Origin of the sequence: Paenirhizobium cremeum (genome assembly GCF_022884085.1) — a bacterium.
Taxonomy (GTDB): Bacteria; Pseudomonadota; Alphaproteobacteria; order Rhizobiales; family Rhizobiaceae; genus Allorhizobium; species Allorhizobium cremeum.
The window spans coordinates 1-111,705 of record NZ_JAGGCS010000014.1 but is presented as its reverse complement, the minus strand read 5'-3'; the positions used below and the strand labels follow the sequence as shown (position 1 = coordinate 111,705).

Here is a 111,705-nt window from a genome sequence, read left to right as displayed (position 1 = left end):
CGGCCACACGCCGGGTCACATGATCTACCGGCTCGAATCGGAGGGTCGCCAGCTCATTCTGGCGGCTGACACCGCGAACCATTTCGTGCTGTCGCTCCAGCGTCCCGACTGGGAGGTGAAATTCGACATGGACAAGGCCGCGGCCGCCGCAACCCGCAAGCGTGTCTTCGATATGGCGGCGGCGGATCGTCTGCCGTTCCTGGGCTACCACATGCCTTTCCCGGCGGTCGGTTATGTCGAAAAGCTCGATATGGGTTACCGGTTCGTGCCGAAATCCTATCAGTTCGACATCTGAGCAGCGGCGACCGGCGCGCCGGTCGGCCGATCCGGCCGGCGTCTGGACAGATCTTGAGGAGCTTCAGCCCTTGTCGTGAAGCTCTTCCGCGGCCTGATGGAGCATTTCGAGCATCCGGCTCTGGATCTCGGTATCCTTCACCTCGACGCCTGCTGCCTCGAAGTCGCGGCGCAGGCGTTCCAGCAGGCGGTGCGGCTCGTTGACCTGGGTCAGAGCCAGTTCGCGGGCATAGGCTTCGCCATCCGGACGGCCCATGGCCGCAGCAGCCCACTTGCCGATCATGACGTTACGGCGGGCCTCCGCCTTGAACAGCATTTCTTGCTGGTGTGCATATTGGTCTTCGAATGCGCGTGCGCGTTGCTGCAGGTTGTTCATCGTGCTTACCCCTTTCCCCAGGCCCGTTCTTGAGCCTGCCCGGATAGTACGAGCGGACCTTTCAAGGTCGGTTTGGAAAATCGGTAAAATCTTTTGCAATGCACAAAATTACTCCTTCGCTACCGCCTTTGCGGTTTTGCAGGCCTGCAATGCGCCCCCGGCCGAGGTTTTGCTATTCCCTTCCTGTCATGAACGTGTTACCAGCCCTCGCCAACTTCCAAGCATTTCATGCAGGAGCGTCCGGGGGAGAAACCCCTTTCCCGGAGGATTCTGCCTATTCAACCGAAGGAATTGGCAATGGCACGCATCGTAACCTCTGCAACCGGAGCGGAAGCGCTCACCTTCGACGATGTTCTCCTGCAGCCCGGACACTCCGAGGTCATGCCGGGGCAGACCAACATCGCAACCCGGATCGCGAAGGACATCGACCTTTCGCTGCCGATCCTTTCCTCCGCCATGGATACGGTCACCGAAAGCCGTCTCGCCATCGCCATGGCCCAGGCCGGCGGTCTCGGCGTCATCCACCGGAACCTGACACCGGTCGAGCAGGCCGAGGAAGTCCGGCAGGTCAAGAAGTTTGAAAGCGGCATGGTCGTCAATCCCGTGACGATCGGCCCCGACGCGACGCTCGCCGAGGCGCTGGCCTTGATGAAGGCCCACGGCATCTCCGGTATCCCGGTGGTGGAGAACGGTGGCCGTCCCGGCCGCCTCGTCGGCATCCTGACCAACCGTGACGTCCGCTTCGCCTCGGATCATTCACAGAAAATCCATGAACTGATGACGAAGGAAAACCTCGTCACGGTGAGGGAGAATGTCCACCAGCAGGAAGCAAAGCGCCTTCTGCATGCCCACCGCATCGAAAAGCTGCTGGTGGTCGACAATGACGGCCGCTGCATCGGCCTCATCACCGTCAAGGATATCGAGAAGTCGCAGCTCAACCCGAATGCCGCCAAGGATATCCACGGCCGCCTGCGCGTCGCCGCCGCGATCTCGACCGGCGACGATGGCCGCGAACGTGCCGAGCGGCTAATCGAGGCCGGTGTCGACGTCATCGTCGTCGATACCGCGCATGGCCATTCGCAGAAGGTTCTGGACGCCGTGTCGGTCGTCAAGAAGATGTCGAATTCGGTCCGCATCATCGCCGGCAACGTGGCGACCGGCGAGGGCACCCGCGCCCTCATCGATGCCGGCGCCGATTGCATCAAGGTCGGCATCGGCCCGGGCTCGATCTGCACCACGCGCGTCGTCGCCGGCGTCGGCGTGCCGCAGCTCGCCGCCGTCATGGCCTCGGTCGAGGAAGCCGACAAGTACGGTATTCCGGTGATCGCCGATGGCGGTATCAAGTTCTCGGGCGACCTGGCGAAGGCGATTGCCGCCGGCGCATCGGCCGTCATGGTCGGCTCGCTGCTTGCTGGCACGGATGAAAGCCCGGGCGAGGTCTATCTCTACCAGGGGCGTTCCTTCAAGGCATACCGTGGCATGGGTTCTGTCGGCGCCATGGCGCGCGGCTCCGCCGACCGCTATTTCCAGGCCGAGGTGCGCGATACGCTGAAACTCGTTCCCGAGGGCATCGAGGGTCAGGTTCCCTACAAGGGTCCGGTATCGGCCGTGCTGCACCAGCTCGCAGGCGGTCTCAAGGCTGCGATGGGCTATGTCGGCGGTCACGACATCAAGGACTTCCAGCAGAAGGCGACCTTCGTGCGCATTTCCGGTGCGGGCCTGCGCGAAAGCCATCCGCATGGTGTGACCATCACCCGCGAAAGTCCCAACTATCCGGGCGCCGCCTGATCGCTTCTGCCAGATGGGCGGCCGGCCTTTTCCGGCTGCCCTTTTCTATTGAATGTTTTTTGTATTTTGCCGCGGACGGAGATGTCTTCGATGACAGGCTTCCAGATTTTCTGGCCCATTCTCGCCCAGGTCTTTCTTGTTTACGCTCTCTATGGATTGTTGCGCCTGCGCCGCCGGCGGCTTTTGCGCGAAGGCCGCATCGATGAGGAGACGATGCGCTGGGGCCGCAACGATCCGCCGGAAAGCCTGTCCGTAAGGAATTGCATCGCCAACCAGTTCGAGCTGCCGGTTCTCTTCTATCTCTGCTGCGTTCTTCTTTTTATCGCCGAGGCGGACAATCTGGCGTCCGTCGTGCTCGCCTGGATCTTCGTCGCCACGCGCTACGCCCATGCAGCCGTACATGTCACCAGCAATCGTATGGCGTTGCGTTTCCCGTTGTTCATGGCCGGTTTTCTTGCTCTCGGCGCAATGTGGGTCTGGCTCGCCGTCTGGATGGCGACCTCCTGAAAAGTGAACGGCGCTCACGCGCATGTGTCTTGGTCCGCTGCCAGAGGCTCCTATCATCGGTCGGGGCCGATAGGCCTTATGGGCAATGAGACGAGGGAGGAGAAGATCCCATGAGCACTCCGAAAATTACCCAGGCGATGATCGCCGCCTATGACGAATACACCCATCTGACGCTCGACCGTCGCCGTTTCATGGAAAAGCTGACGATGCTTGCCGGCTCGGGTGCTGCGGCAGCGGCGATTGCGCCGATGCTAGCCGCCAGCAAGGCGAGCGCCGCCGTCGTCGAGGAAAACGACGCTCGTCTCGACACTCAGGAGATCACCTATCCCGGCGGTTCCGGCGAGATGAAGGGCTATCTGGCGCTGCCGAAGGACGCGGCAGGCAAGCTGCCTGCCGTCATCGTCATTCACGAAAACCGTGGCCTCAATCCGCATATCCGTGACGTTACGCGCCGCATGGCGCTCGAAGGTTTCGTGGCGCTCGCCCCCGATTTCCTTTCGCCGCAGGGCGGTACGCCGGAAAACGAGGACCAGGCGCGCGAGATGTTCTCCAAACTCGACATGGCGGCCACCGTCGCAAATGGCGAAGCGACGCGCGCTTTCCTTGCCGGATATGAGAAGGCCAACGGTAAGGTGGGGGCAATCGGCTTCTGCTGGGGTGGCGGTCTCGTTAACCGATTGGCGGTCGCCTCGCCGGAACTCGGAGCAGGCGTCGCTTATTACGGCGCGCAGCCGCCGGCAGAAGACGTGCCGAAGATAAAAGCCCCCCTGCTTTTGCATTATGCCGGGCTGGACGAGCGTATCAATGCCGGCATCGACGCCTACAAGGCGGCGCTCGAGAAGGATGGCAAGACCTTTGAGCTGCATGTCTATGACGGGGTCAACCACGCCTTCAACAACGATACGTCGGCAGCCCGTTACGACAAGGCGGCAGCCGATCTCGCCTGGTCGCGCACTGTGGCGTTCCTCAAGAAATACCTCGCCTGAGGGTTGCGGTGCAGCATGTTTTGCCGCTCTCGGCTGTCGCAAATGTGCGACGCCGGCTTTGCGAATTTGGCCTTCGGCTTGATACGAATCAAGAATTGCCTGGCAGCATTGGGCTAGCTTGCCCTCGACTTCGCGTGATCGTCACGGTCGGCGGGGTAGGGTGAGTTCAATCCAAAGTCATCTACCAGGGAGATAGACATGGCATCTGTGATGAAGGCCGCCGTGGTGCGGGAGTTCGGCAAGCCTCTGGTCATTGAGGAGATGGCCATTCCGGAGCCCGGTCCGGGGCAGATCCTCGTGAAATACGAAGCGACCGGCGTTTGCCACACCGATCTGCATGCCGCCAACGGCGACTGGCCGGTCAAGCCGAACCCGCCGTTCGTTCCGGGCCATGAAGGCGTCGGCTACGTCGCCAAGCTGGGTGCCGGCGTGACCCGCATCAAGGAAGGCGACCGCATCGGCGTTCCGTGGCTTCATACCGCCTGCGGCTGCTGCACGCCCTGCCGTACCGGCTGGGAAACCCTTTGCGGTAGCCAGCAGAATACCGGCTATTCCGTCAACGGCACGTTTGCCCAGTACGGCCTCGCCGACCCGGATTTCGTCGGCCGCCTGCCGGATAATCTGGAATTTGGCCCGGCCGCTCCCGTCCTTTGCGCCGGTGTCACCGTCTACAAGGGCCTGAAGGAAACCGAAGTTCGCCCCGGCGAATGGGTGGTCATCTCCGGCATTGGCGGTCTCGGCCATATGGCCGTCCAATACGCCAAGGCGATGGGCATGCACGTCGTTGCCGCCGATATCTTCGATGACAAGCTGAAGCTCGCCAAAGATCTCGGCGCTGACGTCACGGTCAACGGCCGTGATGCCGACGCCATCGCGCAGGTGCAGAAGGTGACCGGCGGCGTGCACGGTGCGCTCGTCACCGCCGTCTCCCCCAAGGCGATGGAACAGGCCTATGGCTTCCTGCGCTCCAAGGGAACCATGGCGCTCGTCGGTCTGCCGCCGGGCTTTATCTCTCTGCCGGTTTTCGACACGGTGCTGAAGCGCATCACGGTCCGCGGCTCGATCGTCGGCACCCGTCAGGACCTCGAGGAATCCCTGGTCTTCGCCGGCGAAGGCAAGGTGAAGTCGCACTTCTCCTGGGACAAGATCGAAAACATCAACGACATCTTCCACCGCATGGAAGAGGGCAAGATCGACGGCCGCATCGTTCTCGATCTCAACTGAGTCACTGCGCGTACACCGAAACGTGAATGCAAGGGGCGGCTTGGGCCGCTCCTTGCTCTGGCGAGCCGTTCAGAACTTCCTATTTTATGGTGCAGTGCAATAATACAGTTGCAGGGCACCATGACGAATTCCAAGTGCGAACAGGTCTTTGTTTTTCAAGGTGGCGGTGCGCTGGGCGCCTACCAGGCGGGCGCCTACGAGGCGCTACACGAACATGACATCGACCCCGACTGGGTTGCCGGTATTTCGATCGGTGCCGTGAACGCCGCGCTGATCGCCGGAGCTCCAAAGGAACGCCGTGTTGAAAATCTCCGGACGTTCTGGGACAAGGTTTCGTCGAACCTGACCTTCGGGCTCGGCCATGACGGTGCCGATCTTCGCCGTATCTCCAACGAGATTTCGGTGATGGCCGGGGCGCTCACCGGCATACCCGGTTTCTTTTCGCCGCGCCTCTATACGCCATACCAGATCCTTTACAATCGCGACGCGGCCATCAGTTTCTACGACACGGAGCCCCTGCTCAAGACACTGGAGGAACTGGTCGACTTCGACCTTCTGAACAGTGGTCGGACCCGTATTAGTCTCGGCGCGGTCGAGGTCGTGTCAGGCAATTTCGCCTATTTCGACAATCGTCGCTACAGGCTGGATGCTCGACATGTTGCCGCTTCGGGCGCTTTGCCGCCGGGATTCGCACCGGTGGAGATCGATGGCCGTTACTATTGGGATGGCGGTCTCGTCTCCAACACGCCGCTGCAATATGTCCTCTCCATCAATGGCTCCGAGCGCAACATGGAGATCTTCCAAATCGACCTCTTCAGCGCCCGCGGGACCATGCCCAAGGATCACTTCGAGGCGGAGAGCCGTATCAAGGAGATCCGCTATTCCAGCCGGACGCGCCTGAATACCGACGACTTCGCCCGCAAGCAGGTCGTTCGCCGCGCCGCCAAGCGGCTTCTTGAAAAACTGCCGCCGGAATTTGCCGATGACGAGGATGCCAGACTTCTGAAGTCTATCGGCGTCGAATACGACGTGACGATCGTGCACCTCATCCACCGGCGGGCGGCCTCTGCCACGCACGCCATGGATGCCGAGTTTTCCCGGGCTTCGATCACCGAGCACTGGGCGGCAGGCTATGACGACGTCATGCACACACTCAATCACGATAAGTGGAAAAACCGCGGCCGCCCGCGCGACGGAATTCAGATTTTCGACCTTGCCCACGAGCGGCACGGAAAGAGCTGATACCACGCCTCGCCGTCCGGTATCGGCGCCCCGCAAGGACGCACGGCCTCGAGACCTGGCAATAAGGAGAACGACCATGAAGCTCAAGGGTAAAGTCTGCATCATCACTGGCTCGGCCAGCGGCATCGGCCATGCCATCGCCAAACGCTATGTGGAAGAGGGCGCGAAGGTCGTCATCGCCGATCTGAAGGAAGACCAGGCTCAGGCGGCGGCCGAGGCCCTAACATCGATCGGCCCGGGCGAAGCATTCGGCATCGCCATGGACGTCACGGACGAGGCGGCGGTCAATGCCGGCGTGGCGAAGACAGTTGCGAAGTGGGGACGGGTCGATGTCCTGGTGTCGAATGCCGGCATCCAGATCGTTCACAGAATTGAGGATTTCCCCTTCGCCGACTGGAAGAAGATGCTGTCGATCCATCTCGACGGAGCTTTCCTGACCACGAAAGCCTGCATCCCGCACATGAAGAGCCAGGGAGGTGGCGCCATCGTCTACATGGGGTCAGTGCATTCGCACGAGGCCTCGCCGCTGAAATCGGCCTATGTCACCGCCAAGCACGGATTGCTCGGGCTGGCGCGGGTGGTGGCCAAGGAAGGCGGTTCGTCCGGCATACGAGCCAACGTCATCTGCCCCGGTTTCGTGCGGACGCCGCTGGTCGACAAGCAGATCCCGGAACAGGCGAAGGAACTCGGCATTTCCGAGGACGACGTGATCCGGAAGGTGATGCTCGGCGAAACCGTGGATGGCGAATTCACCACGGTCGAGGACGTCGCCGAGGTCGCGCTGATGTTTGCCGGTTTCGAGACCAATGCGCTGACGGGGCAGTCACTCGTCGTCAGCCATGGCTGGTTCATGAACTGAGCCTGACGGGAGGCCGTCGGGCTCCTCGTGACCACGCCCACTCGCGCGGAGCTTGCCGCGGCTCGCAACGATGGCCGCGGCGAGTGCCTCCATATCTTGCCGGCGCGGGCTCGAGCGTCTCCAGACGAGGCCGATCTCGCGCGACGGGGCCGGGTCGGCGAAGGGAACGATGCGGATCGCGGTGCGCGCCGTTTCCGTATCGACGGCCATCTCCGGGATCAGTGTCAGACCCATGTCATGCGACACCATCTGCAGCAGGGTGGTCATCGATGTAGCGCCGAAGTTGACCAGGCTACGCTTGTTTGCGGCCTTGCACACGGCAAGCGCCTGATCGCGCAGGCAGTGGCCTTCCTCCAGCAGCAGAAGCCGCTCCGGATTGACCTGCGTTTCCGTAAGGGGCGAGAGAAGCACGTCGCTCTCGTTATCGGCCATGGCCATGTAGAACCGGTCGGTGAAGAGCGACTTGCCGACGACATTGTCGACCTCGATCGGCAGCGCCGCGATGATGGCGTCGAGCCGGCCCTCGGCGAGGTCTGCAACGAGCCGGTCGGTGACGGCTTCCTTCAGTTCCAGTTCGATGCGCGGATGCTCTCGCCTGAGGAATGGCACCAACTGCGGCACGAGATAGGGCGCGACCGTCGGGATGATGCCGAGCCGCAGCAATCCGTCGAGCGTGCCGGAACCGTATCGTGCGGCCTCTTCCAGCCTGTCGACGCTTGAAAGGATGGAACGCACGTGGGCGAGAATCTCCAGCCCCTTCTCCGTCAGCAGCGTATTGGCGCGCGTGCGCTCGATCAGCCTTACGCCGAGATGCTTTTCCATTTCCATGATTTGTGCCGATAGCGCCGGCTGGCTGACATGCACCATTTCGGCCGCCCGGCCGAAATGCAGGGTTGTGGCTAGGGCATCGAAATAGCGCATCTGTCGTATCGTCAGCATGATAGGAATATCCTATTGAAAATTCCAGAAAAGACAATTGGAGATTATCAATGTTTTCGCCGAATGTGACCCCACAAGACGTTCACAGAAAACAGGAGGCCAGAATGAACGAGCATGTCAAACCCGCCGGCAAATGTCCGGTGATGCATGGCGGCAATACCGCCATGGGCAAATCCGTCATGGATTGGTGGCCGAACGCGCTAAACCTCGACATCCTGCATCAGCATGATACCAAGACCAATCCCCTCGGCCCGAGCTTCAACTATCGCGAGGAGCTGAAGAAGCTTGACGTCGAGGCGCTAAAGGCCGACCTTCGCGCGCTGATGCTGGACAGCCAGGAGTGGTGGCCGGCCGACTGGGGCTCCTATGTCGGCATGATGGCCCGCGTCACTTGGCACGCCGCCGGCTCCTACCGCATCACCGACGGTCGTGGCGGCGCCAACACTGGCAACCAGCGCTTCGCGCCGCTGAATTCCTGGCCGGACAACGTCAATACCGACAAGGGCCGCCGCCTGCTGTGGCCGATCAAGAAGAAATACGGCAACAAGATCTCCTGGGCAGACCTGATCGCGCTCGCCGGCACGATGGCCTATGACGTTGCCGGTCTGAAGACCTTCGGCTTCGCTTTCGGCCGCGAAGACATCTGGCACCCGGAAAAAGACACTTATTGGGGTGACGAAAAGGAATGGTTGGCACCGAGCGACGGCCGCTATGGCGATGTGACCAAGCCGGAAACATTGGCCAACCCGCTGGCCGCCGTGCAGATGGGCCTCATCTACGTCAATCCGGAAGGCGTCAACGGCAAGTCCGATCCGCTGGCGACCGCCGCGCAGATGCGCGAAACCTTCGCCCGCATGGGCATGAACGACGAGGAAACCGTGGCGCTCACCGCCGGCGGTCACACGATCGGCAAGTCCCATGGCAATGGTAGTGCCGCCAATCTGAGCCCCGATCCGGAAACTGCAGGACCGGAATTCCAGGGTCTCGGCTGGATGAACACCAAGGGCCGCGGCATCGGCCGCGATACCGTCGTCTCCGGCATCGAGGGCGCCTGGACCGCGGAGCCGACCAGGTGGGACAACGGCTACTTCGAGATGCTGTTCAAGCATGAATGGACGCTGACGCACAGCCCAGCCGGGGCCTCTCAGTGGGCGCCGATCACCATTGCCGAGGAGGACAAGCCGGTCGATGTCGAGGATCCCTCGATCCGCGTGATGCCGATGATGACCGACGCGGACATGGCGTTGAAGGTCGACCCGATCTATCGCGAGATTTCGCTGAGGTTCAAGGACGACTTCGCCGCTTTCTCGGATGCCTTCGCCCGCGCTTGGTTCAAGCTGACCCATCGCGACGTCGGTCCGAAGTCACGCTATTTCGGCCCGGATGTCCCGGCCGAAGACCTGATTTGGCAGGATCCGATCCCGGCCGGACGCACGGATTACGACGTTGTCGCGGTCAAGGCGAAGATCATCAACAGCGGCCTCACCGTCGGTGAGATGGTTGCCACCGCTTGGGACAGTGCCCGTACCTTCCGTGGTTCCGATAAACGCGGTGGCGCAAACGGTGCTCGCATTCGCCTCGCCCCGCAGAAGGGTTGGGAAGGCAACGAGCCCGAGCGTCTGGCGAAGGTGCTGGCGGTTCTTGAAGACATTGCAGCAGAGACCGGCGCGAGCATCGCCGACGTGATCGTGCTTGCCGGCAATGTCGGTGTCGAACTCTCGGCAAAGGCCGCCGGGTTCGATATCGAGGTCCCCTTCTCGCCGGGGCGTGGCGATGCCACGGCCGAGCAAACCGATGTGGACAGCTTCGCCGTGCTTGAGCCGCTCGCCGACGGTTTCCGTAACTGGCAGAAGCAGGACTATGTTGTCAGCCCAGAAGAAATGTTGCTCGATCGCGCCCAGTTGATGGGGCTCACTGCTCCGGAACTCACGGTTCTGATCGGCGGTCTGCGGGTGATCGGCGCCAATTATCGTGACTCGAAGCAAGGCGTATTCACCGACCGCGTCGGCGCGCTCACCACCGACTTCTTCACGACGCTGACGGACATGGCCTATTCTTGGGTCCCGACCGGCAGCAACTCTTATGACATCCGCGACCGCAACACCGGCGCGACCAAGTACACGGCCTCCCGCGTGGACCTCGTGCTCGGTTCGAACTCCATCCTGCGCGCCTATGCGGAAGTCTACGCCCAGGACGACAATAAGGAGAAGTTCGTGCGCGACTTCGTGGCGGCATGGACCAAAGTGATGAACGCGGATCGTTTCGATCTCGTCGGATAGCCACGGCTGTTCGAAAGGTGGCCGGCTTCTCCTGGGATGCCGGCCCGCTGAAGGGCCTGTGGTCCGCGATATTCGGGACCGTTGCAGTGAATTTGCGACGGTCCCGGCTTGTTTTTCGGGCATGGTTAAAATGCCTTCTTTTCTTTTAGGGGAAAGCCGATACAACCGCCCTAGAGCATTCTTCGCCGTAAGGCTGAATTCAATTCAGGGCGATGCTCAGATGGTCCGGGAACAGTGCAGGCTGGACCGCACTGGCCGGAGGCGGGCCGGGACGAGGTAAATGACTTCAAGGAAGATCAGCAGCCGGCTTCAGCTACGCAAGAAGCCGCAGCAGGAGCGCAGCATTCAGCGTCTGGATGCGATCATGGAAGCGGCGGTGGATCTCATCGCCGAACACGGTGTCGCCAACCTCAAGATGACCGACATCGCCGCGCGCGCGGGTGTGCCGATCGGCTCCCTCTACCAGTTCTTTCCGGAGAAGGCTGCGATCATCAGGGCTTTCCACGACCGTCACACGACGATCGTGCAGAAGCGGACCTCCGAGGCATTTCCCGACGTGAGGTCGGTCGATCAGGCCATTGAAATGCTGTCGCAGCTCCTCGACGAATTCTATAGGATCTACCGTGCGGACAGGACCTATCTGCCCGTCTGGATGGCCGGCATGACCGACCGCGATTTCCAGGAGCTCAACATTGCCCATCTCGAGCGGCTGACCGAAATCATCTTCGGAGCCCTCAAGCATCTTGTCGCCCCGGAGCATCACGCGGTTTTCCGCAGGCGCCTTCACATGCAGCTTTACCTTAGCGGCGCGCTGGTACGCTTCGCGATGGTGCGCGATGAGGCAAGCGCCCAGGAATACATGGCCGAATGGAAATCCATGGGCGCCCGCACCCTTTTCGAGTTTGCGGCTTAGGGCCTGTCGCGCAAGGGCGCCGCCTGTTTTGCCGGTCCGGCCTTACCAGCCGGGGATCATGTGGCCGGCGCGCAGCCGCGGATAATAGCGCTGATAGGTTTTCACCTCGCCGTCCAGATCGTCTTCCACCGCATTCGGCGTGATGTTGTCGAGGCAGGCGGTGATGTGGTCGGTAATCGCATTCATCAGCGAGTTCGAAACGCCGGGCCGTTTCATGATGCCGATCTGGACCGGCGGCAACGGCGGAAAGCCGTCCGCCTGCGTGAGCACCTTCATCCCGGTCCTGAGCGCGGATTCCGGCAGGATGGAAACGGCCATCCCGGCCAGCACTGCGGAAGCAACCACGGTCGATGACCAGCTGGTGAACAGGATCTGGTATTCGCGTCCGTCGGCATCGAGCGCGGAACAGGCGAGTTGGCGCCACTGACAGTCGCGCCGTCCCACGGCAAGCGGCACCGGTGCATCGTCCTTCAGCGGATGGTTCGCCGAGGCGACCCAGCAGAGCGGCTCCGTCCGCACCACGTCGGATTGGCGCAGCAACGGGTTGTGGGTGACCAGCGCAATATCGAGTTCGCCCTTCGCCATCTTTTCCGAGAGGTCCGCCGAGGGTTCGCAGACGATGTAGAGTTCGACATTGGGATGAGTCTTGGCGAAACGGCCGATGATCTCGGGCATGTAGCGGTCGGCATAGTCGTCGGGCGTGCCGATACGAAGCGTTCCCTCCAGCCGATTGTCATCGAAGGCTGCGATCGCCTCGCTGTTCAGCCGGATGATCCGACGGGCATAGTTCAAAAGCTTGTCGCCCTCCGCTGTCAGCCGGTTGCCGCGCCCGTCCTTGATGAAGAGCTGTTTGCCGATCCGCTCCTCCAGCCGTCGCATCTGCATCGAGACCGCCGATTGCGTCTTGAAGACCCGGCCCGCCGCCTTGGTGAAGCTGCCGGTGTCCACGATGGCTATGAAGGTTTGAAGCTGGTCGATATCGAGAGGTGCTGACATGGGAAAAATCCATCAGATCGTTTGATGATAACTATTAAAAACATTCGTTGGACTGATCAATAGCCTTTCGACATGCTCATCCTGCAAATCACTGCTTGTCGGAGACGGTTCTGAAGCCGCTCCAATGGTTCGGGTTGACCTCTGCCGCCGGTGCGGCCGGGGACGCCTTTTCTCGTGCCGAACGAAAGGAAGACTGTCATGCGCACGACCGACCGGATGATCGAACTCGATATTGCCACCCCGCGGCCGACGCTTGCCCGGCGTCTGACGGGTGTGGTCGTGACGATCGAGACAGTCTGGCGTGCCATCCGCAATCGCCGCGCTGCGAACTGCCTTGCCGATCTCGACGATTTCCAGTTGAGGGATATCGGGCTTTCCCGATCCGAGCTCAACGAAATCCTCAGCATTTCCGGCATTGCGGACGATCCTTCGCAGCAGCTGGCGCGGACCGCGCGCAATCGCGCACGCCGCGCCCTGCAAGGTCTGCCTGTCGATTGAAGCCATGCCTGACCGGACGCAGATGCGGCCGGTCCCAACATCCCCGCAGGGTGATAGCCAATAAACCCTGCTTACTTGCCCGGCGACGGAGGCTCCGCGCCGGGCTTTTTTTGTGTGGATTGTGCCGGCACTTGCCGAAGTTTTAGGCGGCGGTAACGGCTTGCTAACGTTGATATGGCACCGATAGTCGGATTGATTTCGGTCTATGCCGCCTTGTTTACGGAGCCTTTCAGATGCGCATTTCCCGCAAGCTGCCCGTTGCTGCCGCTCTTTTCACCCTGGTAAGCCTGTCGGCCTCCATGGTCATCAATCTTTATCTCGAACACCGTTCGCTCACGGATCAGGTTTACCAGAAACTGGAAGCGACCGCCGACGGTCGGCGCAACGAGGCGCGGGGATATCTGGAAAGCGTCCGGCTCGATCTCTCGGCCACATCGACCAGCTTTACCACGCAGCAGTCGCTCTTCGCCTTCAGCGGCGGTCTGAACTTCCTGGGAGACGATCCGACGAAGGAATTGCAGACGCGCTACATCGACGGCAACCCCAATCCGGAAGGCGAGAAGTACAAACTCGATACCGCGAAAAAGGATGCCTACGACCGCGCTCACAAGCAGTATCACCCGGCTTTCCTGAAGCATCTCCAGGATCTCGGCTATCATGATCTCTACGTCATCAATCCTGCCGGCTCCATCGTCTATACCGTGATGAAGCAAAGGGATTTCGGCACCAACCTGCTGACCGGCCCCTACAAGGATAGCGGTCTTGCCGCCGTCTTCCAGAAGGCGATCAAGGCGAAGGGCGACGAGGTCGCCATGTCGGGCTTTGAAGCTTACGCCCCTTCAAAGGGCAGCGCAGCCGCATTCATGGCCACCCCGATCATGCAGAACGGCCGCGCGATCGGCGTACTTGCCTACCAGCTCCCGAATGCCCGCTTCAATACAATGTATGCTAACAAGAAGGGCCTCGGCGAAACGGGCGAGACGATCCTCGTCAGCACCCGAGGCGAGGTCATCAATGACAGCGTCCACACGGCGGGCAATGACGCTCTGGCAATCGTCGTCGATTCCCCGCTGGTCAAGGCTGCCGTCGAAGGGCAGGAAATGACCGGCAAGATCGAGGGTTATCGTGAGATGACCAGCTATGCCGCGGCCTCTCCGCTGGAATTCGCGGGCACGCATTGGGCCGTGATCGCGCTGATCGGCGAGGATGAGATTGCCGCCAACCTGCGCATGACGACGCTGGTTTCGGTCGCCTTCGGCGCGCTGCTGATCCTGATCGGCTCGGTCGTCGCGATCCTCTATTCGCGCACGCTCACCCGCCCGATCTCTTCCCTGGTGAAGTCCATGGAGGATCTCGCTGGCGGCAACACCGATATCGAACTTCAGGGCGAGGACCGCCAGGATGAGATCGGCGACATGGTGCGCTCGGTAGCTGTCTTCCGCCGCGCCGAAATCGAGAAGCGCGAGCTGGAAAACGATGCCGAGCGCCGCCGCACGGCGGGCGAGGAGGAACGCCGCGCCCGCGACGCCGAAAAGGCAGCCCAGCAGGCCGAACTGACGGAAGCGATCGACGTGCTCGGCGCGGCCCTTCAGAGACTTGCGAGCGGTGACCTGACGGCGGTGATCGACAGGCCGCTTTCGAGCAATCTCGACCGCCTGCGCGTCGACTTCAACGCCTCGCTGCAACGCCTGTCTCACACGGTTTCCGCCGTCCATTCCAACGTCAACGAGATCAACCGCAAGAGCGGCAAGGTCGGTTCCTCCACGGCGGACCTTTCCAAGCGAACCGAGCAGCAGGCCGCCGCGCTCGAGCAGACCTCGGCCTCCATCCGCCAGATCATGGAGGCCATCCGCCAGTCCTCCGACCGAGCCGAAAACGCCTCAGAGCTTGCAAGCCAGGCGCGCGCCAATTCCGATCGGTCGAGCCAGATCGTCAGCGGCGCGGTGAACGCCATGGAGCGCATCGAGAATGCATCGAGCGAGATTTCCAAGATCATCAATNTCCGCCAGTCCTCCGACCGAGCCGAAAACGCCTCAGAGCTTGCAAGCCAGGCGCGCGCCAATTCCGATCGGTCGAGCCAGATCGTCAGCGGCGCGGTGAACGCCATGGAGCGCATCGAGAATGCATCGAGCGAGATTTCCAAGATCATCAATGTGATCGACGAGATCGCCTTCCAGACCAACCTTCTGGCGCTCAACGCCGGTGTCGAAGCCGCCCGCGCCGGCGAGGCCGGCAAGGGCTTTGCCGTCGTCGCCCAGGAAGTGCGCGAACTCGCCCAGCGTTCCGCCAACGCTGCCAAGGACATCAAGGCGCTCATCACCAAGTCGGGCGAGGAGGTGTCGAGTGGCGTCGGGCTCGTTCGCGATGCCGGCAACGTGTTGTCCGACATTGCCGGGCAGGTGGTCGAGATCGGCGATCATATCCACTCGATCGCGAGCGCGGCCCGCGAACAGTCGACGACGCTCAAGGAAATCAACTCCGCCGTCGGCCGCATGGAGGACGTCACCCAGCAGAACGCCCGCGCCGCCGAGCAGACCAATGCCGAGATGACGGCACTTTCGCGCGATACGGAAATGCTGATGGGCCTGGTCGGTCAGTTCACCGTCGAAAAGGGCGTCATGCCGTCGGAGCAGCGTTTCGCGGACGTGCGGGAAACCCGCTTCGCCCGCACGGAGACGGCAGCGCCCGCGCCGGTCGCTCAGAAGCCAGCGGCCAAGCTGCGCCTCGCCTCGGCAAACACGCCGGCCCGTTCGGTGGCCTCGCCCGCGCGAGCGCTTCTGGACAAGCTCTCCTCCGGCGTGGGCAAGGCGCTTTCCTCGCCCAAGGGCAAGGATGACAGCTGGGAAGAGTTTTGAGCCCTTTATGGCGGGATGCGGGACCTGGTCTCGCCTCTCGGCGCCGATATGGAGTCTCATGCCGGATATCGTGAGGCAGCGGCCGCGAGGATGGGGTCGCTGCGGCCCCCTGACGGAAACACCGTGCCGGACCGGAACGGGAAGATCGGCCGGTCCCAAAGCCCGCGAATGATGTTTTGGACTTGCGCTCTCGGCTCTACAATTTAGCATCGCGCGGATAAAGAAACCATGATCCGTGAGTAGCAGCCGTCATGACCGTGCCGTTGGTAAATCTGGAAAGCTACGATCTCCTGCAGATGGAGATGAAGGCCGAGCATCTCGATGGGCTGCATGCCCTTTCGGCCAGCATCGGATGGCCGCACAGGAAGTCCGACTGGGGCGTGAACCTGGCTGCCGGCAACGGTATCGTGGCTGTCGACGAAAGTGGCCGCGTTCACGGCTCTGCCATGTACTTCACCCTGGGCGGCGATGTATCGGCTGTCGGCATGGTCATTGCCCACCCGCGCCTGAAGCTTGAGGGTCTGGCGACTTGCCTGATGGCCAATATCGTCGAGCGTACCGAAGATCGCCCCGCCTTCCTCAATGCATGCAACGATTCCGTTCCGTTCTATCGGTCGCTCGGCGCACTTGTCACCGGCCCGGTGTTTCAGCATCAGGGTATCGTTGGTCCGATATCGGCCTCGAAAACCCGAACCCGTCCCGCCGAGGCGACGGATTTGCCGCAGATTTTTGATTGTGACGCCGATGCCCATGGGGTGGACCGCAGCGCCCTGCTGCTTGAACTCTGGCGTGTGTCTGAGACAATGGTCATCGAACGGAGGGGCCGGATTCGTGGCTTTGCCATGCGGCGTCAATTCGGCCGCGGCCATCTGATCGGCCCGATCATCGCGGAAAAGGAAGTCGATGCTGTCGCGCTGGTCGAAGCCTTTCTGACAGGTCTTCCGGGCAGTTTTGTGCGTGTGGATACCCGTGTGGAGTACGGCCTCTTCCGTCAGTATCTGGAAAAGAGCGGCCTTCTGCCCGTCATGAACGTGGTCACTATGACGCTTGGCCGCTTGCCGTCGCGTGGCTCCAATGCGGTTTTCGGTCTTTCCAGCCATTCGACAGGCTAGAAACGGTCTTAGCCCTTGGGAGCGTCCGGGGAAGCCTCGGGCGTCGGCGTCTTGGAAGCAGCGAGATAGCTGTCGAAGATCTGTTCCATGCTCTTCTGATAGCTTTTCTGCACCTCAAGCCCGCTGTCGAACATGACGTTTATCATCTCGTTGAGGTTGGCGGTCGCCTGCGATGTCGGCTGCGGCTCCTCCTGCGGCTTGGCCGTTCCGGCCTGCGGCTTGGCTGCCGGCGCCTCGCCACCGCCCTGCATGCCGGCTATCATGTCCTGAAAAGCCTTGGCGAAGGGATTGTCGAAGAAGGGGTTGGCGGCGGTCGGTGCTGGCTGGGGCTTCGGCGCGGCCGCGCCCATCATCTCCTGGAAGGCGCGGGTGAAGGGATTGTCGAAGAGGTTCGGTTGCGGCTTGGGCTGCGCCTTGGGCTGGAATCCCGTGCTTTCCAGCCATTGCTGGATCATCGCCCCCATCGGGGTTCCCGCAAAGATGTTGGTGTCCGTCAACTGTCCGGTGGTCTGCTTGAACAGGCCGCCCATGATTGTGTCGGCCATCGCCGGCATCATCTGCTTCAGGATATCCTGGCCGATGCCCGTGAACTGCGCGGCCTGCGCGGCGATAGCCCGCGAAACCTCTTTGGAGCCGAAGAGCTTTTCCAGCACCTGATTGCCGTCGTCGATGCCCTGCGGCGTAAACGCTTTGCTCATGTCCTCGAAATACTTGGCATAATTGCCGGAGGCCATGGCGCCGAACAGCGCGGAAAAGTCATAAGGGTTGGTGACGTTCCGCTTGAAGCCCGAGGAAAACGCCGGCATCAGGGCCGCAACCGCTTTCGCCGCCTGCTCCTGCGCCAGATTGAACTGCTTGGCCATGGCTTCCATCGCCATGCCGTTCTGCGCCTGCAGCATCATCTCGAAAAGTGGCAACATCGGCGTCGTTCCCCCGTGCTTTCAACGCATTGCAGCCACTATAGCGGGAAAATGACAGTCGAAAACCGGTTTTTGCCGAAGCCGCAACGGGGCCACAGCTATTTTCGCCGTGAAGGCCGCCATTTGCATGCGTCATGTCGCCGCCGGGGAGGGGCGGCGAAAGGATCAGTACTGGAATTCCTCGAATACGCGATCGATCTCGCCGTTCCAGCGTCCGTGATAGAGCGAAAGCAGATCCTCCGCGAGTGTCGTCTTCTTGGCCAGAACCTCCTCGAGCGAGTTGAGGAAGATGCTTTCGTCCTGGCCTTCGCCGTTCAGCCGCGCCCGGGCTTTCAGGCCCTGGCTCGAAAGGCCGACCACGTCGCGCGCCACGTCGAAAAGGCTACGGCCGGCAATCTCCACCTTCAGCCCCTGAACCGGAACGGCGTCGCGCAGCGCGTTCACCGCCGCGAAATCCCATTCGCGCGTCAATTCATCGGCGGCCTCGAGCGCGCCTTCGTCATAAAGCAGGCCGACCCAGAAGGCCGGCAGCGCACAGATGCGGCGCCAGGGGCCGCCATCGGCGCCACGCATTTCGAGGAAGCGCTTCAGCCGCACATCGGGGAACAGCGTCGACAGGTGGTTCGTCCAGTCCCCGAGTGTCGGTTCCCATTCGGTCAGTTCGCCCTTCAGCGCGCCGGCCATGAACTGGCGGAAGGTGATGTGGGTGCAATCATGGTAGCGTCCGTCGCGAACCACAAAATACATGGGCACGTCGAGCGCCCATTCCACATAGTCGCCGAAACCGAAATCGTCGGAGAGTGAGAAGGGCAGGATGCCGGCGCGGGCGTTGTCGGTGTCGCGCCAGATTTCACCGCGCCAGGAAAGCAGTCCGTTCGGCTTGCCCTCGGTGAAGGGGGAGGAGGCAAACAGCGCAGTCGCCAGCGGCTGCAGCCTCATGCCGACGCGCATCTTGCGGCGCATGTCGGCTTCCGAGGAGAAGTCGAGGTTCACCTGGATGGTGCAGGTGCGATACATCATGTCGAGGCCGTGGCTGCCGACCTTGGGCATGTAGCGCGTCATGATCTCGTAGCGCGACTTCGGCATGCGCGGCGTTTCTGCAAGGGTCCACTTCGGACTGCCGCCGATGCCGAGAAAACGGATGCCCATCGGCTCGGCGATTTCGCGCAGGGTCGCAAGATGCCGGTTCGATTCGACGCAGGTTTCATGGATCGTCTCGAGCGGCGCGCCGGACAGTTCGAACTGGCCGCCGGGCTCGATGGAGATCGCACCCATGCCTGTGGGCTCGCCGAGGCCGATGATGTTCTCGCCGTCCATGATCGGTTCCCAGCCGAGCTTTTGCTGCATGCCCTTCAGCAATGCGGAAATGCTGGCCTCGCCGAAATAGGGGACGGGCGCGTTATCCGCCCGGAAGAAGACGAATTTCTCGTGTTCCGTCCCGATCCGGAACGCTTCCTTCGGCTTGTTGCCGGAGGCAAGGTATTCGGCCATTTCCTCAACCGAGGTGAGGGGGGTATGGTCGGTGGTATCACGAGCCATCGAGTAAACCTTATCGGGTCTTGCCGGCACGCGCACCGGTCCATTGGGCAAGGTGATTGGACTGGATTTCAGGACGGCGCAAGAAAAAATCTCTCAACGGCTGCTCAAAAAAATAGATCCGCGATACCGTCTGCGTCTCGTACTTGCGTTTCGTCATGTTATCGCCAGTCGCCGATCGCGGCCTGCACCACGGCAAGCGCTGCGACGGCCGCCGTGTCGGCTCTGAGGATACGGGGCCCGAGCGGAATGGCGGTCACGAAGGGCAGGCCGCGAAGCAACGCGCGTTCCTCCTCCGAGAAACCGCCTTCCGGGCCGACCAGCACCGCGAGCTGCCTTTCCTCGATGCCGGCAAGTCCCGGCAGGGGGTTCTGAGTGGAACTGTCTTCGTCGCAATAGATGATCCGGCGTTCCGCCGGCCAGCGTTCAAGCAGGTCCTTCAGCCGCTGCGGCTCGGCAACTCTCGGAATGGCGAGGATACCGCATTGCTCGGCGGCCTCGACGGCATTGGCCTGAAGCCGTTCGAGACTGGTGATCTTGCCCTGTACGTGCTGGGTCATCACCGGCTGCAGCCGGCCTGCCCCCATCTCCACCGCCTTCTGCACCAGATAGTCCATGCGACCGACCTTGAGCGGCGCAAAGAGGAAATGCAGATCGCATTCCTCGGGTTGCGGACGAGTCTGCTCGACGGGAAGAAGAACGATCTTCTTTCGCGATGGAAAGGTAAGCTTCGTCTTCCATTCTCCATCGCGACCGTTGAATACAAGGATCTCGGCATCCTCGGTCAGCCGCAGGACGTTGGCGAGGTAGTTGAACTGGTCGGATGTCGCCTCGAAGCCGCGATCGGGCCTGATATCGCTTTCGACGAACAGTCGCTGCATCCGGTAATTCGCGCGCATATCTCGTTCCGTTGCTTACAGAAAGAGCTGGAACATAACCCAGTAGATGAATGCCGCAAGTAGCGCCGAGACCGGAAGCGTGATGCTCCATGCCGCGATGATGCTGAGCAGGTGCGATCGGCGCACGAGCAGGCGGCGGCGTGTCTCGTCCGGGTCGCGTTCGCGCGTATCCTCGATCTCCCAGTGGCTCGCCTTCATCCGCATGTATTCGACGCGCCGTTGTGAATGCCTGGTGTACCATTCGCGGAAGAAACCCACGCCGAAGACGGCGCCGACCGCGATGTGCGTCGAGCTTACCGGAAGGCCGAACCAGGAGGCGAGGATGACCGTGATCGCCGCCGACAACGATACGCAGTAAGCCCGCATCGGATTGAGCTTTGTGATCTGCTCGCCAACGAGGCGGATGAGGCGCGGGCCATAGAGAAGGAGGCCCATCGAGATGCCGAAGGCGCCGATGGCCGTCACCCAGGACGGCGCCGCGATGGCGGCGGCGATTTCCTGCGCCCGCGTTGCATGCACAATGGCGACCACCGGACCGATCGCATTGGCCACGTCGTTGGCCCCATGGGCGAAGGAGAGCAGCGCCGCGGAGAAGACGAGCGGCAGGCGGAAGAGCTTGCGCAGCGACTGGTTGCGGTTTTCCAGTCCGTCCGATTGGAAACGGATCAGCGGAATGCTGCCGATCCAGGCGACAAGGCCGCAGGTAAGGCCGAGCAGCAATGCCTCGGTGCTTTCCACGTCGAATACCTGACCGATGCCCTTGATCGTGAGATAGGTGGCGAAGGCGCCCGTCATGATCCCGATCAGCACCGGCACCCAGCGTCGGGCGGCAGCGATCTTGTCCTCGCGATAGGTGATGAATTCCTCGATGAAGTAAAGGATCAGCGCGGCGATTGCACCCCCGAGCAGCGGCGACAGCATCCAGCTCGCCGTGATGCCGACCAGCGAACCCCAGTCGACGGCGGAAAATCCGCCGGCCGCGACACCGGCGCCCATGACGGCTCCGACGATCGAGTGGGTGGTGGAGACCGGCGCATTCGCCCAGGTGGCGATGTTGATCCAGAGAGCCGCGGCAAGGAGCGCGGACATCATGGCGAAGGAGAAGGCTTGCGGCACCTCGATGCTGTCGGGAGCGAGGATGCCTTCCGAGATGGTCGAGATGACGTTGCCGCCCGCGATCATGGCGCCGGCAATCTCGCAGACCGCGGCAAGCGCCAGCGCGCCGGCAAGCGGAATGGCCCGCGAACCCACGGCCGCGCCGACATTGTTGGTGACGTCGTTCGCACCGATGTTCATCGCCATGTAGGCGCCGATGGCGGAGGCCGCGATCACCAGGGCAGAGCCCGGCTGGCCGGTGACATAGGCGCCGGAAAGGAGGGTGGCGACCACAAGGAAGAGCAGGCCGATGCCGAGGGGAACGATCCGTCGCGACACCTGTTGCGTCGCCTGCTCGACATAGGTGACCTTGTCGAGATCCTTGTCGAGCGTCGGCTTGACGAGCGTTGGCGGTGCCTTGGCCATCGGTCGATGTCGTTCCTTTCTGGCGGCAGGCCGTCCGTGTGAATATGGGCGAAAGCCTCGTCCTGCAGCCTGCTTCTTCGTTCCCCGTGAAAGAGCCTTTTGTCGTGCGCGCAAGGCGTCTTTTCACCGTTGCTATTAGCAAAGGCCGGCCAATTCAATATGACAGTTTTGTGACAGTCTGACTATTCGCCGGCCTGGGAGACCGTGGGCGCGGCGGCGCCGGAAAATTGCTGGGCGAATTTGTGGAACAGCACCTTCAGTTCCGGTTCCCGAACCCGCGCGGCCGCCTCTTCGCAGTTCACCCACTCGCTGCGCCGCATGCCCTTTTCCGGGAAATCCTTGAGGACGTTCTTGACCTCGAGCGTGTGCACCTGGACCCGGCAAAGGATCTTCAGCCCGCCGTCCATACCCTTGTGGTAGTCGTAATGGCCGATGGGTTCCTCGGAAACCTTGCCCTTTACGCCGGCTTCCTCATAGGCTTCGCGCTCTGCGACCGCATAGCTTTTCTTGCCCGCCATGGGCCAGCCCTTCGGGATGACCCACCGTCCGGTATCGCGGCTTGTCAGAAGCAACACCTCGGGTTCCGCCTGTTTCTTGCGCAGGCGGTAGCAGATTGCTGCATATTGCTGTCTCGGCGGACGCCGCAGCATGAGCTGCACCTCTTTGGCTATACGACTGACAATGGTCAATGGACCGGACACCTCGATTCTCTGCCGTTCTCTTGCATTCTGTTGTCGCTGAAAATGTCACCTTTTTGACAGAAAGGAGAATCATTGCGACAAAACTCACCCTAATAGGTGGGGAAGGGAACATGCGCGTCAAGCGCTACTAGGGGCAAGTCCCGGCTAAGTTTGGGCCGAGGCGCCGCGATGGTCGGTTTTCGCATCGACCTCGCCGACGCGCCAGTGCATGAGCCCCTCGATCACGCCGTCGGCGGTCGGTTTTCGGGCGTTGAAAATTGCGGCATTTCGGTCGCTGGCGAGGGACTTCAGCTCGGCCAGGCCGTTTGCCGGAATGATACCGCGCACGCCTTCCATCAGGAACATGCTGCGGTCGTTGTCGGTGTCCCCGGCGACAACCACCTCGTCCGGGGCCACACCAAGCCTTCGGCAGAGCCAGCCGAGCGCTGCGCCCTTGTCGGCATTGGCCGGCAGGATGTCGAGATCGCGGCTGCTCGAATAGACGATCTGCACCGCCAGTCCCGCCTTGCTCAGCCGCCGCCTGATATCGTCGAGCTCCTGTTTGCCGGCGTCATGGAGGTACCAGCTCGATTTGAACCGGTGCTGGTAGCGGTCCGGCTGGCGGCGTATGCCGGGATGGTCGGCAACCAGCCTCTCGATCTTTAGGGCGTCATAGCCGTAGGCGGCCAGCGCCTCGGCATAGGCGTGGCCGATATCCGGCAGCCCATTTGCGGCAAGCATGGTGCCGACACCTCCGATCGCGATATCCGCCCTGGGCAGTTCCTCCTCCTCGACGAAAGCGAGAAGGTCATCGATCAGCCGCCCGCTATTGTAGACCAATAACGGCCGCCGGTCGGCGCCAAGTCCCGCCCAAAAGCGGGTGAAGCGTCGTGACGCCTCGCGGTCGCCGGCGAGCGTGCCATCCAGGTCGGCGGAGAACAGGCGGACACGCATGTCAGTCGCCGTCGTTCCAGGGCTCGGCCCAGTCGGCCTCGTCGAGAGCCTGCGCCACCGGGCGCCCTTCCACCAGCGCCACGAGTTGCTGGGCAATGCCGGTCCAGGTGAAAAGACTGCGCGCCTTGTGGGCGCCCATGCGCGAAAGCCGACCGTAAAGCCGCGGATGCTTGAACGGCTTCATCATGGTGATGCCGAGATCCTCGCGGTCGAAGGGGTCGGCGAACAGCGCGTGGCGGCCATAGCTTACCGCCCTGAACAGCCCACCATGGATGGTGACGACGGTCGGCGTGCCGCTCGCCATGGCCTCGACGGCGGTCATGCCAAAAGGTTCGTAACGGCTCGACAGCACGAAGAGATCGGCTGCGCGATAGTAGTCGGGCAGATCCTCGTCCGGAATGAAGCTGGAGAATTCGACGCGATCCGAAAGGCCGAGCGCCGCAACCTGATCCTTGAGTTTCTGAAGGATGGCGGTTTCCTGCGGGTCCATGTTCTCGCCGCCGAGCGCCAGCCGCAGCCGTGCCTCGGGCACGCGCTCCGCCAGCACCGAAAAGCCGTCGATCAGCAGGTCGTAACCCTTGTTGGTTGCAAGACGCCCGAGCGCGAGAACGGTCTTGCCGGAAAAGCCGAGCCGGTTGCGGATCATCTGGCGCGAGGATTCGGACACGGGGTAGAAACGGTTGTCATCGTAACCCGGCGGGATCATGTGCACACGGTTGCGGCCGAGCCCGTAATCCTCGATCAGCATGTCGAGCTGGATCGGCGTCGTTGCGATCACCAACTGACAGCTTCGGTAGACGATCAGCTCGTGCTGGATGCGTTCCTTGAAATTGAACTCCAGCTCGAATTTGTCTGCGCGTTCCGGATAGTCGGTCTCCATCTGCCGCTTTTTCCAGAGGCCGAGCGAATGCGGTGTGTGGATATGCGGAATATTGAGCGCTTCGGAGAGCCGCTGGCCGGCCACCCCTGCATCCCAGTAATGGCTGTTGATGAAGAGGTAGGAAAGCCCCTCCCGGCGGATATAGCGTAGCGCCTTCTCGTTCCATTCGTTGAGATGGCGGTGGAGATATTCCTTGGGGATGAAATCGCGTCCGCCGCAGGGGATGCGGATCACCCGGACGTCGTCGTCGACGACGTCGATTTCCGGCTGGTCCTCGAAACGGCGGGTATAAATATCCACCTTGTGGCCGAGCTGCGCCAGCTTCTTCGCCAGTTCCAGCACATAGACGACCTGTCCGCCGGTATCGGCGGCGCCAAGCGGCGGGTGGGCGGCGACATAGCCATGGGTTGAGACCAGCGCAATGCGCGGCGTCTCGTGAACATCCAGCACCATATGAAACCCCTACTGAGCAATTACGTTTCGCAAGAACGGGAAACGAACGCGCAAAACGGGGGAATGTTCCATCGGGTGAGAAAAAATCTCCGCCGAGGCTCTCCGTTCATTCTTCCTGTGGCCGGGAGCCTGGCGGAAGAAGGACCTAATGCCCCTCCAAATGGCTCTTGCGGATGCGCCGCACCACCCACCAGACGCCGAGCACGGCGAAAGGCACGGAAATGCCGGTGACGACGGCGGGATCGACCGGAAGAAGATCGTGATCGATCGCCTTCGCCGCATAGCCGACGAGACCGACGATGTAATAGGAGATTGCCGCCACCGACAGGCCTTCGACGGTCTGCTGCAGGCGAAGCTGCATTTCGGCGCGCCGGTTCATGGTGTTCAAAAGGTCGGAGTTCTGTCGCTCCAGCTCCACGTCGATCCAGCTTCTGACAAGACCCGTCGCCCGCGACAGTTTCCGCGAGAGGTTCGCCTGCCGTTCCTCGACCGACTGGCAGGTGCGCATGGCGGGCGCAAGCCGCCGCTCCAGGAAGGAACCGAGCGTCTCGTAACCGGGCACCGGCGTTTCATCGAGCGTCTTGATGCGCTCGCCCACGATGCCGTCATAGGCGCGGCTGGCGCCGAACCGATAGAGGCTGAGCGCCGCATTGGCTTCGAGTTCGGCGGCAAGCCGGGTGATATCGGCAAGGATGCTGTCCGCTTCGGCGCGCGCCCGCACCTTCATCTGCTGGGTGACGGCGGTGAGACCGTCCTCAATGCGCCGGATATCGGGCGAAAGCGTCTGCGCCAGCGGCAGGCCAAGCATGGCAAGCGTCCTGTATGTCTCGATGTCGAGCAGGCGCTGGACGAGCGCGCCACGCCCCGCTTCCGTCAGGCTCCGGTCGATCAGGAGGATGCGGGTCAGCCCGTCGCCGTCCTGGCGGAAGTCTGTCAGCACGGAAGCCTGCCCGTTCTTCAGGTGGCTGTAACAGAGGCTGGCCGGGTCGAAGGTGGTCATCGCCTCATCCGTTTCCGGGCTTTCCGGCCGGATTTCCAGTCGGATGCCGGACATCAGAAGCCCCGGTGCCGTAAAACCGTCGCCGAACGGATGAAAGGGAACTTCCCCGCCGAATTTCTCCGGCAGCGGCCCGTCCCAGAACCATGTGGAGAATTCTGTGTGGCGCTCCCAGCGCAGCGTTCCCTGTCCCCAGGGCATGGCGTGATGGCGGGCGTTCTTGTCGGGCGGGGCGATACCGCGGGCCCGCGAAACCTCCGTCAGGACACTGTGATGCACACCTGAACCCCCATCCATCATGAAGGCAAGCTGGAAGATGACGCGCGAGGACTTGACCAGCGCATAGGGCCGCGCATGGATTTCCCCAAGCGCCAATGCCCGCTCCGGCGCTGCCGGAAATGCAAAAATCCCCTTGGACATCCAACGTCTCCCCGTGTCCTTTGCTCGACCTCCTTAGCAAATGTCAGGCGGTGATGTCAGCAGTCGGTTTGCCGCACTGCAGCATGATTGCGCGGGAATGCATGTTGGCGCGCGTCAAAAGTGGACAAATAATTTGACCAATTCGTCTTCCGCTTGCTAGATAGCCCATCCGAGGAGGATGTCGTGAGCGAGAGGGACGAGGGGCTTTTTGCCCAGATCAGCCATAGCCGGACGGCTGGGGAAGTGGTTCAGCAAATCGAAAGCCTGATCCTCGACGGGGTCTTGCGCGATGGCGACCGGCTGCCCGGAGAGCGCGACATGGCGCAGGCTTTCGACGTGTCCCGGCCGATCCTGCGCGAGGCGCTGAAGGAACTGGAGGCGCGCGGCCTTGTCGTCAGCCATCACGGTGGCGGCACCTATATTGCCGATATCATCGGCCAGGTATTCTCGAAGCCGATCACAGAACTGATCTCCCGGCATGCGCGGGCAACGCGCGATTATCTCGAATATCGCCGCGAACTCGAAGGGCTGACGGCGGAGCTTGCCGCACGGCGCGCCACCGATACCGACCGGGCGCTTCTGTCGCGTATCGTCGACGACATGAAGCGGGCGCATGAAAGCGGTAACGCGGAAGACGAGCTTGCCGCCGACGTCGAGTTCCACAATGCCGTCGGCGAAGCCGCGCACAACATCATCCTCCTGCACACCATGCGCGCATGCTACCGCCTGCTTTCCGAAGGCATCTTCTTCAATCGCAAGGCGGTCTTTGCGCTATCCAATGCCCGCGAACGCCTGCTCGAACAGCATCTCGCGGTCCATGACGCCATCCTTGCCGGCCGGCCGGACGAGGCCAAGACGGCAGCTCAGTCGCACATAGACTTCGTCATGCAGGCGGTCGACGAAGCCAGCCGCGCCGATGAATGGGGACGGGTCGCGAAACTTCGCCTGATCCGGCGTGACGGCAATCCCGCCCAGGGCCGCGCGTCCCGAAGCAACGCGCAACTCAAGACAAACGACAAGCCGGAGGCTTCATCATGATCCCCGAAACCCCGTCGGTGAGGCCGCGCGTCGGCCTCTTCGCCACCTGTTTGGTCGATCTCTTCCGCCCGAGCGTCGGATTTTCCGCCGCCAAGCTGATCGAGGATGCGGGCTGCGAGGTGCATGTGCCCATGGCGCAGACCTGTTGCGGCCAGCCTGCCTATAATTCCGGCGACCGGAAGGACGCCCGGGATCTGGCGATCCAGGTGATCGAACTGTTCGAAGGCTATGACTATGTGGTCGTCCCCTCGGGTTCCTGCGGTGCCATGCTGAAGCATCACTATCCCGAGATCTTCAAGGGCGATGTGAAATGGGAAGAGCGCTGTCGGCGCTTCTCGGACAAGGTGTTCGAACTCGTTTCATTTCTGACCGACATCCGCGGCATGACCGCTGTTGAGGCCCGTCTTTCCGGCAGCGTCACCTATCACGACAGCTGTTCGGGCCTGCGCGAACTCGGCGTGCAGAAGCAGCCGCGCAAGCTGCTTGCGTCCGTCGAGGGGCTCGAACTGAAGGAAATGGCCGGCAGCGATGTCTGCTGCGGCTTCGGCGGCACTTTCTGCGTCAAATATTCCGATATCTCCGGCACCATCGTCGGCAAGAAGACGGCGACCATCGAGGCGACCGGCGCCGACATGCTGCTTGCCGGCGACATGGGCTGTTTGATGAACATGGCCGGCAAGTTGAAGCGCGAAGGCTCGAAGGTGGAGGTTCGCCATGTTGCGGAGGTGCTGGCGGGCATGACGGATACGGCGCCGATCGCCGGCACAGGCAAGTAGGGGGAGGGAGCCCATGCAGTTCACTGCGCCGCAGTTCAAGGAAAACGCCGCCCGCGCGCTTCACGACCCGCAACTCCAGAAGGCGCTGAAGAATGTCGAGCAGGGCTTCATCGCCAAGCGCGCCGCGGCAGCGGCAGCACTTCCCGAGTTCGACCGGCTGCGCGACCGTGCCCGCGAGATCAAGAACCACACGCTTGCCCATCTCGATCTTTATCTCGAAGCCTATGAGCGAAAGGTGATCGCGGCGGGCGGGCACGTCCATTGGGCCGAGAGCGCCGAGGACGCGCGCCGCATCGTCATGGACATCTGCCGCAGGGTGAAGGCGAAGACCGTCACCAAGGGCAAGTCTATGATTACCGAGGAAATCAACCTCAACGAATATCTCGAAGCGCAGGGCGTTGAGCCGGTCGAGACTGATCTCGGGGAATACATCATCCAGCTTCGCGGCGAACACCCGAGCCACATCATCGCGCCGGCGGTTCACCTGAACAAGGAGCAGGTGGAAGAGGATTTCCGCCGGGTCCACACCCATCTCGACGCAAAGCGCGACCTGACCGCGCCGGAAACGCTGCTCGCGGAAGCCCGCGAAGTGCTGCGCAGGCGCTACTTTCAGGCCGATGTCGGCATCACCGGCGCGAATTTCCTGATCGCCGAAACGGGCTCCTCGGTCATCGTCACCAATGAGGGCAATGGCGATCTCACCCAGACGCTCGGCAAGGTGCATGTGGTCGTCGCCTCGATCGAAAAGATCGTGCCGACGCTGGAGGACTGTTCGCAGATCCTTCGCCTGCTCGCCCGTTCCGCCACCGGCCAGGACATGTCGGTCTACACGACCTTTTCCACCGGCCCGAAGCGGACGGAAGATCCCGATGGTCCCGACGAATACCACGTCGTGCTGCTCGACAATGGCCGCACCTCGATGCTCGGCACCGATTTCGAGGAGATGCTGCGCTGCATCCGCTGCGGCGCCTGCATGAACCACTGCCCGGTCTATCACGCCGTTGGCGGACATGCCTATGGCTCGGTCTATCCCGGTCCGATGGGGGCGGTGCTGACGCCATCCCTTTTCGGGGTCGACAAATCGGGCCACCTTCCGAACGCCTCGACCTTCTGCGGGCGCTGCGAAAGCGTCTGCCCCATGCGCATTCCGCTGCCGAAGATGATGCGTCACTGGCGCGAGCGCGAGTTCGAACGCCATCTTGCGCCGGCCGCAAGCCGCTATGGTCTATCGGTCTGGGCCTTCTTCGCGAGAAGGCCGAAGCTCTACCGGATGGCGGCGTCGCTCGGCGCAAGCATCCTCTCCGCGCTCGGCGGCAGCAAACACCGCATCGCGGCGCTGCCGCTCGCCGGTGGCTGGACGAAATACCGCGACATGCCGGCGCCGGAAGGCGGCACATTCATGCGGCAATGGGCAGCCCGGCAGGCGGGCAAACGGAGAGCATGACCATGAACGGCAAGGAAGCCATCCTTCACAAGATCCGCTCCTCCCTGAAGGTGCCGTCGAACGATGCCGTTCGCGAGGCAAGCGTTGCCGCGCGTCTGGCGGATCACCCGGTCGGCATCATCCCGGCGCGCGGCCAGCTGCCGCCGGAAGAACGGCTCGCTCTTTTCGTATCCATGGCGGAGAAATACAGCGCGACCACCGAAAGGATCGAGACGCTCGACGCGCTCCCGGCCGCCGTCAGCGACTATCTGAAGCGCCGCAACCTGCCGGCCGCAATCCGCCTCGGCGCAGATCCCCGTCTGGCTGTGGCGCCCTGGTCGAGCGAGGCGACGCTCGAAATCCGTCATGGCGCGTCCGACGGGCATGATCTTGCCGCCGTCACCCATGCTTTCGGCGCGATTGCCGAAACCGGCACGCTGGCCCTGCTTTCAGGACCCGACAATCCTGTTACGCTGACCTTCCTGCCGGAGCATCACATCGTCGTGCTGCGGGCCGACGAGGTCTCCGGAGACATGGAAAGCGTCTGGGCGCGGTTCCGTGCCGTTCGCGGCGGCGACATGTCCCGCACGGTGAACTTCGTCACAGGACCATCGCGTTCGGCAGACATCGAACAGACCCTGCTACTCGGCGCGCACGGTCCCCGCGCACTGCATATCGTCATCGTCGGGCCCGCCGCTGTGAACTGAAAGGCTCTACCTCTCCCAATAGGGCACGGGACCATAGAGTTCTGCGAGATAGTCGATGAACAGACGCACCTTGGCCGGCAGGAACTGCCGGCTGGGGTAGACGGCCGAGAGCGCAACATTGTGCGAGCCCTCATAGGCCGGCAGGACTTGCACGAGCCGGCCGTTTTTCAGCTCCTCGCCGATGTCCCAGGTGGAGCGCAAGGCGATGCCGAGGCCGGCGATCACCGCCTCGCGGATGACCTCGCTGGAATTGGTAATCAGCATGCCTTCCGGCCGGATGTTGAGCGTGCCCTGCAGCCCCTCGAGCCGCCAGAGGTCATGGTTGTGGGCAGGCAGGCAGCGATGCCGTTTCAGGTCGTCGATGGTCCGCGGCATGCCGTGTGCGGCGATGTAATCAGGCGAGGCGCACAGCAGCCGCCGAACCGGGGCGAGCCGTCTGGCCACCAGTGTCGAGTCGGTCAGTTCCGCGATGCGGATCGCCAGGTCGAAGCCGCCGCCGACGATGTCGGTGAATTCGTCGGACAGTACCAGATGGATGGCGAGATCCGGATGGTCATCCATGAAGGCCTTCAGATGCGGCGCTATATGCATGCGGCCGAAGGAGGTGGGCGCCGAGATCTTCAGCGTGCCCGAGACCTCCGAGGAGCGGCCGGAGGCATAGGTCTCCGCCTCCTCGATGCCAGCGAGGACGGCGAGGATGCGCTGGTGAAAGCCCTGTCCCGCCTCCGTCAGCGAGATCTGCCGGGTCGTGCGCTGCAGGAGCCGGGTCCCGAGCCGGTCTTCGAGCCGCTTGATGCGCTTCGACACGACGGCAGGCGACAGACCCAGATCGCGCGCCGCCATCGACATGCTGCCGGTCGCGATAACCCGGGCAAAGACTTCGAGATCGCCGAGATTCGTCATGAGTCTTCCGTATTGTTTCCATTTTTGTCATAAGTGCATAGCATTTGCGCGACTTTGGTTGAAGTGGTAAAGAAACAATACCAGTTGAAGAGGCGGCTGGGCGGATGTATCTCTGAAACGTCCGCGCTTGGGGGGAGACATGACCGAGGCGATTGCATTTCTGCAGCCGAATGCCGCCATTCTCGCGCGGCGCAAGGAGATCGTTGCCGATCTCGCCGAACTCGTACCCGCCGAGCGGCTGGTGCATGAGCCGGTCGAACTCGTTCCCTTCGAAACCGATGGCTTCCTCGCCTATCGCCGCCGGCCTCTCGCGGTGGTGTTGCCCGAGACGACGGCGCAGGTCGCAGCCGTGATGAAATACTGTCATCGCTACGGCATTCCGGTCGTGCCGCGCGGCGCCGGAACCTCGCTTTCGGGAGGGGCCATTCCGCAGGAGGATGCGGTCGTGCTGGGCCTTTCGGCGATGACGCGCATTCTGGATGTCGACTATGCCAATCGATGCGCCACCGTTCAGGCAGGCGTCACCAACCTTTCCATTTCCGATGCCGTCGGCGCTGACGGCTTCTTCTATGCGCCCGATCCGAGCTCGCAGCTTGCCTGCACGATCGGCGGCAATATCGGCATGAATTCCGGCGGCGCCCACTGTCTGAAATACGGCGTCACCACCAACAACCTGCTCGGCGTGAAGATGGTGCTGGTCGACGGCACGGTGGTCGAACTCGGCGGCAAGGCGCTGGATGCGGCAGGTTACGATCTGCTCGGCCTTGTCTGCGGTTCGGAAGGCCAGCTTGGCATTGTCACCGAGGCGACGGTGCGGCTGCTCGCCAAGCCGGAAGGCGCGCGGCCCGTTCTGTTTGGCTTCGACAGCGCGGAAGCAGCCGGTTCCTGCGTCGCCGATGTCATCGGCGCCGGCATCGTTCCGGTCGCCATCGAATTCATGGACAAGCCGGCGATCGAGATCTGCGAGGCCTTTGCCCATGCCGGCTATCCGCTCGATGTCGAGGCGCTGCTGATCGTCGAGGTGGAGGGCTCCGAAGCGGAGATGGACGCCATGCTGGCCGATATCTGCGATATCGCCCGCAAGCATGGGGTGAAGACCGTGCGTGAAAGCCAGTCGGCGACCGAGGCGGCCCTGATCTGGAAGGGCCGCAAATCCGCCTTCGGCGCGACCGGCCGCATCGCCGATTACATCTGCATGGATGGTACGGTGCCGCTCAGCCAGCTTGCCGATGTACTCAGGAAGACCTCCGAGATCACCGATCGTTATGGTCTTCGCGTCGCCAATGTCTTCCATGCCGGCGACGGCAACATGCATCCGCTGATCCTCTACAATATCAACGATCCCGAAGACGCGGCCCGCGCCGAGGCGGCGGGCATGGAGATCCTGAAACTTTGCGTCGATGCCGGCGGCTGTCTTACCGGCGAGCATGGGGTGGGCATCGAGAAGCGCGACCTCATGCGCCATCAATACGCTGAAGCCGATCTTGCCCAGCAGATGGCTGTGCGCGCCGCTTTCGACCCGGCTTGGATACTCAACCCCTCCAAGGTCTTTCCGCTGGAGGGCCGGGGGTGAATTTGGCCGAGGCGCATTCTTCGATCAGACGACAAGGGGGATTTGCCCCTTACCTTGACCCTCTTCCCGCAAGCAGGGCGAGGGAACTGAAGCCCTTTGCCCGGATGAGGGGCAGCCGGGGCATGCCGATGACCTCTGCGGGAGCGATTGCATGCTGATCCCTCAAACGGAGATCGAGGCTGCGGCGATGATCCGCGCTCATGCCGAAAAGGCCGTGCCGCTTGCCATATCCGGCGGTGGAACGCGGGCAGGTTTTGGCAATGCCGTTTCGGGAGCGGCCGAACTGCGCTCGACCGGGCTTGCCGGGATCGTCACATACAATCCGGCGGAAATGGTGCTGACGGCGCGCGCCGGAACGCCGCTTGCCTATATCGAATCGGCGATATCCGTGCATGGCCAGTCGCTCGCCTTCGAGCCGACGGATCATCGGGGCATGATGGGAACCCTCGGGCAGCCGACCATCGGCGGTGTCTTTGCCAGCAATGCCTCCGGTCCCCGCCGCTTCACCGCCGGTGCTGCGCGCGATCATTTGCTCGGCGTCCGTTTCGTCAATGGCCATGGGGAAGTCGTGAAGGCCGGCGGCCGCGTGATGAAAAACGTCACCGGCCTCGATCTGGTCAAGCTGATGGCTGGTTCCTTTGGCACGCTCGGCCTGCTGACGGAGGTCACCTTCAAGGTGTTGCCGCAGCCGAAGACGGCGGTGACTATCGTAATTTCGGGGCTGGATGACGAACAGGCGGTAAAAGCGATGGCCGAGGCCATGGCCCTGCCGGTCGAGGTCAGCGGTGCCGCCCATCTGCCGGAGACAGTCAGAAGCCATTTCATCGGCGGTGCGCTGAAGGACGGCCCGGCCACGGTGCTCAGGCTGGAGGGTATCGAGGCCTCGGTTTCCGTGAGGGCGGAGAAGCTTGCGGCGATCATGTCAGGTCATGGTCGGGTATCGCGGCTCGATCCCGAACAGACGGCCCGGCTATGGCGCGAAATCCGCGACGTGCATCCCTATGCGGATGGGACCGAGCGTCCCCTCTGGCGCGTTTCAGTCGCGCCTTCCGAGGGCTGGAAGCTGGTCGCAGCACTCCGGCTGGAAGCCGGCATCGATGCCTATTACGACTGGCAGGGTGGTCTTGTATGGATGCGCATGGAGGCTGATCCCGAGGCGGATCTGTTGCGCCGCCACGTCAAGGCCGCCGGTGGGGGGCATGCGACGCTGATGCGAGCCCGTCCATTCGTCCGCGCTGGCATTTCCGCCTTCGAGCCGCAATCGCCGGCGGTCGCCTTGCTTTCGCAGCGGGTGCGGGAGAAATTCGACCCGCGCGGCATCTTCAATCCCGGCCGCATGGCAAAAGGAGAGACGAAATGACGGACCCGATTTCCTCGCCGCCCGGCGCGTCCCGGCCGGAAAACTGGCTGGAACCCGGAAAGCTCAATGTCCAGCTTGTCTACGCGCTTTATCTTCTCGGCTTCGTCATCGGCATCAGCACCATCATCGGCGTGATCTTCGCCTATCTCAATCGCGGCAAGGCGGGCGGCTGGGTCGATACCCACTACACCTGGGCCATCCGCACCTTCTGGATCGGCCTGCTCTACGGTGTGATTTCGGTGCTGCTGACGGTCGCCGTCGTCGGCGTCCTGCTTGGCATTGCCACGGTCGTCTGGGTCGTCGTCCGCTGCGTCATCGGCCTTCAGAAGGCCTCTGCCGGCCAGCCCATCGACAAGCCGCAGAGCTGGTTGATCTGACGCTCGAGAAAAAAGGAAATGCGGGGCAAGGCGAGCAAGTCGCCGCCCGCCGGGAGGCAGGACGTGCAAACCAACTTCACCGCGGAACAACTCGCCGATCCGCATATCGCCGAAGCGGAAAGCATTCTACGCAAATGCGTGCATTGCGGCTTCTGCACGGCCACCTGTCCCACCTATGTGACGCTCGGCAACGAGCTGGACAGCCCTCGCGGCCGCATCTACCTCATCAAGGACATGCTGGAAAACGGCCGGCCGGCCGACAAGGATCTGGTGACCCATATCGACCGCTGTCTTTCCTGCCTGGCCTGCATGACGACCTGTCCCTCCGGCGTCGACTACATGCATCTGGTCGATCATGCCCGCATTCACATCGAAAAGACCTATCGGCGTCCGCTCATCAACCGGTTGACGCGGGCCGTGCTGGCGATGACCCTGCCTTATCCGGCTCGCTTTCGCGCGGCTCTTCGGCTTGCGCGGCTGGGGAGACCTCTTGCCGGTTTTCTGAAAAGGCTTCCTGCGCTCAGGCCTCTCGGCGCCATGCTGGATCTCGCCCCGGTCTCTGTTCCTCCGGTATCGGATATCGTTCGCCCCGCCGTTCACCGCGCCGCCGGAGAAGGCCGGGGCCGTGTCGCGATCCTGACCGGCTGCGCCCAGGGCGTGCTTGATCCCGGCATCAACGCCGCCACCGTCCGGCTTCTCACCCGCCTCGGCATCGAGGTCGTCGTGCCGGAGGGAGAGGGCTGTTGCGGTGCGCTCGTCCATCATATGGGACGGGAAGAGCAGGCCCTTGCCAGTGCGAGACGCAATGTCGACGCCTGGGTCCGCGAGATCGACCGCGGCGGGCTGGACGCCATCGTCATCACCGCTTCGGGCTGCGGCACCACCATCAAGGATTACGGCCATATGCTGCGGCTGGACCCGGCCTATGCGGAAAAGGCCGCCCGTGTCTCGGTTTTGGCGAAGGATGTCACCGAATATCTCACGTCCCTTGATCTTCCGGTGCAGGAACGGAAGAACCTGACGGTCGCCTATCATTCTGCCTGTTCCCTTCAGCACGGGCAGAAGGTCACCATGGCGCCGAAGACGCTTCTGAAAAACGCCGGCTTCACGGTGCGCGATCCGGCGGAAGGGCATCTCTGCTGCGGCTCCGCGGGCACCTACAACATCATGCAGCCGGAAATCTCGGCAAAGCTCAAGGCCCGCAAGGTCAAGAACATCGAGGCAACGAAGCCCGACGTGATCGCGGCTGGCAATATCGGCTGCCTCACGCAGATCGCCTCGGGAACCTCGATACCGATCGTCCATACGGTCGAACTTCTGGACTGGGCCTATGGCGGAGCGAAACCTGCAAGGCTTGCCTGACCCGCGATAATCTCAGTCTCGGTCGCGCCTGCGAAAGAAAAGACATGGGTCGGGCCTTGGTCAGGCTGCTTCCGTTCATGCTTTTTAAGGTGGTGCTGTTGCAGATTCTCTTCATCGAGGTTCGCCTGGCGACCGGGAGGAGAGATTGAATGCACACCCTATCCGCTGCTCTTGCCATTTTGCTGCTTGCGATGTCCTCTCCGGTCCATGCGGCCGGGCGTCTTTATTGCGCAGCCGACGACAAGGTCGTGAAGCTGTCGATCGAAAGCGACGTGAGCACGGCTGACGACCGCAAACTGTTGAATTTTCGTGGCGTGGCGGGCATCCGCGACGAAAAGGTGCCGGCCGCCTTCCGTCACCTTCGGTTCGACGCCTCCATGCTGAGCCAGCAGTGGACGAACAATCGGGAACTGCGCCTGAAAATATTGTCCGGCATACAAGACCGGAAACTCGTCGGTGACGTCGAACTGACGATACTCACGACCTCCTCCGCCGAGCCGGGACGTTTCCAGGGCAATTACGACCTGCGGATCGAAACCGCGCGGAACAAGAAAGCCCCGCGCGAAACTGTCCTGTCGCACGGGGCCTCGATCGTCTGCGAAACGCGCTGAAAGCTTAAGGCCCCGCAAGGCGAGGCCTGGTCAGCTTAGAAGTGGAAGCTGATGCCGGCGTTGATCGCGTTGGTCATGATGTCGGTCTTCAGCGAAGCGCCGCTGTCGATATCGACGTCGACCCACGAATAGTTGCCCTTGTATTCGACGAAGGCGGACCAGCGGTCGGTGAACTGGTAGGCCACGCCGGCCTGGGCCTGGATCGTCGGGCCGCCGATCTGATAGTTGAAGGTCTCGCCGGTAGCGCGCGTGACTTCGACATGCGGAATGTTGATACCGGCGCCGGCACCGACATAGGGCACGAACTTGGTGCCTTCGATCGGGAAGCGATAGAGCGCGTTCAGCGTCAGAAGGTTCAGGCCGTCGGTGAACTCGAAATGGCTCCAGCCGGCTTCGTCGCGCGTGCCGGTGTCGCTGTAGACCTTGGCATGGCTGTAGTCGATGGAAACGCCGAGGTTCGGCTGGCCGAGTTCTTCCAGCCACCAGGTGCCGCGAACGCCATAATAGGGAGGCATGGAGAAGGACTTGCCTTCCCAGCCTGCGGTGAAGTCAGGCTGGTCGGAGACTTCGACGTCGCTGTGGGGCGCGGACTGGGCGCCGCCATAAACGGAGATCGCCATTTCGGCATGGGCCAGCGACGCGGAAAGAACGACGGCGGCGGCCGATGCGCTGAGCAGGAAACGAAGTTTGATGTTCATGATTGGCGACCTGAAGAATCTAGTTATGACTGACAAGTTTTATAGGGGAATTTCAGCGGCAAGTCTGTTTCCATTTTGCATCACTGTCCCGTGAAAGCCGCGGCCGACGCTTGGTAAATTACCTTTTGTCAAGACATGGAAGGCGTCCCTCGGGCGGCACGGCCGGAATTGGCCGTGCGTATCGGAGGAAGGCGCTTGAGGAAGACCCGGCGCCTGCCTCGATTCGGCATCGCCGGCTTCAGCCGCCGAGAATCGTGCGCAGAATGTCGATGCCGCGGTCTTCGAAGCTCACATCGCCCTGCCTGTTGCCGGGGCCGACGACGATGACCTTCGTGCCGATGTCGGCGCGGTTGTAAAGGTGCTCGACATCCTTGTTCATCATGCGAATGCAGCCGGACGACATGTTGAGGCCGATGGTCCAGGGCTGGTTGGTGCCGTGGATGCGGAAGATCGTGTCGCGACCGCCCTTGAAGAGATACATCGCGCGGGCGCCGAGCGGATTGTCGATGCCGCCTTCCTGGACGACCGGCAGAATATGGCCCTTCTTGGCCTCGCGCGCGCGCATCTCTGCCGGCGGACGCCAGCTCGGCCATTCTTCCTTGCGGCCGATCTTGACCACGCCCGACCAGCCGAAGCCTTCGCGGCCCACGCCCACGCCATAGCGGGTCGCGCGGTTGTTGCCTTCGACGTAGTAGAGGAACTTGTTGTTGGTATCGATGATGATCGTACCGGGCTTTTCGTCGGTGACGAGACGGACGACGCGCCGCTTGAATTTTTCGGCCACCTGTTTCGGCTGAGCTGCCGCCAGCGTCACGTCGCTGGTCGTTGTCGGACGATTGCCGTTGAAGGCCTGCGCCTCGATCGGAGCCAGCGCACTCGTCGCCATGATCGCCGCCGCCGCAAGCACATTCAAGTATTTCTGCATGATGAGATCCCCCAAATCACGGAGACGGGAGCCTATCCGACTCCCGTTCCAATGCAAGCCTTTCAGCATTCTCTCATAAGAAATTAAGGGAAACCAAGGCCGTTGGCCGGGTGATTCATCGTGCGCTGTGACTTACATCACAATAACCTTCGTGCCCACGCCGACCCGTTCGTAGAGATCGACGACGTCTTCGTTGCGCATGCGGATGCAGCCGGAGGACACGCCGTTGCCGATCGTCCAGGGCGCGTTGGTGCCGTGGATGCGGTAGAGCGTGGAGCCGAGATACATGGCGCGGGCGCCGAGCGGGTTCTCCGGTCCGCCATCCATGCGGGCGGGCAGGTAGTGGCCTTTGGCGGCTTCGCGCGCGATCATTTCCTTGGGCGGCGTCCAGTCCGGCCATTCCTTCTTGGCGGTGATCTTGTGGGTGCCTGCCCATTCGAAGCCGGGCTTGCCGACGCCGACGCCATAGCGCTTGGCCTGGCCGTTGCCAGTGACGAGATAGAGGAAACGGTTGTTGGTATCGATGACGATGGTGCCCGGCTTGTGCGGCGTGTCGTAGGCGACCATCTGCGGCAGGAACACCGGATCGATCTGTGTCTTCATCGGCTGGTTCGGACGCATGGCAGCCGGCTGCACCATCTGAGGCTGGGCAGCGGGAGGCATCGGCATGCGGCGCTGAACGACAGGACGCTGCTGCTGGTAGGTTCTGACCTGCTGGCGCTGCTGTACGGGGCGCGGCGCGTAGACGACCGGGCGGGCGGCGCCGCCGAGCTGCATGACCCACGGGGCCGAAAGGTCGGGGCTGACGATCACCGGCGGGCGCGTCTGGTACCGGTCATCGGCCAGGGAGGGCGTTGCGGCAATCAGGCCGGCACAGGCGGCCAGGAATATGGACTTCTTCAACATCGGACGACTCGCTACATTTTCCGAAAACAGGGCCTGACGGCCTCGTTGAAGCGATCGTGCCAGCGGCTTCGCCACAATTGGTAAATGCGCGTTCATTAAAAGGCCGCCTGTGCCGTAAACCTTTCGTCAGGGTTAGCAGCCGGTTTGGAAAAATAGTGAACAAATGGTAAACGTTTGTCCGATTCGATCGGAAAACGGAAAAGATGGAAAAGACGGGACTGATTACGGGCGAAGACGGGCTGACGCGCTGTTTCTGGCATGGCGGCCTTGACGACTACCGGCGCTATCACGACGAGGAATGGGGCAGGCCGGTCACCGACGATTTTCGCCTGTTCGAGAAGATCTGCCTGGAGGGCTTCCAGTCCGGTCTCTCCTGGCTTACCATCCTCAGAAAGCGGGAGAATTTCCGCGCCGGCTTTGCCGGTTTCGATTTCCACAAGGTGGCGCTCTTCGATGACCGTGACATCGCCCGGCTGCTTGCCGATGCCGGCATCATCCGCCATCGCGGCAAGATCGTTTCCACCATCAACAATGCCCGCCACGCCGTCGACCTCAAGGCGGAGTTCGGCAGCCTCGCCCGCTATTTCTGGAGCTTCGAACCCGGCGCCGAGGAGCGCCCCGTCAGCATGGACTACGAGACGCTTCGCGCCAATCCGACCTCGCCGACCTCGGTGCGCCTGTCGAAGGATCTGAAAAAACGCGGCTGGACCTTCGTCGGCCCGACCACCGTCTATGCCTTCATGCAGGCCATGGGCATGGTGAATGATCACATCGAAGGCTGCTGCTGCCGGCCCGAGATCGAACGCCTGCGCGCGGAGTTCGTCAGGCCCGCTTGAAGCTGTTTAAGGCTGCTCGAAAGCAGGGCGAAAAGCCACGTCCAGTCAGTCGATACTGATCCCGAGAACGCGGCTGATCTCGGTAAGCGACCGTCCGGATTCGGCACGCCATGTGTTGAAGGCGGCCTGCACGGCGGCCTTTTCCTTCGCCGAGGAAGGCGCCTTGTCGACGATACCTTCCGCGATCAGGCGGTTTGTCACGCTCTGGGAGAGGATGAAGCTGTCGACGCCGGCAAACCGCAGGAAGTACTGGCCGGTATTGCCGCCGAGCCGCGATCCGCGCTTCTTCAGGACGTCGGCAAGGCCGATATAGTTGTCTGTCGGCCAATCGGCGAAGAAGCGGCCGGCGCTTCCGTGCTCCTTCGCCAGATCGGAAAGGAAAACGGCGTTTTCCTGCACCGAGCGGATCTTCGGCCCATGCCGCACGATCCGGCTGTCTGAGACCAGCCTCTCGAAATCCTCGTCATGCAGCATGGCGCAGCGCGCGATGTCGAAGCCGTCGAAGGCGGCCTCGAAACCGGGCCACATGGCCTCCACGACCTTCCAGTTGAAGCCCGACTGGAAGATGCATTTGGTCATCAGCGACAGGAAGCGGTCGTCGGGCGTTGCAGCGATCTCGTCGCGCGTCTTCGGATATTGCAGGGTGGCCTTCACCGCCGCATCTCCTCCCTTGCGCCCGGCCGCAATCGCCCAGATCTCGTCGAAGCTGTGCATTCCTGTCTCCGCTTTATCAACCGATGTCCGTGATGAGTTTCGGCAGTTCGCCGAGATGGGCGATTTCCCGGAAGCGCGGCGCCTGCTCCGGTTTGTCCACCTGTTCGAGCACCCATGTCAGTTCGTGGGGGACGAAAACGCCCCATGCGCCGGCGGCAATGGCCGGCACCACGTCCGACTTCAGCGAATTGCCGATCATCATCGCCCGTTCCGGCCCATCCGTGGTCTTGCCGAAAATGCGGCGGTAGGTGGTCGCCGTCTTGTCGGAGACGATCTCGACCGCGTCGAAATAATCGCCGAGGCCGGACTGGGCGAGCTTGCGCTCCTGATCGAAAAGATCGCCCTTCGTAATCAGCACGAGATAGTATTCGCCCGCCAGCGCTTCCAGCACGTCGCGGGCATGCGGCATGGTCTCCACCGGATGGCTGAGCAGGTTACGTCCGATGGAAAGGATCTCGCTGATGACCTTTCCGGGCGCCCGTCCCTCGGTGATTTCCAGCGCCGTCTCGATCATCGACAGCGTGAAACCCTTGATGCCGAAACCGTATTGGGCAAGGTTGCGCCTTTCTGCCTCCAGCAGTCGCTCGGAGACCTGCTCGCCTTCTGCGAAATCGGCGAGCAAGTCCCGGAAATGCTCTTCCGTCAGCCGGTAATATTGTTCGTTCTGCCAGAGCGTGTCGTCGGCATCGAAGCCGATGACGGCGAGGGAGCGCGTGTTCATTCGGATGTCTCTTCCTGCAATTCGCGGCCAGAATAGAGCAATTCCAGCAAAAGTGGGAACCGGTTTTGCGTCTGGAATTGCGCGTAGACAATGCTCCTGTGCCGTCTTCGGTTCGGGCCACGCCGCGGCGAGGCGCAATCACATGATGCCGAGCGCCGCGATCATCGTCAGGCTGATCCCGCAAAGCGCCAGCAGCGAGGCGAAGGCCGCCAGCACCACCCGGCCGCCGGATTTCCGGAGGCTCCGCACATCGACCGAAAGTCCGAGCCCCGCCATGGCGACCGTCGTGCTGAGGGTCGAAAGATCGGAAAGACGGGGAAGAAGCCGGTCCGGAAGGGCTCCCGCAGACCTCAGCATCACCATGACGGCGAAGCCGACGATGAACCATGGCAGCATGTGGCGGAGCGATATGCGCTGCCCGGATGCGCCACGCACCAGCCCGACGACGAAGAGAAGCGGCCCGAGCATCAGCACCCGGATGAGCTTGACCAGCGTTCCCGTCTGCAGGCTGACGGCGCCGATCGGGGCGGTGGCCGCCAGCACCTGCGGTACGGCATAGACGGTCAGGCCGGCGAAAACGCCATACTGCACGGCGCTGAGCTTGAGCGCGATGGAAAGGAGCGGCATGAGCAACACGGCGACGACGCCGAGCACCGCGGTAAAGGCAATGGACGCGGCGACATCTTCCGGCTCGGCGCCGACCACCGGAGCGGAAGCCGCGATTGCGGAATTGCCGCAGATCGAATTGCCGAAGGCGATGAGAAAGGCGAGTTTTGGCGAAAGGCCGAAGAACCGTCCGATGGTGAAGCTGACGGCGATCGACAAAAGCACGACCGATGCAATGGCGACGACCAGCATTAGCCCGGCTGCGCCTATCGCCCCGATGCTGATGGAGGCGCCGAGCAACACGATTGCGCATTCGAGAACGAAATGGGCGGAAAACGTAATGCCGGTATCGAAGGAGGCGGGAAGCCTGATGCCGGATCGCAGCGCGACACCCAGGAGGATGGCGAAAACGAGGCTTTCAAGCGGACGCGCGCCGATGAGCGCGATTTCCATGCGCTCCAGCGCAAGGCCGGATGCGGCAACGGCAAGACAGAGGGAGAGACCCGGAAGGATGGCGGACGGATCTGGAAACCGTTTCATTGCGGACACCTGTGGTTGACAGGTGAAGTATCGGCCGCGGAAACGTCGACTTCCATCACATAATATGGCACGGTTCATTCGATAAAAACGAACGTAATGCAATGACCTTCGAACAGCTTTCCATCTTCGTCGCCGTTGCCGAACGCGAACACCTGACACGCGCTGCCGAAGCCATCGGTCTCACGCCGTCCGCTGTCAGCGCCGCCATCCGCAATCTGGAGGCCTATTACCGTGTGGCCCTGTTCAACAGGGTCGGGCGGCGCATCGAACTGACCATGGAAGGCCGCCTGTTTCTCGACGAGGCCCGTGCCACGCTCGCCCGCGCCCGCTCCGCCGAACTCATGCTTTCGGAACTCGGAGGCCTGTCGCGCGGCCGGCTCGCGGTTCAGGCCAGCCAGACGGTGGCGAGCTATTGGCTGCCACCCTTGCTTATGCGGTTTCATGCGGAATATCCGGGCATCGAGCTGGAATTCACCATCGGCAACACCCGTTCGGTGGCCCAGGCGGTAAATGCCGGCACGGCTGATATCGGCTTCGTCGAGGGATCGGTCGATGATCCCGCGCTGTCCGTGACCCGGGTTGCGGACGATGCGCTGCTGGTCGTGACGGCGCCGGGTCATTCCTTCGCGGATGGGCGGCCGCTTGCCGCGCTTCAACTGGTCGAAGAAACAGGCTGGGTCCGGCGCGAACCGGGATCGGGCACGCGCTCGGTCTTCGAGAACACCCTGCGCGGCCTCGGCGTCGATCCGGAGCGGCTGCGCAGCGTTCTGGTCCTGCCGTCCAACGAAGCCGTGCTGTCAGCCGTCGCGGCGGGGCCCTGCGCGGGCGTCGTCTCCGGCGTTGCGGCGGCCGGTCGGCTGGCGCGCGGCGAACTCGTGGCCGCGAATTTCTCGCTGCCGGTCAGGCAGTTTTCCATCCTGCGGCACAAGGAACGCCGCCCCAGCCGGGCGGCGTCCATGCTGGAAAGGATGAGCCTCGAGCAGGCGCGCTAGCCCGGGCCCCCTTTGTCACTGCACGAGCGTCACTTGCCGTGCTTCGCCAGCCATTCCTTCATCATGGCGATCTCGGCTTCCTGAGCCTTGATGATCTCCTCGGCGAGTTTGCGGATTTCCGGGGCCTTGCCGTATTGCAGCTCGATCTTCGCCATGTCGATTGCACCCTGGTGATGCGGGATCATGCCGCGAACGAAATCGACATCGGTGTCGCCGGTGTATTCGATCGCCATGTCGGTATGCATCTTTGCATTCGCCTCCGCAAAGGCCTTGCTGGAAGGCGACTGGTCGCCCTCCGGCTGGTTCGTCATCATGCCGCCGCTCATGTTCATGTGGTCATGGGACATGGTGTCCTGGGCGTAAGAGGCGCTTGCGAGAAGAACGGCGGATGCCGTGAGGAATGCCTTGAAAAGCATAGGGGTTTTCCTTGTCGTTCGGACGGAATTCTGTTTCGGCCTTTGGCCGCTTTCGGTTCGAGAAAGAAACGGATTCAGCCGCGGGGAGGGGGCGTGAGCGGCATCGATGGCTCCGAACGGAAAGCCTTGACAAGGGAAGGAGCTTCGGCGGAACGCGCCGGCGAACCGGCGTCGGCGATGAAGAGGTTGGCGGGCAGCGTCAGGCAGGCGGAACAGTGGGAAGAACGGTCGGTCTTGCCCGGATGCGGACAATCGGCGTCAGCGCTTGCCGCCTCGGCATGGGTGGCCTTGCCTGCGCCGTGCTTCATGTCTCCATGCAGGACATGGGCGGGCTCGTCTGCCTGTGTGGCCGTTGCCGCAGCCTCCTGCATCGGCGCAGCAACGGGCATCGCCATGCCGGTGAAGGGCATGGCGCCATAAGCCAGCGCGGCAAGCAGCAGAAAGGCGCGAAGCAGCAACGTCATGGAAACGAAGTTAGGGGCGATTTCGTCGAAAGCAAGGCCTTTGCCTGGATCTGTCCAGCGTCTGTCGAAACGACATCCATCCTCAGGCGATGACCTTGTGCACGATGCGGTAATCCCCGCTTTCCTCGCCCTCGGGCACCACCGGCCATTCCCATTCCGCGCGGTGCGCGGGCACGTCGACGCCATGCAGCAGGTCGAAGGTCTCGTGCCGTTTGCCGGCCCGGTCGATCACCGCATAGGAAATGTCGGTGACGAGAAGGCTCTTGCAGGTCAGACCGGCGAGACCATCGAGATGGGCCCGGATCAGCCGGGGCAGCGTGTCCTCCGGCATCGATCCCGGCCGCTCCAGTTCCAGCCGCTTCGTCGCGCCGGTGCCGATCTGCGACAGGAGATTGGCCGAGACGACGAAATCGAGGAACGGCACCTGCCTGAGAAAGGCGAGCGGTTCGGGTTCCTGTCCCGCCTTGAGCGTGTCGTAGCCGGAAAGATCGCGCTCGATCAGCCGCACATTCTTCAGGCCCTTGAGCGTCAGCCAGCCGCGGACGCTGGCGAGATGCACGAGATCGACCAGCACCACGGCATCGAATGCGCGCGAAAGTTCGAGGATCGGCACGTCGCGCAGCAGGCCGGAGCCGAGCACGACGGCGGTGCGCCGTTGGTTGAGCGAACCGATGGCCTCGACGATGGCCGCCTTGCTGTTTTCCTCATGCTCCCGCCAGGCCGCGGCACAGCGTCCCGCCCGCGACCACAGATTGACCGAATAGCGGATCGCCTTGCGATGGGCCGGCGTGGTCAGCAGCCAAGTGGCGGCATAGTTCAGGGCTTCGAGGATCATCGCCGGGTGGTCTCCATGGCCTCGCCTCAGCCGAGCAGAAGCGGCTGCGGTTCCAGCGCGACATGGAGTTCGTGGCGGGTATCGGTGAGGCCGGGCGTGTAGCCGAAGTCGATCTTCAGATCGCCCGTCTTCAGCCTGGCCGCTGCCGCATGGTTGTAGAGGCGCCGGACACCCGAGGCGATGTCCGATAGCGGTCCTTCATGGTTGAGGCGCAGATAGCGCCCTGCGGGCAGAACGAGCTTCGTCATGCCGTCGGGTATCTCGGTCGATCCTGCCGCAAGAAATCCCACCAATTCCCGGAAACGGCCCGCCGCCGGTTCGCTCGATACCTCGAGAAACGACGTCGCGCCGGTATCGGCAGCGAATAGCCTTTGCCATAGCTCGGGCATGAGAACGGCCAGGTCCTGCCAGTCTGCCTCGATCTCGTAGCCGATGCAGACGAGTTCCGGCAATTCCACGATTTCGATCATCGGCTCTCCTTGCATCCTTCGGCATGCTTCATTCGCTGCCGAACTAGCCGCAGAAGGGCAAAAAACGCAAGCGCGACAAGCAGGAAGACCGTAGGCAGGCGATCAATATACTTGCCGCCCAAACCTTGATCCTCTAAGACACCGGCAACCTGAAAACACAAGAAATCCCGGTTCCCACCATGAGCGACAAGTCCAAGAAACCGCAGAAACTCAAAGCCCGCCTGCCGCGCGGTTTTGTGGATCGCGAGGCCGCCGATATCCGCGCCGTCAACGAGATGACCGCGAAGATCCGCGAAGTCTATGAACGCTATGGTTTCGATCCGGTGGAAACTCCGCTTTTCGAATACACGGATGCGCTCGGCAAATTCCTGCCGGATGCCGACCGCCCGAACGAAGGCGTCTTCTCGCTGCAGGACGACGACGAACAGTGGATGTCGCTGCGCTACGATCTGACCGCGCCTTTGGCCCGCCATGTCGCGGAAAATTTCAACGAGATCCAGCTTCCCTACCGGACCTACCGCGCCGGCTACGTGTTCCGCAACGAAAAGCCCGGCCCGGGCCGCTTCCGCCAGTTCATGCAGTTCGACGCGGACTCGGTCGGTGCGCCGGGCGTTCAGGCCGATGCCGAAATGTGCATGATGATGGCTGACACGCTGGAAGCCCTCGGCATCAAGCGCGGCGACTACGTGATCCGTGTCAACAACCGCAAGGTTCTCGACGGTGTGATGGAAGCGATCGGTGTTGGCGGTGACGAAAACGCTGCCCGCCGCCTGTCGGTTCTGCGCGCCATCGACAAGCTGGACAAGTTCGGCACCGAAGGTGTGAAGCTCCTGCTCGGCGAAGGCCGCAAGGACGAGTCCGGCGACTTCACCAAGGGCGCGGGGCTCAATGCCGAGCAGATCCGCAAGGTGCTGTTCTTCGTCGGCATCACCGATTACGCCGAGAGCGCCGTGCATCTGGCCGAACTCGTCGCGGGCACCGAAAAGGGCACCGAGGGCGTCGACGAACTCAACACCATCCGCAGCCTCGTTCTGGGCGCGGGCTATGGTCCGGATCGCATCAAGATCGACCCCTCCGTCGTCCGCGGCCTCGAATACTACACTGGCCCCGTTTACGAAGCCGAGCTCACCTTCGACGTGACCAACGAAAAGGGCGAAAAGGTCGTCTTCGGCTCGGTCGGCGGCGGCGGGCGTTACGACGGTCTCGTGTCGCGCTTCATGGGCCAGCCGGTGCCGGCCACCGGCTTTTCGATCGGCGTCTCGCGCCTGATGACGGCTTTGAAGAACCTCGGCAAGCTCGGTCAGGCCGACGTGATCGCGCCGGTTCTGGTGACCGTCATGGACGGCGACGTCGAGAGCATGGGCCGCTACCAGCGCTTCACGCAGCAGCTACGCCAAGCCGGCATCCGCGCCGAGATGTATCAGGGCAACTGGAAGAAGTTCGGCAACCAGCTGAAATACGCCGACCGTCGCGGTTCGCCCGTCGCCATCATTCAGGGCGGCGACGAGCGCGCCGAGGGCGTCGTGCAGATCAAGGACCTGATCGAGGGCAAGCGCCTCTCGGGCGAGATCGCCGACAACGCCGAATGGCGCGAGGCCCGCGTCGCCCAGGTCGTGGTACCGGAAGGCGAACTGGTCGCGAAGGTACTCGAAATCCTCGCAGCCCAGGCGGAAGACCGTCGTCGGGCAAAGCAGGCCGATGTCTGAGTTTGTGGACTTTCCCCTCCCCAACCCTCCCCACAAGGGGGAGGGGGCAGGTCGGTGTTTGCCGTCCCCGATGCGTACCGTTTTGTCAGTCTGCAGTTCTCTGCATCAAAAAACGGGGCAAGCTTTATCGGGCGCTCGCATTGCCATTGGTATAAGCGCGCGCGGCGAATCCTCTCCCCCCTTGTGGGGGAGATGGCCGGCAGGCCAGAGGGGGTATGCCGTCTCCGCGGAAAGAGCTTATCCATGCCCCTGATCAACATGCCGGATTTCGCCGGCGCCATTCTTGAGGAATTTTCGGCGCGCTCCACCGTCCGGGTCGATACGCCCGTGATCCAGCCGGCCGAGCCTTTCCTTGACATGGCGGGCGAGGATCTGCGCCGCCGCATCTTCATGACGGAGAACGAGCGCGGCGAGAGCCTGTGCCTGCGCCCCGAATTCACCATTCCGGTCTGCCTGCGCCACATCGAGACCGCGACCGGCACGCCGAAGCGTTATGCCTATCTCGGCGAGGTCTTCCGCCAGCGCCGCGACGGAGCCAACGAATTTTATCAGGCCGGCATCGAGGATCTCGGCGATACCGGTGTCGCGGCGGCCGACGCCCGCGCCATCGGCGATGCCTACGCCATTCTCGCGCGCCTGCTGCCCGGCCGGACGCTTGCCGTGACGCTGGGAGACCAGGCTGTATTCGAAGCCGTGGTCAAGGCGCTCGGCCTCCCGGCGGGCTGGCAGAAGCGCCTCATTCAGGCTTTCGGCAATGCTGATCAGATCGAGCAGTTGTTAAAGCGGCTCGGCAGTCCCAACCCCGTCGAAGGCCTGAACCCGATGGTGGCGGACCTGCTCGCTTCCGGTGACGATGCGGCACTGGTCGCCCATATCGATGAGACCATGCAGGCGACCGGCTATTCCACAAATGCCAGCCGCTCGCCGGTGGAAATCGCAAGACGCCTTAAGGAAAAGCAGGAACTGGCGCAAACGCGGCTTGACGGCGCGGCTCTCATTCTGCTGCGGGAGTTTCTGTCCCTGGAACTGCCGCTGCCGGATGCGACTTCGGCACTCGCGGGCTTTGCCGATGCGGCCGGCCTGAAGCTCGGCGCCGCCGTCTCCCGCTTCGACGAGCGGGTTGCGGCCCTTGCCAATGCCGGGCTCGATCTTGCCCGCATCACCTATCGCGCGGCCTTCGGTCGCCCTCTCGACTATTACACCGGCCTCGTCTTCGAAGTCGCGGTGAAGGGCCATCCGGCTGTGCTTGCCGGCGGTGGCCGCTTCGACCGTCTCCTGACCCTGCTCGGTGCCGAAAGCCGCATTCCGGCGGTCGGCTTTTCGCTCTGGCTCGACCGGATCGAGGCGGAAGGAAAACGTTCATGACGATTACCATCGGATTGCCCTCCAAGGGCCGGATGAAGGAGGATGCCTCTGCCGTCCTCGAACGCGCCGGGCTGAAGATCGTCGCCGTCGGCAACGATCGCTCCTATCGCGGGCGGATCGAAGGTGTAGACGACATCGAGATCGCCTTCCTCTCTGCCTCAGAGATTGCCCGTGAGATCGGCGCGGGAACCGTCGATTTTGGCGTTACCGGCGAGGATCTGATCCGGGAAGGGCTGGCGGAGGCCGACAAGCGCGTCGAAATCTCCGCCCGTCTCGGCTTCGGCCACGCCGATGTCGTCGTCGCCGTGCCGGAAATCTGGCTCGATGTCGACACCATGGCCGACCTCGGCGATGTCGCCGCCGATTTCCGCAGCCGTCATGGCCGGCGTCTGGCGATCGCCACGAAATACTGGCGCCTCACCCAGCAGTTCTTCTCCGGAAGCCACGGCATCCAGCTCTACCGCATCGTCGAAAGCCTTGGCGCCACGGAAGGCGCCCCGGCTGCCGGGCAGGCGGATATCATCGTCGACATCACCTCGACCGGATCGACGCTGCGCGCCAACCACCTGAAGATCCTTTCAGACGGCGTGATCCTGCGTTCGGAGGCCTGCCTCGTGCGTGCGCGCAAGCCGGAACACGAGGGCAATGCCCGGGTGGCCGAGATCGTCGCGGCCGTCCAGGCCGCCCTGTGAGACGCCGATGAGCGAGGCGGACCGGATCGTCGGCCTCTACGAGCGTCACGCGCATGCCTTTGACCGCCTGCGTTCGAAACGTCTGTTCGAACACGCCTGGATCGACCGTTTCGCCGGGAAACTGGCGCAAGGCTCCGGCGTGCTGGACCTCGGCTGCGGTTCCGGTGATCCCATCGCAGCCGCGCTGCTGGCGCGGGGAATGAAGGTGACCGGCATCGACGCCTCGCCGACGCTGATTGATCTCTGCCGCGAGCGGCTGCCATCGGGCGATTGGCAGAGGGCCGATATGCGTGAACTCTCGCTTGGCCGAACCTTCGATGGCATTCTGGCCTGGCACAGCTTCTTTCACCTGACGCCCGATGCGCAGCGCGCCATGTTTCCGCGCTTCGCTGCCCATGCTGTTGAAGGGACCGTGCTGATGTTCACATCGGGACCGTCGGAGGGGGTGGCGATGGGAGACCTGGAAGGCGAACCGCTTTATCACGCGAGCCATTCTCCGGAGGAATACCGTTGTCTCCTTGCGGAAAACGGCTTCGAAGTGCTCGCCCATACGGTGGAAGATCCCGAATGCGGAGGCGCCACCGTCTGGCTTGCCCGCGGGATCTGATTTCATTGTTTGGTCGGAAAACAAAAAGCCCGGCGGAACGGTCCGCCGGGCTCTCTGTTGCTTGGGAGCAGGGAACTGTCAGGCCGTAGCGAGAACGCCGCGGCGTGCGTCGAGCGAGTATGCGCCCGGGCCGTAGGTGGCGAGCAGGATGTAGGCGCCGGCAAGCGTGAAATTCTTCATCAGCATGATGCCGTTCAGCGCATTGATCCAGCCGAGTGCGCCTTCCGGCCAGCCTTCGATGGCGACGGTACCGCTGTGGAAGACAAGACCGGTGAACACGCAGAAGAGGGCGAGCGCCCAGCCGACGATCCGGGTCTGGAAGCCGACGAGGACGGCGAGGCCGGTGACCAGTTCGAACAGCCCTGCGAGATAGGCAAGCGCGGTGGCGGCCGGCAGGCCAGCGCCGGTAATCATGCCGGCGGTGCCGCTCGGGTCGGTCAGCTTGCCGAAGCCGGCATAGATGAACATGAAGGAAAGAAGGATGCGGGCGATCAGGATGATCGCATTGTTGCTATTGGACATCGGAAGCTCCTATGTATCGTGAGGCCGGGCTCCGCAGACCGGCAAGGCGTTAAAACTTTCCCGCTTTTAATGCCCTTTTTCGATTGTCCCGCATAGTTGGACGATGCTTGACTAATCGTTCGATAATTGAGAACGATGCCTCGCTCGTCGCCCCCAAAGGAGAAAACGATGGCTGATCTCTCCAGCTTTCCCATCACCAAGAAATGGCCTGCCAAGGACCCCTCCGTTATCCAGCTTTACTCCCTGCCGACACCGAATGGCGTGAAGGTTTCGATCGCGCTGGAGGAACTCGGTCTGCCTTACGAGGCGCATCTCGTTTCGTTTTCCACCAACGAGCAGAAGTCCCCGGAATTCGTTTCCCTGAACCCCAACGGACGCATTCCGGCAATCCTCGATCCGAACGGGCCGGACGGCAGGCCCATCGGCGTCTTCGAATCGGGCGCGATCCTGATCTATCTGGCGGAAAAGACCGGCAGGCTGCTGCCGAAGGAAGGCGCGGGCCGCTATGCGGCGCTGCAATGGCTGATGTTCCAGATGGGCGGCGTCGGCCCGATGTTCGGCCAGTTCGGCCATTTCTACAAATATGCCGCCGATAAGGTCGCCAACAATCCCTATCCGACGGAACGCTACCGTGACGAGACCCGCCGTCTGCTGGGCGTTCTGGAAGGCGAACTCGCCACCCGTCCGTGGCTGGCGGGCGACGAGTACACCATAGCCGACATCGCCACCTTCCCGTGGGTGCGCGGCCTGAAGGTCGGCTACGAAGCCGCCGATGTGATCGGTCTGGAAAACTATCCCAAGGTCATGGATTGGATGACGCGGGCCGAAAGCCGCCCCGCCAGCCAGAAGGGCCTTAACATTCCGCCGCGCCCCTGAGACGCGGTTTCCGGAAAAACGGAAGCGGCCGGGACGGCCGCTTCTTCGGCTTGGTGCCCGTTAAGAAGGATCAGCCGTAGCTGCGCAGATGCGCCCCCGGCGCCAGCTTGAATCGCGGAAACACGAACAGCCCGAGCATGTTGCCCGCGCTCGGTTCTTCCAACCCCGCCGACTCGCCAATGCAGAATACCGGTTGCCGATGGCCGTCCGCATGCACGATCGTCGTCGAGTAACAGAAGCGCGAGGACGAGGTAGCCGCCTGCTCGAACAGTTCGAGGATATGGGCGCGGTCATGCGCCTCGTAGCAGCGCATCATGCTGAGTAAACCGCATTCGGGCCCATCGAGGCCGTGCAGCAAGGTTGCGCGCGCGCCAAGCTTGATGACGCCGTTCGACAGATCGCCTTCCCATGCTTCCGACACGGTGAATTGGGACAAGACTAAAGTATCATTCTCCTCGGCCTCGGCAAAGGCGTGGGAATAGGGCTGGGCAGAATTGGCTCTGGCGATCTTAAACAAGGCGGTCCCCAAGTCGAAAGCCGATGGAAGCGTAAATGCTCTCGGGTTAGTCTCAATATTGTCTGTGATGCCGGAAAGCCGGCGTATTGCTCATGCTTTTCTGTATTTATCCCGCGCAGAGCCAGCCCTCAGAAGGCGGATCCCCGCTCGAGACTATATCAAGTATTATCTGTTACTTATATTTTACGGAAATACAAGTACATGCTTCGCGCATAGGTTACATCCTGCGTTCCCATACAAGGACAATGCTCAGCCGAAATTGTTACCGCTGGTAGTACGCAGTCCCGCCGAGCTCGTGGACGCACCAATTGACTCGCGAAGGGTTATTAATTTTTCGTTTTCTTCGCAATGGATTTTTTTGAACGGCGCGCGAAATCTTGTAGTTGAATAAAGACGAAAATAAACCTGCTGCATACCCCTATCGAATTAGGGAATATTGGACTCGATATCATGTTTTTTCGGGTCTGGAAACGGCCTGATGTCATACTTCGCCGTGGTTTTGGCCAGATGACCCGATTTTTTATGCATTATTGTCGCTTTTCTGTGCCGTCTTGAAACAGTCATTTTCCGCGACAGCCGGCCGAAAAAAGAAAATCTAAGATTTAATTAGAGTATTCGTATAAATAAATAAACGAAGAACGGTAGGTGACGTGTGGTTGCATGAGGGGCCTGGTTGTCGCGAGGCAAACGGAAAGACGGCGGGTGTCGAGCTCCTTGCACCTGTCGTGACCGGCAGCCTGGCGCAAACGAAAAGGGCGGCCCGAAGACCGCCCTTCCGAATACTGAACCGGATGATTGAGATGCAGGACCCGGAGGTCTTACATTATGTCCATGCCGCCCGTTCAGCGCGCTTGTCGCGCTGAACCACTTCAAGTGCATGGGCGAAGCTTTATGGCCATTCCTGCGATAGGCTGGCGCCTATCACATCATGTCCATGCCGCCCGTTCAGCGCGCTTGTCGCGCTGAACCACTTCAAGTGCGGGGGCGAAGCTTTATGGCCATTCCTGCGATAGGCTGGCGCCTATCACATCAGGTCCATGCCGCCCGTTCAGCGCGCTTGTCGCGCTGAACCACTTCAAGTGCGTGGGCGAAGCTTTATGGCCATTCCTGCGATAGGCTGACGCCTATCACATCATGTCCATGCCGCCCATGCCGCCCATGCCGCCCGGCATTGCCGGAGCGTCCTTCTTCGGCAGTTCGGCAATCATGGCTTCAGTGGTAATCAGCAGGCCGGCAACCGAAGCTGCGTCCTGGAGAGCGGTGCGGACGACCTTGACCGGGTCGACGATACCCATGGCGATCATGTCGCCATATTCGCCGGTCTGGGCGTTGTAACCGAAGTTGTCGGCATCCTTTTCGAGGATCTTGCCGACCACGATGGAGGCTTCGTCACCGGCGTTCTCGGCGATCTGGCGGCACGGTGCCTGGAGCGCGCGACGAACGATGTTGATGCCGGCTTCCTGGTCGTCATTGACGCCCTTAACCGTGATCTTGACCGACGAGCGCAGCAGAGCCACGCCGCCGCCCGGGACGATACCTTCCTGAACGGCTGCGCGGGTTGCGTTCAGCGCGTCGTCGATACGGTCCTTCTTTTCCTTCACTTCGATTTCAGTCGCACCGCCGACGCGGATGACGGCAACGCCGCCAGCGAGCTTGGCAAGACGTTCCTGCAGCTTTTCGCGGTCGTAGTCGGAAGTGGTTTCCTCGATCTGGGCCTTGATCTGGGCAACGCGGCCTTCGATGTCGGACTTCTGGCCGGCGCCGTCGACGATCGTGGTGTTTTCCTTCGAGATCGAAACCTTCTTGGCGCGGCCAAGCATGTCGAGGGTGACGGTTTCGAGCTTGATGCCGAGGTCTTCGGAGATGACGGTGCCACCGGTCAGGATGGCGATGTCTTCCAGCATGGCCTTGCGGCGGTCGCCGAAGCCCGGAGCCTTGACGGCAGCGATCTTGAGGCCGCCACGCAGCTTGTTGACGACGAGCGTTGCAAGGGCTTCGCCTTCGACGTCTTCAGCGATGATGAGGAGCGGCTTGCCGGTCTGAACGACGGCTTCGAGAACCGGCAGCATGGCCTGGAGGTTCGAAAGCTTCTTCTCGTGCAGGAGGATGAAGGCGTCTTCGAGGTCGGCCACCATCTTTTCCGGGTTGGTTACGAAGTAGGGCGAGAGATAGCCGCGGTCGAACTGCATGCCTTCGACGACTTCGAGTTCGGTTTCGGCGGTCTTGGCTTCCTCGACGGTGATGACGCCTTCGTTGCCGACCTTCTGCATGGCTTCGGCAATATCGAGACCGATCTGCTTTTCGCCGTTTGCCGAGATCGTGCCGACCTGTGCGACTTCTTCCGAGGTGTTGATCTTCTTGGCCTTGGCGAGCAGGTCCTTGACGACTTCCGTAACGGCGAGGTCGATACCGCGCTTCAGGTCCATCGGGTTCATGCCGGCGGCAACGGCCTTGGCGCCTTCGCGAACGATGGACTGGGCAAGAACGGTTGCGGTGGTGGTGCCGTCACCGGCGATGTCGTTCGTCTTCGAAGCGACTTCGCGGACCATCTGGGCGCCCATGTTCTCGAACTTGTCTTCCAGTTCGATTTCCTTGGCGACGGAAACACCGTCCTTGGTGATGCGCGGAGCGCCGAACGACTTGTCGATCACGACGTTGCGGCCCTTCGGGCCGAGGGTGACCTTCACTGCGTCAGCGAGGATGTCGACGCCGCGCAGCATCTTTTCGCGCGCGGTACGGCCGAATTTTACTTCTTTAGCTGCCATTTTTCAAACTCCCGGGTTTGAACCCATTGGTGAATTGCGGATTAGGAATGAGCAATCAGCCGATCAGCCGATGATGCCCATGATGTCGGCTTCCTTCATGATGAGGAGGTCGACGCCGTCGAGCTTGACTTCGGTGCCGGACCACTTGCCGAACAGGACGCGGTCGCCGACCTTGACGTCGAGAGCGACAACCTTGCCGTGGTCGTCACGGGCGCCCGGACCGACAGCGACGACTTCGCCTTCAGCCGGCTTTTCCTTGGCGGTGTCGGGAATGATGATGCCGCCCTTGGTCTTTTCTTCAGATTCGACGCGCTTGACGACAACGCGATCGTGCAGGGGGCGGAAAGATGTGCTTGCCATTGTCTAATCCCTCGATCAAATGACATTGACGGATCGCGGTGGATCCGTACGGAAACTGTTAGCACTCCCGATTGGAGAGTGCTAGCGGCGATGAGATAAGGGCGGCCTCGAGATGAGTCAAGCGCGGCCTGCCGAAAATATTCCACCCCTCAACGTTAACAGCGCTCCGTGACAGAATGTGTGACAGGCGCCCCGCCACGGTTTCGGGCCCCGTGGCGAGGATGGTGCAGGGCGTGGCCGGCCCCGGATAACTTGCCGTCGGCTATTTCATCGCCAAACCGCAAAGCCCCTTGCCTTGCTCGCGATCCTTTGCAATGTCACCGCTGACATGATTTGAAACCGGGAATTCACGATGGCCGAGCGCATCTCCACCTTGAGCGACGTCAGCGAGCGTTATGACGTCATCCTCTGCGATGTCTGGGGCGTGCTGCATAACGGCGTCGATGCCTTTCCGTCCGCCTCCGAAGCGCTGACTGCGGCGCGGAAGGCAGGCGCAACCGTGGTGCTGATTACCAATTCGCCGCGCCCGTCTCCTGATGTCGTCAGTCAGTTGAGGATGATCGGTGTCGCCGATACCGCCTATGACGGTATCGTCAGCTCGGGCGATGTGACCCGCACGCTGATCGCAGCCGGCCCGAAGAAGATTTTCTTCCTCGGACCCGATCGCGACCTTCCGCTGCTGGATGGCCTCGGTGTCGAGGTCGTTTCCGCAGATGAGGCGGGTGCGATCGTCTGCACCGGTTTTTTCGATGACGAGAGCGAAACGCCGGAGGACTACCACGACATGCTGGTCGCCTTTCAGAAGCGCGGCGTGCCGCTGATCTGCGCCAATCCCGACCTGATCGTCGAGCGCGGTTCGCGCATGATCCCCTGCGCTGGTGCGGTTGCTGCCTATTACGAGCAGCTGGGCGGCGAAACCCGTGTTGCCGGAAAGCCGTATCGCCCGATCTACGATGCCGCGATGGCCGCTGCCGGAAAGAAGAGGGGGAGCGAGACCGTGAAGGATCGCGTGCTGGCCATCGGCGACGGCATGCCGACCGATGTTCGCGGCGCTCTCGATGCCGGTCTCGACCTCCTTTATATCTCGGGCGGCATCCACGCCGCCGAATATACGGTCAACGGCAAGCCTGACGAGGCGATCCTGAATGCCTATCTGAAGCGCGAGAACGCCGATCCGAAATACTGGATGCAGAGGCTCGCCTGAGCCGGGACGCCGTCATGACCGTCTTTCATCGCAACGAAAAGAAGAATCCGCTCCCCGAAAGCCTGAAAGGCGGTGTCATCGCCATCGGCAATTTCGACGGCGTTCATCGCGGCCATCAGACGGTGCTCAACCGGGCGCTGGAACTGTCGAGGGATCGTGGCGTTCCGGCGCTGGTTCTGACCTTCGAACCCCATCCTCGCTCGGTCTTCCGGCCGGACCAGCCGGTCTTCCGCCTGACGCCGGCCCCGCTCAGGGCAAGCCTGCTGGAAGCGATGGGCTTTCATTCGGTCATCGAATATCCCTTCGACCGCGCTTTCTCCAACCGCTCGGCGGAGGAATTCGTCCGCTCCATCCTGGTCGAATGGCTCGGCGCAACGGAGGTTGTGACGGGGTTCGATTTTCATTTCGGCAAGGGCAGGGAAGGCGGTCCGGCCTTCATGATGGAAGCCGGCAAGCGCCACGGTTTCGGCGTGACGCTGGTCGATGCCTTCCGCGACGAAGGCGCGGAGGTCGTTTCCTCAAGCCGCATCCGCAGCCTGCTGCGGGAGGGGAATGTCGCCGAGGCGGCCGGATTGCTGGGATACCGCTTCACGGTCGAGGCGGAGGTCATCAAGGGCCAGCAGCTCGGCCGCACGCTCGGCTTCCCGACCGCCAACATGGCGCTGGCGCCTGAGGCCGGCCTGAAGCCCGGTATCTACGCGGTGCGGCTGCGCCGTCCGGACGGTTCCCTGCATGACGGCGTCGCGAGCTTCGGCTATCGGCCTACCGTAACGGACAACGGCGCGGCCCTGCTCGAAACCTTCGTGTTCGACTTCTCCGGCAGCCTCTACGGCGAGCACTGTCGCGTCTCCTTCTTCGGCCATCTGCGCGACGAGTTGAAGTTTTCCGGTCTGGAGCCCCTGGTCGAGCAGATCCGCAAGGACGAGGAGGAGGCGAGGGCGCTTCTCGCCGGCGTGGCGCCGATCAGCCCGCTCGATGCAAAGATCGCGTTTTGAACCGGCGTTGCCGGCCTGCATGGGTACGAGCTTTGCCGGCCACGGCGCAGAGCACGGCTTTCCTCAGTCACAAACTTACAGCGCGCCTCTTCCTTTTCACGGCAAAACCGCTTAAAGAACCGCCACCATGACCAGGGTTCGGCTGACCAAGTCCCTTCGAATTATTGGCCCGGCCTTTCGCGCTCTTTGAGGGAGCCGAAGGGTCCGGGTTTTTGGCGCTTCCCTCGCGAGCGCTTCCGCCACCTTGAATTCCAAGAGATTATTCGCGACCCGTTCCGGGCGCCTTCGATGGCAAGATCATGACCGATACCGCTGAAAAAGTTGACTATTCCTCCACCCTCTATCTGCCCCAGACCGATTTCCCAATGCGCGCCGGCTTGCCGCAGAAGGAGCCGGAAATGGTCAAGCGCTGGCAGGAGATGGGTCTCTACAAGAAGCTTCGCGCCTCCGCCGCCGGCCGCGAAAAATTCGTCCTGCATGACGGACCTCCCTATGCCAACGGCAACATCCATATCGGCCACGCGCTGAACAAGATCCTGAAGGACGTCATCACCCGCTCCTTCCAGATGCGCGGCTTCGACGCCAACTACGTTCCGGGCTGGGACTGCCACGGTCTGCCGATCGAATGGAAGATCGAGGAAAAATATCGCGAGAAGGGCAAGAACAAGGACGAGGTTCCGGTCAACGAATTCCGCAAGGAGTGCCGCGACTTCGCCAGCCAGTGGATCAAGGTGCAGGCGGACGAGTTCAAGCGCCTCGGCATCGAGGGCGACTTCGAAAACCCCTACACCACCATGAATTTCCACGCCGAAGCCCGCATCGCCGGCGAACTCCTGAAGATCGCCAAGAGCGGCCAGCTCTATCGCGGCTCCAAGCCCGTCATGTGGTCTGTGGTCGAGCGCACTGCACTGGCGGAAGCCGAAGTCGAATATGCCGACGTCGAAAGCGACACGATCTGGGTGAAGTTTCCGGTTGTAGAGGGTGCCGCAGATCTCAAGGGTAACTTCGTCGTCATCTGGACGACCACGCCTTGGACGATCCCGGGCAACCGGGCCATCTCGTTTTCGTCGCGCTACCCCTACGGGCTCTACGAGGTCGAGAGCGCGCAGAACGATTTCGGTCCGCAGCCGGGCGAAAAGCTGATCTTCGCGACCCGTCTTGCCGATGAGGCAGCAGCTAAGGCCAAGCTCACCTTCAAGTTCGTGCGGGACGTGGCACCCGAAGAACTCGCCGCCATCACCTGCGCCCACCCCCTCGCCGATCTCGGCTACGATTTCCCGGTTCCCCTGCTCGATGGCGATCACGTCACCGACGACGCGGGCACTGGCTTCGTGCACACCGCGCCGAGCCATGGTCGCGAGGACTTTGACGCCTGGATGCATCACGCCCGCGATCTCGAAGCCCGCGGTATCTCGTCAAAAATCCCGTTCCCGGTCGACGACGCCGGCTTCTACACCGCCGATGCCCCCGGCTTCGAGGGCGCCCGCGTCATGGATGACAACGGCAAGAAGGGCGATGCCAACGAGCGCGTCATCAAGGCGCTGATCGCCGCCGACAAGCTCTTCGCCCGTGGCCGCCTGAAGCACTCCTATCCGCATTCCTGGCGTTCCAAGAAGCCGGTCATCTTCCGCAACACGCCGCAGTGGTTCGTCTACATGGACAAGGACCTCGGCGATGCGACGACGCTGCGCACCCGCGCGTTGAAAGCGATCGACGAGACCCGCTTCGTGCCGGCTGCCGGCCAGAACCGCCTGCGCGCCATGATCGAGACGCGCCCGGACTGGGTTCTGTCCCGTCAGCGCGCCTGGGGTGTGCCAATCGCCGTCTTCGTCGATGAAAACGGCGAGGTGCTGCAGGACGATGCCGTCAACGCCCGCATTCTCGAAGCCTTCGAGGCCGAAGGCGCCGATGCGTGGTTCGCCGAAGGCGCCCGCGAGCGCTTCCTCGGCACCCGTGCCAACGAAGGTTGGACGCAGGTCCGCGACATTCTCGACGTGTGGTTCGACTCGGGTTCCACCCATTCCTTCGTTCTGGAAGACCGCCCCGACCTGAAATGGCCGGCCGATGTCTATCTCGAAGGCTCAGACCAGCATCGCGGCTGGTTCCATTCGTCGCTGCTCGAAAGCTGCGCCACCCGTGGCCGCGCGCCCTATAACGCCGTCGTCACCCATGGCTTCACCATGGACGAGCAGGGCCGCAAGATGTCGAAGTCTCTCGGCAACACCGTGGTTCCGCAGGATGTGATGAAGGAATCGGGCGCGGATATCCTGCGCCTCTGGGTCATGACCACCGACTACTGGGAAGACCAGCGCCTCGGCAAGACCATCATCCAGACCAACATCGACGCTTACCGCAAGCTGCGCAACACGGTTCGCTGGATGCTCGGCACGCTGGCCCACGACAGCGGCGAGGAGATCGCCCTTGCCGACATGCCGGAACTGGAACGGTTGATGCTGCACCGGCTGGCGGAACTCGACAAGGTCGTGCGCGAAGGCTACGACGCCTTCGATTTCAAGAGGATCACCCGCGCGCTGATCGACTTCTCCAACGTCGAGCTTTCGGCCTTCTATTTCGATGTCCGCAAGGATGCGCTCTACTGCGATGCGCCGTCGAGCCTGAAGCGCCGCTCGGCGCTCGCCGTGATCCGCAAGCTGTTCGATTGCCTTGTCACCTGGCTCGCGCCCATGCTGCCCTTCACCATGGAAGAGGCATGGCTGTCGCGCAATCCGTCGGCCGTCTCGGTGCATCTGGAGCAGTTCCCGGCCGTTCCGGCCGAGTGGCTCAACCCGGCTCTGGATGAGAAGTGGGAAAAGATCCGCAAGGTCCGCACGGTCGTCACCGGCGCTCTCGAAATCGAGCGTCGCGAAAAGCGCATCGGCTCATCGCTGGAGGCGGCCCCCGTCGTCCATGTCGGCGATGTCGAGCTGTTCAAGGCGCTGGAAGGCCAGGATTTCGCCGAGATCTGCATCACCTCGGCCATCTCGGTTGTGGCGGACGAAGGTCCGGCTGATGCCTTCCGCCTGACCGAAGTCGGCAAGGTTTCGGTCGAGCCGAAGCTTGCCGAGGGACGTAAATGCGCCCGCTCGTGGAAGATCACGCCCGATGTCGGTTCCGATCCGGACTATCCGGATGTTTCCGCCCGCGACGCGGCCGCGCTGCGCGAACTGGCTGCGCGCCATTAACGAAATGTTACCGGATGATTTGCGCTTTCGCCCGTCATCCGGTAAATGTGCCTGAAAATGGCCGAAATTTTCCATCACGCGGGGTGATAGGATATCGGCACAAGCATCATCAGCGGCGAGGCTCGAAGGCATTCATGAAATCGGCAGATCTGTTCAGAGTTGGTGTCGGAATGGCCGGCCTCCTGCTCGCATGTTCCGCATTGACCGGTTGCGTCGGCAGCCCGACCTACGGCACCGACAAGACGGCGATGGAACAGCTTGTCGATGACGTCGGTTCGGCGGTTTCGATCGGTTCCAACCCCACCAAGAATGCGGGCACGAAGTACAATCCCCGTCCGGCGCTGGTGATGCCGCCGCAGAGCGCCAAGAACACGCTGGTCGCTCCGCAGCAGTCGCTCGCCAGCAAGGCGAACCCGGAATGGCTGGAAACGCCGGAAGAGGCGCGCGCCCGTCTGGTCGCCGAAGCCGACGCCAACGCCAACAATCCGCGCTATCGTTCGCCGCTGCTCGCCGGCTATGGCACCGCCGGCACGATGACCGAGACCCAGAAGTGGGAAGCGTTCCGCGAAGCCCGCAAGCAGCAGAAGGGCGCCTATCTCGATCAGCGCCGCTACCTGTCCGATCCGCCGACGGAATACCGCCAGGCCGACGAGGCTGCCCTGAACGATCTCGGCGAACCGGAATCCAAGAAGGAAAAGCGCCGCAAGAAGGAAGCGAAGGCCGCGAGCCAGAGCTCATCCTGGTGGATGCCGTTCCAATAATCCTGGGTCAGGATAGACAGTTTCATTCCCTGGGGCAGGCCGGAAACGACCTGCCCTTTCCACGTCTTGCCGTTGGGAGATTTGCCCGATGAACTTCACCATTCGCGATGCCGGTCCCGATGACGCGGGCATCATCCTGCGTTTCATCACCGAGCTTGCCGTCTATGAAAAAGCCGGCCATGAGGTGGAGGCGACCGAGGAAAGTCTGAGGGAATCGCTGTTCGGGCCGGATTCGGTCACGGGGGCGGCGATCATCGAGGCGGACGGCCAGCCGATCGGTTCTGCCATCTGGTTCTTCAATTATTCCACCTGGCAGGCCAGGAATGGCCTCTATCTCGAAGACCTCTACATCACGCCGGACTATCGCCGTTTCGGTGCCGGCAGGATGCTGCTGCGTCATCTGGCGAGGATCGCCGTCGAAAAGGGATGCGGCCGTTTCGAATGGAGCGTTCTCGACTGGAACGAGCCTGCTATCCGCGCCTATGACGCGATCGGCGCGGAGCCCCAGACGGAATGGATCCGCTACCGCCTCGCCGGCGACAAGCTCAAGGCGTTCGCGGCCGGCTGATCCTGCCGCTGCAGCATACTTCCCGTGCGCCAGTCGTGGCGTGTAGTGTTTTTTGCGATAACAGCATCACGTAACGTTAACCTGCGCCTCGCATAAGGTGAGGCATGTTTCGGGTGAGCAGGAAAACGACGATCAAGGCGGCAATTGCGACCGGTGCCTCCGTTGTGGTCTCGGTCTCCATCTGCCTTCTGCTCGTGCCCCTTCTGGGTGGCCAGCCCGATGGCCCGGGTTTCTGGATGAGCGTTTTCTGCCCTCTGGTGATTGCCGGGCCGGCAAGCGCCTGGCAATTTCATCAGAGCGAGGTCATCGGCAATCAGCGGGACGAGATCGCCCGCATGCATGTCGAACTGGAAGACATGCATGCCGAACTCAGGCATATCCACGAGGACCTTCGTGCGAGAGCCCGTCGCGACCCCCTGACCGGTGGCCTCAACCGGGGTGCCCTTTTCGCCGAGCTTGCCGAAATCGCGCCGTCCCATGAGGGCCCGGCGGCCCTTTTGATCGCGGACGCGGATCACTTCAAGCGGATCAACGATAGCTTCGGCCATCTCGTGGGCGACGAGGCCTTGCGCCGCATTGCGGATGCGATTGCCGCAAGCCTCGATGAAAAGGACATGTGGGGGCGGATCGGTGGCGAGGAATTTCTGATGTTTCTGCCGGCCACGACGCGCACGCGGGCAGTCGCCATCGCCGACGGTATCCGCCACGCGGTGGCGACCGCCGATTTTCTGGCCGATGGTGAGCCGGTTCCCCTCAGCGTCAGCATCGGCGTTGCAAGCCTGCGCGACCGTTTCGAGCCCGCCGATATTTTCAGGCAGGCCGACGAGCATCTTTATCGCGCCAAGTCCGGCGGGCGGAACCGCGTAGTCTTCGACGGTCAGGAACTGGAGCGTTTCCAGCAGGAGTGGGAACCGGTTCTACGTCCGCAGTGGCATGAAAACAAAGGGATAGAACACTGAAGGCGACCGGGTTTTTCGCCGGAAACGCCGGAGATAGGCTGTCGGCGCGAAGTCTCTCGACCCGGCGGAGTCGCAGCTGTGAACCGAAGGCGCGGTGTCAATCGCCCTCTCGCCTTTCCCGGAAGAACCCGCGCAGGATCTCCGCCGATTCCGCCTCCCCGATGCCGGAATAGACTTCTGGAACATGATGGCAGGTCGGTTGCCGGTAAAACCGCACGCCGTTGTCGACGCCGCCCCCTTTCGGGTCCTCGGCGCCGTAATAGAGACGGCGGATGCGCGCAAAGGAGATCGCCGCGGCGCACATCGTACAGGGTTCCAGCGTGACATAGAGATCGGCGCCGGACAGCCGTTCGTCGCCGATTACTTCCGCCGCGCGCCGGATGGCGAGGATTTCGGCATGGGCCGTGACATCGCGAAGAGCGCGCGTCTCGTTGCCCGCGCGCGCGACGATCACGCCGTCATGAACGAGGACGGCGCCGATCGGCACCTCGCCGCGGCCTGCGGCGGCCCGCGCTTCCAGAAGGGCTGCCTCCATGAAGCCGTTTGTCTTCGTCATCGCGCAACTTTCCTCTTAACCAAGGCCGCGTGACCTGATACGACAGCCCAAACGACAGGCAAACAGCAAATGACAATCAAAGACAAGTCCAAGCGACCGGCGGGCAAGCCCTCCGATCGCAGCGGTAAACCGCTCACTCGCAAATCGGCAGGTGCCGACAGGAAGCCGGAACAGAAGGCAGCAAAGGGCGCGGCCCAGCCTTCCGCCGACGAGGCGATGAAGCCGGAACGCATCTCCAAACTGCTCGCCCGCGCAGGCGTGGCCTCGCGCCGCGATGTCGAGCGCATGATTATGGAAGGCCGGGTGAGCCTGAACGGCAAGGTGCTCGACACCCCGGTCGTCAACGCCACGCTTTCCGACAGGATCGAGGTCGATGGCGAGGCAATCCGCGGTATCGAACGCACGCGGCTTTGGCTCTATCACAAGCCGGCCGGACTGGTGACCACCAATTCCGACCCCGAAGGGCGTCCGACGGTGTTCGACAACCTGCCGGAAGACCTGCCGCGCGTGATGTCCATCGGTCGTCTCGACATCAATACCGAGGGCCTGCTGCTTCTGACCAATGATGGCGGTCTGGCGCGGGTGCTCGAACTGCCGACCACCGGCTGGCTGCGCCGCTACCGCGTACGTGCCCATGGCGAGATCGATCAGGCGGCGCTCGACAAGCTCAAGGAAGGCATTGCCGTCGACGGCGTGCTCTATGGTTCGATCGACGCGACGCTCGACCGCACCCAGGGCCACAATCAGTGGATCACCATGGGCCTGCGCGAAGGCAAGAACCGCGAGATCAAGAACGTGCTCGGCGCGCTCGGCCTCGACGTGAACCGCCTGATCCGCATCTCCTACGGTCCCTTCCAGCTTGGTGACCTGCCGGAAGGCAAGGTCGTCGAGGTTCGCGGCCGCATGCTGCGCGACCAGCTCGGGCCGCGACTGATCGAGGACGCCAAGGCGAATTTCGACGCGCCGGTTTATGAACACGGTTCTTCGGACGAAGACGAGGCGCCCGCCCGGCAGAAGGCGCAGAAGTCCGATTGGGCCCGCGAGGAAAGCCCGCGCGGTGAGGGACGTCGTGAGGACCGTCGCGAGCGGGCGCTCGATCGCCTCGATACCCGCCGCGACGAAGCGCGCGGCAAGCCCCAGGGCAGGCGCGATGGCGGCAAGCGCGGTTTCGGTGACCGCCCGGAACGTGACGAGGGCCGTGGAGCCGAACGGCCCAAGCGGCCTCCGGCGGCCAAGTCGCGCACGACCAATGTCTGGATGGCGCCCGGTGCCCGTCCGGTTGCCGAGAAGAAGGCCGTGGAAGGCGCAGACGCCGAAAGGCAGCCGCATGCCCGCCGCGAAGGCGCGCCCGCCAGTAAGCGCTACGGACGCGACAAGGATGGCAAGCCGACCAAGGCGCTGACCCGCTTCGACCCGGACCGGAAGGGCGGTTCGGATTTCGCCCGCCGCGAGGCCGGCCCGCGCGTGCAGATCAGCCGCGCCCGTGATGAAGAGGGTGAATGGATTCGCGCCGAGGGGCCGGATCGTTCGTCGAAGGACCGTGGCGAGGGCTTTGGAGCCAAGCGCGGCGGCGACCGTCCGGCGAGAGGTGAACGTTCCGAGCGTCCGGCCCGTGCCGACGCCCGTGCCTATGGCGACCGTCCCCGTTTTGACAGGTCGCGCGAAGATCGCCCCCGTGACGATCGCCCGAGAGGCGAAAGGCCTTTCGGCGACAAGCCGCGCAGCGCCGACAGCCGACCCGCCGTCGACCGCCCGTTCGGCGGCAAGCCGAAGGGCGCAAAGCCCTTTGGCGCCAAGGCGGGAGCGAGAAGCGCCGACAGGGCTGCCGCCCCCGGAGGCTTCTCAGGCAAGCCGCGCGGCGATCGCCCTGGCGGCAAGGGACCCGGCGGGAAAAGTCCCGGCGGCAAGAGTTTTGGCGGCAGACCCTCCGGGGGCAAGCCTTCCGGCGGGCGCGGTCCCGCCAGGGGCAAGAGGTAACGGGCGGTGCGGGTCGTCGGCGGTGAGTTCCGCGGCCGTTCCCTGGCCGCTCCGAAGACCAATGCCATCCGGCCGACCATCGACCGGACGCGCGAGAGCCTGTTCAACATTCTCTCCCATGCCCATCCGGGTTCCCTTGACGGCACCCGCGTGCTCGACCTTTTCGCCGGCACCGGTGCGGTCGGCATTGAGGCGCTGTCGCGCGGCTGTCGCGCGGCGCTCTTTGTCGAAAACAGCGTCGAGGGCCGCAGCCTGTTGTGGGAGAATATCGATGCGCTCGGTCTGCATGGCCGCGCCAAGATCCTGCGCCGGGATGCCACCCAGCTCGGGCCGGCGTCGAACATCGAGCAGTTTGATCTTCTCTTCGCCGATCCGCCCTATGGCCAGGGGCTTGGCGAAAAGGCCTTCGAGGCGGCCCACAGGGGCGGCTGGCTGGCGCCGGATGCTCTGGCCATTCTGGAAGAGCGTGCCGACGTTACTGTTTCTGTCGGTCCGGCGTTCGTCTTTCTGGAGGAACGCACCTTCGGCGACACGAAAATGTACTTCTTCTCGTATAGGCCGTCCTGATCTTCGGTTCGACGAAAGCTGCTCCCCATGAACGACACAGGCGCCCTGACCATCCCCACGATTGACGGGAGGTCCGGCGCAATGCCGACGGTCGGGCTGGCGCTCGGGGCGGGCGGAGCGCGAGGTTTCGCCCATATTCCGGTGATCGAGGCGCTGGACGAACTCGGTGTGAGGCCTGCCGCCATCGCCGGTTCCTCCATGGGCGCCATCATCGGGGCGGGCATGGCTTCCGGCATGACGGGGGCGGAGATCCGCGAATACGTGCTGGAAACCATCGGCAAGCGCTCGATCGTCGCCAACCGTCTATGGAGCCTCGGCCCGGCGACCATGCGCGATGCGCTTGGCGGTTTCCGGCTCGGCCAGTTCAACTTGCACCGCATTCTGGAAGCTTTTCTGCCGGATGCCATTCCCGCTGATTTTGCCGATCTCGGCATTCCCCTGAAGATCGTCGCGACCGATTATTACGGCCAGCATGAGGTCGTCTGCGAAGAGGGAAGCCTCTTCGATGCGATCGCGGCGTCTTCTGCCCTTCCGGCCCTCTTCATGCCGGTTCACCTTGGCGGTCGGGTGATGATCGACGGAGGTATTTTCAATCCGGTGCCCTATGACCATCTGAACGGGATGGCCGACATCGTCATCGGGGTCGATGTGGTCGGCGGACCGGAGGGCGAGGCGAGCCAGTCGCCGAACCGGATCGACAGCCTGTTCGGCGCCTCGCAACTGATGATGCAGTCCAACATCGCCCTCAAGCTGAAGCTCGGTTCGCCGGATATCTTCCTGCGCCCCAACGTCAATGCCTTCCGGGTTCTCGATTTCCTCAAGGCCCGCCAGGTTATCGAGTCGACGGAAGGCGTGAAGGACGTGCTGAAGCGCGAGTTGAACGCGCGGATCGAGAATTTCTTGCGCCGCTGATGCTCAGTCGGTGCTGGGGGCAGGGCTCTGCGCCGAGGGAAGGCCGCTTTCGGTGGCAAAGTCATCGGCGGTGACCCGCTTCGGCTTGACCAGCGGTTCCGGGCGAACCGGGCGGTTGAGCAGCATGTGCCGCCCGGCCTGGATGCCTTCCGCGGCCTGCAGTTTCAGCCGCTCCTCGTCGCGGCGGCGGATGTCCTCGCCGATCTGGTAGGCTTCGTCCTCGCTGGCGCCCAAAGCCTCGATGGCGCGGCGGCCGAAGAGAAGGCCGGATTCCAGCGTTTCCCGAAGCTCGTATTCCACGTCGCGGGCGCGCAGCGACAGGCTATGGATACGGTCATAGGAGCGCACGAAGAGGCGAGCCTCGGGATATTCCGAGCGGATGAGATCGACGATCTTGTCGGTCACTTCCTTCTTCTGGGTGCAGACGGCGATAATCTTGGCCTTCTCGATGCCGGCTGCCCGCAGCACGTCGAGCCGCGTTCCGTCTCCGAAATAGATGCGGAACCCGAAGGACGCCGCCTGCCGGATACGGTCGGCCGAATCGTCGATGATCGTCACGTCCCGGCCGCTTGCCAGCAGGATCTGCGCGGAGATCTGGCCGAAGCGCGAAAAGCCGATCATCAGCACGTCGGCGCCGGCGCCCTCGAAATCCTCCTCCAGCTCTTCCCGCGTTTCGCCGCCCACCAGCCGACGGGCGAGAAGAGTTGCAAGCGGGGTCAGCGCCATGGACAGGGTGACGATGGAAATGAGCAGGGAGGATTTCGCCCCGTCGAGCAGGCCGGACGCGGCGGCCGTGGTGAACAGCACGAAGCCGAATTCACCGCCCTGCGGCAAAAGCAGCGCGATGCGCACCGCGTCGTCGCGGTCCGAACCGGCGGCGCGGCACAGGAGGTAAAGGACGGCGGCCTTCAGAACCATAAGCATCGGGACGGCGATGGCGATCAGGGCAAGGTTCTCGACGATGACGCCGAGCTCCATCGACAATCCGACCGCCATGAAGAACAGCGCGAGCAGAATACCGCGAAACGGCTCGATATCCGCTTCCAGCTCGTGGCGATAGGAGGATTCCGCGAGCATTACCCCGGACAGGAATGCGCCCATGGCCATGGAGAGGCCGCTCGCCTGCATCAGGAGGGCCGATCCCATGACGACGAAAAGTGCGGCGGCGATCATCACCTCCCGAGCGCCGGTGCGGGCGATGATCTGGAAAAGCGGCGTCAGCAGGTAGCGGCCGGCCATAATCATCGCGATGACCGCGACGAGGGCGAAGGCGAGATCGGCCAGCGCCGCTTGGCCGCTTTCGCTCTGGTTGCTGCCGAGAATGGAGACCATGGCGAGCAGTGGCACGATCGCCAGATCCTGGAACAGGAGGACGGAAAAGGCCCTCTGGCCGTAGCGGCTGTTCATGTCGCCCTGGTCGTTCAGGATCTGAAGCGCGAAGGCGGTTGAGGACAATGCGAGCCCGAAGCCAGCAACCAGCGCGCCGCGCCATTCGGCAAGGCCGGTATAGACGGCGGCGGCGGCCAGCACGAGGCCGGTCAGCAGAACCTGCGCGGTGCCGAGCCCGAAGATGTCGTGGCGCATGTGCCAGAGCCGGGAGGGTTTCAGTTCAAGGCCGATGACGAACAGCAGGAACACGACGCCGAGTTCGGCGACGCCGAGAACCTGTTCGGAATCCGTGATGAGATGCAGTGTCGGTCCGATGACGACGCCGGCCGCCAGATAGCCGAGCACAGTGCCGAGGCCGAGCTTGCGGAACAGCGGTGCGGCAACCACCGCGCCGCCCAGAAGCAGCAAGGTTTCCGAGAAAAGCGCCTGCGGTGCGGTCGACAATGCGGCGATCTCCTCTCGTCTGTCGTGCCGTGATCGGGAATCGCTGTTCCGACCCTTGATGCATACGGTAATGCACAATAAATGGAGCGGGAATGAAAGGCCAAATCATGTCCAGCCAAATTGATTCCGCCAGCCTTCTCTCACGTGCAGAGCAACTTGTCGACCTCGCCTTGAAGGCGGGTGCGGACAGTGCCGATGCCGTGGTGGTGCGCTCCCGTTCGAAGTCAGTGAGCGTGCGTCTCGGCAAGGTCGAGCAGACGGATTCCTCCGAAAGCGATGACTTTTCCCTGCGCGTCTTCATCGGCCGGCAGGTGGCAAGCGTTTCCGCCAATCCGGGCTTCGATCTGAAGCAGTTGGCAGAGCGCGCCGTCGCCATGGCGAGGGTGTCGCCGGAAGATCCCTTTGCCGGCCTCGCCGACAGGGCGGACATTGCCGAAAGCTATCCCGACCTCGACCTCTTCGATCCGACCGAGGTTTCGAGCGAGGCCCTGACGGATGCGGCGCTTGCAGCCGAAACGGCAGCCCTCGCGGTCGACGGCGTCAGCAATTCGGTCGGCGCCAGCGCTTCGGCCGGCATGGGCGGCCTTGTGCTCGTCACGTCGCACGGTTTTTCCGGCAGCTACGCCGCGTCGCGCTTTTCCCGCTCGGTCGGCGTGATCGCCGGCGAAGGCACGCGGATGGAGCGTGACCACGATTATGACAGCCGTCTTTTCTTCGCCGATCTCGACAGCGCCGAGGACATCGGCCGCCGGGCCGGCGAGCGCACCGTCAAGCGGCTCAATCCGCGCCAGGTCCCGACGGGCAAGGATGTGACCGTGGTCTTCGATCCGCGCGTGGCGCGCGGCTTCGTCGGACATATCGCGGGTGCCATCAATGGCGCGGCCGTTGCCCGCAAGACCTCCTTCCTGCGCGACAGGATGGGCGAGCAGGTGCTGAAGGCCGGGCTCAACGTCACCGACGATCCGCTGAAGGTGCGCGGCTCGTCGTCCCGTCCCTTCGACGGCGAGGGCGTGAGCGGCAAGGCGCTCACCATGATCGAGGACGGCGTGCTGAAGCACTGGTTCCTCTCCTCGTCGGCAGCCCGCGAGCTAGGTCTTCATACCAACGGTCGCGGGGTGAGGGGTGGCACATCCGTTTCGCCGTCTTCCACCAATCTCGCGCTCGAGCCGGGCGATATCTCGCCAGAGGATCTGATCCGCGATATCGGCACGGGTTTCTACGTGACCGAGCTGATCGGGCAGGGCGTCGACATGATTACCGGTGAGTACAGCCGTGGCGCAACCGGTTTCTGGATCGAGAATGGCGAGCTCGCCTTCCCGGTTTCCGAGGTTACCATCGCCTCTAACCTCAAGGACATGTTCATGCGCGTAACCGCCGCAAACGACATCGACCGTAAGTTCGGTGTGGCGGCGCCGACCATCGCCATCGAAGGCATGACGCTCGCGGGGCGCTGAGAGGCAGAGGCCAAGTGGCGAAAGAAAAAGAGATGACCGCCGACAAAGGGGCCCGCAAGGGTTTCGACTGGCAGGACGATCTGGATCTGATTTCGGCGGCGGCGCGGGAAGCGGGCGAGATCGCGCTCGGTTATTTCGGCCAGTCGCCCGAGGTCTGGTGGAAGAATGAAGGCCAGTCGCCGGTGAGCGCCGCCGACTATGCCGCCAACAAATGCCTGGAGGAGCGGCTGCGCGCCGCGCGCCCCGGTTACGGCTGGTTGTCGGAGGAAACCGACGACGACCCGGCGCGCCTCTCCTGTCGGACTCTGTTTGTCGTCGATCCGATCGACGGCACGCGCGCCTTCATCGCCGGACGCAAGACATGGTGCGTCAGCGTCGCGGTGGTGCATGACGGACGCCCCGTCGCCGGTGTGCTCGTCGCGCCCGCACTGGAGGAAACCTTTGCATCGGTGGAGGGCTCGGTTTCCACGAAGAACGGTCGGCCGATCGAGGTGGCGCCGGCCCGTCCCGGCGGGAAGCTGCGGGTAGCGACGCCCCAGGATATCGTTGCTGGCTTCGATGCCGGGATGCAGGCCCGCATCGAGCGCGTAGAACACATTCCCTCGCTTGCCTATCGTCTGGCGTTGGTCGCCGACGGCCGGATCGACGCGACGCTGGTCAAGCGCAATTCCCACGACTGGGATCTCGCCGCTGCGGACCTCATTCTCCGCAACGCCGGCGGCAGGCTCACCGACCTCAGGGGCGAGGCGCTTCTTTACAACCGTCCGGAGGTCAGCCACGGAGAGCTTTGTGCCGCCACTCTTTTCGAGCTTTCTACTCTGTTGAACCACTTGTCACCAGCGCCTCGCAGTTGACCTTTCCGGCAAAATCGATCACAGGAAAGAGGGAGGCGAATTTGAATGGAAAGAGACCGGAAATGACGGAATCCAACGATAAGAAACAGCTTCTCCACCTCGTCTTTGGCGGTGAATTGGCGAACCTCGAAGAGGTTCAGTTTCGCGATTTGAACGAGCTTGATATCGTTGGCATTTTCCCGGATTATGCATCCGCTCTCGTTGCCTGGAAGTCCAAGGCTCAGCAGACGGTCGACAACGCGCACATGCGTTACTTCATCGTCCACATGCACCGGTTGCTCACCCCCGGTGACACGGCCGCTGCCAAGGGCTGACGCGGGATTTCCACAGGCGATTGCTGGCTTGTCTCGGCTTTTGGTAATCACCAATGTCACGTTTTTAACTCAGTTATCTCGCATTCCGTAGTTTTTGCACCGCCGGCTCCTGAAAGGGCTACATGGCATCGATGACGAACATGAACGGTTTCGGCCCATGGCGATGAGTGACGGATTGGCATCCCTTGCCATCGCCTCCTACGGCTGGGCGGGCATCGCGGCCTATCCGCTGACAGGGCCGCTGCTAGCCCTGCGCGCCGCCAAGGGCAAGGAGGACCGCGCCCGTCGCCTCGAACGTTTCGGTTATCCCGCTGCCGATCGCCCGCAGGGGCCGCTGGTCTGGCTGCATGCCGCAAGCGTCGGTGAAACGCTTGCGGTGGTGCCGCTGATGCGGGAACTGCGCCGGCGCGACATCAACGTCTTGCTGACAACGGGTACCGTGACCTCCGCCGAGATCGCCCGCTTCCGGCTTAAGGATGAGGTCCTGCATCAGTATGTTCCCCTCGATGTGAAGCCGGCGGTGCGCCGTTTCCTCGATTACTGGCGTCCTGACGTGGCGCTCTCGGTCGAGTCGGAAATCTGGCCGACCACGCTGATGGAACTGCACAAGCGGCATATCCCGCAGATCCTCGTCAATGCCCGCATTTCAGACCGTTCCTTCGAGCGCTGGCAGCGGCATCAGTCGATCGCGGAAGCCCTGCTCGGCAAGCTTTCGCTGGTCATCGCCCAGTCCGATGTGGATGCCGAGCGCTACCGCGATCTCGGCGCCTGGCCGGTCATCGTATCGGGCAACATCAAGGTGGATAGCGATGCGCCGCCCTGTGACCCGGTCGTGCTGGACCGCTACAAGCAGCAGATCGGCAATCGCAAGAGCTGGGCTGCGATTTCGACATTCGAGGGCGAGGAAAAGATCGCCACCATGGTGCATCGCGCGCTGAGGGCCCATACGGGCCTGCTGTCGGTCGTGGTGCCGCGCCATCCGGAACGTTCCGATGAAATCGAGGCGATGATGGTGGAGCGCGGCATGAAGGTCGCGCGCCGCACCCGCAACGACCCGATCACGCCTGATACCGACATCCTGCTCGGCGATACCATCGGAGAGATGGGGCTTTACCTCCGGCTTGCCGAGATCGCTTTCGTCGGCCGCTCCTTGACGGCGGAAGGCGGGCAGAACCCGCTGGAACCCGCGATGCTCGGCTGTGCCGTGCTGTCCGGTCCGCAGGTTGGCAATTTCCGCGAGAGCTACCAGCGCCTCGTGCGCAACGGCAATGCCCGCATCGTCCGCGATGCGGAGATGCTGGCCAAGGCGGTCCATTTCCTGATGACGAACGATCTTGCCCGTCACAAGATGATCGATGCCGGCATGGAGAGTATGCAGGAGATGCGCGGCGCGCTGACCGCGACGATGAAGGGGCTTGAGCCCTATATCAACCCCCTGACCGTGCAGGCGCGGCTTGAACCGCGCATCGTAAGCCAGGGCTGACGGTCGGCCGATTGAGGGGACACATGACGGAAGCAAACGGCATCGCGGGAATCCTGTTCGACAAGGACGGCACCCTCTTGGATTTCGACGCGAGCTGGGCTCCGGTCAACCGCACGGTGGCGCTTCTGGCCGCCGGCGGAGATGCCGAACTCGCCGATCGCCTGCTCTGGGCCTGCGGTATGGACCCGGCGACCGGACATCTCGTTCCAGACAGCCTGCTTGCCGCCGGCAACACGCGGGAAATCGCCGAGGGTCTTGCTGCTGCCGGATCGCCTTATGCCGCCGAGGCGCTGGTGCCGCAGATCGATGCGCTTTTTGCCGGCGCCGCCGAGCAATCGGTTCCCGTTGCCGAACTCGCCCCCCTGTTCGCCAAGCTGCATGACCGCGGCCTGAAGCTCGGCATCGCCTCCAGCGACAACGAGAAGTCGATCCGGGTCACCATCGACCGGTTCGGCATCGGTCCCTATGTCGATTTCGTGGCCGGTTATGACAGCGGCCACGGCTCCAAGCCGGAACCGGGCATGGTGCTTGGATTTTGCGCGGCGACCGGGCTCGAGCCCTGTCAGGTCGCGGTGGTCGGCGACAACAACCACGACCTTCACATGGGCCGCAACGCCGGAGCAGGGCTGAAGGTTGCCGTTCTCACCGGTACGGGTTCGCGCCAGTCCCTTCAGGAGGCCTGCGACGTTCTTCTGAACGATATCACCGAACTCGAAGCCGTGCTCGGCTGAAGGCCGGGCGAGTCTCCGTTTCATGCCGCGACTTGACGAAACCCCTTCTGCCGCGTTTTCTTGGCCGCGCAGATGGCCGTGGGGACGGTCGGGGAGACAAAGGGGAAAGCTGGCGATGGTATCGGACGCCCCGCCGTTCTGGTGGACGAAAGCCGACTGGCGGGCCTGGAGCCTTTTGCCCTTCTCTTTCCTTTATGGGCGGGTGGCAGGCTGGCGCATGGGCAGGAAGCGCCGCCACGCGCCCCCGGTGCCGGTCGTCTGCGTCGGCAATTTCACGGTCGGCGGCGCTGGCAAGACGCCGACGGCGTTGACGCTGGCGCGCGCGGCCAAGGCGAAGGGATTGAAGCCCGGTTTTCTAAGCCGCGGCTATGGCGGCTCGCTCGATGTCACGACGGTCGTCGATGTGCACCACCATCGAGCGGCCGATGTCGGCGACGAACCGCTGTTGCTGGCTCAGGAAGCGCTGACCGTCATTTCCCGCCGCCGCGTCGCGGGCGCCGAGCGCCTGGTCAAGGAAGGCGCCGACATTATCATTATGGATGACGGTTTCCAGAGCGCCCGCCTGACGGTCGACTTCGCCCTGGTGGTCATCGATACGATGCGGGGCATCGGCAATGGCCACCTCGTGCCGGGCGGACCGGTGCGTGCTCCCATCGCCATCCAGATGCGCCATCTCGACGCGATTTTGAAGGTCGGCAACGGCAATGCCGCGGACCGGCTTGTGCGCCAGGCGGCGCGCGCGGGCAAGGCGGTCATGGTCGCCGCCCTGAAGCCGAAGGACGATGCGGGTCTCGCCGGCAAGCGCGTGCTGGCTTTCGCCGGCATAGCCGACCCTTCGAAGTTCCAGCGCACGCTGGAGGGTCTGGGAGCCGTCGTCGCCGAGTTGCGGCCTTTTCCCGATCATCATCACCTGACGGATGACGAGGTCGATGCCCTGCTGGTCGATGCGGACAAACAGGGGCTGCTGCTGGCGACGACCGCCAAGGATATCGTCAGGCTCGCGGGCGGCCATGGGCGTTCCGCCGAACTCGCTTCCCGATGCCATGTGGTCGAGGTGGAGATGTCCTTCGACGATCCGCAGGCCCCGGCCTATGTGCTCGACCGTGTGATAGAGGCCTGTCGGGCGCGCAGGCTGAAGGAAAAGAGCAAGGCTTGAAGAAGAAGCGCGCTCAGCGCTTCTGGTTCGGCAGCGCGCCGGCGCGCTTTTCCGCTTCCAGCGAAGCGGCGGCGTCGACATACGGCTCCTGCCGGGCGACGCTCCAGTATTTCAGTTCGTCGATCAGAATGGGCTTGCCGGTGATCGCGCAGACCACATAGGAGCCCGGCGACAGGATCTGGAAGTCGGCATCGAGATAGCGGATCTTCGCCTCGCGGTTGCCGTTGCCTTCGAAACGGTTCATGGGTGGTCTCCTGCGCCTTTCACGAAACTGCAATAACGCGCCCTCCCGGCAATTTCCAGAACAATTAAAAGGACGCTTGCTGCGGATCGGCAATCGGCTCAGCTACGGCCGAAAAGCCGCTCTATATCGGAAAGCTTGAGTTCGACATAGGTGGGTCGTCCGTGATTGCACTGGCCGGAACCGGGGGTAGCCTCCATCTGCCGGAGCAGCGCGTTCATTTCCTCCACCCGCAACTGTCTGCCGGACCGCACGGAGCCGTGGCAGGCCATGGTGGCCGCGACATGCTCCAGTTTCGCGGCAAGTCCCTGCGCTGTGTCCCATTCGGCAATCTCGTCGGCGAGATCGCGCACCATGCCGGCGACGTCCATCTCGCCGAGCATGGCAGGCGTTTCGCGCACGGCGACCGCGCCGGGACCGAAGCGCTCGATGGCAAGCCCGAGCTGTTCGAGGGCGGCGGCGTGAGCCATCAGCCGGTTGCAGTCTTCTTCCGGCAGGTCGACGATCTCGGGAATGAGAAGGCCCTGCGAGGGAAGCCGCCTTCCGGTCAGCGCCTTGCGCATCTGCTCGAACACCAGCCGCTCATGGGCCGCATGCTGATCGACGATCACCAGCCCGTCCTCCGTCTGTGCGACGATATAGTTGGCATGCACCTGTGCCCGTGCCGCCCCGAGCGGATAGGTCGCCGCCGGCGTTTCCGCGCGGATATCGGGAGCCGTCGCAGCCGTTGCGGGTGTCTCTGCCCGGGCGGTCGGCAGGGTCATGGCGGCGAACGCCGGCTGCTGCGTCTCGCTGAATCCGGAAGGCGAAGCGGCAGCCGGACCGAACGGGCGGCTGGGAGAATTCGCGAAACTCCATCCGCCATGGGAAGAAGAGGCGGAGGAAGCGGCGGGACTGAAGCCCGGCCGGAAGGCGCGCAGCATGCCGCCGCCGCCCGTCGTCGAGGCGCGGTCGCCTTCTCGTCTCATGGCATCGCGGATCGCTCCGACGATCAGCCCCCGCACCAGCCCCGGATCGCGGAAGCGGACATCGGATTTCGCCGGATGCACGTTGACATCGACGAGTGCCGGGTCGAGTTCCAGGGACAGGACCGCCACTGGATAACGGCCCTGCGGAATGGTTTCCGCATAAGCGCCGCGAATGGCCGAAAGGATCTGCTTGTCATGCACCGGCCGACCGTTGACGAAGGCATATTGATGGGCCGAGTTGCCGCGGTTGAAGGTCGGGATGCCGGCGAAGCCGCCAAGCCGGACATCCTCGCGCTCGGCATCGAGCTCGATGGCATTGTCGCGAAAGTCGCTGCCGAGCACCTGAGCGATGCGGGCGAGGCGATCGTCGCCGGTGGCGGGAAATTCGAGCGTTGTGCGGTCCGTGCCCGACAGTACGAAGCGGATTTGCGGAAAGGCGATCGCCATTCGCTTGACAATCTCGGTGATCGCGCCTGCCTCGGCCTTTTCCGTCTTCAGGAATTTGAGGCGGGCGGGCGTGGCGAAGAAGAGATCCCGCACCTCGACCGTTGTGCCCGGATTGGCCGGCGCCGGCCTGACGGGCGAGACCTTGCCGCCGACCACGGCGACTTCCGCGCCTTCCGAACCGCCTTGCAGGCGACTGGTAATGGTCAGTTTTGCGACCGAGCCGATGGATGGCAGCGCCTCGCCCCGGAAACCGAGCGAGTGGATATCGAACAGCGAATCCTGAAGCTTCGAGGTGCAGTGCCGGCGGATCGAAAGCTCGAGATCCTCGGCACTCATGCCGCAGCCGTTGTCGATCACGCGCAGCAGGCTTTTACCGCCGCCGGCCGTGGCGATTTCGATGCGGGTGGCACCGGCGTCGATGGCGTTTTCGATCAGTTCCTTCGCCGCGCTGGCCGGTCTTTCGATGACCTCGCCGGCGGCGATCTGATTGATGAGGGTTTCGGAAAGCTGCTTGATGACCATCGGTCCATTTTCCGGGATTCGCGCCGGCGAGGAAAGAGCCAACTGCATTCTACCGCTCGAAAGTGGTGCATTGCGCGCCATGCCATTAATCCCGCCTTAAGGGACTGCCGATAGCATGATTATGGCTTGAAATGTTTCGTATTGGCATCGTCGGTGCGCCGGCGGAGGAGGAGATGGTGGCCGGACCATCTCCGGACCATATCCTCCTTTTGCCGTCTCAGGCGCTTCCCTGGCATGTCTTCCCATATGCGACAGCTGCAGGATTGCTTGAATTCGGAAACGATTGAACGAGAAATTTGTGGAGCAGGACAAAGGTGTTACAGCGCCCCTCGGTGCATCCGTCAGGGCTTGAGGTGTTGTCTGGACGATAACGATCGAGCGCCGGGAGGGGTTCGGTTCTTTGAGGCGATAGTGTGAAAGAGTTTGCACCGGGCCCAGGCGATGAAACGCCGGGCAAAAACGCAGGGATGGGTGGCGAAGCTATGCAGGCTGCGACGTTGCAGTCCTCCATGCTCGATGCCGTGTCCGAAGCGATAGGTGCCGCGCTGGTCGTCTACGATCGCAACGACCAGCTTGTTTATGTGAACCGCCTCGTCGGCAACTATCTGCCCGTGTCCCTCCAGGTCGCCCGTCCCGGAACCCGGTTGAGGGATTTCCTCGGCGCTGTCTATGATGGCGGCGGGCGCGACCGCATGTCCGCCGACGAAGGCGGTGCAGCGAGCCGCGAGGAATGGATCGCCGAACAGATCGCCGTTCACTGGCGGGAGCGTTTCGATAGCCAGCGCCGCGACGCCAACAATCGCTGGGTACGTTTTTCCAAGCGCCGGCTGCCCTCCGGTTACGGCATCTGCATCATCAGCGACATCACCGAGCAGAAAAAGCGCGAGGAACAGTGGCGCGCCGATGTCGAGCGTGTCCAACTGACCGAGGAAATCCTCGACAACCTGCCGCATCCGGTCTTCGTACAGGATCGCAACCTGAACGTCGTGGCCGTCAACAAGTCGTTCTGCAGCCGGATCGGTGCCCGCGCCGAGAGTGTTCTGGGCGGCGCGCTTGACGGGATCTGCGGCGGCGATCTCGCTGAAAAGCTCCGCCGTGCCACCCGCCATGTTCTGGAGACGGGGGCGCCGGCCACCATCCTGACGGAGCTTCCCTCCGACCCCGCAGGCGAACGCATCGTCGTGCGAAGCCAGCGTGTCGGAAAGCCCGGTCGCTATTTCATCGTCACCAGTTTCGAGGCGGCTTCCGTGCAGTTGTCGGTCGAGCCGGCAGATGGCTCCGCCGTGGACAAGGCGATCGTCAGCGCCGGGGCCTCTCATCCGCTGCTGCCTGAAAACGAGTGTCTTCGCGTCGAGGCGGAGGTTGCGAAGCTTGCCGGCCACAAGGCGCTCGTCGTCACAATGGACCGGGATTTCGAGGCGAAGAGCCTGAAGACGCTGGAGCGCCTAGGCATCGACGTCTGCTGCGTCCGCAATCCGGTGGAGGAGGATGCATTCCTCACGGTCGCACGCTCCGTTGGCGTAAAGATCGATCTGATGATCGTCGACACGCAGATGGACATGAAGTGTCTTGAGCTTGCGGTCGCAGAAGGCATCGCTACCGTAACGCTGGACGGCTTCCAGCTCGACACGGAACTGGCTTTCCTCGTCCTGAACAAGCTCGCGGCCAAGGATGAGGCGCGGGCCGCTGCCACGGACGACTGGGAAATCACCACCACGGAAGACAGACCGCCTGTCTTGCCGGCGCCGGCCCGGTCGCTTGTCCTCGTGGCGGAGGACAACGAAATCAACCAGATCGTCTTCTCGCAGATCCTCGAAGGGCTCGGCCATGCCTATCGCATCGCTCGCGACGGAGCGGAAGTCGTGCGTCTCTGGCAGGAACTGAAGCCCGCCATCGTTCTGATGGACATCACCCTGCCGGTCATCAATGGTTTTGACGCCTGCCGACGCATTCGTGAGCTGGCGGCAGGGCCTGACGACATGACGCCGGTCATCGGCGTGCTGGTGCAGGCCTTCGACCGTGACCGGGAAGAATGCTTTGCCGCCGGCATGAACGACGTGATCCTCAAGCCCCTGAGCCCGGACGCCGTCGATGCCGTGCTGGCGCAGCATGTTCCCGATCTCCGGGTCGTCGCGGCGGGGTGAGAAAACCCTGTCAACCCCCTAAATAATGGACCATAACCTGTAGGCAACCTCCCGGAATTGCTAGAATTTTCTTAATGTTTGGCGCTCATCCTCGGTATGTGAAAGGAACCTCCTCAGGAACAGCCGATGGCGTCAGCCGAAACAGCCATGCCCCAGCTAGGCCAGAACGAGCTTCAGGCCATGGCCTATACGGACCAGTTGACCGGGCTTGGCAATCGCTATCGCCTGCGCGACAAGGTTCGGCTTCTGGCCTCCGAGCGTTCTGCCGATCCGGCGCCGTTTACGGTCGGCATCGTCAATCTGGACGGTTTCAAACCCATCAACGATCTCTTCGGCTCCGTCGCCGGCGATGAAATCCTTTGCCAGGTAGCCCACCGGCTGAAGGCCTGCGTGCCTGACGGCGCGACCGTCACCCGTCATGACGGCGATGAGTTCGCCATCATCCTGCCGCTGATCTTCGAGCGCGTCAGTGCCGAGCGCACCGGCCAGATGATTAAGGACGTGCTCTCTGCGCCCTACGATCTCGGCGACCGCAATGTCCGTCTCTCCGCCTCCCTCGGCTTTGCCGTCTATCCCTTTGCCGGCGCCGATTTCGAGGAACTGATGAAGAGTGCCGAGACGGCGCTTTATCGCTCGAAGCGCCGGGGTCGCGGCCAGATCACCGTCTACTCACGGGAAATCGCCCAGGAGATGAAGCGTGCCACGCAGCTTGAGCAGGCGCTGCGCAATGCCATCATCGCCGATACCGTCGACGTGCATTTCCAGCCGATCGTCCGTCTCACAGACAACCGTGTCGTTGGTTTCGAGGCGCTGGCCCGTTGGAACGATGCCGATCTGGGCTTTGTATCTCCGGCCGTCTTCGTACCGCTTGCGGAAGAACGCGGCTTCATCGACACGCTGTCCGAAACCCTGTTGCGCAAGGCGGCAGAGGCAACGCTGGCCTGGCCGCGCGAACTCTTCCTCTCGTTCAATCTCTCCTCGGCGCAATTGATGGACCCGAGGACCACGCTGAACACGCTGTCCATCCTCAACAGCGTCGGTTTCGATCCGCGCCGGCTGGAACTGGAAATCACGGAAACGGCCGTCATGGGCTGCGCGGACACTGCGCGCCGCATCTTCGGCGAATTGCGTGACTTCGGCATCAAGATCTCTCTCGACGACTTCGGCACGGGTCAGTCGAGCCTCGGACGCCTGCGCGACTTCACCTTCGACAAGGTCAAGATCGACCGTGCCTTCGTCTCCGCCATAATCACGGACCGCACCTCGGAGCACATCATCAAGGCGATCGTCACCATGTGCGAAGGCCTCGATCTCGAAGTGGTTGCGGAAGGCATCGAGACGGTGGCGGAAGCGGACAAGCTGCGTGCGCTCGGTTGCGGCATGGGGCAGGGCTATTATTTCGGCAAGCCGGCCGATGCGGCGGCGACGCTGCGTTATCTCGGCGAGCATCATCACGAATTCGCCCTCGTCGATCGGCCCAATTCCTGAAACGTTTCCGTGAGGACAGCCCAGTCAAGCGGAGGCGACGATCCCCGGACGACGCCTCGGGTTTGCAGGCGATATGCGCACGGAATATACGGGACCGGCGGCTCGGCATGCGCCGCGGTCGATGCCCAGCCGCTCCGATCACCCGCCTTGCCGGGCGACTTCCCCCTCCGCCAGCAGCCAGTCCCGCACTCTGGCCGCCGAGGCATTGAGCTCCCGCGCGCGTGGCCACACCACGTAGAAGGCCTGCCCCGTCACCAGCGCGTGCCGGCCGACCTGCACGAGTTGGCCCGAGCGCACCTGCGCCTCGATCAGGTGGTTCCAGCCGAGCGCGATGCCTTCCCCGGCCAGCACCGCCTGGATCACCAGCACGTAATCGTTAATCGCCAGCCGCCGTCCTTTGGGGACATAGTCGATGCCCGCGCTTGCAAACCATTCCGGCCAGTTGCATGCCTGCCGCACCGGCTCCTCCAGCCAGATCAGCCGGTGGCGGGTCAGGTCTTCGGGGCTCTCTGCCGGACCGTTCTGCTCGATGAAGGCGGGGCTTGCAACCGCGCTTACCACCTCCGGCGCGAGCAGCGCTGCATGATAGCGTGGCCATTCCTTCGGATCGCCGCCGCGTACGCCAAGCGGAATGGTTTCCTCCTCCAGGTCCAGGTCGCGCACGCTGGTCTGGATGCGCAGGTCGATGTCGGGCAGGTCCTCCCTCAGCCGCGCCAGCCGCGGCAGCATCCACATGGAAGCGAAGGCCGTGGAGGCAGCGAGCGTCACATTGACCTCGCGGCTCTTCGCGCGAATGTCCTCGGCGGCGCGCTCGATCCGGGAAAGGCCGGCGGCGACATCGGCATGAAAGCGCTCGCCGGCTTCGGTCAGCCGGGCAGAGCGATGCATGCGCTGGAAAAGGGCGACGCCCAGCTGTTCCTCGAGCGCACGCACCGCATAGGAGACGGCGGCCTGGGACATGCCGAGTTCTTCCGCGGCGCGGGTGAAATTCTCATGCCGGCCGGCAGCCTCGAACACTACGAGGCTGTTTGCGGAGGGGAGCAGGCGGCGAAATTGACTCATAAGCTGAGCTTATTGCAAGTCGAGAATTTTTCCAGCGTCACAATGCCTTTGATCCCGGCTAGCCTTCATTCAAACAGGAGGAAAGCAGTCATGACGGGCGAGACGCTGGAACTGGATCGCAAGGAGCGCCGCACCCGCGGCAACAGGCCGGGGCGACGGGAGAGCGGCGCTGGCCTTTCTTTGAAAGTGCCTTTCATCCGCCGCAACATTCCGACCTACGACCTTCTCTCGGAGGAAAACCTTCTTCGCATCGAACAGACCGCGGATCGCATTCTTGCCGAGGTCGGCATCGAGTTCCGCGACGACGGGGCCGCGCTCGATCACTGGAAGCGGGCGGGGGCGAAGATCGACGGCGTTCGCGTCCGGTTCGAGCCGGGCATGCTGCGGGAGATTGTCTCGACGGCGCCCGCAACCTTCACCCAGCATGCGCGCAATCCGGCAAACAACGTCGAGATCGGCGGCAACAGCGTCGTCTTCTCACCGGCCTATGGCTCGCCCTTCGTCATGGATCTCGACAATGGCCGTCGTTACGGAACCATCGAGGATTTCCGCAACCTCATCAAGCTCGCCCAGTCCAGCCCCTGGCTGCATCATTCCGGCGGCACCATCTGCGAGCCCGTCGACCTGCCGGTCAACAAGCGGCACCTCGAGATGGTCTACAGCCATATCAAATATTCCGATCGGGCCTTCATGGGCTCGGTGACGGCCGAGGAGCGGGCGGAAGAATCGATCGAGATGGCGCGCATCCTGTTCGGTGCCGGTTTCGTCGAGGAGAACTGCGTCATCCTCGGCAATGTCAACGTCAACTCGCCGCTTGTCTGGGACGGCACCATGACGAAGGCGCTGAGGGCCTATGCTCGTGCCAACCAGGCCGCTGTCATCGTGCCCTTCATCCTCGGCGGCGCCATGGGGCCGGTCACCAATGCCGGCGCCATCGCCCAGTCCTATGCCGAAACGCTGGCGGGCTGCGCGCTGACCCAGTTGGAGCGCAAGGGCGCGCCGGTGATTTTCGGCAACTTCCTGTCTTCCATGTCGCTGCGTTCGGGCTCTCCCACCTTCGGCACGCCGGAACCGGCGATTGGCTCCATGGTGATCGGCCAGCTTGCCCGCCGGCTGAAACTGCCGCTGCGCTGTGCGGGGAATTTCTCCAATTCCAAGCTGCCGGATGCCCAAGCCATGCAGGAGGGCGTGATGTCGATGCTGTCGGCGGTCCATTGCGGTGCCAACTTCATCCTGCATTCGGCCGGCTTCGTCGATGGCCTGCTGTCCATGTCCTATGAGAAGTTTGTCATGGACACGGATTTCTGCGGCGCGCTGCATGCTTATCTCGCCGGCGTCGTGGTCGATGACAACACGCTCGCCATGGATGCCTTTCTGGAGGTGGGACCCGGCAGCCATTTTCTCGGCTCGGCCCATACCATGCGCAACTATCAGACGGCGTTCTGGGATTCGGCCGTCTCGGACAACGAGCCCTTTGAAAAATGGGCGGAGGCCGGATCGACCGACATGGCGACCCGCGCCAACCGGCAGTGGAAGAAGACGCTCGCCGAATATCAGGCGCCACCTCTGGACCCCGCCGTGGACGAGGCGCTGCGCGATTATGTCGAGCGGACGATGCGTGCGCGGCCGGATGCGTGGTACTGATCCGCGATGGATCAGGTCGGGCTGACGCCGAACAGTTCGCGCCGGCGCTGATGATAGGTGCCGGCCTTGAAATGACTGTCCGTCCACGCGCCATCGGGGTCGAGATAGACGGCTTCCTCCGCCTGATCCTCGCCCGGATTGCGGGAGGCCACGGCATTGGCCACCGTGCGGAAGTAGAAGTGGTTGAACAGCCGGAAGAATTCCGTTGCGTAGATATCGCCTACGCGCCGGTCGCCGCGGATCAGTAGCATGTTCTCGTCGTTGGACGACAGGGATGCGGGTGAAAAATTGGCCGAGCCGGAATAGACCTGCGGGTCGTCCGACAGGGGATCGATCGCCATGATCTTGGTGTGGACATAGAAGATGTGGCCCTGCTTGCGGTAGTGTTCCTCGTCCGCGAACCACTTGTCCAGTTGCCAGCCATCCAGCTTGCGGCCGATCGTATCGCGACCGAGCGCCTTGCCGAGCGCGATGCGCGTGTCCCTGTCGCGCTTGAGCATCGCCTGGGTTTCGTCGTTGGCATTTTCCTTTTCCATCAGCAGGAAACGCAGATAGTCCCGGTCATTGTCGAAATGTTCGGCGAGCTTCCGCGTTACGCCGAAAGCCGCCGTCAGCATGACGGTGCGCTGCGCCTCGTCCATGCGCGCGCCGTACCAGTCGAGCATGCGCGCGGACGACCGCGGCGAAAACAGAACGGAGATGCCGTTCGCCGGCAACTGGCCGGAAGGCTCGGCATTGTGTTTTTTCGTCCATGCTTTCAGTTCTTTCCGGTCGGGGTCGGTGGCGACCTGCTGCCAATAGGCATTGTAGGCCGATGCCACAGTGTCATCCCGCACCAGATGGCCGACATTCGTCTGGCCGAGAAAGCCGGACGGCGTGATATTGGTTGAGCCTGTCCAGACTTGCTGCGGCTTGCCGTCCTTCAGGAGCACCATGAATTTGTTGTGCGGAATGGAGATATGCCGGGTCCGCTTATGAAATGTCAGGCGTGGCACGTTGTCGTATTTGACGACTTCCTTGACGTTCGCCTTGCTGGTGCTGGTTTCCTCGAAGCTGCCGTCGCTCTTGATATGCCCCGCCTCATAGATGACCTGAACCGTCGCGCCGGCGCCGGCGGCGATCTTCAGGGCCTCCAATATCGGCTTGTAGGTGAGTTCGTAGAAGCAGCAGCGCAATTCATAGCCCGCGCCATTGGCCTGGGCGATGAAGCCGAGCGCTGCCTCCAGCAGCCCGCGCGACAGCCAGCGCACCTCCCGGTCTTCCGGATCGTCGGGGTTGGTCGGGCCCTTGTTGCCGAACTGGTCGGCAAAGGCCTGGCTGACGATGGCGCCCCGGTTGAAGAATACCGAATGCGTTTCATCCGTGTCGGATTCCGTGCGGATGGAAACGGGAAGATCGGTGCCGGCGACGAGGGCCGCAGGATTCATGTCCGCCGGAAAATAGAGCGGTCGGACGACGTAATCATATTGCCGTCCCGGTTCCGCCGAATAGTGTCCCCACAGGAAGGACTGAACGGGGTGATCGAGGGTGGAGCGCCGTTCGCCGGGCTGTGGGTTCGGCACCAGCGCCTTGAAGAATTTGAAGCCGCGCAACCAATCGATCCGGTTCTGTCGGGCAACGCCGATGGCAAAGCCGGCAAGGTTGCGCCGCGCCGCGTCCGTGGCGTTCATCGCCAGCAGCACGGCATGGTTGCCCGATATCGCATGAACGGAAAAACCGCCTGCCTTCGCAAAGCTTCGCATCGCTATCCCCCAGTTGTTTCGGCAAATCTATCACGTCCAATATGTAAGTCATGTGAAATGCAACCATTTCGTGTTTCGGGTTCGCGAGGGCGGCCTGGGTCCTGGGGGCCGAAGCCTGTCGGCGATGTCGATCGGAACTGCAGTTTTCAGGCGACGATCCGGGAGATGCTGCGTTAGTGTGGTCCCTCCGAGCGCTGGAAATCGCGCCGGGAGCCTGGAGAGGACGGATATGGAAGGCGGATCTCGCATATTTGAACAGTCGGCAGGGACACGTTCCGGCGACAAACCCGATTCCGTCGCCCGTCTTGAGGCGTGCCTTTCGCGGGAGCCGGCAGCGATGGCGCTTGCGGTTCATGAGGGCGGTATGGTGTGGGGGATCGCCTCCCCGGCCGCTGCCCGGCTCTCCCTCGATGCGGCATCTCCGATGCGCAGCGCCAGCAACACCAAGACCTTCGTCGCGGCCACCATCCTGAGGATGTGGGAGGAGGGTGAACTCGGTCTTGATGATCCCCTAGGGACGCTGGCGAGCCCGGCGATTGCCGATATCCTCCGCCGGGGCGGTTACGATCTCGACCGGATCACCGTCCGGCATCTGCTCAACCATTCCGCCGGCCTCTACGATCACGCCGACGACAGTTTCCTCGATCTGGTGCTGGAGGCGCCCGGGCGGCGCTGGACCCGGGAGGAACAGGTCCGCCTCTGCATGACCCGCGGCGGACCGGAAAGCCCTCCGGGAACGCGGTTCCGCTACTCCGATACGGGCTATATCCTTCTCGGCGATATCATTGAGACACGGCTTGGCCGGTCGCTGGCGTCGGCGGTGCGTGAGCGCATCGGCTTCGATCGTCTCGGCCTGTCAGCGACATGGTGGGAAGCCATCGAACCGGCACCGCCCGGAATATCGCTCCAAGGGCGGCAGTTCTTCCGCAAGAGGGACGTCTTCCATTTCGATCCGACAATGGATCTTTACGGCGGCGGCGGGCTCGTCATGTCGGCTGCGGATCTCGCACGCGCCATGGCGGCGATCTTCGAAGGGCGCGTCTTCCGGCAGGAGGCGACGCTTGCGGAAATGCTGAAGCCTGCGCCCCACGAAGGCGAAGCGGATTACCGGTTGGGCATTTTCGTCAGCGGCCAGGGCGAAAGCCGGTTCTTCTGGCACATCGGTTTCTGGGGCTCGGCCGCCTATTACCGGCCGGCGCGGGGATTGTCCGTGGCAGGATATGCCTCGCGACGGGAGGATCGTTCTCGCCTCATGCAGATCATCGAGACCGAGATGATGCGGTGAACACCAGCGGAGCGCGCAACGAAAAAGGCGGCGCACCTGGCGCCGCCCATCGGATGTTTCGCACTTCCCCCGTTCCGGGTCACTGATCGACCGTCGACGAGGTGGTGGTGCGGTCGAGGCTCTTGAATTCCGGCGCGGCCTTCAGGCTTTCCGCCGTTTCGGTCGTCGTCAGGCGAACCTCGTTCTTTGCGGTATCGTGGGTCACCGTCAGCTTGTTGAAAGGAATGGCGACATCCTTTTCACCGATACCCAGGAAGCCGCCGACGCCGACCACTGCGGCCACGATGCCGCCCTTGTCCTCGAGAATCAGGTCGTTGATGTCACCGATCGATTCATTGCCCGAGGTGTAGACGGACTGTCCGATGAAGTCGTTGGCGCTGATCTGCGTCGTGCTCTGCTGCGTCAGATAGGAACCCGTGGCTGCAGCGGTCGAATCCGTCGGGGCCATGGTGTTTGTCGAAGGAGCGCTTCCCGTCGCATCCGGTGCCGGGGCTGTCGGGGTTGCCGGTGCCGGGGTGGTTGCATCCTGGGCATAAGCAAGCGGTGCTACCGCGGTGGTGCCGAGCAGCAGTGCTGCAGCAAGGGTGTTGAGGGTCTTCTTCATGATGGACCTACCTTTCCTCTCAGATGGTCTTGGCGACTGGCGCGACCGTGCCGGAGGCGGAACGATCGCGTCGGTTCGAGAGGAAAATGTCCGAGGCCCGCAATCGTTCCCCTTGGAAAATCAAGTAAATTTTCCAGAAAGCAGGGAACAATCGTCAACTTGCCGGGTTAGGGCCCTCCTTTGAAAGGGCGTCTCAGAGACGGAAGCGCGGCGCGTGCTGTCCCTTCACGGGAATGCCGAGTTCGAAGGTTGCGCCACACAAGGCGTCCGAGGTGCGTCCGGCCTCGTCGAGACCTTCCCAACAGGACGTCACCATCAGCCGGTCCGCATCCGGGCCGAAAAAGGCGGGGCAGGTGACCCGCTTGGCCGGCATTTCGTAACGGGCGATATGACGGCCCTCGGCGTCGTAGCGGTCGATTGCGCCGCCATCCCAGCGGGCGTTCCAGATCGTCCCCTCGGCATCGACGACCGAACCGTCGAACACGCCTTCCCGATCCGTTCCATCGATCAAAACGCGCGCTTCTCCGACCGGCAGGCCGGTATCGGGATCGAGATCGACGCGCATCAGTTTGTTGACCTTCGAATCGACGAAATAGCCGATCTTCCCGTCCGGCGAAAAGCAGATCGAATTCGGAATGCTGATCTTGTCGAAGATCCGCGTCACCTTGCGTCCGGCGACATGATAGATGGCGCCGGCCCCGTCTGCCGCATCCTTGCCCATGGTTCCGATCCAGAGCGCACCCGAGGGATGCACGCGCCCGTCGTTGGAGCGGTTGCCCGGACGGTCGGGCTCGAGTTCGACGAATGGGGTGAGCGCGCCGCTTGCCCTGTCGCGCAGGAAGAGCCCCGAATCGCTGGCGATGAGTTGGCGCTCGTCATCGACGATCGCAAGAACGCTGCCCATGAAGGGGAGCTCGTGGCGGGTCGCGGTATTGGTGTCAAGCTCCAGGGACCAGAGCGCCTTGCCGAGAATGTCGAACCACCAGATCGTGTGGGTCTGCTTGTCGTAGACAGGTCCTTCTCCAAGCTCCAGCCGGTGATCGACCAGAACATTTCCTGCGAACGAATGATGTGACGGCACGCGATTTTCTCCCTGATTCCAGATGGCCTGACGGCAATTTGGAAACCTTCGCCTTCATGGACAGGGGTTTACGGTAAAATAAAGTTGGCTTCTGGACTAGTCCGGGTTTCTGCGTCTAATGTCCCTGACAATAGGCAATGCGGATTCGTCTGCACATTGATACGCACGTCCTCCTTCGGAATTTGCTTTATTTCGAATGGGAAATATACAACGTGTAAGATGCATTTCATAAGAGCCGCAGTCAGAGGTAACATGACGGGGCTTCAGGGGTGACTTATTTCATTTCCGGCTTGCTGGTTCCTCCGGCTGTTTTGCGCTCGTCGTTCCTCTCCGTTCGAGAGAGGCTGGTCGTCTAAGGAGAGAGACTTGTTGTTTTCTGGTCCCTGGAGTCATGCGAAGAAACATTTGCCATGACCGAGATTGAAACCGACGCTGCCGAACGTACCGCCGCCTACGTTGCCGAAATCGGCAGCTTCAAGACCCAGTTCGACGTTTTTCGTTTCATGAAGAGGCTGACGGAATCCTATGGCGCCCGGGCGTTCATGGTTCTCAACATGCCGTCGCCGACGTCTCTCGATCTTTCCAGCAATTCCATCATTACCAACTGGCCGGCAGACCTGCTCACCGAATACGACCAGGCGCCCCTTTTGGCCACCAGCCCGGTGCTCGTGCGGCTGCGCACTTCCACCACGCCCTTCACCTACGACATCGAGCATGTAGCCAAGCAGCGCGATCCCCGCACCATGGAAATCTCCCGCACGCTTTTCAGCCGCTTCCGGATGGAGCGGGGAGCCTATTTCCCCGTGCATGACGCAGCCGGCATGCGCGGTGCCGTTTCCTTCTGTGGCGACCGGCCGGTATTTTCCACGGCGGAGATGATCGAACTGACGTTTCTCTCCGTTCATATCTACAATCGCCTGGCCGAGATCCGCGATCTCGACAACCGCGCGACCGACATGCTCACCGAGCGTGAGATCGACTGCCTGAACTGGACCGCCGCCGGCAAGACCAGTGTCGAGATCGCCGAGATCCTCGGGCTCTCCGAGCATACGATCAATCATTATCTCAATCGGGCGACCAAGAAGCTCGATACGGTCAACCGCACCCAGGCCGTGGCCAAGGCCCTTAGGCTCGGCCTCATCAAGTAACGCTCGTTCCGCCCGCTTGCCGTTGCATCCTATTTGCTTTTCGGCAAGAAATGCGGGCATGGACGTTGATCGAGATGCAAATCCCGCCCCCGTGATATCGAGGGTCCGCCCGCAGAGAACGCGTCCTGGTGGCGCAGTCGGTGAGCCGGAGGGCAGCGACCATGTCTGACCGGCCCGAAATCGTCCTCGGCTTTCTTCCTTTGCTGGACAGCGCAGTCCTGATCGCCGCGCTGGAAAAAGGCTTTGCCGGTGACGAAGGGGTGAGGCTTTCGCTGGTGCGGGAAACATCCTGGGAAAAGATCCGCGAAGGGGTCGGCGCCGGCCGCTTTCACGGTGCCCATATGCCGGCGCCGATGCCGATTGCCTGCAATCTTGCGCTGGTGCCGATGGAGGTGCCTCTGGTCGCGCCGATGGCGCTCGGGCTCGGCGGCAATGCGATTGCGGTGTCCGTGCCGCTCCACCGCCGGCTGACGGAAGCCGGCATGCCGCCGGATCTCGATCCGCGCCGGGCAGGCGAAGCCTTGAGGGCGGTGATCGATGAAGGCAGGCACCGGGACGAGCGGCGCCTGCGGCTTGCGGTCGCCCATCGTCTGTCCTGCTGTCACTACGAACTGAAATACTGGCTGGCCGCCTGCGGCATCGATCCTGCCCGGGACGTGGAGATCGTCGCCTTGCCCGCCGGATTGATCGGCGAGGCCCTCGAGCAGGGCAGTCTCGACGGATGCTGCCTCGCCGAGCCGTGGAACAGCCGCATCGTCGAACGCGATCAGGGGCGGATTGTTACCGTAAAGTCGGCGCTTTGGGCCTCCAGTCCCGGCAAGGTGCTCGGCATGTCGCAGCGGTGGAGCGAGGACAATCGGCTGGCGCTGGAGGCGCTGGTGCGCGCCCTCTACCGCGCCGCTCAATGGTGTTCGAGTGCGGCTAACATAGAGGAACTCGCCGGAATTCTCGCTGCGCGGCAGTATCTGGCGCTGGACGGCGAATTGCTGCTTCCCGGCCTCACCGGTCTGTTGGCGATTGCGCCGGGCGAGGTGGTGGAGGTTGGCGACCTGCTGCTTTTCGAAGGCCGTGCCGCGACCTTCCCCTGGCAGAGCCACGCGCTGTGGTTCTACAGCCAGATGGTCCGATGGGGTGACTGTCGCCACACGGACCTCAACGCCGCCGTTGCCCGTGACAGCTATCGCCCGGATATCTACAGGAATGCGCTGAAACCCGTCTTCGCGCCGTTGCCCGGCGCCAATCTGAAGGTGGAGGGAGCGCTGGCCGCCCCGCAATATGTCGGCGTCTCGAAAGGCCGGCTGATGCTCGGACCGGATGGCTTCTTCGATGGCAGGATCTTCGATCCGGACCGGATCGAAGCCTATCTGGCGCAACAGACCGTGGAATGACTGCTGCATTTTTGTGCCATGCATCACGCCGGCGCACATTCGGCAGGCATATTCCAACGGGGTCGCATTTTCGGCCATGCCTGTCGTTCTTGTGTTATCTACATGAAATTTATGTGAAATTTACCGAGCATAAAAACTGGCACGGTTTCTGCATTGCAATAGGCAAGTCCAGAGGGGACGCTGCAAGGCACCCAAAAAAGGTGCTGCAAGGACAAGCCGCTGTCGTAGATGTCATGGTCAGGCATCCTTCGACGGCGGCTTTTCCGTTTCGAGCGATACCCGGGCGCATCTGCCGCATCCTCTTTTGCGTATGCCGCGCCGTTTGCCGGTTGGCGAAGGTCGTGTGGTCGACTATCTACGCTTTATGAGAATTCGAAAGAGGATGGCATGAGCGCACTCACCAGAGACCAGGTTCTGGAAACCCTGAAGACCGTTCGCGGCCCGGATCTCGAACGCAACATCGTCGAACTCGGCATGGTGTCGGATGTCTTCATTTCCGATGGCAAGGTCTATTTTTCCATCACCGTTCCGGCTGAGCGCGCCCGCGAACTGGAGCCCTTGCGCCAGGCGGCCGAGCGTGCCGTCAAGTCCATGCCGAGCGTGAAGGGGGCTCTCGTCAGCCTTACGGCGGAAAAGAAGCCGGGCGCCCCGTCGGCGGCGCCCGCCCGGCCCCATGTCCATGGCCATCCCCATGCCCATGGCCCGGCGGCCGGCGCGCCGCAGCGGCCGGCCAAACAGAACATCCCCGGCATATCGGCGATCATTGCGGTCGCTTCCGGCAAGGGCGGCGTCGGCAAGTCGACGACGGCCGTCAATCTGGCCCTGGCGATGAAGGCCAACGGTCTGAAGGTCGGCATTCTCGACGCCGACGTTTATGGCCCGTCCATGCCGCGGCTTCTCGGCATCGCCGGACGCCCGCAGCAGATCGAGAACCGCATCATCGTGCCGATGGAAAACTACGGCATCAAGGCGATGTCGATGGGCTTCCTGGTCGATGAGGGAACCGCGATGATCTGGCGCGGCCCTATGGTCCAGTCGGCGCTGATGCAAATGCTGCGTGAAGTCGCCTGGGGCGATCTGGACGTGCTGGTGGTCGACATGCCGCCCGGCACGGGCGATGCCCAACTGACCATGGCCCAGCAGGTGCCGCTTTCCGGCGCGGTCGTTGTCTCGACGCCGCAGGATCTGGCGCTCATCGATGCCCGCAAGGGCCTCAACATGTTCAGGAAGGTCGAGGTGCCGGTCCTCGGCATCGTCGAGAACATGAGCTATTTCATCGCGCCCGACACCGGCGCGCGCTACGACATTTTCGGCCATGGCGGCGCGAAGGCCGAGGCTGAAAAGATCGGCGTTCCCTTCCTGGGCGAGGTTCCCCTGACGATCGCCATACGGGAGACCTCGGATGCCGGCACGCCGGTAGTGGTCTCCGACCCCGAAGGCCCCCAGGCCAGGGTTTACCGGGAGATCGCCGAAAAGGTCTGGCAGGGCCTGCAGTCGGCCTCCGGCCGCGCGGCTCCGTCCATCGTCTTCGAATAATCGGGAACACGAAACCGGCTGCCCCGCCGGCAGCCGGTTTCCGTAATTCGTCCGCCGCCCCAGGCGGACAGGGGCGGCGGGTTAGCGCGACCTCTTCTTATTTTTCGATCGCGATCTTGCGCTCCACGGGAGCCGTTCCCGGCTTCTTGGGAAGCGTTACGGTCAGCACGCCGTTCTCGAATTTGGCCGAGACGGCAGCCTCATCGACTGTCGCCGGCAGGCGCATCGAACGCTGAAAGCTGCCATAGCGCCGCTCGACGACATGGTAGTTGTCCTTGTCGTCCTTTTTTTCCATCTTCTTCTCGCCCTTCAGGGTGAGAACTCCGTTCTGGATGGAAAGATCGACGTCCTGCTCGCTGATCCCCGGCAGTTCCGCCGTCAGCGTGATTGCGTTGTCGTTTTCGGCGATATCGATCGACGGGGCGATGAATTTCTCGCCTTCGGCGCCGCTCAGCAGGCTTCGCTTGCCGAAGAAGCTCTCAAGGGCCTGGTCCATCTCCTTGCGCAAATCCGCGAAGGGGCTGTCGGACCAGAGGCTTGGAAGAAAATTCGACGATCTCTCGTTCATCATGTCCTCCATTGGAAATACCCAGCCGCCACGGTCGCAATGGTATGTGAAGATGATGGCAGCGCTTTGATGCAGGTCAATTTGCGACACGGCTTCTTGACCTTTTTCGGCTGATGACAGGGCCGGAGGTCGCACATAGAGTGGGTTCGTTAATTCCGCTTGCATTTTTTCCGGAAGCGGTGTTTGTCTCGCCGGCCAAAACGGGGACTTTGGGGCGCTATGAGAGTGTCTGCAATTTGATCAGAGCCTATCACGTGGATGGAAGGGCCGAGGTCATCCAGGCCGACGATGCGCGCCATGCGCTCGACGCGGATGTCTTGTGGCTCGATCTGATCCATCCGGATCTTGCCGAGGAAGCATTGGCCGAGCGTCTGCTCGGCGTTCCTCTGCCGACCCGCGAAGACCTGAAGGACATCGAACCGTCGAGCCGGCTTTACGTCGAGGACGGCGGCATTTACATGACCGCCTCGCTGGTGTGGAAGGCGGAAGCCGTCCTTGCCGAACTGACCGATGTCGCCTTCATTCTGGCCGGCAACCGGCTGGTCACCATTCGCTATGCTGAGCCGAGGGCTTTCGCGCTTTTCAGTTCCGCCCTGCTGCGCATGCCGGGAAAATACCGGACGGGTGCGGAACTCATGGCGCGATTGCTGGAAACGATCGTCGACCGCACGGCCGAAGTGCTTGAAATCGGCGTTGCCCGGCTTGACGAGCTTTCAACGACCGTATTCGTCGATCGCAAGGTCGCCAAGCGCCGCCCGCCGCGTTTTCTGGAAGACAAGCTGCTGGATATCGCCAGCCATCACCGCCTGGTCAGCAAGGCGCGCGACAGTCTGGTCTCTCTTTCCAGGCTGGTCGCCTTCCTCCGGTCCCTGCCCAAGGTCCGCGAGGACAAGGAGGCGGAGGAATTGTGCGGTATCGTCGCCCACGACATCCAGTCGCTGTCCGAGCACGCGGCTTTCGTCTCGAACAACATCACCTTCCTGCTCGATGCTTCCCTTGGCCTCATCAACGTCGAGCAGAACGCCATCATCAAGATCTTCTCGATTGCGTCCGTGGTTTTCCTGCCGCCGACGCTCGTCGCCTCCATCTACGGGATGAACTTCCAGTTCATGCCCGAACTGACATGGACCTACGGCTACGCCCTCGCTTTGCTGGCGATGCTGTTGTCCGCCATCATCCCCTTCTTGTTCTTCCGCTGGAAAGGCTGGCTCTGACGAGCCTGATTGCCCTATGACCCAGGAAAACTGCGAAAATCCGCACCAGAGCAAAAGCTGGCGAAGTCTGTTCACACTGGCGCTCGGCTCGGTCGGCGTCGTCTATGGCGATATCGGGACAAGTCCCCTTTACGCCTTCCGCGAGGCTTTGAAGCCGATCGGCCATGACGGCATCACGCGCGTCGAGATCATCGGCCTGATTTCGCTCATCATCTGGTCGCTGACGATCATCGTCACGATCAAATACGTGCTCTTCCTGCTGCGCGCCGACAACGAAGGCGAGGGCGGCACGTTGTCGCTGCTTGCCCTTCTGTCCAAGAATGCCGGCGGGCATGGCGCCGTCCTGATGGTTCTCGGACTGGTCGGCGCCGCGCTCTTCCTCGGCGATTCGATGATTACGCCCGCCCTGTCGGTGCTGTCGGCGGTCGAGGGCCTGAAGCTCGTGGCTCCCGACCTTGCGAACTACATCGTGCCGATTTCGGTCGGAATCCTCATCGGCTTGTTCGCGGTGCAATCCCATGGCACGGGAGCCGTCGCCAATTTCTTCGGCCCGATCACGGCGCTCTGGTTCCTCGTCATGGCAGCAGGCGGTGTTCTGCACATTGCCGACGATTTCTCCATCCTCACCTCCTTCAATCCGTGGTACGCGATCGATTTCATGCTCCGCGAGAAATTCCTCGGCGTCGTGGTACTGGGTGCCGTCTTTCTGACGGTGACGGGGGCGGAAGCACTTTACGCGGATCTCGGGCATTTCGGCCGCCGCCCGATCCAGTGGGCTTGGTTCGTGCTGATCTTTCCGGCGCTGGTGCTGAATTATCTCGGCCAGGGTGCACTGGTCATGAAGCACCCGGAGACCATTTCGGACCCCTTCTACCTGATGTTCCCGGAATGGGCGCTGCTTCCGGTCGTCATTCTGGCGACGGCCGCGACGATTATCGCCAGCCAGGCGGTCATCACCGGCGCCTTCTCCCTCGTGCGCCAGGCGATCCATCTCGGCTTCCTGCCGCGCATGCAGATCATGTTCACCTCGGAGACCCATACCGGCCAGATCTATCTGCCGTCGGTCAATGCGCTGCTGCTCTTCGGTGTCCTGGCCCTGGTCCTGCTGTTCGGAAGCTCCGAGGCGCTCGCCACCGCGTATGGCATCTCGGTCACCGGCGCGATGGTGGTGACCACCGTCATGGCGTTCGAGTTCGTCCGCACCCGCTGGAAATGGTCGCCGGCGCTGGCGACTGTCTCGCTGCTGCCGCTGCTGGCGCTGGAGCTCGTCTTCCTCGGCGCCAATATGCTGAAGATCCACGATGGCGGTTATGTGCCCGTGCTGTTTGCCGGCGGCTTCACGGTCGTCATGTGGACCTGGCGCAGGGGTACCTCGATCCTGTTCGCCAAGACGCGCCACGCAGATGTGCCGCTCCAGCCCTTTATCGTCTCCATCGAGAAGAAGAGCGAACATGCACCCGTTGCCGTTCCCGGCACAGCGATCTTCCTGACCAGCGATCCGGAAACCGCACCGGCCGCGCTGCTGCATAACCTCAAGCACAACCATGTTCTGCACGAGCGCAACATCATCCTGACCATCAGGACGGTGAACCGGCCGCGCGCCACACCGGCCGAACGCTTCGTGGTGGAAAACCTGTCGGAGCGCTTCAGCCGTGTCGAGATCCGCTTCGGCTTCATGGAAACCCAGAACGTCTCCAAGGCGCTCGCCAGCCTGCGCCGCGGCGGTCTGAAGTTCGACATCATGTCGACCTCCTTCTATCTCGGGCGACGCAAGCTGGTGCCCGACGCCAAGTCCGGCATGCCCTACTGGCAGGACCGCCTCTACATTTCGCTTGCCAATGCGGCGGCCGACCCGTCGGACTATTTCCGGCTGCCGGCCAATCGCGTGGTCGAGCTCGGTTCTCACGTCATCATCTGAGGCATCCTTGCCAATCACGAAAATGTCAGGCCGCCGGTCGTTTCCGGCGGCCTTTTTCGTGCCGGAACGGGCGACCGCGCCGGCGTCCGTTAACCATGCATCAAGGTTAATGCGAGATGTTTTTCTAATGTAGCCGTGGTCACGTGTGGAGTACCGGTTTTGCGTTCGAAAAGCCGTCTGTTGAAGCTGTCCCGTTCCCGTTTCGATAAATGGGCCTCGCCTGTCGTCTTCGGTCTGGTTTCCTGGCTTGCCTTCCCGTCCATCGCAGCGCAGGGCGATCTTGCCGGCCTGATCTCCGGCCAGGACAGGGGCTCTGCCAATTGGCGCATGGTGCTGACTGCGTCGCCTGCCGGCTCGCTGCATCAGGCCCAATTGGCCTTCGCCGAAACGGGTTCGTCGGCCCTGTCCGAAGAGAGCGGCATGCTGTTGCCCGATGGCCGGAAGATCGCCTTCGACGGCGGCAAGAAGGCCGCCGACCCGCGACCCGACGAGGATCGGGTGACGCGCGCGCTGAAAAAGGGCCGCGTCGTCGCAATCGAACCGATGTTGCCGCCGAGGGCTTTCACTGCCGGCTCCGTCCTGAAACGCACCAGTTCGCTGCTAGATCCCCGCAAGCGACCGTCGGAAGAGACGGCCTTCGTCAAGCCGAAGGGCAAGCCGGTCGAGCTCGCCAGCTTCTATTTCAAGAAGAAAGAGCCGAAATACGATCCTGGCGTGCCGAGCATGCTGGCTGGCCTCGTGACCAATCGCCACGCCGACGTGCTGGCGACCGCCTATGCGCCTTCCGATCCCGATTATGCCCGGGTCTCGCCCTTCGACGCGATCCTGAAGGACCGGCAGGAGGGGCGTTTCGTGCCCCAGATCGGACCGGATGACCACGCCTGGGCCGCAAGCGTTCTGCCGCCTTCCGTGTTTTCCGCCCGCGAACAGCAATGCCTCGCCTCCGGCATCTATTTCGAGGCGCGCGGAGAATCGGTGAAGGGACAGGCGGCCGTCGCCCAGGTGATTCTGAACCGCGTGCGCAATCCGGCCTATCCGGACACCATCTGCGGCGTGGTCTATCAGAACGAGGACTGGCGCAATCGATGCCAGTTTTCCTTCGCCTGCGACAACATCAAGGACCGGGTGAACTCCCAGTACCACTGGAAGGTGGCCCGCGAGGTGGCGCTGGCGGTCACGGCCGGCAAGATCTGGCTGAAGGAAGTCGGTTCGGCGACCCATTATCACGCTCTTTATGTAAGGCCGGCCTGGGCCCGCACCATGAAGAAGGTCGGCCGCATCGGCCTGCACGTCTTCTACCGCACCTATGGCGGCGGCTGGAGCTGATCCTCGCGGAGCCGGGTGTCATTTCGGCCCGCCCGCCCGCCGATTCCGCGGCCAAGTGACCCGGTTTGACCGCCGTCATGCAGCCCAAATCGGTACTTGCGACTTAAGTCTATGATTTTCCCCGGTTAATTTGTGGTGAAACTTGGGCCCTCAATGCCTTGACTATGGGGGCTCTCAAAATTATGGTGCGCCCGACTTCAGAACGGGCCGGAAGGGCATTTTCCTGCCGTTTCTTGTGTTCCTGGCGGGCCAAGCGGCTGCCTGACTCGGAGAACGGACGGAGGAAGCCATGACGGATGACGATCGGGAAGGTCTGGAAGAGCGTCGCAGGCGCCTTGCCGCCGAACTGGCGAAGCGGGGAGCCGAGGCGAGGGGTGACGAAGCCGCGGAGCAGAGTGCCGAGCAAAGCCGCAAGGGTTATGCTCAGGCCATGAAGCTTTCGAGCGAATTCATTTCCGCCATCGTCGTCGGTGCCATTCTGGGCTATCTCTTCGACCGTTTTATCGGCACGGCGCCGTGGGGCATGATTATCTTGCTGCTGCTCGGTTTCTGTGCCGGTGTGTTGAACGTGCTTCGTTCGGCGGGTGTCGTTTCGACGCCCCATCCGGCGGATCGCGGTGGGCAGACGAAGAATGGGCGTAACGACGGCTGAGGCCGGCTGGAGCGCAAGTCAGGCAGATCCCCGCCCATGCGGGCTAAAGCGAAAGAGACCATAAGGTGTCAAACGATCCGACTCATCAGTTCCTGATCCAGAAGATTGTGCCGATCGAACTCGGCGGAATTGATTTTTCGTTCACCAATGCGTCGCTCTTCATGGTCGCGACCGTCGCCTGCGCTTCGGGTTTCCTTTATTTCTCGACCTCGAACCGTGGCCTGATCCCGGGCCGTGCGCAGTCGGTCGCTGAAATGTCCTATGAGTTCATCGCCTCGATGCTGCGCGAAGGCGCCGGCAGCCACGGCATGAAGTTCTTCCCCATGGTCTTCTCGCTGTTCATGTTCGTGCTGACCGCGAACCTGCTCGGCATGATGCCCTACTTCTTTACAGTGACCTCGCAGATCATCGTCACCTTCGCGCTGGCTCTGTTCGTCATCAGTACGGTCCTCGTTTACGGTTTCTACAAGCACGGCCTGCATTTCCTGCAGATCTTCGTGCCGAGCGGGGTTCCCGGTTTGCTTCTGCCGCTGGTCGTCATGATCGAAATCATCTCGTTCCTGTCGCGTCCGATCTCGCTCTCCGTTCGTCTCTTCGCCAACATGCTGGCCGGACACATCACGCTGAAAGTTTTCGCGGGCTTCGTCGCCTCGCTGGGCGCGCTGGGCGCGGTCGGCATCGGTGGCGCGATCCTGCCGCTCATCATGACCGTCGCCCTGACCGGTCTCGAGTTCCTCGTCGCCTTCCTGCAGGCTTACGTCTTCGCGGTACTGACTTGCATGTACCTCAACGACGCAATTCACCCCGGCGGGCACTAAGGATAACCGACATTGGCGTCATCCGGCGTCAGTCATTTGCCGCAACAACCATCTCGAAGGAGTTCATTCATGGAAGCGGAAGCAGCAAAGTTCATCGGCGCAGGTTTGGCTTGCTTTGGCATGGCCGGCACGGCTCTGGGCCTCGGCAACATCTTCGGCAACTACCTGTCCGGCGCTCTGCGCAATCCGTCTGCCGCTGACAGCCAGTTCGGCCGTCTGGTATTCGGCTTCGCCGTTACGGAAGCTCTGGGCATCTTCTCGCTGCTCATCGCTCTCCTCCTCCTTTTCGCCGTCTGATAACGGCCGGAGTTTGGGATCACGGCGCGCCGTCCGGCGTCCGTGATCCTTGAGCATTTGAGAGTACACCTGGAGGTGAGCATGTTTGTGACCCCCGCCTATGCCGAGGAAGTACCGGCAGAGGGCCAGACCCACACGGAGACCGGCGTTCCCGGCGAAGCGGGTCATGGTGGCGGCGTATTCCCGCCATTCGACCAGACGACCTATCCGTCGCAGCTTCTGTGGCTGGTGATTACGTTCGGCCTTTTCTACGTGCTCATGCAGAAGGTCATCGTGCCGCGCGTTGGTGGCATTCTGGAAAATCGTCACGATCGCATCGCGCAGGATCTCGACGAAGCCTCGCGGCTGAAGTCCGAGGCCGATGCGGCGATCGAAACCTATGAGCGCGAACTCAGCGCCGCCAAGGCGAAGGCCGGCCAGATCGCCAGCTCCGCCCGCGACGCCGCCAAGGCAAAGGCCGATGCGGATCGCGCCGCCGTCGAGGCTGAACTCGCTGGCAAGCTTGCCGCAGCCGAAACCCGCATCGCGGACATCAAGGCCAAGGCATTTGCCGAGGTCGATACGATTGCCGTGGATACCGTGGGAGCCATCGTCGAGCAGCTCATCGGTGCCAAGGCAACCGCGGCCGACATCAAGGCTGCCGTCAGCGCTGCAGCCAAGCAGGGGGCATGACCATGCATTTCGATGCTACTTTCTTTGCCTTCGTCGGCCTTCTCCTCTTCTTCGCCCTGATCGTCTATCTGAAGGTTCCGGGCATGGTCGCAAAGTCTCTCGACGAGCGCGCCGACAAGATCCGCAACGAGCTTGCCGAAGCGAAGCGGCTGCGTGAAGAGGCTCAGCATGTGCTGGCCGAATACCAGCGCAAGCGCAAGGAAGCCGAAGCCGAGGCTGCGGCCATCGTCGCCGCTGCCGAGCGCGAAGCCGCTGCCCTGACCGCAGAAGCCAAGGTGAAGACCGAGGAGTTCGTTGCCCGCCGCAACGCGCTTTCCGAACAGAAGATCAAGCAGGCCGAGACGGACGCCGTCAATGCCGTTCGTGCAGCCGCCGTGGATCTCGCCGTCGCAGCCGCCGAGACCGTGCTTGCCAAGAAGGCCGATGCGAGCGTTCAGGACAACCTGTTCAAGGGGGCTCTGGGCGAAGTGAAGGCGCGCCTGAACTAAGTTCACTTTCAGGGTTAGATGTTTGAAACCGGGGCTGCCGCAAGGTGGCCCCGGTTTTCGTTTGAGCCAGCGTCCCGATATCGTCCGATGGACTTCCGGAAAAAACGGCGTTCGCCAGTTTGCCTTTCGGTCACCGTGACGTGGCTGTCAGCCCGTCTCCGTCTCCTCGGTTCCGTCCGTTCTGAACGGCCTGAAGCTCATTCTGTGCAGGGGGCAAGGGCCGTGAATGGCGATTGCCGCCCGATGCCGGGCCGTTCCATAGCCCGCATGTCCGGCGAAGCCGTAATGAGGATAAACGAGGCCGGCCCGTGCCATCATCCGGTCCCGGGTCACCTTGGCGAGAATGGAGGCGGCGGCGATCGAGACGGAGCGGGCATCGCCCTTGACCACCGCCTTGCCGCTGCAGGTGAGGCCACCGGGTACGTCCCGTCCGTCGGCTAGAACGTGCTGCGGCGGCAGGGCGAGGCCCGCAACTGCCCGGCGCATCGCATCAAGGCTTGCCTTGCGGATGTCCCGTTCGTCGATATGGCGAGGCGACGAAGAGGCGATCGACACGGTGGCGCAGTCGAGGATGATCTCGAACAGTGCCTCGCGCTGGGCGACTGTCAGTTTCTTGGAATCGTTGAGGCCCGAAGGAATGTTGCCGGGGTCGAGAATGACGGCTGCGGCCACCACCGGACCTGCGAGGGGGCCCCTGCCTGCCTCGTCCGTACCGGCCACGGGCGACAGTCCCTGTTTAATCGCCATCGCCTCGATCGAAAAATCTGGACCGAGGGAAAGCGCTTCGAAAAGGGTCGGAGAATCGGGCGGCGTGCGTTTCATGCGGCAGAAATCGCACGCCCACCCGATCTCCTGCAAGTCCCCGGCATCGATGTCCGTCAGGGGATACGGACCATCGTGGCGGTTGCCGGGAGACCTGTCATCCGGTGCGAGGCGGCGGATAGCACCGGAAGTCATGCATCCGGCCGGAAACCGGCCGGAGAAATCGAAGCCCTCGGCCCTTTCAGAGCAGCGACAGCTGAACGCCGCTTCCATCCGGCGGGGTGAAAAGGTCGTCGCGCAGATGCATGCTGCGGCGGATCATGCCGAGCCGTTTGGTGGCCATTTCGAAGCGGCGGCTGATCTGCCAGGCATAGGGACCGGCACCCTTCATCCGCTTGCCGAACTCTGCGTCGTAATCCTTGCCGCCGCGCATCGAGCGCACCAGCGACATCACGTGGCGATAGCGGTCCGGATAATTCTGCAGCAGCCAATCACGGAAGAGCGGGCTCACCTCATAGGGCAGCCGCAGCAGCACATAGCCGGCCTCGGTGGCGCCCGCGGCCTTGGCCGAATCCAGCACTCGCTCGATCTCGTGATCGTTAAGTGCCGGGATGACAGGGGCAACCAGCACGCCCGTCGGTATGCCGGCTTCCGAAAGCCCGCGGATCGCTTCCAGCCGGCGGCTCGGCGTCGAGGCGCGGGGTTCCATGCTGCGCGCCAGCTTGCGGTCGAGCGTCGTCACGGAAATCGCCACCTTGGCAAGCCCGCGCTCGGCCATCGAGGACAGGATATCGAGATCCCTGAGGATCAGCGCCGACTTGGTGACGATCGCCACGGGATGGTTCGCCTTGTCCAGCACTTCTAGGATCTGCCGCATGATGCGCCATTCCCGCTCGATCGGCTGGTAGGGATCGGTATTGGTGCCGATCGCAAGGGTCCGCGGCTTGTAGCCGGGTTTGGCGAGTTCCCGCTCAAGAAGCCTTGGAGCATCGGGCTTGGCAAACAGCTTGGCCTCGAAATCGAGTCCGGCCGACAGCCCCATGTAGCTGTGGGTCGGCCGCGCGAAGCAATAGATACAGCCGTGCTCGCAGCCCCGATAGGGATTGATCGAACGGTCGAAGGGAATGTCCGGCGACTCGTTGCGGGTAATCACCGTGCGCGGCTTTTCCACCTGCACCTCGGTCCGGAACGGCGGCATCTCCTCGAGCGTCGCCCAGCCATCGTCGAAGGCGACGCGCTCCTGGTTCTCGAAGCGGCCGGAAGGATTCATCCCGGCGCCCCGCCCGCGGCGGCGGTCGATCTCGATCCTGAGCCCCGAGGCCGAAATCATCGCATCGGCAATATCCGCCGTATTGGCAGGCTGGAAAGCAGCCTGCCCCACAAGAGACAGCTCGTTCATGTTTGCTCCTCGCGACTGCTCGCAGCGCGCCGTTGATGATTAAATTCCTAGCGCCAAAATGAGAACATTGCAAGAACAAAATTGAAAAATGGTCTGTGGCAATTGCTTGTGCGATGCGGTAAATCTAGCCGATGCTGACAGTGATTATGGAATGCCGCGATCAGGAACCCGAGCTGGCGCAAACGCTCGGCGTGCTGGTGGCGGGTGCGGTCGAGGGCCTAGTGAGCGACGTGGTGGTGCTGGACCACGGTTCGCGTGACGGCACGTCGCGGATCGCCGATGCCGCCGGTTGCCGCTTCTATGTCCAGTGGGACATCAAGGATGTCCTGCGCGCCGCCCGCGGCGAATGGCTGCTTCTGGTCGAGCCGGGCGCGCGGCCTGCGCATGGCTGGATCGACGAGATCGCGGAATATATCGGTCTCTACAAGGTTCCGGCGCGCTTTTCCCCCTCGCGTTATCACCGGCGTCCATTCTATCAGCGCATCGGCCGGCGGCTGCCGCCCCTGGAAAACGGTCTGCTGATGCCGAAGCGCCATGCCATCGCCGTGGCCAAGTCCGGCATGGAACTGGATCAGCTTGCCCTCGGCCACAAGCCGCGGCAACTGGCAAGCGAGATCATTCCGTCCTGGGTGGCGCGCCAGACGCGCGCCTGACTCGTCGTAAAGCGCCTCTAGCTTCCGCGCTTCAGATGCTCGTCGAGCCGGGGCATGATTTCCACGAAGTTACATGGCATGTGCCGGTAGTCGAGCTGGGCCTTGAGGATACCGTCCCAGGCGTCCTTGCAGGCGCCCGGCGATCCCGGCAGCACGAAGATGAAGGTGGCGTTGGCAACGCCGCCCGTCGCCCGGGACTGGATGGTGGAGGTGCCGATCTTCTCGTAGGAAATGCGGTGGAAAACGGCGGAAAAGCCGTCCATCTTCTTTTCGAACAGCGGCTCCAGCGCCTCCGGCGTCACGTCCCGGCCGGTAAAGCCCGTGCCGCCGGTGGTGATGACGACGTCGATCTCGGAGGAGAGCGTCCAGGCATGGACCTGGCTGTAGATGCGCTCCCGGTCGTCGGTCACGATCGCCCGGTCGATCAGAAGGTGGCCGGCCTCGAGAATACGCGCCGCCAGCGTGTCGCCTGACTTGTCGTCGGCCGGCGTACGGCTGTCGGAAACGGTCAAGACCGCAATGCCGACCGGAATGAAGGGGCGCGTCTCGTCTATACGGCTCACAATGGTTCTCCCGAAACTTGACGGCACGACCGGGAACTTGGCATCCCGAATGAAGATGAATACCCCGGCGTCAAGCCGTGCGCGTCGCCTGAAAATACCAGTCGGGGCGCTTCCGCGAAAGCCGGGTTGCGGCGGCTTCGGCTGCGGCATGATCGCCATAGAGCCCGAAACATGTCGCACCCGAGCCGGACATCCGGATGAGAAGAGCCCCGCTTTCCGAAAGCATCTGCGATATCTCGGCGATCTCGGGCAGGATTGCGCGGGCAGGAGGCTCCAGATCGTTGCGGGCCGAAGCGAGCAAGGCGATCCATTCGGTGGCATCGGAGCCGGTCGGCGTCGCGCCGATGGGCGAATTGTTCTTCTCCTGAAGGCGCCGGAAGATTTCCGGCGTCGAGACGCCCTTCATCGGATTGGCGAGCACCATGGAAAGGGCGGGCACGGCGGGCAGCGCGACAATGTCCTCGCCGATGCCGCGGGCGCGAAGGGGACGGCTGGAAAGACACATCGGCACGTCGGCGCCGAGCCGGAGTGCGAGGGCAAAAAGCGCGTCTTCAGGAAGGGAGGCGCCCCAGAAACGAAGGAGACCGCGCAACGTCGCCGCAGCGTCCGCCGAGCCGCCGCCGATGCCTGACGCGACCGGCAGGTTCTTCTCGAGCCGGATCGCAACCGGCGGCATGGAGACGCCTTTCCCTGCGAGCGCGGCGCGCAGCAGGTCCCGCGCCTTAAGGACGAGATTGCCGTCCTGGCCGGTCGCCTCCGGCGAAAGCAACGGGCCGAATCGGCCGCCCAGCGTAAAACTGTCCCGATCCGCCGGAAGGAAGCTCAGCCGGTCGAAGGCATCCACGGCGAATGTGACGATGCTGTCGAGCAGATGATAGCCGTCCGCGCGCTGCCCGGTCACGTGCAGCGCGAGATTGATCTTGGCGGATGCCGTCTCGACAACCTCCGCCTCATCCGTCTGACTGCCTGTGATCACGGTGTCAGGATTTCTTCTCGGGAGTGGGCTCCGGCGGCTTTTCGACCGGTGGCGTGGCCGCCTTGGCCGCATCGGCTTCGATCGGCGGCAGGCCCTTGTCGATCTTCGCCTGGATCTTCGGGATTTCGGCTTCCTCGGGCTTGGAGGCCAGCGCCCGCTTCCACTGATAGGTGGCCTCGAGCTGACGGCCGACCCGCCAGTAGGCGTCGCCGAGATGATCGTTGATCGTGGCGTCGCCGGCCTTCAGCTCGACGGCGCGCTCCAGTTCGGTCACCGCTTCGTCGAAGCGGTTGAGGCGGAAATAGGCCCAGCCGAGCGAATCGACGATGTAGCCGTCATCCGGGCGAAGCTCGACCGCCTTGCGGATCATGTCGAGGCCTTCGTCCAGGTTGCGGTTCATGTCGACCCAGGAATAGCCGAGATAGTTGAGGACCTGCGGCTGGTCCGGATTGAGTTCGAGCGCCTTGCGGAAGTTCGGCTCCGCCTGGTCCCACTTCTTCAGCCGTTCATAGGCGATGCCGCGCTGGAAGAAGATCGACCAGTGACCCTTCTGCGGTGCGTTGCCGATGATCTTGACCGCCTCGTCGTAGTTTTCCGCCATCGCCGCATAGTCCTTGGCGTCGGACAATACGCTGCCATAGGCAAGATAGCTGCGGATATCGGACGGATCGGAGGCAATCAGCGACTTCAGGTGCTTTCGCGCTTCCTCGACCTTGCCGGTCTCTGCGAGCGTCAGCCCCAGTTGCAGTTCGGAGATGCGACGCATCGGCGAGGAGGCCGGCACCTGGCTGTAGAAACGGATTGCCCGTTCCGGCTGCTTGGCGCTTTCGGAGATACCGCCGAGCAGGATCAGCGTGTCGGCGCTGTTCTTGTCCAGAGCATGCGCAAGCTGCAGATAGAGCATGACGGTGTCTTCCGCGCCGTCCCTATTGAGCGCGCCGCCGATGGAGAAGAGCACGCCTGCCGCACCTTCGCTCGCCGTCTTGACAAGCATCTCGGGCTTTTCGCCCTTCGAGATGCGGTCGCGCAACGCCTTGAACGGCGCGTAATTCGTAATCATCTCGTCGCCGGCGGAAATGGCGTCGAGCGCCTTCTGCTTGTTGCCGGCCTGGGCTTCGAGGGCGGCAAGCGACATGACCGCGCGCATGAAGGTGTCGGGCGCCGTCGCGCCGCCGGCCCGGTCTGTCACGGTTTCGTTGAAGTGGCGCCGCGCCGCATCGACATCGCCGATCACGCTGGCGATCGCGCCCGCATTGTAATTCTGGAAGATGCCGTACCAGTTCGGGCCCTTCAGGCCTTCCACCATTGCAAGCGCTTCCTTGCCCTTGCCTTCGCCGACCTTGGCCCACGCGGTCAGCAACTGGTTCATCAGCCGGTCGAGATCGTTCGGTCCGGTATAGGTCAGGATCTTCTGTGCATCGGCATATTTGCCGTCGCGGAGATCCCGCAGAGCCCGCGCAACCGACGTCACCCGATCCACAGCCGCGTCATGCTTCAGTTCTTCGGCAAGCGCCACGCCTTCATCGTAATCGCCGTTCATGAACAGCGCGATCATCAGCCGTTCCTGGATGTCCAGTTCGGCGGGCGAGAAGGTGAGGGCCTTCTTGTAGAAGGCGATGGCGTTGGCATAATCGCGGTCCGCATCGGCCGTTCTTGCGGCGAGAAATGCGCCGGCAAAGGTATCCACGCTGCCGATATCGAACGTCTCGGTCTGAGCCTTGTCCTCGGCGAAGGCCGTGGTGGCGGCCATGCCCGCCTGCATGATCGAGACCAGGAGCGAAAGCGCCGTGCCGGTAAGAAGACGGAGGGCAAAGCTTTGCCGCATGAATGAGCCTTTCAAGAATCGATAAGGAGGCGAGCAGGATGGCATCTGCCCCATGATCCGCCATGTTTCGCCCAACAGCATGGCTTTTTTGAAGCAGCCCCGCAAGGCGATGTCACGGCTTCGATCCGCGCGAGGTCAGTTCACACGGGCGATGCAGAAGTCGATGACATCCAGCAGTGCGGACTTGTAGGCCGTATCGGGCAGGGGTGCCAGCGCATCGCGTGCAATCGTGCCGTAATGCAGGGCGCGGGCGATCGTATCGTTAAGCGCGCCGTATTTGGTAATCAGGCCGAGCGCCTTTTCAAGCCGCGCGTCGTCATTTTGCCCGCCTTCGATGGATTCGCGCCAGAATTCCCGTTCGGCCTGCGTGCCGCGGCGGTAGGACAAAATGACCGGCAGGGTGATCTTGCCCTCGCGGAAATCGTCGCCGACATTCTTGCCGAGATCGGCTGCCTTTCCGCCGTAATCCAGGGCGTCGTCGACTAACTGGAAGGCAAGGCCGAGATTCATGCCATAGGACTTGAGCGCATTGCGGCCGGCCCTGTCGGCCCCGGCGATGATCGGGCCGACTTCCGCCGCGGCGGCGAAAAGCGCTGCGGTCTTGGCGCGGATGACCGAGAGGTAGTCATCCTCGGTGGTTTCCATGTTCTTGGCGACGGAAAGCTGAAGCACCTCGCCCTCGGCGATCACCGAGGCCGCCGAGGACAGGACGTCGAGCGCGTCGAGCGAGCCCACTTCCACCATCATGCGAAAGGCCTGGCCGAGCAGGAAGTCGCCGACGAGAACGCTTGCCTGGTTGCCCCAGATCATCCGGGCCGTGGACTTGCCCCGGCGAAGATCGCTTTCGTCCACCACGTCGTCGTGCAGCAGGGTGGCGGTATGCATGAACTCGACGCTGGTCGCGAGCTTCACGTCGCCGTCGCCCTGATAGTCGAACAGGGCGGCGGATGCGAGCGTCAGCATGGGGCGCAGCCGCTTGCCGCCGGACGAAATCAGATGGTTCGCGACTTCCGGAATCATCTGCACGTCGGAACCGGCCTTCGACAGGATCAACTGGTTGACCCGTTCCATGCCTGGTTTCGTCAGGTCCACCAGAGGCTTGATGGAAGCCTGTTTGTTTTTGTTTTCCTCAAGCGGTATGACTACGCCCAACGTACCGGACTCCTGTTCAATTCTCGCGGCGACAATAAAAAGCGGCGGCATGAACGGCAAGTCCCGAATTGGTCGGTGACGCCGATTTGAAAGGGGTTTCCAGCAAAATGCACGAGCTTATCCGCAGCAACGACGCCGTTCTCCTCTCCTTTGCCGAAAGTCTGCTCAAGGACGCGGGCATTTCCTGCATGATCGCCGATCAGGCCATGAGCATTCTGGAGGGGTCGCTCGGCATGCTGCCGCGCCGTCTGCTCGTCGCCGACGAACGGGCGGAGGAAGCGCGGACGCTGCTGGTGGATGCAGGCCTTGCCAACGAATTGCGGGACGAGGACCGATAATCTTGCCGAGCGTGGCCGCCGATACCGTCGATGCCTTCCATCGGGGGCGCTTTCATCTGGTGCAACCGAAGGGCAGGGGCCACCGTGCCGGCATGGACGCCATGCTGCTGGCCTCCCTGGTCGACGCGCAAAAACCGTTCCGCCTCGCCGATCTCGGCGCCGGTGCAGGCGCCGCAGGCCTGGCGGTCGCCGCACGGCTCGACGATGCCGAGGTGACGCTGGTCGAGCGTTCGCCGGATATGGTTGCCTATGCCAGAAAGAGCCTGGACCTGCCCGAAAATGCCGCGCTCCGCCGGCGGGTTCGGGTCGTCGAGGCCGATGTTACGCTGACCGGACGGGCGCGCGTCGCGGCGGGTCTTTCCGATGACAGTTTCGACCATGTCATCATGAACCCGCCCTTCAACGATGCCGGAGACCGCAAGACGCCGGATACCCTGAAGGCGGAAGCGCATGCGATGACGGAAGGCCTGTTCGAAAGCTGGATCAGGACGGCGGGCGCGATCATGGTGCCGGGAGGGCAGTTGTCGCTGATCGCCCGCCCGCAATCGGTCGCCGAGATCATTGCCGCCTGCGGCCGGCGCTTCGGCGGACTGGAGATCACCCCCGTCTATCCGCGGGCCGGAGAAAATGCGGTGCGCATCCTGGTCACCGCCATCAAGGGTTCGCGCGCGCGGCTGAACTTCCGCTCGCCGCTTCTCATGCATGACGACCCCGAAAGCCACAGGTTTTCCGCCTTCGTCGACGATCTGAACAACGGCCGCGCCGCCTATCCGCGGGGCTGAGGAAGTCGGCCCGGATTTCGTGCCGTTTCGAAGAAGTGTCCCCAACTTTGACCGCCTTCTCCACCTCTTTCCCCTGCGGATTTGACGGCTGGTGCTTTCGACGATAAGCGACCGGACGGATAGGCATTGCGCCTGCCGCCAATCTTCCTACATGTGTCGAAGCACGTAACAGGACAGTGAGCGATTTTTGATGGCCGGATGGTTGAAGCGCCTTTTGCCGAAGAGGTTTCGGAACGATAGCGTGGTAATTCCCGTGGTGCGCCTGCACGGCGCGATCATGAGCGGGGGCGGCAAGTTCAAGCCGCATCTCAATCTTGCGAGCGTCGCTCCCATGCTGGAGAAGGCCTTCTCGAGGAAGGACAGCCCCGCTGTCGCCTTGTCGCTCAATTCGCCCGGCGGTTCGCCGGTGCAGTCGCGATTGATCTTTGATCGCATCCGCGCGCTGGCCGAGGAAAAGCACAAGCGCGTCCTCGTTTTCGTCGAGGATGTCGCGGCGTCCGGTGGCTACATGATCGCGCTGGCAGGCGATGAGATCATCGCGGATTCGACCTCCATTGTCGGTTCCATCGGCGTCGTTTCCGGCGGCTTCGGTTTCCCGGAACTCCTGAAGAAGATCGGTGTCGAAAGGCGTGTTTACACCGCCGGCGAGAACAAGGTGATCCTCGATCCCTTCAAGCCGGAAAAGGAAAGCGATATCGAATACCTGAAGGCGCTGCAGATCGAGATCCACCAGGTCTTCATCGACATGGTGAAGGACCGCCGCGGCAGCGTGTTGTCCGATGATCCCTCGCTCTTCTCCGGCCTCTTCTGGACCGGAAGGCGCGGGCTCGAACTCGGCCTCGTCGACAGCCTGGGCGACATGCGCAGCGAGATCAAGAAGCGCTATGGCAAGGATGCCAAGCTCGAACTCGTCTCCGGCGCCCGCGATTTCTTCGGCCGGCGTGTGCCGGGTGTTTCCGTCGCGACCGACGGCATGGGCGAGATCGCCGCAGTCGCCGTCTCCGGTCTTGCCGAAACGCTGGAAGAGAGAGCATTGTGGAGCCGTTACGGGCTCTGACATCGCGGGAGGAACATGTCGCGGATCATCTTTTTCATCGTTCTTGCCGGCGGGATCTACTGGTTCTACCGTCGTTTCGTGAGCGATGCCGAAAAGCTTTCGGCAAAGTCGAAGCGTGTGCACAAGGAACGCCGCAATGCTGCCCATGGCACGCTGGTCAAGGATGAAAAGACCGGCGAATACCGTGTCCGACACGAGGACGAATAGAAGGCTGGCTTGCCCTGTCTCTAAGTTGACGGTATGTGTATCGACAATGTTGATACATTGCCTCTTCAGTGGTAGGGTAAGTGCCGTCAGCCGATGAGGGTTTCCGAAAATGCGCGTCACGGTCAGGAAGTGGGGAAATAGTGCTTCGGTGCGTATTCCGGCTGCGGTTCTGGATGCGGCGAACTTGAAGCTCAACGCCGAAGTTGATGTCCGTGAGGAAAACGGAAGGATCGTGATTGAGCCCTTGAGGGTGACTTCCTACGATCTGAACGAACTTCTGTGCGGTATTTCCGAACACAACCTGCATTCCGAGGAGGATTTCGGCGCTCCTGTCGGCAAGGAAATGCTCTGATGGGGCCTTCCTACGTGCCTGAAGCAGGGGACGTTGTCTGGCTGCATTTCGACCCGCAGGCTGGTCATGAACAAGCCGGACATCGGCCGGCCGTGGTCATTAGCCCTAAGGCTTATAACGGTAAGACTGGTTTGATGCTGTGTTGTCCGATGACGACGCGGGTCAAGGGTTACCCCTTTGAAGTGGTGCTTTCAGGCGCGAGACTAGGCGTTGCACTATCCGACCAGATCAAGAGCCTCGATTGGCGTGCCCGAAAGGCTGAATACAAAGGGCAGGTCCAGCTAGCCGAGCTAGCCGAGATCAGGGCGAAGGCGACGGCACTGATCGGGCATTGATATAAGACGTCCTGCGGTCAAAATCCTTGACCCCTTCGCCCCGTCGTGGCACCAGACGGGCCACCTTTGCAAGACAAGCTCCGGACGAAATTCCCATGACCGAGACCACCATCGCCCCGCATATGGACCCCAAGCGCTCGTTTCAGGCCCTGATCCTGACCTTGCACAACTACTGGGCCGACAAGGGTTGCGCGGTTCTCCAGCCCTACGACATGGAAGTCGGCGCCGGTACCTTCCATCCGGCGACGACGCTGCGCGCGCTCGGTCCCAAGCCGTGGAAGGCGGCTTATGTCCAGCCCTCGCGCCGTCCTTCCGACGGCCGCTACGGTGAAAACCCCAACCGCCTGCAGCACTATTACCAGTATCAGGTCATCCTGAAGCCGAACCCGTCGAACCTGCAGGAACTCTACCTCGGCTCGCTCGCGGCCATCGGCCTCGATCCGCTGCTGCACGATATCCGCTTCGTCGAGGACGACTGGGAAAGCCCGACGCTCGGCGCCTGGGGCCTCGGCTGGGAATGCTGGTGCGATGGCATGGAAGTCAGCCAGTTCACCTATTTCCAGCAGGTCTGCGGCATCGAATGCTCGCCGGTCGCTGGCGAACTGACCTATGGTCTGGAACGCTTGGCCATGTACGTACAGGGCGTCGACAACGTCTACGACCTGAACTTCAACGGCCGCGAAGGCGACGAGAAGATTTCCTATGGCGAGGTCTTCCTGCAGGCCGAGCAGGAATATTCCCGTCATAACTTCGAATATGCCAACACCGAAATGCTGCACCGCCACTTCATCGATGCGGAGAAGGAATGCCAGGCGCTACTGGCCGCCGGTGCGCCGGGTGACAATGCCAACCAGATGCTGCACAAATGCGTTTTTCCGGCCTATGACCAGTGCATCAAGGCATCGCACGTCTTCAACCTGCTGGATGCTCGCGGCGTGATCTCGGTCACCGAACGCCAGAGCTACATCCTGCGCGTCCGCACGCTCGCCAAGGCCTGCGGCGAGGCCTTCCTGCTCACCGACGCCGGCGGCGCAAATTTCGGCAAGGCTGCCTGACACAGGCAGGGGCGGCAGGCGAATTTCGCCCGCGTGGCCGAATCTACACTTATTTCAAGTTGCAACGGCCGGGAAGACATTGTCTTCTCGGCCGTCATACTTTCAAGCATAGATTCGGTATCTTCTTTGAAACACGCCCCTTTTCCCGAGCCTTCCCCGTTCGTTACTCTGCCGGGTAAGTGGAGACGTCTTTTCGCATGGCTTCTCCTCATCGCCTTGCTGCCGCTTCTGACCGCCTGCAATGATTTCGACGAGGAGTTCTCCGTGCGCTCCGCCGAGAGCACCGTTACCGTGTCCCGCGACGGTTTCGCGCGCGTATCGGAGACATTTCTGGTTCGGGCGCTGGTTCCGCTGAACTATGGCGGTGTCTATGTCGACATACCCCAACGTTTCGTCGACGGGGAGGGGGCGCCCATTGGAGAGACTTCCTGTTGTTGGCCGCGCGCCGCGAGGGGCGTGACGAACACTACTTCCTCGAAAATGGAGTCCGGGGCCGCTCGATCTATATTGGCGAGAGACATTGCAAGCGTTGCAGTCCGGACCTGCCGGTCGGGATGAACGAGATCGGGATCGAGTACCGGCTTGGCAGGTTGGTGCGCGAGGAGGCGGGGCGTCAGATCCTTGCTCTGCCTGCTTACTTGGGAAGTATCCACGACCTTAGGTCCTGTTGACAAAGTATGGCAGCCATATTTTTGCGGC

At 62.5% G+C, this 111,705-nt stretch carries 109 protein-coding genes (1 of these 109 only partly in view); 66 read left to right on the top strand and 43 right to left on the bottom strand.

The genetic code is table 11. The features are described 5' to 3' along the window. Positions 1 to 295, top strand: partial view of an MBL fold metallo-hydrolase gene (locus tag J5N58_RS21405; RefSeq protein ID WP_425314481.1) — the final stretch only. It extends 683 nt beyond the left edge of the window; 295 of the gene's 978 nt are visible here — the last part of the coding sequence; its start codon lies beyond the left edge, outside the window; the stop codon is at positions 293 to 295. A gap of 63 nt (positions 296 to 358) precedes the next feature. Here J5N58_RS21405 and J5N58_RS21400 read toward each other — a convergent pair whose 3' ends face one another. Next, on the bottom strand, positions 359 to 670 hold the full coding sequence (locus J5N58_RS21400) for a DUF1476 domain-containing protein (protein ID WP_113442120.1): 312 nt from the start codon (positions 668 to 670) through the stop codon (positions 359 to 361). Positions 671 to 967: 297 nt separating this feature from the next. Here J5N58_RS21400 and guaB point away from each other — a divergent pair, with 297 nt between their 5' ends. From guaB to J5N58_RS21370, 6 genes are all read left to right on the top strand, one after another. Continuing rightward, positions 968 to 2,458 (top strand): IMP dehydrogenase, encoded by a 1,491-nt coding sequence (gene guaB / locus J5N58_RS21395; protein WP_112828347.1) that lies wholly within the window; start codon positions 968 to 970, stop codon positions 2,456 to 2,458. 90 nt (positions 2,459 to 2,548) lie between these two features. Further along, on the top strand, positions 2,549 to 2,965 hold the full coding sequence (locus J5N58_RS21390; protein ID WP_244712913.1) for an MAPEG family protein: 417 nt from the start codon (positions 2,549 to 2,551) through the stop codon (positions 2,963 to 2,965). Between the two features lie 110 nt (positions 2,966 to 3,075). Then, positions 3,076 to 3,951 carry a dienelactone hydrolase family protein gene (locus J5N58_RS21385; RefSeq protein WP_244712911.1) on the top strand — a complete coding sequence of 292 codons (876 nt, stop codon included), beginning with the start codon at positions 3,076 to 3,078 and terminating at the stop codon, positions 3,949 to 3,951. 198 nt (positions 3,952 to 4,149) lie between these two features. Next, on the top strand, positions 4,150 to 5,175 hold the full coding sequence (gene adhP, locus J5N58_RS21380; protein WP_113442121.1) for an alcohol dehydrogenase AdhP: 1,026 nt from the start codon (positions 4,150 to 4,152) through the stop codon (positions 5,173 to 5,175). A 120-nt stretch (positions 5,176 to 5,295) separates the two neighbouring features. Beyond that, positions 5,296 to 6,417 (top strand): DUF3734 domain-containing protein, encoded by a 1,122-nt coding sequence (locus J5N58_RS21375; RefSeq protein WP_112828343.1) that lies wholly within the window; start codon positions 5,296 to 5,298, stop codon positions 6,415 to 6,417. Between the two features lie 76 nt (positions 6,418 to 6,493). Beyond that, entirely contained in the window at positions 6,494 to 7,276 is a 783-nt protein-coding gene (locus J5N58_RS21370) for a 3-hydroxybutyrate dehydrogenase (protein ID WP_112828342.1), read from the top strand. Here the strand turns inward: J5N58_RS21370 and J5N58_RS21365 are convergent. Continuing rightward, positions 7,241 to 8,215 (bottom strand): hydrogen peroxide-inducible genes activator, encoded by a 975-nt coding sequence (locus tag J5N58_RS21365; RefSeq protein WP_113442122.1) that lies wholly within the window; start codon positions 8,213 to 8,215, stop codon positions 7,241 to 7,243. The genes J5N58_RS21370 and J5N58_RS21365 overlap by 36 nt on opposite strands. Positions 8,216 to 8,319: 104 nt before the next feature. Between J5N58_RS21365 and katG the strand changes: the two genes are divergently transcribed. Next, a complete protein-coding gene (katG, locus tag J5N58_RS21360; protein WP_244712908.1) occupies positions 8,320 to 10,494 on the top strand; it encodes a catalase/peroxidase HPI in 2,175 nt (724 codons plus the stop codon). A 280-nt stretch (positions 10,495 to 10,774) separates the two neighbouring features. After that, positions 10,775 to 11,407: a TetR/AcrR family transcriptional regulator gene (locus J5N58_RS21355; protein ID WP_113339743.1), complete on the top strand. Its 633-nt coding sequence runs from the start codon at positions 10,775 to 10,777 to the stop codon at positions 11,405 to 11,407. A gap of 42 nt (positions 11,408 to 11,449) precedes the next feature. Here the strand turns inward: J5N58_RS21355 and J5N58_RS21350 are convergent, their stop codons facing one another. After that, positions 11,450 to 12,403 (bottom strand): LysR substrate-binding domain-containing protein, encoded by a 954-nt coding sequence (locus tag J5N58_RS21350; protein ID WP_112828338.1) that lies wholly within the window; start codon positions 12,401 to 12,403, stop codon positions 11,450 to 11,452. Between the two features lie 198 nt (positions 12,404 to 12,601). Between J5N58_RS21350 and J5N58_RS21345 the strand changes: the two genes are divergently transcribed. From J5N58_RS21345 to J5N58_RS21335, 3 genes are all read left to right on the top strand, one after another. Continuing rightward, on the top strand, positions 12,602 to 12,901 hold the full coding sequence (locus J5N58_RS21345) for a DUF1127 domain-containing protein (protein ID WP_244712906.1): 300 nt from the start codon (positions 12,602 to 12,604) through the stop codon (positions 12,899 to 12,901). Positions 12,902 to 13,134: 233 nt separating this feature from the next. After that, complete coding sequence (locus J5N58_RS21340) at positions 13,135 to 15,756, top strand: methyl-accepting chemotaxis protein (RefSeq protein WP_244712897.1); 2,622 nt, start codon at positions 13,135 to 13,137, stop codon at positions 15,754 to 15,756. A 251-nt stretch (positions 15,757 to 16,007) separates the two neighbouring features. Then, positions 16,008 to 16,868 carry a GNAT family N-acetyltransferase gene (locus J5N58_RS21335; protein WP_112828335.1) on the top strand — a complete coding sequence of 287 codons (861 nt, stop codon included), beginning with the start codon at positions 16,008 to 16,010 and terminating at the stop codon, positions 16,866 to 16,868. 8 nt (positions 16,869 to 16,876) lie between these two features. Here the strand turns inward: J5N58_RS21335 and J5N58_RS21330 are convergent, their stop codons facing one another. The 9 genes from J5N58_RS21330 to J5N58_RS21290 form a co-directional block, all read right to left on the bottom strand. After that, complete coding sequence (locus J5N58_RS21330) at positions 16,877 to 17,788, bottom strand: DUF937 domain-containing protein (protein ID WP_244712895.1); 912 nt, start codon at positions 17,786 to 17,788, stop codon at positions 16,877 to 16,879. Between the two features lie 165 nt (positions 17,789 to 17,953). Further along, positions 17,954 to 19,327: a glutamate--cysteine ligase gene (locus J5N58_RS21325; RefSeq protein ID WP_244712893.1), complete on the bottom strand. Its 1,374-nt coding sequence runs from the start codon at positions 19,325 to 19,327 to the stop codon at positions 17,954 to 17,956. A 10-nt stretch (positions 19,328 to 19,337) separates the two neighbouring features. After that, complete coding sequence (locus tag J5N58_RS21320; RefSeq protein ID WP_162708188.1) at positions 19,338 to 19,484, bottom strand: hypothetical protein; 147 nt, start codon at positions 19,482 to 19,484, stop codon at positions 19,338 to 19,340. 1 nt (position 19,485) lies between these two features. Continuing rightward, complete coding sequence (locus J5N58_RS21315; RefSeq protein WP_113439286.1) at positions 19,486 to 20,223, bottom strand: 16S rRNA (uracil(1498)-N(3))-methyltransferase; 738 nt, start codon at positions 20,221 to 20,223, stop codon at positions 19,486 to 19,488. A gap of 15 nt (positions 20,224 to 20,238) precedes the next feature. Beyond that, positions 20,239 to 21,744: an inorganic phosphate transporter gene (locus J5N58_RS21310; protein WP_112828331.1), complete on the bottom strand. Its 1,506-nt coding sequence runs from the start codon at positions 21,742 to 21,744 to the stop codon at positions 20,239 to 20,241. Between the two features lie 182 nt (positions 21,745 to 21,926). Beyond that, positions 21,927 to 22,394 (bottom strand): NUDIX hydrolase, encoded by a 468-nt coding sequence (locus J5N58_RS21305; RefSeq protein WP_162708201.1) that lies wholly within the window; start codon positions 22,392 to 22,394, stop codon positions 21,927 to 21,929. Positions 22,395 to 22,589: 195 nt separating this feature from the next. Then, positions 22,590 to 23,378, bottom strand: a complete 789-nt coding sequence (locus tag J5N58_RS21300; protein ID WP_112828329.1) for an HAD-IIB family hydrolase — start codon at positions 23,376 to 23,378, stop codon at positions 22,590 to 22,592. A gap of 1 nt (position 23,379) precedes the next feature. Next, entirely contained in the window at positions 23,380 to 24,711 is a 1,332-nt protein-coding gene (locus tag J5N58_RS21295) for a glycosyltransferase (protein WP_112828328.1), read from the bottom strand. A 145-nt stretch (positions 24,712 to 24,856) separates the two neighbouring features. After that, entirely contained in the window at positions 24,857 to 26,128 is a 1,272-nt protein-coding gene (locus J5N58_RS21290) for a DUF3422 family protein (RefSeq protein ID WP_112828327.1), read from the bottom strand. Positions 26,129 to 26,311: 183 nt separating this feature from the next. On the opposite strand from J5N58_RS21290, the gene J5N58_RS21285 reads away from it, so the two are divergent. From J5N58_RS21285 to J5N58_RS21270, 4 genes are read left to right on the top strand one after another with little or no spacing between them, the layout of a single operon-like run. Then, positions 26,312 to 27,166, top strand: a complete 855-nt coding sequence (locus tag J5N58_RS21285) for a FadR/GntR family transcriptional regulator (RefSeq protein WP_113425908.1) — start codon at positions 26,312 to 26,314, stop codon at positions 27,164 to 27,166. Further along, a complete protein-coding gene (locus J5N58_RS21280) occupies positions 27,163 to 27,942 on the top strand; it encodes a (Fe-S)-binding protein (RefSeq protein ID WP_113339754.1) in 780 nt (259 codons plus the stop codon). Before J5N58_RS21285 ends, J5N58_RS21280 begins: the two co-directional genes overlap by 4 nt. 13 nt (positions 27,943 to 27,955) lie before the next feature. After that, the gene (locus tag J5N58_RS21275; RefSeq protein ID WP_244712891.1) at positions 27,956 to 29,386 is read left to right on the top strand and encodes a LutB/LldF family L-lactate oxidation iron-sulfur protein; all 1,431 of its coding nucleotides are present in this window, start codon (positions 27,956 to 27,958) and stop codon (positions 29,384 to 29,386) included. A gap of 2 nt (positions 29,387 to 29,388) precedes the next feature. Then, positions 29,389 to 30,072: a LutC/YkgG family protein gene (locus J5N58_RS21270; RefSeq protein WP_113437372.1), complete on the top strand. Its 684-nt coding sequence runs from the start codon at positions 29,389 to 29,391 to the stop codon at positions 30,070 to 30,072. Positions 30,073 to 30,078: 6 nt separating this feature from the next. On the opposite strand, the gene J5N58_RS21265 is transcribed toward J5N58_RS21270, so the two are convergent. Beyond that, the gene (locus tag J5N58_RS21265; RefSeq protein WP_244712889.1) at positions 30,079 to 30,975 is read right to left on the bottom strand and encodes a LysR family transcriptional regulator; all 897 of its coding nucleotides are present in this window, start codon (positions 30,973 to 30,975) and stop codon (positions 30,079 to 30,081) included. 139 nt (positions 30,976 to 31,114) lie between these two features. On the opposite strand from J5N58_RS21265, the gene J5N58_RS21260 reads away from it, so the two are divergent. From J5N58_RS21260 to J5N58_RS21240, 5 genes are all read left to right on the top strand, one after another. Beyond that, positions 31,115 to 32,548 (top strand): FAD-linked oxidase C-terminal domain-containing protein, encoded by a 1,434-nt coding sequence (locus J5N58_RS21260; protein WP_112828321.1) that lies wholly within the window; start codon positions 31,115 to 31,117, stop codon positions 32,546 to 32,548. Positions 32,549 to 32,699: 151 nt separating this feature from the next. Then, on the top strand, positions 32,700 to 33,908 hold the full coding sequence (gene glcE, locus J5N58_RS21255; RefSeq protein WP_113439284.1) for a glycolate oxidase subunit GlcE: 1,209 nt from the start codon (positions 32,700 to 32,702) through the stop codon (positions 33,906 to 33,908). Continuing rightward, complete coding sequence (locus J5N58_RS21250; protein ID WP_112828319.1) at positions 33,905 to 34,285, top strand: DUF4870 family protein; 381 nt, start codon at positions 33,905 to 33,907, stop codon at positions 34,283 to 34,285. The genes glcE and J5N58_RS21250 overlap by 4 nt, the downstream gene beginning before the upstream one ends. 63 nt (positions 34,286 to 34,348) lie before the next feature. After that, a complete protein-coding gene (gene glcF / locus J5N58_RS21245; RefSeq protein ID WP_113439297.1) occupies positions 34,349 to 35,647 on the top strand; it encodes a glycolate oxidase subunit GlcF in 1,299 nt (432 codons plus the stop codon). A 149-nt stretch (positions 35,648 to 35,796) separates the two neighbouring features. Continuing rightward, positions 35,797 to 36,258, top strand: a complete 462-nt coding sequence (locus J5N58_RS21240) for a hypothetical protein (RefSeq protein ID WP_113439283.1) — start codon at positions 35,797 to 35,799, stop codon at positions 36,256 to 36,258. 35 nt (positions 36,259 to 36,293) lie between these two features. On the opposite strand, the gene J5N58_RS21235 is transcribed toward J5N58_RS21240, so the two are convergent. The 3 genes from J5N58_RS21235 to J5N58_RS21225 form a co-directional block, all read right to left on the bottom strand. Beyond that, positions 36,294 to 36,956, bottom strand: coding sequence for an outer membrane protein (locus tag J5N58_RS21235; protein WP_112828317.1), 663 nt, complete (start codon positions 36,954 to 36,956; stop codon positions 36,294 to 36,296). A gap of 238 nt (positions 36,957 to 37,194) precedes the next feature. Continuing rightward, positions 37,195 to 37,881 (bottom strand): L,D-transpeptidase, encoded by a 687-nt coding sequence (locus J5N58_RS21230; protein ID WP_112828424.1) that lies wholly within the window; start codon positions 37,879 to 37,881, stop codon positions 37,195 to 37,197. 132 nt (positions 37,882 to 38,013) lie between these two features. Continuing rightward, a complete protein-coding gene (locus J5N58_RS21225; protein WP_112828316.1) occupies positions 38,014 to 38,787 on the bottom strand; it encodes a L,D-transpeptidase in 774 nt (257 codons plus the stop codon). A gap of 203 nt (positions 38,788 to 38,990) precedes the next feature. Between J5N58_RS21225 and J5N58_RS21220 the strand changes: the two genes are divergently transcribed. After that, complete coding sequence (locus J5N58_RS21220) at positions 38,991 to 39,623, top strand: DNA-3-methyladenine glycosylase I (RefSeq protein ID WP_112828315.1); 633 nt, start codon at positions 38,991 to 38,993, stop codon at positions 39,621 to 39,623. Positions 39,624 to 39,668: 45 nt separating this feature from the next. Here J5N58_RS21220 and J5N58_RS21215 read toward each other — a convergent pair whose 3' ends face one another. The 3 genes from J5N58_RS21215 to J5N58_RS21205 all read right to left on the bottom strand — a co-directional run bounded on the left by J5N58_RS21215 (position 39,669) and on the right by J5N58_RS21205 (position 42,204). Continuing rightward, on the bottom strand, positions 39,669 to 40,337 hold the full coding sequence (locus tag J5N58_RS21215; RefSeq protein WP_113339763.1) for a DNA-3-methyladenine glycosylase I: 669 nt from the start codon (positions 40,335 to 40,337) through the stop codon (positions 39,669 to 39,671). A 16-nt stretch (positions 40,338 to 40,353) separates the two neighbouring features. Further along, positions 40,354 to 41,058: an HAD family hydrolase gene (locus J5N58_RS21210; RefSeq protein WP_112828313.1), complete on the bottom strand. Its 705-nt coding sequence runs from the start codon at positions 41,056 to 41,058 to the stop codon at positions 40,354 to 40,356. 138 nt (positions 41,059 to 41,196) lie between these two features. Further along, positions 41,197 to 42,204, bottom strand: coding sequence for a YeiH family protein (locus J5N58_RS21205; RefSeq protein WP_244712887.1), 1,008 nt, complete (start codon positions 42,202 to 42,204; stop codon positions 41,197 to 41,199). 101 nt (positions 42,205 to 42,305) lie between these two features. Here J5N58_RS21205 and J5N58_RS21200 point away from each other — a divergent pair, with 101 nt between their 5' ends. Beyond that, complete coding sequence (locus J5N58_RS21200; RefSeq protein ID WP_112828311.1) at positions 42,306 to 43,196, top strand: LysR family transcriptional regulator; 891 nt, start codon at positions 42,306 to 42,308, stop codon at positions 43,194 to 43,196. Positions 43,197 to 43,225: 29 nt separating this feature from the next. On the opposite strand, the gene copM is transcribed toward J5N58_RS21200, so the two are convergent. From copM to J5N58_RS21180, 4 genes are all read right to left on the bottom strand, one after another. Further along, entirely contained in the window at positions 43,226 to 43,612 is a 387-nt protein-coding gene (copM, locus tag J5N58_RS21195) for a CopM family metallochaperone (RefSeq protein ID WP_112828310.1), read from the bottom strand. 74 nt (positions 43,613 to 43,686) lie between these two features. Further along, a complete protein-coding gene (locus tag J5N58_RS21190; protein ID WP_112828309.1) occupies positions 43,687 to 44,076 on the bottom strand; it encodes a hypothetical protein in 390 nt (129 codons plus the stop codon). 82 nt (positions 44,077 to 44,158) lie between these two features. Next, a complete protein-coding gene (locus J5N58_RS21185) occupies positions 44,159 to 44,911 on the bottom strand; it encodes a hypothetical protein (protein ID WP_244712885.1) in 753 nt (250 codons plus the stop codon). Between the two features lie 26 nt (positions 44,912 to 44,937). Further along, positions 44,938 to 45,381 carry a GyrI-like domain-containing protein gene (locus J5N58_RS21180; protein ID WP_113442142.1) on the bottom strand — a complete coding sequence of 148 codons (444 nt, stop codon included), beginning with the start codon at positions 45,379 to 45,381 and terminating at the stop codon, positions 44,938 to 44,940. A 179-nt stretch (positions 45,382 to 45,560) separates the two neighbouring features. On the opposite strand from J5N58_RS21180, the gene hisS reads away from it, so the two are divergent. The 4 genes from hisS to J5N58_RS21160 all read left to right on the top strand — a co-directional run bounded on the left by hisS (position 45,561) and on the right by J5N58_RS21160 (position 49,751). Then, positions 45,561 to 47,087, top strand: a complete 1,527-nt coding sequence (hisS, locus tag J5N58_RS21175) for a histidine--tRNA ligase (protein WP_113442143.1) — start codon at positions 45,561 to 45,563, stop codon at positions 47,085 to 47,087. A 243-nt stretch (positions 47,088 to 47,330) separates the two neighbouring features. Continuing rightward, positions 47,331 to 48,452, top strand: coding sequence for an ATP phosphoribosyltransferase regulatory subunit (locus J5N58_RS21170; RefSeq protein WP_113442144.1), 1,122 nt, complete (start codon positions 47,331 to 47,333; stop codon positions 48,450 to 48,452). Further along, entirely contained in the window at positions 48,449 to 49,144 is a 696-nt protein-coding gene (gene hisG, locus J5N58_RS21165) for an ATP phosphoribosyltransferase (protein ID WP_113339445.1), read from the top strand. Before J5N58_RS21170 ends, hisG begins: the two co-directional genes overlap by 4 nt. A gap of 7 nt (positions 49,145 to 49,151) precedes the next feature. After that, the gene (locus tag J5N58_RS21160) at positions 49,152 to 49,751 is read left to right on the top strand and encodes a class I SAM-dependent DNA methyltransferase (RefSeq protein ID WP_244712883.1); all 600 of its coding nucleotides are present in this window, start codon (positions 49,152 to 49,154) and stop codon (positions 49,749 to 49,751) included. A 78-nt stretch (positions 49,752 to 49,829) separates the two neighbouring features. Here the strand turns inward: J5N58_RS21160 and J5N58_RS21155 are convergent, their stop codons facing one another. Then, a complete protein-coding gene (locus J5N58_RS21155) occupies positions 49,830 to 50,273 on the bottom strand; it encodes a DoxX family protein (RefSeq protein WP_112828302.1) in 444 nt (147 codons plus the stop codon). Positions 50,274 to 50,441: 168 nt separating this feature from the next. On the opposite strand from J5N58_RS21155, the gene J5N58_RS21150 reads away from it, so the two are divergent. After that, a complete protein-coding gene (locus tag J5N58_RS21150) occupies positions 50,442 to 51,149 on the top strand; it encodes a glutathione binding-like protein (protein ID WP_112828301.1) in 708 nt (235 codons plus the stop codon). A 70-nt stretch (positions 51,150 to 51,219) separates the two neighbouring features. Here J5N58_RS21150 and J5N58_RS21145 read toward each other — a convergent pair whose 3' ends face one another. From J5N58_RS21145 to groES, 3 genes are all read right to left on the bottom strand, one after another. After that, complete coding sequence (locus J5N58_RS21145) at positions 51,220 to 51,666, bottom strand: hypothetical protein (RefSeq protein WP_244712881.1); 447 nt, start codon at positions 51,664 to 51,666, stop codon at positions 51,220 to 51,222. A 1,127-nt stretch (positions 51,667 to 52,793) separates the two neighbouring features. Beyond that, positions 52,794 to 54,431, bottom strand: coding sequence for a chaperonin GroEL (groL, locus tag J5N58_RS21140; RefSeq protein ID WP_113425925.1), 1,638 nt, complete (start codon positions 54,429 to 54,431; stop codon positions 52,794 to 52,796). A 63-nt stretch (positions 54,432 to 54,494) separates the two neighbouring features. Beyond that, positions 54,495 to 54,791, bottom strand: a complete 297-nt coding sequence (groES, locus tag J5N58_RS21135; RefSeq protein ID WP_112830927.1) for a co-chaperone GroES — start codon at positions 54,789 to 54,791, stop codon at positions 54,495 to 54,497. Positions 54,792 to 55,143: 352 nt separating this feature from the next. On the opposite strand from groES, the gene J5N58_RS21130 reads away from it, so the two are divergent. From J5N58_RS21130 to J5N58_RS21105, 6 genes are all read left to right on the top strand, one after another. Next, a complete protein-coding gene (locus J5N58_RS21130) occupies positions 55,144 to 55,995 on the top strand; it encodes a TIGR01459 family HAD-type hydrolase (RefSeq protein ID WP_112830928.1) in 852 nt (283 codons plus the stop codon). Positions 55,996 to 56,009: 14 nt separating this feature from the next. Next, positions 56,010 to 56,990, top strand: coding sequence for a bifunctional riboflavin kinase/FAD synthetase (locus J5N58_RS21125; RefSeq protein ID WP_113437379.1), 981 nt, complete (start codon positions 56,010 to 56,012; stop codon positions 56,988 to 56,990). A 299-nt stretch (positions 56,991 to 57,289) separates the two neighbouring features. After that, positions 57,290 to 60,172, top strand: coding sequence for an isoleucine--tRNA ligase (ileS, locus tag J5N58_RS21120; protein ID WP_113442145.1), 2,883 nt, complete (start codon positions 57,290 to 57,292; stop codon positions 60,170 to 60,172). Between the two features lie 134 nt (positions 60,173 to 60,306). Continuing rightward, positions 60,307 to 60,933, top strand: a complete 627-nt coding sequence (locus tag J5N58_RS21115) for a hypothetical protein (RefSeq protein WP_112830931.1) — start codon at positions 60,307 to 60,309, stop codon at positions 60,931 to 60,933. 88 nt (positions 60,934 to 61,021) lie between these two features. Next, a complete protein-coding gene (locus J5N58_RS21110; protein WP_113442146.1) occupies positions 61,022 to 61,501 on the top strand; it encodes a GNAT family N-acetyltransferase in 480 nt (159 codons plus the stop codon). 113 nt (positions 61,502 to 61,614) lie between these two features. Then, positions 61,615 to 62,460, top strand: coding sequence for a GGDEF domain-containing protein (locus J5N58_RS21105; protein WP_244712879.1), 846 nt, complete (start codon positions 61,615 to 61,617; stop codon positions 62,458 to 62,460). 97 nt (positions 62,461 to 62,557) lie between these two features. On the opposite strand, the gene J5N58_RS21100 is transcribed toward J5N58_RS21105, so the two are convergent. Then, on the bottom strand, positions 62,558 to 63,016 hold the full coding sequence (locus tag J5N58_RS21100; protein ID WP_244712877.1) for a nucleoside deaminase: 459 nt from the start codon (positions 63,014 to 63,016) through the stop codon (positions 62,558 to 62,560). A 69-nt stretch (positions 63,017 to 63,085) separates the two neighbouring features. Between J5N58_RS21100 and J5N58_RS21095 the strand changes: the two genes are divergently transcribed. The 3 genes from J5N58_RS21095 to J5N58_RS21085 are packed head-to-tail and all read left to right on the top strand — an operon-like array spanning position 63,086 to position 66,472. After that, positions 63,086 to 64,993: a pseudouridine synthase gene (locus J5N58_RS21095; protein ID WP_244712874.1), complete on the top strand. Its 1,908-nt coding sequence runs from the start codon at positions 63,086 to 63,088 to the stop codon at positions 64,991 to 64,993. Positions 64,994 to 64,999: 6 nt separating this feature from the next. Next, on the top strand, positions 65,000 to 65,560 hold the full coding sequence (gene rsmD / locus J5N58_RS21090; protein WP_244712872.1) for a 16S rRNA (guanine(966)-N(2))-methyltransferase RsmD: 561 nt from the start codon (positions 65,000 to 65,002) through the stop codon (positions 65,558 to 65,560). 27 nt (positions 65,561 to 65,587) lie between these two features. Then, positions 65,588 to 66,472 (top strand): patatin-like phospholipase family protein, encoded by an 885-nt coding sequence (locus J5N58_RS21085; RefSeq protein WP_244712870.1) that lies wholly within the window; start codon positions 65,588 to 65,590, stop codon positions 66,470 to 66,472. A 3-nt stretch (positions 66,473 to 66,475) separates the two neighbouring features. Here J5N58_RS21085 and J5N58_RS21080 read toward each other — a convergent pair whose 3' ends face one another. Next, positions 66,476 to 68,305: a monovalent cation:proton antiporter-2 (CPA2) family protein gene (locus J5N58_RS21080; protein ID WP_244712868.1), complete on the bottom strand. Its 1,830-nt coding sequence runs from the start codon at positions 68,303 to 68,305 to the stop codon at positions 66,476 to 66,478. Between the two features lie 107 nt (positions 68,306 to 68,412). Between J5N58_RS21080 and J5N58_RS21075 the strand changes: the two genes are divergently transcribed. The 6 genes from J5N58_RS21075 to lpxK all read left to right on the top strand — a co-directional run bounded on the left by J5N58_RS21075 (position 68,413) and on the right by lpxK (position 74,297). Then, positions 68,413 to 69,759 carry a TldD/PmbA family protein gene (locus tag J5N58_RS21075; protein WP_113425955.1) on the top strand — a complete coding sequence of 449 codons (1,347 nt, stop codon included), beginning with the start codon at positions 68,413 to 68,415 and terminating at the stop codon, positions 69,757 to 69,759. Between the two features lie 32 nt (positions 69,760 to 69,791). Then, positions 69,792 to 70,613, top strand: a complete 822-nt coding sequence (locus tag J5N58_RS21070; protein ID WP_113425931.1) for a 3'(2'),5'-bisphosphate nucleotidase CysQ — start codon at positions 69,792 to 69,794, stop codon at positions 70,611 to 70,613. Between the two features lie 62 nt (positions 70,614 to 70,675). Then, entirely contained in the window at positions 70,676 to 70,927 is a 252-nt protein-coding gene (locus J5N58_RS21065; RefSeq protein ID WP_113457921.1) for a DUF4170 domain-containing protein, read from the top strand. A gap of 163 nt (positions 70,928 to 71,090) precedes the next feature. Next, complete coding sequence (gene waaA, locus J5N58_RS21060; protein ID WP_112830976.1) at positions 71,091 to 72,410, top strand: lipid IV(A) 3-deoxy-D-manno-octulosonic acid transferase; 1,320 nt, start codon at positions 71,091 to 71,093, stop codon at positions 72,408 to 72,410. A 23-nt stretch (positions 72,411 to 72,433) separates the two neighbouring features. Then, positions 72,434 to 73,141, top strand: a complete 708-nt coding sequence (locus J5N58_RS21055) for an HAD family hydrolase (RefSeq protein ID WP_113339457.1) — start codon at positions 72,434 to 72,436, stop codon at positions 73,139 to 73,141. Positions 73,142 to 73,256: 115 nt separating this feature from the next. Beyond that, complete coding sequence (gene lpxK / locus J5N58_RS21050) at positions 73,257 to 74,297, top strand: tetraacyldisaccharide 4'-kinase (RefSeq protein WP_113442149.1); 1,041 nt, start codon at positions 73,257 to 73,259, stop codon at positions 74,295 to 74,297. Between the two features lie 13 nt (positions 74,298 to 74,310). On the opposite strand, the gene J5N58_RS21045 is transcribed toward lpxK, so the two are convergent. Together J5N58_RS21045 and mutL are read right to left on the bottom strand one after the other, a co-directional pair. Then, positions 74,311 to 74,541 carry a DUF2093 domain-containing protein gene (locus J5N58_RS21045; RefSeq protein ID WP_112830943.1) on the bottom strand — a complete coding sequence of 77 codons (231 nt, stop codon included), beginning with the start codon at positions 74,539 to 74,541 and terminating at the stop codon, positions 74,311 to 74,313. 98 nt (positions 74,542 to 74,639) lie between these two features. Then, entirely contained in the window at positions 74,640 to 76,475 is a 1,836-nt protein-coding gene (gene mutL / locus J5N58_RS21040) for a DNA mismatch repair endonuclease MutL (protein ID WP_244712866.1), read from the bottom strand. Positions 76,476 to 76,942: 467 nt separating this feature from the next. On the opposite strand from mutL, the gene J5N58_RS21035 reads away from it, so the two are divergent. Both J5N58_RS21035 and J5N58_RS21030 read left to right on the top strand, forming a co-directional pair. Continuing rightward, positions 76,943 to 78,619 carry a response regulator gene (locus tag J5N58_RS21035; RefSeq protein ID WP_244712864.1) on the top strand — a complete coding sequence of 559 codons (1,677 nt, stop codon included), beginning with the start codon at positions 76,943 to 76,945 and terminating at the stop codon, positions 78,617 to 78,619. A gap of 126 nt (positions 78,620 to 78,745) precedes the next feature. Beyond that, on the top strand, positions 78,746 to 80,107 hold the full coding sequence (locus J5N58_RS21030; protein ID WP_244712862.1) for a putative bifunctional diguanylate cyclase/phosphodiesterase: 1,362 nt from the start codon (positions 78,746 to 78,748) through the stop codon (positions 80,105 to 80,107). Between the two features lie 138 nt (positions 80,108 to 80,245). Here J5N58_RS21030 and J5N58_RS21025 read toward each other — a convergent pair whose 3' ends face one another. Continuing rightward, positions 80,246 to 81,169 (bottom strand): LysR substrate-binding domain-containing protein, encoded by a 924-nt coding sequence (locus tag J5N58_RS21025; protein ID WP_244712860.1) that lies wholly within the window; start codon positions 81,167 to 81,169, stop codon positions 80,246 to 80,248. 90 nt (positions 81,170 to 81,259) lie between these two features. Between J5N58_RS21025 and J5N58_RS21020 the strand changes: the two genes are divergently transcribed. Beyond that, the gene (locus J5N58_RS21020) at positions 81,260 to 82,813 is read left to right on the top strand and encodes a trimethylamine methyltransferase family protein (RefSeq protein ID WP_113425938.1); all 1,554 of its coding nucleotides are present in this window, start codon (positions 81,260 to 81,262) and stop codon (positions 82,811 to 82,813) included. An 11-nt stretch (positions 82,814 to 82,824) separates the two neighbouring features. Here the strand turns inward: J5N58_RS21020 and J5N58_RS21015 are convergent, their stop codons facing one another. Next, entirely contained in the window at positions 82,825 to 84,555 is a 1,731-nt protein-coding gene (locus tag J5N58_RS21015; RefSeq protein WP_244712858.1) for a phospholipase D-like domain-containing protein, read from the bottom strand. 229 nt (positions 84,556 to 84,784) lie between these two features. Between J5N58_RS21015 and J5N58_RS21010 the strand changes: the two genes are divergently transcribed. After that, positions 84,785 to 85,840, top strand: coding sequence for a serine hydrolase domain-containing protein (locus J5N58_RS21010; protein WP_244712856.1), 1,056 nt, complete (start codon positions 84,785 to 84,787; stop codon positions 85,838 to 85,840). 79 nt (positions 85,841 to 85,919) lie between these two features. Here J5N58_RS21010 and J5N58_RS21005 read toward each other — a convergent pair whose 3' ends face one another. Next, positions 85,920 to 86,444 (bottom strand): PRC-barrel domain-containing protein, encoded by a 525-nt coding sequence (locus tag J5N58_RS21005; protein WP_113442156.1) that lies wholly within the window; start codon positions 86,442 to 86,444, stop codon positions 85,920 to 85,922. Positions 86,445 to 86,637: 193 nt separating this feature from the next. After that, complete coding sequence (locus tag J5N58_RS21000) at positions 86,638 to 87,525, bottom strand: SMP-30/gluconolactonase/LRE family protein (protein WP_112830952.1); 888 nt, start codon at positions 87,523 to 87,525, stop codon at positions 86,638 to 86,640. A gap of 410 nt (positions 87,526 to 87,935) precedes the next feature. Between J5N58_RS21000 and J5N58_RS20995 the strand changes: the two genes are divergently transcribed. From J5N58_RS20995 to apbC, 3 genes are all read left to right on the top strand, one after another. Then, on the top strand, positions 87,936 to 88,673 hold the full coding sequence (locus J5N58_RS20995) for a helix-turn-helix transcriptional regulator (RefSeq protein ID WP_112830953.1): 738 nt from the start codon (positions 87,936 to 87,938) through the stop codon (positions 88,671 to 88,673). A 161-nt stretch (positions 88,674 to 88,834) separates the two neighbouring features. Further along, a complete protein-coding gene (locus J5N58_RS20990) occupies positions 88,835 to 90,061 on the top strand; it encodes a CmpA/NrtA family ABC transporter substrate-binding protein (RefSeq protein WP_244712854.1) in 1,227 nt (408 codons plus the stop codon). Between the two features lie 387 nt (positions 90,062 to 90,448). Further along, entirely contained in the window at positions 90,449 to 91,597 is a 1,149-nt protein-coding gene (gene apbC / locus J5N58_RS20985) for an iron-sulfur cluster carrier protein ApbC (RefSeq protein ID WP_244712852.1), read from the top strand. Between the two features lie 97 nt (positions 91,598 to 91,694). On the opposite strand, the gene J5N58_RS20980 is transcribed toward apbC, so the two are convergent. Beyond that, the gene (locus J5N58_RS20980; protein WP_162757501.1) at positions 91,695 to 92,168 is read right to left on the bottom strand and encodes an Hsp20/alpha crystallin family protein; all 474 of its coding nucleotides are present in this window, start codon (positions 92,166 to 92,168) and stop codon (positions 91,695 to 91,697) included. A gap of 233 nt (positions 92,169 to 92,401) precedes the next feature. On the opposite strand from J5N58_RS20980, the gene J5N58_RS20975 reads away from it, so the two are divergent. The 8 genes from J5N58_RS20975 (at position 92,402) to J5N58_RS20940 (ending at position 99,550) form a co-directional block, all read left to right on the top strand. After that, a complete protein-coding gene (locus tag J5N58_RS20975; protein WP_414900542.1) occupies positions 92,402 to 93,379 on the top strand; it encodes a magnesium transporter CorA family protein in 978 nt (325 codons plus the stop codon). Positions 93,380 to 93,395: 16 nt separating this feature from the next. Then, a complete protein-coding gene (locus J5N58_RS20970; RefSeq protein WP_112830957.1) occupies positions 93,396 to 95,297 on the top strand; it encodes a potassium transporter Kup in 1,902 nt (633 codons plus the stop codon). A 159-nt stretch (positions 95,298 to 95,456) separates the two neighbouring features. Next, positions 95,457 to 96,623, top strand: coding sequence for a cell wall hydrolase (locus J5N58_RS20965; RefSeq protein WP_112830958.1), 1,167 nt, complete (start codon positions 95,457 to 95,459; stop codon positions 96,621 to 96,623). A gap of 289 nt (positions 96,624 to 96,912) precedes the next feature. Beyond that, positions 96,913 to 97,275, top strand: a complete 363-nt coding sequence (locus J5N58_RS20960; RefSeq protein ID WP_244712847.1) for an AtpZ/AtpI family protein — start codon at positions 96,913 to 96,915, stop codon at positions 97,273 to 97,275. Between the two features lie 65 nt (positions 97,276 to 97,340). Next, positions 97,341 to 98,093 carry a F0F1 ATP synthase subunit A gene (locus tag J5N58_RS20955; protein WP_244712845.1) on the top strand — a complete coding sequence of 251 codons (753 nt, stop codon included), beginning with the start codon at positions 97,341 to 97,343 and terminating at the stop codon, positions 98,091 to 98,093. Positions 98,094 to 98,162: 69 nt separating this feature from the next. Continuing rightward, on the top strand, positions 98,163 to 98,390 hold the full coding sequence (locus J5N58_RS20950) for a F0F1 ATP synthase subunit C (RefSeq protein WP_046796018.1): 228 nt from the start codon (positions 98,163 to 98,165) through the stop codon (positions 98,388 to 98,390). A gap of 81 nt (positions 98,391 to 98,471) precedes the next feature. Next, a complete protein-coding gene (locus J5N58_RS20945; RefSeq protein ID WP_112830961.1) occupies positions 98,472 to 99,062 on the top strand; it encodes a F0F1 ATP synthase subunit B in 591 nt (196 codons plus the stop codon). 2 nt (positions 99,063 to 99,064) lie between these two features. Continuing rightward, positions 99,065 to 99,550, top strand: coding sequence for a F0F1 ATP synthase subunit B (locus tag J5N58_RS20940; protein WP_112830978.1), 486 nt, complete (start codon positions 99,065 to 99,067; stop codon positions 99,548 to 99,550). A 147-nt stretch (positions 99,551 to 99,697) separates the two neighbouring features. Here J5N58_RS20940 and J5N58_RS20935 read toward each other — a convergent pair whose 3' ends face one another. Then, entirely contained in the window at positions 99,698 to 100,372 is a 675-nt protein-coding gene (locus J5N58_RS20935; RefSeq protein ID WP_113447993.1) for a ribonuclease HII, read from the bottom strand. A gap of 181 nt (positions 100,373 to 100,553) precedes the next feature. Beyond that, entirely contained in the window at positions 100,554 to 101,711 is a 1,158-nt protein-coding gene (locus J5N58_RS20930) for a PA0069 family radical SAM protein (RefSeq protein WP_244712843.1), read from the bottom strand. 131 nt (positions 101,712 to 101,842) lie between these two features. On the opposite strand from J5N58_RS20930, the gene J5N58_RS20925 reads away from it, so the two are divergent. Further along, entirely contained in the window at positions 101,843 to 102,364 is a 522-nt protein-coding gene (locus J5N58_RS20925) for a glycosyltransferase family protein (protein ID WP_113339472.1), read from the top strand. 17 nt (positions 102,365 to 102,381) lie between these two features. Here the strand turns inward: J5N58_RS20925 and moaB are convergent, their stop codons facing one another. The 4 genes from moaB to J5N58_RS20905 form a co-directional block, all read right to left on the bottom strand. Continuing rightward, complete coding sequence (gene moaB, locus J5N58_RS20920; RefSeq protein ID WP_112830965.1) at positions 102,382 to 102,927, bottom strand: molybdenum cofactor biosynthesis protein B; 546 nt, start codon at positions 102,925 to 102,927, stop codon at positions 102,382 to 102,384. Positions 102,928 to 102,997: 70 nt separating this feature from the next. Then, positions 102,998 to 103,903, bottom strand: a complete 906-nt coding sequence (locus tag J5N58_RS20915) for a 4-(cytidine 5'-diphospho)-2-C-methyl-D-erythritol kinase (RefSeq protein ID WP_244712841.1) — start codon at positions 103,901 to 103,903, stop codon at positions 102,998 to 103,000. A 4-nt stretch (positions 103,904 to 103,907) separates the two neighbouring features. Then, a complete protein-coding gene (locus tag J5N58_RS20910) occupies positions 103,908 to 105,728 on the bottom strand; it encodes a tetratricopeptide repeat protein (RefSeq protein ID WP_113339474.1) in 1,821 nt (606 codons plus the stop codon). 135 nt (positions 105,729 to 105,863) lie between these two features. Continuing rightward, positions 105,864 to 106,880 carry a polyprenyl synthetase family protein gene (locus J5N58_RS20905; RefSeq protein WP_112830979.1) on the bottom strand — a complete coding sequence of 339 codons (1,017 nt, stop codon included), beginning with the start codon at positions 106,878 to 106,880 and terminating at the stop codon, positions 105,864 to 105,866. A gap of 107 nt (positions 106,881 to 106,987) precedes the next feature. Here J5N58_RS20905 and J5N58_RS20900 point away from each other — a divergent pair, with 107 nt between their 5' ends. The 7 genes from J5N58_RS20900 (at position 106,988) to J5N58_RS20870 (ending at position 111,006) form a co-directional block, all read left to right on the top strand. After that, complete coding sequence (locus J5N58_RS20900) at positions 106,988 to 107,218, top strand: putative signal transducing protein (RefSeq protein WP_113439513.1); 231 nt, start codon at positions 106,988 to 106,990, stop codon at positions 107,216 to 107,218. 2 nt (positions 107,219 to 107,220) lie between these two features. Further along, the gene (locus tag J5N58_RS20895) at positions 107,221 to 108,000 is read left to right on the top strand and encodes a tRNA1(Val) (adenine(37)-N6)-methyltransferase (protein WP_244712839.1); all 780 of its coding nucleotides are present in this window, start codon (positions 107,221 to 107,223) and stop codon (positions 107,998 to 108,000) included. Between the two features lie 190 nt (positions 108,001 to 108,190). Beyond that, entirely contained in the window at positions 108,191 to 109,057 is an 867-nt protein-coding gene (locus J5N58_RS20890; protein WP_112830969.1) for a S49 family peptidase, read from the top strand. 15 nt (positions 109,058 to 109,072) lie between these two features. Next, positions 109,073 to 109,264 (top strand): NfeD family protein, encoded by a 192-nt coding sequence (locus J5N58_RS20885; RefSeq protein ID WP_112830970.1) that lies wholly within the window; start codon positions 109,073 to 109,075, stop codon positions 109,262 to 109,264. 109 nt (positions 109,265 to 109,373) lie between these two features. Further along, positions 109,374 to 109,616, top strand: coding sequence for an AbrB/MazE/SpoVT family DNA-binding domain-containing protein (locus tag J5N58_RS20880; RefSeq protein WP_113466812.1), 243 nt, complete (start codon positions 109,374 to 109,376; stop codon positions 109,614 to 109,616). Continuing rightward, a complete protein-coding gene (mazF, locus tag J5N58_RS20875; protein ID WP_113466813.1) occupies positions 109,616 to 109,951 on the top strand; it encodes an endoribonuclease MazF in 336 nt (111 codons plus the stop codon). Before J5N58_RS20880 ends, mazF begins: the two co-directional genes overlap by 1 nt. A 122-nt stretch (positions 109,952 to 110,073) precedes the next feature. Beyond that, complete coding sequence (locus tag J5N58_RS20870) at positions 110,074 to 111,006, top strand: glycine--tRNA ligase subunit alpha (protein WP_113339485.1); 933 nt, start codon at positions 110,074 to 110,076, stop codon at positions 111,004 to 111,006. Positions 111,007 to 111,374: 368 nt separating this feature from the next. On the opposite strand, the gene J5N58_RS20865 is transcribed toward J5N58_RS20870, so the two are convergent. Then, on the bottom strand, positions 111,375 to 111,705 hold a 331-nt coding region (locus J5N58_RS20865), incomplete at its 5' end, for a hypothetical protein (protein WP_244712836.1).

What these genes read in the sequence shown, in the direction of transcription:
- J5N58_RS20870 (WP_113339485.1), top strand. Translation starts at nt 110,074, where the DNA reads ATGGACCCCAAGCGCTCGTTTCAGGCCCTGATCCTGACCTTGCACAAC.
- J5N58_RS21125 (WP_113437379.1), top strand. Translation starts at nt 56,010, where the DNA reads ATGACCGTCTTTCATCGCAACGAAAAGAAGAATCCGCTCCCCGAAAGC.
- J5N58_RS20940 (WP_112830978.1), top strand. Translation starts at nt 99,065, where the DNA reads ATGCATTTCGATGCTACTTTCTTTGCCTTCGTCGGCCTTCTCCTCTTC.
- J5N58_RS21265 (WP_244712889.1), bottom strand. Translation starts at nt 30,975, where the DNA reads ATGACGAATCTCGGCGATCTCGAAGTCTTTGCCCGGGTTATCGCGACC.
- J5N58_RS21280 (WP_113339754.1), top strand. Translation starts at nt 27,163, where the DNA reads ATGATCCCCGAAACCCCGTCGGTGAGGCCGCGCGTCGGCCTCTTCGCC.
- hisG (WP_113339445.1), top strand. Translation starts at nt 48,449, where the DNA reads ATGACGATTACCATCGGATTGCCCTCCAAGGGCCGGATGAAGGAGGAT.
- J5N58_RS21210 (WP_112828313.1), bottom strand. Translation starts at nt 41,058, where the DNA reads ATGAACACGCGCTCCCTCGCCGTCATCGGCTTCGATGCCGACGACACG.
- J5N58_RS21085 (WP_244712870.1), top strand. Translation starts at nt 65,588, where the DNA reads ATGAACGACACAGGCGCCCTGACCATCCCCACGATTGACGGGAGGTCC.
- waaA (WP_112830976.1), top strand. Translation starts at nt 71,091, where the DNA reads ATGAGTGACGGATTGGCATCCCTTGCCATCGCCTCCTACGGCTGGGCG.
- J5N58_RS21055 (WP_113339457.1), top strand. Translation starts at nt 72,434, where the DNA reads ATGACGGAAGCAAACGGCATCGCGGGAATCCTGTTCGACAAGGACGGC.
- J5N58_RS21155 (WP_112828302.1), bottom strand. Translation starts at nt 50,273, where the DNA reads ATGTCCAATAGCAACAATGCGATCATCCTGATCGCCCGCATCCTTCTT.
- J5N58_RS21330 (WP_244712895.1), bottom strand. Translation starts at nt 17,788, where the DNA reads ATGTTGCCACTTTTCGAGATGATGCTGCAGGCGCAGAACGGCATGGCG.
- hisS (WP_113442143.1), top strand. Translation starts at nt 45,561, where the DNA reads ATGAGCGACAAGTCCAAGAAACCGCAGAAACTCAAAGCCCGCCTGCCG.
- J5N58_RS20960 (WP_244712847.1), top strand. Translation starts at nt 96,913, where the DNA reads ATGACGGATGACGATCGGGAAGGTCTGGAAGAGCGTCGCAGGCGCCTT.
- J5N58_RS21220 (WP_112828315.1), top strand. Translation starts at nt 38,991, where the DNA reads ATGGAAAAGACGGGACTGATTACGGGCGAAGACGGGCTGACGCGCTGT.
- apbC (WP_244712852.1), top strand. Translation starts at nt 90,449, where the DNA reads ATGAGCGCACTCACCAGAGACCAGGTTCTGGAAACCCTGAAGACCGTT.
- J5N58_RS21130 (WP_112830928.1), top strand. Translation starts at nt 55,144, where the DNA reads ATGGCCGAGCGCATCTCCACCTTGAGCGACGTCAGCGAGCGTTATGAC.
- J5N58_RS20910 (WP_113339474.1), bottom strand. Translation starts at nt 105,728, where the DNA reads ATGCGGCAAAGCTTTGCCCTCCGTCTTCTTACCGGCACGGCGCTTTCG.
- J5N58_RS21065 (WP_113457921.1), top strand. Translation starts at nt 70,676, where the DNA reads ATGACGGAATCCAACGATAAGAAACAGCTTCTCCACCTCGTCTTTGGC.
- J5N58_RS21185 (WP_244712885.1), bottom strand. Translation starts at nt 44,911, where the DNA reads ATGATCCTCGAAGCCCTGAACTATGCCGCCACTTGGCTGCTGACCACG.
- J5N58_RS21350 (WP_112828338.1), bottom strand. Translation starts at nt 12,403, where the DNA reads ATGTCAGCACCTCTCGATATCGACCAGCTTCAAACCTTCATAGCCATC.
- J5N58_RS21005 (WP_113442156.1), bottom strand. Translation starts at nt 86,444, where the DNA reads ATGAAGAAGACCCTCAACACCCTTGCTGCAGCACTGCTGCTCGGCACC.
- J5N58_RS21115 (WP_112830931.1), top strand. Translation starts at nt 60,307, where the DNA reads ATGAAATCGGCAGATCTGTTCAGAGTTGGTGTCGGAATGGCCGGCCTC.
- mazF (WP_113466813.1), top strand. Translation starts at nt 109,616, where the DNA reads ATGGGGCCTTCCTACGTGCCTGAAGCAGGGGACGTTGTCTGGCTGCAT.
- J5N58_RS21075 (WP_113425955.1), top strand. Translation starts at nt 68,413, where the DNA reads ATGTCCAGCCAAATTGATTCCGCCAGCCTTCTCTCACGTGCAGAGCAA.
- J5N58_RS21200 (WP_112828311.1), top strand. Translation starts at nt 42,306, where the DNA reads ATGACCTTCGAACAGCTTTCCATCTTCGTCGCCGTTGCCGAACGCGAA.
- J5N58_RS21390 (WP_244712913.1), top strand. Translation starts at nt 2,549, where the DNA reads ATGACAGGCTTCCAGATTTTCTGGCCCATTCTCGCCCAGGTCTTTCTT.
- J5N58_RS21010 (WP_244712856.1), top strand. Translation starts at nt 84,785, where the DNA reads ATGGAAGGCGGATCTCGCATATTTGAACAGTCGGCAGGGACACGTTCC.
- J5N58_RS21100 (WP_244712877.1), bottom strand. Translation starts at nt 63,016, where the DNA reads ATGACGAAGACAAACGGCTTCATGGAGGCAGCCCTTCTGGAAGCGCGG.
- groES (WP_112830927.1), bottom strand. Translation starts at nt 54,791, where the DNA reads ATGGCAAGCACATCTTTCCGCCCCCTGCACGATCGCGTTGTCGTCAAG.
- J5N58_RS21070 (WP_113425931.1), top strand. Translation starts at nt 69,792, where the DNA reads ATGACCGCCGACAAAGGGGCCCGCAAGGGTTTCGACTGGCAGGACGAT.
- J5N58_RS20990 (WP_244712854.1), top strand. Translation starts at nt 88,835, where the DNA reads ATGTCTGACCGGCCCGAAATCGTCCTCGGCTTTCTTCCTTTGCTGGAC.
- guaB (WP_112828347.1), top strand. Translation starts at nt 968, where the DNA reads ATGGCACGCATCGTAACCTCTGCAACCGGAGCGGAAGCGCTCACCTTC.
- J5N58_RS21305 (WP_162708201.1), bottom strand. Translation starts at nt 22,394, where the DNA reads ATGCTGCGGCGTCCGCCGAGACAGCAATATGCAGCAATCTGCTACCGC.
- katG (WP_244712908.1), top strand. Translation starts at nt 8,320, where the DNA reads ATGAACGAGCATGTCAAACCCGCCGGCAAATGTCCGGTGATGCATGGC.
- J5N58_RS21215 (WP_113339763.1), bottom strand. Translation starts at nt 40,337, where the DNA reads ATGCACAGCTTCGACGAGATCTGGGCGATTGCGGCCGGGCGCAAGGGA.
- J5N58_RS21295 (WP_112828328.1), bottom strand. Translation starts at nt 24,711, where the DNA reads ATGGTGCTGGATGTTCACGAGACGCCGCGCATTGCGCTGGTCTCAACC.
- J5N58_RS21095 (WP_244712874.1), top strand. Translation starts at nt 63,086, where the DNA reads ATGACAATCAAAGACAAGTCCAAGCGACCGGCGGGCAAGCCCTCCGAT.
- J5N58_RS21205 (WP_244712887.1), bottom strand. Translation starts at nt 42,204, where the DNA reads ATGAAACGGTTTCCAGATCCGTCCGCCATCCTTCCGGGTCTCTCCCTC.
- J5N58_RS21315 (WP_113439286.1), bottom strand. Translation starts at nt 20,223, where the DNA reads ATGCGCGCGAATTACCGGATGCAGCGACTGTTCGTCGAAAGCGATATC.
- J5N58_RS21375 (WP_112828343.1), top strand. Translation starts at nt 5,296, where the DNA reads ATGACGAATTCCAAGTGCGAACAGGTCTTTGTTTTTCAAGGTGGCGGT.
- J5N58_RS21025 (WP_244712860.1), bottom strand. Translation starts at nt 81,169, where the DNA reads ATGAGTCAATTTCGCCGCCTGCTCCCCTCCGCAAACAGCCTCGTAGTG.
- J5N58_RS20935 (WP_113447993.1), bottom strand. Translation starts at nt 100,372, where the DNA reads ATGAAACGCACGCCGCCCGATTCTCCGACCCTTTTCGAAGCGCTTTCC.
- J5N58_RS21030 (WP_244712862.1), top strand. Translation starts at nt 78,746, where the DNA reads ATGGCGTCAGCCGAAACAGCCATGCCCCAGCTAGGCCAGAACGAGCTT.
- J5N58_RS21385 (WP_244712911.1), top strand. Translation starts at nt 3,076, where the DNA reads ATGAGCACTCCGAAAATTACCCAGGCGATGATCGCCGCCTATGACGAA.
- J5N58_RS21035 (WP_244712864.1), top strand. Translation starts at nt 76,943, where the DNA reads ATGGGTGGCGAAGCTATGCAGGCTGCGACGTTGCAGTCCTCCATGCTC.
- copM (WP_112828310.1), bottom strand. Translation starts at nt 43,612, where the DNA reads ATGCTTTTCAAGGCATTCCTCACGGCATCCGCCGTTCTTCTCGCAAGC.
- J5N58_RS21240 (WP_113439283.1), top strand. Translation starts at nt 35,797, where the DNA reads ATGCACACCCTATCCGCTGCTCTTGCCATTTTGCTGCTTGCGATGTCC.
- J5N58_RS20980 (WP_162757501.1), bottom strand. Translation starts at nt 92,168, where the DNA reads ATGATGAACGAGAGATCGTCGAATTTTCTTCCAAGCCTCTGGTCCGAC.
- J5N58_RS21160 (WP_244712883.1), top strand. Translation starts at nt 49,152, where the DNA reads ATGAGCGAGGCGGACCGGATCGTCGGCCTCTACGAGCGTCACGCGCAT.
- J5N58_RS21400 (WP_113442120.1), bottom strand. Translation starts at nt 670, where the DNA reads ATGAACAACCTGCAGCAACGCGCACGCGCATTCGAAGACCAATATGCA.
- J5N58_RS20945 (WP_112830961.1), top strand. Translation starts at nt 98,472, where the DNA reads ATGTTTGTGACCCCCGCCTATGCCGAGGAAGTACCGGCAGAGGGCCAG.
- J5N58_RS21310 (WP_112828331.1), bottom strand. Translation starts at nt 21,744, where the DNA reads ATGGCCAAGGCACCGCCAACGCTCGTCAAGCCGACGCTCGACAAGGAT.
- J5N58_RS21365 (WP_113442122.1), bottom strand. Translation starts at nt 8,215, where the DNA reads ATGCTGACGATACGACAGATGCGCTATTTCGATGCCCTAGCCACAACC.
- J5N58_RS21170 (WP_113442144.1), top strand. Translation starts at nt 47,331, where the DNA reads ATGCCCCTGATCAACATGCCGGATTTCGCCGGCGCCATTCTTGAGGAA.
- J5N58_RS20880 (WP_113466812.1), top strand. Translation starts at nt 109,374, where the DNA reads ATGCGCGTCACGGTCAGGAAGTGGGGAAATAGTGCTTCGGTGCGTATT.
- J5N58_RS20925 (WP_113339472.1), top strand. Translation starts at nt 101,843, where the DNA reads ATGCTGACAGTGATTATGGAATGCCGCGATCAGGAACCCGAGCTGGCG.
- ileS (WP_113442145.1), top strand. Translation starts at nt 57,290, where the DNA reads ATGACCGATACCGCTGAAAAAGTTGACTATTCCTCCACCCTCTATCTG.
- J5N58_RS20885 (WP_112830970.1), top strand. Translation starts at nt 109,073, where the DNA reads ATGTCGCGGATCATCTTTTTCATCGTTCTTGCCGGCGGGATCTACTGG.
- J5N58_RS21020 (WP_113425938.1), top strand. Translation starts at nt 81,260, where the DNA reads ATGACGGGCGAGACGCTGGAACTGGATCGCAAGGAGCGCCGCACCCGC.
- J5N58_RS21230 (WP_112828424.1), bottom strand. Translation starts at nt 37,881, where the DNA reads ATGCAGAAATACTTGAATGTGCTTGCGGCGGCGGCGATCATGGCGACG.
- J5N58_RS21335 (WP_112828335.1), top strand. Translation starts at nt 16,008, where the DNA reads ATGACCGTGCCGTTGGTAAATCTGGAAAGCTACGATCTCCTGCAGATG.
- J5N58_RS21190 (WP_112828309.1), bottom strand. Translation starts at nt 44,076, where the DNA reads ATGACGTTGCTGCTTCGCGCCTTTCTGCTGCTTGCCGCGCTGGCTTAT.
- J5N58_RS21355 (WP_113339743.1), top strand. Translation starts at nt 10,775, where the DNA reads ATGACTTCAAGGAAGATCAGCAGCCGGCTTCAGCTACGCAAGAAGCCG.
- J5N58_RS20950 (WP_046796018.1), top strand. Translation starts at nt 98,163, where the DNA reads ATGGAAGCGGAAGCAGCAAAGTTCATCGGCGCAGGTTTGGCTTGCTTT.
- J5N58_RS21370 (WP_112828342.1), top strand. Translation starts at nt 6,494, where the DNA reads ATGAAGCTCAAGGGTAAAGTCTGCATCATCACTGGCTCGGCCAGCGGC.
- glcE (WP_113439284.1), top strand. Translation starts at nt 32,700, where the DNA reads ATGCTGATCCCTCAAACGGAGATCGAGGCTGCGGCGATGATCCGCGCT.
- J5N58_RS20995 (WP_112830953.1), top strand. Translation starts at nt 87,936, where the DNA reads ATGACCGAGATTGAAACCGACGCTGCCGAACGTACCGCCGCCTACGTT.
- J5N58_RS21320 (WP_162708188.1), bottom strand. Translation starts at nt 19,484, where the DNA reads ATGACGAAACGCAAGTACGAGACGCAGACGGTATCGCGGATCTATTTT.
- J5N58_RS21150 (WP_112828301.1), top strand. Translation starts at nt 50,442, where the DNA reads ATGGCTGATCTCTCCAGCTTTCCCATCACCAAGAAATGGCCTGCCAAG.
- J5N58_RS21300 (WP_112828329.1), bottom strand. Translation starts at nt 23,378, where the DNA reads ATGCGTGTCCGCCTGTTCTCCGCCGACCTGGATGGCACGCTCGCCGGC.
- mutL (WP_244712866.1), bottom strand. Translation starts at nt 76,475, where the DNA reads ATGGTCATCAAGCAGCTTTCCGAAACCCTCATCAATCAGATCGCCGCC.
- J5N58_RS21290 (WP_112828327.1), bottom strand. Translation starts at nt 26,128, where the DNA reads ATGTCCAAGGGGATTTTTGCATTTCCGGCAGCGCCGGAGCGGGCATTG.
- J5N58_RS20970 (WP_112830957.1), top strand. Translation starts at nt 93,396, where the DNA reads ATGACCCAGGAAAACTGCGAAAATCCGCACCAGAGCAAAAGCTGGCGA.
- J5N58_RS21015 (WP_244712858.1), bottom strand. Translation starts at nt 84,555, where the DNA reads ATGCGAAGCTTTGCGAAGGCAGGCGGTTTTTCCGTTCATGCGATATCG.
- adhP (WP_113442121.1), top strand. Translation starts at nt 4,150, where the DNA reads ATGGCATCTGTGATGAAGGCCGCCGTGGTGCGGGAGTTCGGCAAGCCT.
- J5N58_RS21180 (WP_113442142.1), bottom strand. Translation starts at nt 45,381, where the DNA reads ATGATCGAAATCGTGGAATTGCCGGAACTCGTCTGCATCGGCTACGAG.
- J5N58_RS21235 (WP_112828317.1), bottom strand. Translation starts at nt 36,956, where the DNA reads ATGAACATCAAACTTCGTTTCCTGCTCAGCGCATCGGCCGCCGCCGTC.
- lpxK (WP_113442149.1), top strand. Translation starts at nt 73,257, where the DNA reads ATGGTATCGGACGCCCCGCCGTTCTGGTGGACGAAAGCCGACTGGCGG.
- J5N58_RS21110 (WP_113442146.1), top strand. Translation starts at nt 61,022, where the DNA reads ATGAACTTCACCATTCGCGATGCCGGTCCCGATGACGCGGGCATCATC.
- J5N58_RS21275 (WP_244712891.1), top strand. Translation starts at nt 27,956, where the DNA reads ATGCAGTTCACTGCGCCGCAGTTCAAGGAAAACGCCGCCCGCGCGCTT.
- J5N58_RS21250 (WP_112828319.1), top strand. Translation starts at nt 33,905, where the DNA reads ATGACGGACCCGATTTCCTCGCCGCCCGGCGCGTCCCGGCCGGAAAAC.
- J5N58_RS21345 (WP_244712906.1), top strand. Translation starts at nt 12,602, where the DNA reads ATGCGCACGACCGACCGGATGATCGAACTCGATATTGCCACCCCGCGG.
- J5N58_RS20900 (WP_113439513.1), top strand. Translation starts at nt 106,988, where the DNA reads ATGCACGAGCTTATCCGCAGCAACGACGCCGTTCTCCTCTCCTTTGCC.
- J5N58_RS21225 (WP_112828316.1), bottom strand. Translation starts at nt 38,787, where the DNA reads ATGTTGAAGAAGTCCATATTCCTGGCCGCCTGTGCCGGCCTGATTGCC.
- J5N58_RS21260 (WP_112828321.1), top strand. Translation starts at nt 31,115, where the DNA reads ATGACCGAGGCGATTGCATTTCTGCAGCCGAATGCCGCCATTCTCGCG.
- J5N58_RS20890 (WP_112830969.1), top strand. Translation starts at nt 108,191, where the DNA reads ATGGCCGGATGGTTGAAGCGCCTTTTGCCGAAGAGGTTTCGGAACGAT.
- J5N58_RS21325 (WP_244712893.1), bottom strand. Translation starts at nt 19,327, where the DNA reads ATGGCTCGTGATACCACCGACCATACCCCCCTCACCTCGGTTGAGGAA.
- J5N58_RS21045 (WP_112830943.1), bottom strand. Translation starts at nt 74,541, where the DNA reads ATGAACCGTTTCGAAGGCAACGGCAACCGCGAGGCGAAGATCCGCTAT.
- groL (WP_113425925.1), bottom strand. Translation starts at nt 54,431, where the DNA reads ATGGCAGCTAAAGAAGTAAAATTCGGCCGTACCGCGCGCGAAAAGATG.
- J5N58_RS21270 (WP_113437372.1), top strand. Translation starts at nt 29,389, where the DNA reads ATGAACGGCAAGGAAGCCATCCTTCACAAGATCCGCTCCTCCCTGAAG.
- J5N58_RS20930 (WP_244712843.1), bottom strand. Translation starts at nt 101,711, where the DNA reads ATGAACGAGCTGTCTCTTGTGGGGCAGGCTGCTTTCCAGCCTGCCAAT.